Raw genomic sequence first — 112,537 nt, 5'->3', positions numbered from 1 at the left:
GGATACAGCGAGCACCTCTGGCACGTTGGAATGCTCGGTGGTGGTGTAGAAGCGCGCCACCTCGAAGTGGCGCGTTGATTCATAGGACGGCCAGTTGTTCTCCGCGCCGTCGATCACGCCGGACTGGAGCGAGGTGAAGACCTCGCCGAAGGGCAGGGGTGTCGGGTTCGCACCCAGCGCGCGCATCAGGTCGATCCAGAGGTCGGAGGTCTGCACGCGGATCTTCATGCCGCGCAGGTCCGCCGGCGTTCGCACCGGGCGCGTGGTGTAGAGGCTGCGCGCGCCGGCGTCGTACCAGGCCAGGGCGATGATGCCGATCTTCTCCAGGTCCTCGGCAATCGCCGCGCCGGCCGGCCCGTCGATCGCCGCCTGCATATGGGCGACGTTGCGGAACAGGAAGGGCAGCGTCACGACATTGGTGGACGGCGCCAGGTTGTTGAAGGGCGAGAGGTTGAAGTTCGCGAAGTCGATGGTCCCGAGGCGCATCTGCTGGATCGCCTCGTCCTGCTGGCCGAGCTGCGCGGAATGGAAGGTGCGCATGCGGATGCGGTTATTGGTCTGCTCACCCACCATGCGCGTGAAGGCATCCATGCCGATGCCGTTCGGGTAGTCCGCGGCATGGATGTTCCAGCCGCGCCATTCCTGCGCCGCGGCGGGGGCGGCGGTGAGGCCGAAGACGCCGAGCGCGGCAGCCGCGACGGCAGCGAACAAGGCGCGGCGGGGCCGCGTGGTGCTGGGGGTCATGGATGTCTCCTCGAACGGGGGCGGTGGGCCGCCCCTCGGGTGCTTAACTGCAATAGCAGATGGCAGTGTGAAGCGCGTCCTTGCCCGGCGTCAACGGCGACGGTGTTACGGCCGGCGCGGCTTCCGTTCGGGCGCCGGCAGGACGCCGTTGGTCACCAGGGAGCGCAGGATGTGGTGCCGCATGCGTGCTTCGGCCAGCGCCGGGTCGCGCTTCTTCAGCGCGGCGACGATGCCGCGATGTTCGACCAACGCCTTCGGCAGGTCGCGTGGGGTGCTGCCCACCGCCCGATGCCGGCCGAGATTGTCGTAGGCGCGCAGGGAGGCGAGGGAACGAATGAGAAAGAGGTTGCCCGTCGCCCGGTGGATCAGGGCGTGGAATTCCTCATTCGCTTCGTCGATGGTGTCGTGGTCGGCGGCATCGGTGCCGGATTTCATGCGTTTCAGGACGGCGGCGATGGCAGCGAGTGATTCGGCATCCATGCGCTCGGCAGCCAGCGCGCAGGCCACGCCTTCCAACGCGGCGCGGATGCGGCCGAGTTCGCCGAGCTGCGCCGGGCCCATCTCTGCGACCACCGTGCCGCGGCGCGGCAGGGTGACGACCATGCCGTCCTGTTCGAGCCGCCGCAGTGCCTCCCGCACCGGCTGGGCGGAGATGCCGAGTTCGCCCGCGATGCTGCGTTCCGAGATCTTCCGCCCGGCTGGCAGCCTTCCCTGCACGATCGATTCGCGCAGGCGACGATAGGCGCGCTCGCCGAGGGAGAGCGTGTCCTCCTCGGCCAGCGGCGCGAGTCTCCCCGGGGCTGTCCTGCCAGCGGCCATGGACAACTGCCATAGCAGTTGGCAGCCTTGTCGGGAAGCGATTGGAGGAGGAGCCGACGCCATGCCCCGCAAGCGACCCGAGGATCTGCGCAGTCACCGCTGGTTCGGCGTCGAGGATCTGCGCGCCTTCGGCCATCGCAGCCGGATGCTGCAGGCAGGCTTTGCCGAGAGCGATTTCCGCGGCAAGCCGGTGATCGGCATCATCAACACCTGGTCGGAACTCAGCCCCTGCCATTTCCACTTCCGCACGCGGGCGGAGGAAGTGAAGCGCGGCGTCTGGCAGGCCGGCGGCTTCCCGGTCGAACTGCCGGCGCATCCGGTGACAGAGCAGTACCAGAAGCCGACCTCGATGCTGTATCGCAACCTCCTCGCGATGGAGACGGAGGAGCTGGCGCGTAGCCATCCCTGCGATGGGCTGGTGCTGCTGGGCGGCTGCGACAAGACGCCGCCGGGGCTGATGATGGGGGCGATCTCGTCCGGCCTGCCCTCGATCTTCGTGCCGGCGGGGCCGATGCTGCGCGGCAACTGGCGTGGGAAGACGCTCGGTTCGGGATCCGATGTCTGGAAGTATCATGCGGAGCTGCGCGCGGGGAACATCACGCCCGAGCAATGGAAGGACATGGAAGGCGGCATCGCGCGATCCTTCGGCACCTGCATGACGGCGGGCACGGCCGCGACGATGATGCTGGCGGTCGAGGCGCTGGGCTTCACCCTGCCTGGTGCGTCCTCGATCCCCGCCGCCGATTCCGCCCATCCGCGCATGGCGACGGAATCCGGCAAGCGCATCGTCGAGATGGTCTGGGAGGACCTGACGCCCCAGGCCATCATCACCGAGGGCAGCGTGGATAATGCCGTGACCACCACCATGGCTTTCGGGGGGTCCACCAATGCCATCCCGCACCTGATTGCCATGGCGCGGCGCGCGGGGGTGATGCTCGACCTCGAGCGCTTCGACCGGTTGTCTGCGCGCGTGCCGCTTCTCGCCAATCTCCGCCCGAATGCCGGCGAGAAGCTGATGGAGGATTTCTTCTACGCCGGCGGTGCGCGCGCCTTCATGAAGCGCATTGCCGATTATCTGGATCTCTCCGCGAAGACGGTCACCGGCAAGACGGTTGGCGAGAACATCGCGACCGCCGAGGTCTTCGACGAGAGCGTCATCCTGCCGCTCGACAAGCCCTTGCAAGAGGAAGGCGGACTCGCCGTGCTGAAGGGCTCGCTCGCGCCCAACGGGGCGGTGATCAAGACCAGCGCGTCCGAACAGCGTCTGCTGCAGCACACCGGTCCGGCCGTGGTGTTCGAGAACTATGCCGATCTCAAGAAGCGGCTTGACGACCCTGACCTCGACGTGACGGCTGATTCCGTGCTGGTGCTGAAGCAGGCCGGGCCGCAGGGCGGGCCGGGCATGCCCGAATGGGGCATGCTGCCGCTACCGCAGAAACTGCTGAAACAGGGCGTGCGCGATATGGTGCGGATTTCCGATGCGCGCATGTCCGGCACCTCCTATGGCACCTGCGTGCTGCATGTCGCGCCCGAAAGCCATGTCGGCGGGCCGCTCGCCTTCGTGCAGGACGGCGACCTGATTCGGCTGGATGTCGCGAACCGGAAGCTCGACCTGCTGGTGGACGACGCCGAGATGGAACGCCGCCGCGCCGCCTGGACACCGCCGCCGCGGCGGTACGGGCGGGGGTGGACGTCGCTCTATCTCGACAACGTCACTCAGGCGGATGAGGGCTGCGACCTGCGCTTCCTGGAAGGGACGCTGCCGACGCCGGAGCCGGATATCTACTAGCATCTCCGCCTGTCATCGCGGGCGGTTGGAGATCTGGGCGCGGGGCGATCGGGCGTTGTTGGCGATGGACGGCGGCCCCGCCCCTTCCCACACCTCACCCTGCCAATGGCTTTGGAAACCTCGATCCTGTGATTGGCAGGGTGCGTCATGCGGCATGATGCGTGCGCCCTGCGCCCGGACATGGTCCGGTCCACGTATGCGGCGCGCGTTGAACAACGATGCGCAGCTTGCCGGCCCGGCGCCAGGTATCGGTTTCCAAAGGCCTCGTGGCCTTTGGCGGGTGGGGGGAACGGGGGAGGGCAGAGCCCTTCCCCCTTCGCCCGTTTCCGTGCGCGCCTGGCGCCGAACCCCCGCCGCGGCCCTTCCGGCGATCGGTGAGCCGCCTTCGTCCCGTCCTGCGTTCAGTGCCCGCTCGACAGCATTGCGTTGGACTCCTCGAACCGCTTGATCACGTTCGCGGAATCGTAGGGGCGTTCGTCCAGCGTCTCCGGGTCCCATTCGCTGCGATGGGCGGCGAAGAAGTCGCCGCCATAGACGTGCAGGGCGCCGGTCAGGCGGGGGATCGGGTTCGTCACCGAATGGATGATATCCTTGCCCAGCACCGTGCAGTCGCCGGTGCCGATCGCCTTGGCGCCGGCGGCCTCGATGTGGTGGCCATCGCCCTCGGCGATGCGGCGCCAGAAGATGTTGTCCTCGCGCCCGCCGTAGATGCCGATGCAGGCCCACATGCGATGGTCGTGTGGCTGCAAGGTCATATAGGGGCCCCACGCCAGGTTCAGGATGGTCAGGTCCGGCGAGCGGTAGAGTGCCACCAGACCGGCCTTGGTCGGCTCGCCCAGGGCGCGGATGACACTGGCATGGTCGGCAACGGCCCGGGCGACGACCTCGCGCACCGCCTTGTGGCTGCTGTCCTCGGCGATGGCGTCGCGGCAGTCGGTGATGAAACGGTCGAGATCAAACATGGCGGTTCCTCCGGTCCGAGGGGATATTCTGCTCATGCGCAGGCCGTGAGCAAAAGGTTACGCACTGCGTCGCGCCGAAGCACGCCAATTCCTCCTCCGGCCGGCCGGCGCCGCGCCCCCGCTTGCCGCCTGTCCGCCCGGGGACCAAAGATGGCCGCGCATTGCGTGAGGGGGATTGCGCCAGCATGAGGACCATCGTCGAAGCCGCCGCCGCGCTGGCGGCCGGGCACACCAGCGCCGCAGCCCTGACCGAGGCCTCCCTCGCCCGCATCGCCGATCCGGCCGGGGAGGGCGCGCGTGCCTTCACCGCCGTGCATGCCGACAGCGCGCGGGCCTCGGCCGCGGCGATGGATGCGCTGCGCGCGGCGGGCCGGGCGCCTTCCGCCTATGCCGGCATCCCGATCAGCATCAAGGACCTCTATGACGAGGCCGGGGTCACGACCAAGGCGGGTTCGGTGGTGCTGAGGGGGGCGCCGGCGGCCAAGGCGACCGCGCCCACCGTGCAGCGGCTCATCCGCGCGGGCTTCGTCATCCTGGGCCGCACCAACATGACGGAGTTTGCCTTCTCGGGCCTCGGCGTGAACCCGCATTACGGCACGCCGAAAAGCCCGTGGGATCGTGCGACGGGGCGGCTGCCGGGCGGATCCTCGGCCGGGGCGGGTGTCGCGGTGGCGGATGGGATGGGCTTCGCGGGCCTGGGCACCGACACGGGCGGGTCCTGCCGCATCCCGGCCGCGCTGTGCGGCGTGGTGGGATGGAAGCCGACGGCGAAGCGCGTGCCAATCACCGGCATCCTGCCGCTCGCGGCCTCGCTCGATTCCGCAGGGCCGCTGGCGCGCGGCGTCGCGGATTGCGCCATCGTCGACGCCATCATGGCGGGCGAGGAAGACCCCGTCGCGCCGAAGCCGCTGCCGATGAAGGGGCTGCGGCTCGGCCTGCCGCGCGGCACCTTCCTGACCGACAGCATGGACGGCACCGTGGCCGCCGTCTTCGGCCGGACCCTGACGCGACTGTCGGCCGCCGGCGCACAGGTGATCGAATTCGATGTGCCGGAGCTCGAGCAGATCCCCGCCGCCAACGCCACGGGCGGTTTCGCGGCGAGCGAGGCCTGGGCCTGGCACCACCGCCTGGTCGCCGAGGGTGCGGATCGCTACGACCCGCGCATCCTGAAGCGCATCCGCCGCGGCGAGGCGATGTCGGCGGCCGACTACGTGAACCTCGTCGCCGAACGGGCGCGCATCATCGCCGCGGTCGCGCCGCGCACCGCGCCCTTCGACGCGGTGATCTGCCCGACCGTGCCCCTGGTCCCGCCGGCCATTGCCGAAGTGGCGGATGAGGCCGAATACAACCGCATCAACATGCTGCTGCTGCGCAACACCAGCGTGGGGAATTTCCTCGACCGCTGCTCCATCAGCCTGCCCTGTCAGGTGGCGGGCGAGGCGCCGGTGGGACTGATGCTGACGGGGCCGCATATGGGCGATGCGCGGCTGTTCCAGGTCGCGGCGGCGGTCGAGGCGGCGCTCGCCGCGTGACCCCGCGTTTCGGGTCCCTGCGCGACGGCCCATCCCCCGACGCGCAGGGCGCAGAAACCTTCACCGAACTCGCCGCCTCCGGCGCGGCGCGGGTCGAGCGCATCGCGTCACGGTCGGTGCGGGGCGGCGAATGGTACGACCAGCCCTGGCCGGAATTCGTGCTGCTGGTGGCCGGGAGCGCAACGCTCGCCTTCGCCGATGGCACGACCCGCGCCCTGCATCCCGGCGATTGGTGCCTGCTGCCGGCGGGCTGCCGCCATCGTGTCGCGGAAACCGGCGAGCAGGCCCTCTGGCTAGCCGTCCACCTGCCGCCCGGGGCTATTCCCCCGGCAGCTTGATGCCCGTCATCGCCTGCCAGACGCGGATGACGAAGCCGTCATCCTTGCCGCCCTGGCCCATGGCCCGCGCCGCGGTGAACAATTGCTGCGCCTGGGAGGCGAGCGGCACAGGGAAATCCAGCCCCCGCGCCATGTCGGTGACCAGGCCGAGATCCTTCACGAAGATGTCCACCGCGCTGCGCGGGGCGTCGTCGCCGTCCAGCACGCGGGCCATGCGGTTCTCGAACATCCAAGAATTGCCGGCGGCACTCGTCACCACCTCGTAGAGCTGCCGCGGATCGGCGCCGGCGCGGATGCCGAGGGCCATCGCCTCTGCCGCCACGGCGATATGCACGCCGGCCAGGAGCTGGTGCACCACCTTCACCGTCGCCCCGATGCCCGGCTCCTCGCCGAGGTTCCACACCTTGGTCGCGATGGCATCGAGCACCGGCCCCGCCGCGCCGAAGGCGTTCGCCGGGCCGGAGGCCATGACGGTCATCGCCCCCTCCCGCGCCCGCACCGCGCCGCCCGACACCGGCGCGTCCAGATACAGCACCTGCCGTTCCGCCGCCTTCCTGGCCAGCGCCCGCGCCGCGTCCGGCCCCATCGTCGCGGAACTGACGATCACCGCGCCGGGGGCAAGGCGCGGCAGCGCGCCGTCTTCCCCGAACAGCGCGGCCTCGGTCTGCGCGGCGTTGACCACCAGCACGACCAGCGCCTCGGTATCCTGGGGAAGCTCGGAGGCTTTCGCGGCGACCGCGCCGCCCGCGGCGGCGAATTCCGCCCGCGCCGCCTCCCGCATGTCGCAGCCGGTCACTTCATGCCCGGCGCGCAGCAGGCTCAGCGCCGCGCCCATACCCATGCTGCCCAGACCGATGACGCCGACCTTCATGAGCGACTCCCCCGCTTTCCGGCGGGCAGGCTGGCGATGGCGCGGCAGGCGGTCAACGCGTGATCGCAACCACCGCCTGCACGACCGCCGCGACCGCGGCGAGGATCAGCGCCATGCGCGCCAGGCGATGCGGCGGCGGCAGGGGCAATCAGGGCCTCGGTCGCGATCGCCGGCCCTGCCGGGCGATCAGCGACCGCAGCAGGTCCTTGATCGCCGCGACATCCGGGTGGCGGGCGACGACCTCGGCCTCATGCGCCCGGGCGGCGGTGAGCAGGTCATTCAGCATCGCCTCCCCTTTCGGCGCCAGGTGCACCCGCACCAGTCGCCGGTCCCGCGCATCCTGCTGCCGCGTCACCAGCCCGTCGCGCTCCATGCGGTCGAGCACCTTCGTCATGGTTGGCTGCTGCAACAGGCAGGCCTCGGCCAACATGGTCACCGTCTCCGGCCCACCGGACAGCGTGGCAAGGACACGCCAGACCGGGACGGAGACGCCGCGCGCCCGCAGCCGGTCATGAAACTCCGCCGAGATGACATGCGAGGCGCGCGCGAGCAGGGACAGCAGATAATCGTCCACGAAACGAGGCGCGGCGTTTTGTGATTCCATGGCTGGCAATCCGACCGGGAGCGGAAAGATTAGACGCCTTGTACGGTCAGAGTCTTGCGTTCCGTACTATTTTTTCTGCCAGACAGTGAAATTCAACCATGCTGTGCAACATGATATGTCAACGCAACCGTCCGGTGGTGCGACGCTGGTCATAAGCACGCGCATGGATGAGGGCTGCCTCGTGCGCCTCCTCCGGCACGCCGGCGCGGCGCGCTGCCTCCAGCAGGAAGCCCAGGATGTGGTCGGCCTCGGTCCGGCCGCCAGCCTCGATGTCGCGCAGCATCGAGGTGCCGTAGGCGCTCGCCGGATCGGCGAAGAGCGCGCGGTATTCGGCCAGGAAAGCCTCCGTCACCGGAAAGCCATTGGCCGCGGCGATGGCGGCGTTGCGTTCGAGCAGGCGGTGCAGGAAGGGAGTGCCGCCGGCGCGCACGATCTCGCCCACCTGGGCCCGCATCAGCACCGTGCCGATGGCGCTGGTACCGAGATGGACCAGCTTCTCCCACATTCGCGCCATGACGTCCGGGACGGCCCGAGCGGCGACACCCTTGCACGGCGCGAAGGCGGCCTCGATGGCGCGCACGCGGTCCGACAGCCGGCCTTCGCGCTCCCCGAAGGTGATCCAGCGCCAGTCGTTCAACTGCCGCACCAGCCCGTCGGCCGCCAGCGTCGCCTGGATCTTGGCCAAGCCGCCCAGCACGCGATCCGGGCCGAAGGCGTCGACCAGGCGATCGAGATGCGACAGCCCGTTCAGCACCGGAAGGATCGCGGTGCGCCCGTCCACGCCGGGGCGGATGGCGGCGATCGCATCCTCGAGGTCGTAGGCCTTGCAGGATAGCAGCACCACGTCCCAACCGGGCCGAAGCTCATCGGTCGTCAGCGCCGTGACCGGGCCGCGCCAGGCGCCGAAGGGGCTTTCGATCCGCAGCCCGTCCCGGGCGAGGGTGGTCCGACGCGCCGGCCGGACCAGAAAGGTGACCTCGGCCGACGCAGCCTCGACCAGCCGTCCGCCAAAATAGCCGCCCAGGGCGCCTGCCCCGAGCACCAGGATGCGCATGGTCGTTTCCCCCCGACTTCCGTCCGTGAAGCCTAGGCGCGGCGGCGGCGGGGCGCCATCGGGGAGAGCGGGGCCGCGGTGCGGCCAGGAGGGGCCTTGTCCGCGTCCGGGCCTATGTGCCGCCCGACCGGTGAGGTTGGAATCGGAGGGGTCCTGCCCCTCCGAACCTCCCCGCCAAGTGCTTGGAGCACTTGGAACGCAGGACGCTGGTGCCGGGCGGGAAGATCATGTCGTCCCCCTGAAGCGCGTTCCGTGCGCAACCGTGGGTCTTGGTGCCTGTCCTGACAGGGCCGAACGACGTCATCTATTCGGCTTCGATAAGCCCCGTGGCCTTTGGTGGGGTGGTCTGGAGGGGCGAGGCCCCTCCATCTCCAGGGCGCAAGCAGCGGAGTGATCAGGAGAGCCCAGGCCGCACAGCCGCCGGGGCCTGCCTTGTCACAGCGCCCGGTTCGCGCGCGCCAGCACCGCCTCGAACAGCACTTGGCAGCCGGCTTCGGCTTCCTCGGGCTGGATGCTTTCGGCCTCGTTGTGGCTGAGACCATCCTTGCAGGGCGTGAAAATCATCGCCGTCGGCACCGACCGCGCGACATAGACCGCATCGTGGCCCGCGCCGGAGATGATCTCCCGCGCCGAGAAGCCCAACCGCTTCGTCGCCTGGCGCACCAGATCGACGCAGGACGAGTCGAAGGGCTGCGCGGGGATGACGAACAGCTCGGTGAGGTCGAGCGTGCAGCCCGTCGCCGCGACCAGGGCCTTCGCCTGCTCGGGGAAGGTCTTCGCGAGGCCTTGGATCTGCGCGTCGTCCGGGTGGCGGAATTCGACGCTGAAGCGGACCTCGCCGGGGACGACGTTGCGGGATGCGAGCGGTATCTGCAGGAAGCCGACCGTGCCGCGGCCGTCCTCGCCGCGCGCGCGCATCAGCTCGTCGACCAGGGTGATGACCTTCGCGGCGGCGACCAGCGCATCTTTGCGGGCAGAAGGCGGCGTGGTGCCGGCGTGGCTGTCCTGGCCATGGATCACCGCATCGTACCAGACCTGCGCCTGCGCGCCGGTGACGATGCCGATCTGCTTGCCTTCCTTCTCCAGGATCGGGCCCTGCTCGATATGCAGCTCGAAATAGGCATCGGCCGGGAAGGGCCTGGCGGGATGCTCACCCTTGTAGCCGATCTGGTCGAGCGCCTCGCCGACCGTCACGCCGTCCACGTCCTTCAGGGCGTAGGTCTTGTCCTGCGGATAGATGCCGGCCCAGACGCCGGACCCCATCAGGGAGTGGCCGAAGCGGGAGCCTTCCTCATCGGTCCAGTTCACCAGCTCGATCGGCGCCTCGGTGGTGATGGCGAGGTCGTTGAGCGACCGCATCACCTCGAGCCCCGCAATGACGCCGAGCGCGCCGTCGAACTTGCCGCCGGTCGGCTGGCTGTCGAGGTGGCTGCCCATCAGCACCGGCAGGCGATTGGGGTCACGGCCCGCCCGGCGGGCGAACATGTTGCCCATGGCGTCCACGCGCACCGTCAGGCCCAGCGCCTCGCACCAGCCCTTGAAGCGGTCGCGGCCGGCCTTGTCCACATCGGTCAGCGTCAGGCGCTTCACGCCACCCTTCGGGGTTGCGCCAATCTCGGCCATGGTCATCAGGCTGTCCCACAGGCGCTTGCCGTCGATGCGCTGATTGGTGCCGCTCATCCTGCCTTGATCCCCAACGCTGTCCGGCCCGGCCGATACGCCGCGCGCGGCGGCCTGTCCACCACCCCGCGCCGGGCGGCGCGGGGCATGCATCGCGGCGGCGGCGAGTTCAATATCCATTCCTGCCAATTCAATCGACGCCGATCAAAGTCGGAATAGAAATGTGCCGTCTATACTTTTCGAATTGTTCAAGTCACCAGGAGTCGCGGCGACAGTCGATACCCCCTGTCCTGCCCCCTGACAGACCGGGGGTGTTGCATTGCACTGCGGATTGCTGCATGGGAGGTGAGGGTAGCCGATCGGCTGCCTGCGAATTCAACAGTGTACTGACGCTGGAGACCGTCGCGCACCGCCGGGTGCGCATCCCCCGAAATGGCTCGTGCAGCCAGAACCACCAGGAGTGTCCCCCCATGGGGTTCCAATGCCCTGCCTCGCGGCACCAGGCGCAGAAGCGCGCCAACGAGACCAGCTTGGATCGTGAACCGGCCCGCCCGCGTGGCCGTGTCCTCCGCATCGCGGCGAGCGTCGCGGTGATGGGTCTGTCCACCATGACCATCGGCTGCGCCCAGTCGCCCGACGCGGTGACGGCCGATGGCACCACCACCCCGCCGGCCACGGTCGAGCGGCCCGCGGGTCAGGCCCAGACGGGCATGGCATCCTACTACAGCCATCGCTTCAACGGCCGGCGCATGGCGAGCGGCGCCCCCTTCGATCCGGGCTCCGACACCATCGCCCACCGCACCCTGCCCTTCGGCACGCTGGTGCGCGTGACCAACCTGCGCAACGGCCTCACCACGACGGGCACCGTGCAGGATCGCGGCCCCTGGACCCGCGGCCGCATCGCCGACCTCAGCCCGCGCATCGCGCGCCAGATCGACATGATCCGCTCCGGCGTCGCCCAGGTGGAGATCGTGCCGGTCGAGATCGCCGAAGCGCCGGAGTGATCTGCCGGGCGCGGGGTTCACGCCCCGCGCAGCCTGACCTGCTGCGCCAGGTAATCGATGAAGGCCCGGATGCGGCTCGGCAGATGCCCGCCCTGGCCGAGATAGACGGCGTGCACCGCTTCGGTGTCGCCAGGGTTCAGATCTTCCAGCACGCGCACCAGGCGGCCGGCCGCGATGTCGGCGCCCACATGGAACAGCGCGTGCCGTGCCAGACCCACTCCGGCGACGGCCAGTTCGCGTGAGATTTCCCCGTCCCCCGCCTGGATCGTGCCGGTCGCCGGCACGGTGACGATGCCCGCGCCCGCGCGGAAGGGCCATTCCTCGAAGGTCCGCGCGAAGTTGAAGCCGATCAGGTTGTGCGTGGCGAGGTCCGCCACCGTGCGCGGTATCCCGCGGCGCGCCAGGTAGGACGGCGCGGCGACGACGGCCATGCCGCTCTCCCCCAGCTTGCGCGCCATCAGCGCCGACCCGTGCAGCGGTCCGACCCGGATCGCGACATCCGCGCGCTGTTCCATCAGGTCCACCACCTGGTCGGACAGCACGATGTCGAGCGTGACCTCGGGATGCCGCGCCAGGAAGTCGGGCACCAGCGGGAGCAGGTAGATCCGGCCGAAGGGCACGCTGGCATTCACGCGGATGCGCCCGCGTGGCGCCGTGCCGGCGGCCGCCTCGCGCTCGGCCTCCTCGATATCGGCGAGGATGCGCAGGCAGCGTTCATGGAAGGCGTGGCCTTCCGGCGTGAGCTGCAACCCGCGCGTGGACCGGTTCACCAGCCGGGTGCCGAGCCGCGCCTCCAGCCGCGCGATCAGCTTGCTGACCGCCGAAGGCGTCATGCGCAGCGACCGCGCCGCCGCCGAGAACCCCTTCAGCGCCACCACGCGGACGAAGACCTCCATCTCGGCGGAACGATTGGTTTCGGCGCGGGGCATTGTGACTTCATATCACAGGTGATGTGCCAGACGAGCCTCTGGTTCATGCTGCACCCGCGGCCATCTCGCGGCGCAACCATTCTGCTGCTGTCTGGAGGCCCCCGTGCCGATTGCCGTCTATGCCCTCACCGCTGGTGCCTTCGGCATCGGCGTCACCGAATTCGTCATCATGGGCCTGTTGCTGCAGGTCTCGGCGGATCTCGGCGTGTCCATCCCGGCCGCTGGGTTGCTGGTGTCGGGCTATGCGCTCGGCGTCTTCATCGGCGCGCCGGTGCTGACCATCGCCACGCGCAATCTGCCGCGGAAGACCGTGCTGATCGCGCTGATGGTGATCTTCACCCTCGGCAACCTGGCCTGCGCGCTGGCGCCGAACTACGCGGCGCTGATGGCCGCGCGCGTGCTGACCGCGCTCGCCCATGGCACCTTCTTCGGCGTCGGTTCGGTGGTCGCCGCCGGGCTGGTGGCGCCGGAACGCCGCGCCTCGGCCATCGCGCTGATGTTCACGGGCCTGACCGTGGCAACGCTGCTCGGCGTGCCCTTCGGGGCCTGGCTTGGCCTTGAATATGGCTGGCGCGCGACCTTCTGGGCGGTCGCCGGCATCGGCGTCTTCGCCGTGGCCGTACTGGCCCTGCTGGTGCCGCGCGATACCGCCGGGGTGGAACCCGTGCACCTCGCCGAGGAACTCGCCGTGCTGCGCCGACCGCAGGTGCTGCTCGGCCTGTTGATGACGGTGCTCGGCTTTGGCGGCGTCTTCGCGGTGTTCAGCTACATCCAGCCGATCCTCGTCACCATTGCCGGGTTCTCCGAGGAAGCCGTGTCGCCGATCCTGCTCATCTTCGGCGTCGGGCTGATCCTGGGCAACCTGGTCGGCGGACGGCTCGCGGACTGGCGGCTGATGCCGGCCCTATTCGCCACTCTCGCCGCGCTGGTCGTGATCATGCTGCTGGCGACCTTCGCCGTGCATGAGCGCATCGCCGCCATCGCCTGCGTCGGGCTGCTGGGCGCGGCCGCTTTCGCCACCGTGGCGCCGCTGCAGCTCCGCGTGCTGGAAGCGGCCGGCGGGGCCGGGCAGACGCTGGCGTCGAGCCTGAACATCGCGGCGTTCAACCTGGGCAACGCGCTCGGCGCCTGGCTCGGCGGGGTGGTGATCGACCACGGGCCGGGGCTTGGCGCCGTGACCGCCGTCGCGGCGCTGATGCCGGCGGGCGCGATCGCAGTGGCGCTGTGGAGCGTCACGCTGGAACGGCGGGGGGCGGTGGCCGCTCGGGCGTGAGGCGCGCCGGAGGGGGCAAAGCCCCCTCCATGCGCTATCGCCCCGGCATGACGCTTGCGTGCTGCCCCCGGCGATGGACACCATCGCACCCATGGCTGGATCGATCCGCTTCATTCTCAACGGGCAGGCCGTCACGCTGCCCGAAGGGACCTCCCCCACCACGACGCTGCTCGACTGGCTGCGCGGGCCGGGGCGGCTGCCCGGCACGAAGGAAGGCTGCGCCGAGGGCGATTGCGGGGCCTGTACGGTGGTGCTCGAACACGGGCCCACGCGCATGCCGGTCAATGCCTGCCTGATGCTCCTGGGCCAGGCTGCCGGCCAGTCCATCCGCACGGTGGAGGGGCTGCGCGACGCCGCCGGCGAGCCCCACCCGGTGCAGCGCGCCCTGGCCGAACATGACGGCACGCAATGCGGCTTCTGCACGCCGGGGATCGTCATGTCCGCCTGGGCCTGGACGCGGGAGGGCGGCGATCCGCATGAGGCGCTGGCAGGGAATCTCTGCCGCTGCACGGGCTATCGTCCGATCCTCGAGGCCATGGACGAGATGATGGATGACGGCGTGGCCGCGCCGGATTCCCTGCCCACGCCGCGCGAGATCGCGACCGCGTCCCAGCGCTTCTTTCTGCCCCACAGCGTGGCCGAACTGGTGGCACTGCGCGCCGCGCACCCGCAGGCCTGGCTGCTGGCCGGCGGCACCGATCTCGGCCTGCGCGTGTCCGAACACCGCGAGGCGCCCGATGCGGTCATCGGGCTGCTGAACGTCGCGGGGCTGCAGGACCTCGATATCGGGCCGGAGGGCATCACGGCCGGCGCGGCGCTGCCCTACGCACGGCTTCTCGACACCTGCGCGGCGGATGCCGATTTCGCGCCCTTCGCGGCGCTGCTGCGGCGGCTGGGGTCGCGCCAGATCCGCAGCATGGGGACGCTTGGGGGCAATCTCGGCACGGCAAGCCCGATCGGGGATTCCATCCCACCGCTGATCGCGCTGGGGGCGACGGTCACGCTCGCCTCGCCGCGCGGCGAACGCAGCATGCCGGTCGAGGACTTCATCACCGGCTATCGCAGCAGCGCCCTTGCGGCGGACGAGGTCATCATCCGCATCACCATCCCCCGCCCGCCGCCGGGCACGCTGCTACGCTGCGAGAAGCTGTCGAAACGCCACGACCAGGACATCGCGACGGTGGGCCTGTCTGTGCTGCTGAACTTCCGCGATGGCGCCGTCGCCACGGCGCGCATCGCCCATGGCGGCTGCGGGCCGCGCGCGGCGCGGGCAAGCGCAGCCGAGGCGGCGCTGATCGGCGCGCCCTTCGATGCGGCCACTGCCGATCGCGCGGCGATGGCATTGGAGGCGGAGATCGCGCCGCTCTCCGACCTGCGCGGCAGCGCCGAATACCGGCGCATCGCCGCGGGCAATCTGTTGCGGCGCCTGGCCCTGCGCGGTGCGGGCGGCGTGGCGGAAGTCATGGCCGTGCCCACGCCGCACACCACGGGGCTCGTCGCATGAACGCCACGGTCGGCCGTCCCATCGCCCACGATAGCGCCCTGGGCCACGCCACCGGCGCCGCGCGCTTCGCCGACGACCTGCCGGAACCGCCCGGCCTGCTACACGGTGCACTGGTGCTCTCGCCCGTCGCGCATGGGCGGCTGGATGCGCTCGACATCCCCGACCTGCCGGGCGTGGTGCGCGTCATCGCCGCCGCTGACATCATCGGTCCGAACGACATCTCCGGTTCCGGCAAGGCCGGCGAGCCGCTCCTCACCGACGGCGTGCTGCGCCATCACGGGCAACCCATCGCACTGGTGCTCGCCGAGACGCGCGACGCCGCGCTGCGCGCCGCCCAGGCGATCAAGCCGGCCATCACGCCACTGCCGGCGCTGCTCGACCCTGAGGAGGCTCTGGCGCGCGAAGATTATCTGATGCCGCCGCAGATCATCACGCGCGGCGACGTCCCGGAGGCCTTCGCCGCCGCGCCGCGGATCGCGGAAGGGCGCTTCCAGGCGGGCGGGCAGGAACACTTCTACCTCGAATCCCAAATCGCGCTGGCCGTGCCGGGCGAGGATGGCGAGATCGCCGTCACCTCCTCCACCCAGCACCCGACCGAGGTGCAGCACATCGTCGCCCGCATCCTCGGCTGCGACTACAACCGCGTGCCCGTCACCTGCCGGCGCATGGGCGGCGGCTTCGGCGGCAAGGAGAGCAATGCCTCCTGGATCGCGGCCGCTGCCGCGCTCGGCGCGCGCCTGACCGGCCGCCCGGTGAAGCTGCGCCCGCCGCGCAAGGCGGACATGGCCGCGACCGGCAAGCGCCATCCCTTCCTGTTCCGCTGGAAGGCCAGCTTCGACGCGGCGGGGCGCATCCTGGCGCTGGAAGCAACGCTCGCCGCCGATGGCGGGCACAGCCTCGACCTCACGCCCGGCGTGGTGTTCCGCGCCCTGACCCATGCGCTGAACTGCTACGACGTGCCGGCGGTGCGGCTGACCGCGCTCGCGCTGCGCACCAACACCGTCTCCCACACCGCCTTCCGCGGCTTCGGCGGCCCGCAGGGTGTGCTGCTGATGGAGGACGTCATCCGCGGCGTCGCGCGCGCCACCGGCCTGCCGCCCGAGACCGTGCGCGAGCGCAACTTCGCCGGCGGCGGCAACGGCACGCACACACCCTATGGCCAGGCGCTGGAAGGTGACCTGATCCGCCGCGTCTGGGCCGAATGCAGGGACGACGCGCGCTGGGATGACCGCCGTGCCGAGATCGCCGCCTTCAACGCGTCGCACCCTTACCTGCGGCGCGGGCTGGGATCCTTCGTGCTGGCCTTCGGCATCTCCTTCGGCGTCCGCCACCTGAACCAGGCGGGGGCGCTGGTGCATGTCTATGCCGACGGCTCGATCCGCCTGAACCATGGCGGCACCGAGATGGGCCAGGGCCTCAACGTCAAGATCGCCCAGGTGGTGGCCGAGACCTTCGGCGTGCCGCTCGACCGCGTGCGCATCACCGCGACCTCGACCGCTGAGGTACCGAACACATCGCCGACGGCGGCCTCCACTGGCAGCGACCTGAATGGCTGGGCCGCGCATCTTGCCGCCACCACGATCCGCACCCGCATGGCCGAGGTCGCCGCTGCTCTGTGGGATGTCCCCGCCGACGCCGTCTGTTTCGCCGAAGACCGCGCCTTCGTCGACCGACCCGGCGACAACCGCGCCATGGGGTTCGGGGAGCTCGCGCATCGCTGCTGGATCGAGCGCGTCTCGCTCTCCGCCACGGGTTTCTACCGCACGCCCGACATCCATTGGGACCCGGTGGCGATGACGGGCGAGCCCTTCTTTTACTTCTCCTACGGCGCCTCGGTCGCCGAGGTGGTGGTCGACACGCTGACCGGCGAGCATCGCGTGCTGCGCGCCGACCTGGTGCAGGATTGTGGCCGGTCGCTCAACCCCGCCATCGACCGCGGCCAGATCGAGGGCGCCTTCGTGCAGGGCATGGGCTGGCTGACCTGCGAGGAACTGGTCTGGGATGCGGAGGGCCGGCAGCGCACACTCGGCCCGTCCACCTACAAGATCCCGGGATCGCGCGACGTGCCGCCATCCTTCAACGTCCGGCTGCTGTCGGATGCGCCGGCGCGCTCGGACACGATCTTCCGGTCGAAGGCCGTGGGCGAGCCTCCGCTGATGCTGGCGACGGCCGTGTGGAACGCGCTGCGCGACGCGACCGGGGTGGAACGCCTGGATCTGCCGGCGACACCCGATCGCATCCTGCGCGCCTTGCGGGGCTCAAGCAGATCCCAATCAGGTGGAATCACCGGATCGGGTGACGATCTTCGCAGGAACTGAGGGCCGTCGACGGGCGCCGGGGCGACCGGGATCGGCTCCCGCGCGGATTTCGCAAGCCTGGACCCGCGATATCCGCTTCCGGCGACGACCGGCGCTATTCCGCCGCGGCCGACACCGCGCCGGCGGCGAAGCGCGGCGCGACCTCTTCCATGAACAGCCGGATCGACCCCGCTGCCACATCCGCCGGCATCGGGCCGAGGCGGAAGGAGCAGATCACGCCGCCGACGCCGGTCGCCTCGATCTCCGCCATCTTCTCCGCGACCGTCTCCGGCGAGCCGGAGATCAGCGCATGGCCGGGATCGGTGCGCGCCGGCGGCACCTCCTCCTTCTTCATGATGATGCCCTGCTCGGCGTAAATCTTCTCGCGCAGGCGCCGGCGGTGCTCCTGCATCGCCTCGAAGGCCGGGACGCCGATGCGGCGGGCCTCCTCGTCGGTCGGGGCGACCACGACGTTGCGCCACACCCAGGATTCGTCGAGGCAGCGCGCGACATGCGCCGCATCGAAGCCGGCCTGCTCCATGGCGGCCTTGTAGAGCGCCATGCGCTTCGCCGTCGTCTCGTTCGACTGCACGTTCATCAGGAACGGCAGGCCACGCTTCGCAAGGTGCAGCGCGCCCTCCTCGGACGACGCGGCGCGGATCACATAGGGATGCGGCCGGGTGAAGGAGGTCGGGCGGAGCCGCGGCACCTTCAGCGTCCAGTGCTTGCCTTCATGGGTGAAGCCCTCGGGGCTGGTCCAGGCCTTGAGCATGATGCCCTCGGCCTCCTCATACAGCGAGCCGGCCTCCTCCCACGGAATGCCGTAACCCTGGTATTCGTAGACATTGTAGGCGGTGCCGCGGCCGAGCCCGACGATTACCCGCCCTTTGCCGATATTGTCGAGCAGCGCCATCTGCTCGGCGAGCCGCGTCGGATGGTGCAGCGACACCTGCGCCACCGCGAAGCCGACCTTGATCCGCTTCGTCGCGGTCAGCACAGCGGCGGCGAAGGTGACCGGGTCCACATAAGCGCAATTGCCGTCGAAGTGATGCTCGGCCAGCCACAGCACCTCGACGCCGAGCTCGTCGCACAGCTTCGCCTCGGCGATGCAGTCGGCGATCACCTCGGCATCGCGATCGGGGTCGCGGCTCTCGGGAAAGAGGAAGTTGCTGAAGCGCAGCATCCGCGGCCTCTCCGATCTGGGTCACGGAAAGCCTAGCGGAACCGCGCCGCCACGCAACCTTCGCACTTGCACACAGTCCTGGCGCGTTGCAGCATTTCGCCCATCAGGCCGGGAGAGACCGATGGTGACGTCGCGCCGCCTCATGCTCGGTGGAACCCTCGCGCTGCCGGCGCTCGCCGCGCGGGCGCAGGACCGGCCCATCCAGATCCATGTCGGTTTCGCCGCTGGCGGGAATATCGACCTCGCCGCGCGCATGGCGGCACCCTTCCTCGAAAAATATCTCGGCCCGGGCAATCAGATCATCGTCGCGAATAAGCCCGGCGCCGGCGGGATGCTCATGCTGAACGAGGTCGCGGCCGCGGCGCCCGACGGACGGACCGCCGCGCTCGTCTCCTTCCCTGCACTGGTCACCGCGCTCTACGACAACACGCCGCGCTACCGCGTCGACAGCTTCGCCTATGCGGGGCTGCTGACGGACGAGCCCTATACGGTCTTCGTCGGCAACGACACGCCTTACCGGTCCCTGCGCGACCTGGTCGCGGCGGCGAGGGCAGCGCCCGAGACCGTCACCATCGCAGGCGCCGGGGTCGGCGGGGCGCCGCACCTCGCGATGATGGCGATCGAGCGCGCCGCCGGCGTGAAGTTCACCTGGGTGCCGACCCAGGGCGCGGCGCAGGCGATGCAACTCGTCCAGGGCGGGCATGTCGCCGGGTCGATCTCGACCGTCAGCCTGACCGTGCGCGCGCATCAGCAGGGCGCGCTGCGTGTGGTCGCCATCATGGAACGCGAACGCTGGGACAAGGCGCCCGACCTGCCCACAGGTGCGGAGCAGGGCGTCGCCGTCGTGGCCGGTTCGGCGCGCGGCTTCGCCCTGCCGGCCGCAACCCCGCCCGCCATCATCGCGCGCTGGGAGGAGGCGATCGCTCGCACGGCCGCCGACCCGGAATTCCGCGGCATGGCGGAACGCGACTTCGTCATCGTCCGCCACATGGACCGTCCGACCATGACGCGCTTCGTCGGGGATCAGGCGCGCATCTATGGAGAGATCTGGCGGGCCACGCCCTGGCGGCAGTGACATCCCCGGCCCGGCGGGGGCCATTCGGCCGGGCCGGGGCCTGGAACATCTTGCCGGGGCACTGACCGGGAGCGCTCGCCCGTCAACGCCAGAGCCCCTGGGCCGCCTGGCCGAGCGCCGTCCGGTTCATGCCTGTGCCAGTTGCAGCACCAGCCCCGACAGGAACAGCGACAGCGCCAGGTCGAGCCCCACGAAGGCGGCCGCCTGCGCCCCGCTGATCGACAGCGACAGCCGTGTCGCGAACCACTGCATCCAGATGGCGTAGAACAGCCCGACCAGCCCGAGCGTATCCGCCACCATCCCCTGCCATCCCAGGAAGGACGGCAGGGACAGCAGCGTCAGCACCGCGTACTGCACCAGGTTCATCCAGTTCCAGGCGGCGATGAAGCGCGGCCAGAGCTTGCGGCGGCCCATCGCCTCGGCGATCGGCAAGGAGGCCACGGCGAAACCCGCCCAGGAGCAGACATAGGCGAGGAGGTCGCCGATCAGCGCGCGCACCGGATCGACGGCCTCGCCGCCCGGCGTGGAGCCCATCCGCAGCAGCAGAAAGGCCGGCAGGCAGAGGAAGGCCGCGAGGAAGGAGGCCCGCGCATCGTCGAGCGTCGGGCGGAAAGCCTCCACGCCGTCGCGCCGGCCGCGGGCGAGCATCAGCGCGCCGACGATGCCGCGCAGCACCGGCCCGGCCGAAGGGGCGGGGGATCCGCTCAGCCGAACACCTCCTCGAGGATGGCGCGATAGCTGCCGGCGAGGCGGCGCAGCTCCTCGACCGACGCGTTCTCGTTCACCTGATGAAGCGAGGTGCCGACGGCGCCGAATTCAGCGACGGGGCAATAGCGCGCGATGAAGCGCGCATCCGAGGTCCCGCCGCCAGTATCCAGCGCAGGCGCGACGCCCGTGCTGCGTTCGATGGCGCGCGACAGCGCATCGACGAAGGGGCCGGGCCGCGTCAGGAAGCTCTCGCCCGAGCATTCGGCGATCAGCTCGTAGCTGCATCCGGCGGCGCGCAGCGCGGCGTGCAGGCGCTCGGTCAGCGCCGCGCTGGTGTGGTGGTCGTTGAAGCGGATGTTCAGCATCGCCTTCGCCACCGCCGGGATGACGTTGGTCGCGGTGTTGCCGACATCGAAGCCGGTGACCTGCAGCGTGGTGGGCGGGAAGAACTCCGATCCGTTGTCGAGCGGCGCGGCCAGCAGCGGTCCCAGCGCGGCGACCAATCGATGGATCGGGTTGTCCGCCTTGGCGGGATAGGCGCTGTGGCCCTGCTTGCCCGTCACGGTGATGAAGGCATTCAGGCTGCCGCGCCGGCCGATCTTGATGGTGTCGCCGAGCACGGCGCGACTGGTCGGTTCGCCCACCAGCGCCATGTCCGGGATCTGGCCGTTCGCCTCCATCCATTCCAGCACCTTCGCGGTGCCGTCCACCGATCGCGCCTCCTCATCCCCGGTGATGAGCAGCGATATCGACCCCGGATGGTCCGGATGCGCGGCGAGGTAGTCGGCCAGACCGGCGATGAAGGCGGCGATGCCGCCCTTCATGTCGCAGGCGCCGCGGCCGAACAGCGTCCCGTCGCGCACCACGCCGCTGAACGGATCGTCGGTCCAGGCCGCGACGTTGCCCGGCGGCACGACATCGGTGTGGCCCGCGTAGCAGAAATGCGGGCCGGCCGTGCCGCGCCGGGCGAACAGGTTGTCCACCCGGTAGTCATCAGGCCCGAAGACCAGCCGGGTGCAGGCGAAGCCGAGCGGTTCCAGCGCGCGCTGGACCACATCCAGCGCGCCGTCATCGGCCGGCGTGACCGACCGGCAGCGGATCATCGCCTGGGCGAGGGGGGTCGGATCCGCCGCCATCGTCATGTCCTTGCGTCGCCGTGGTGATGCGCGGCCGGAGCCTCAGTCGCGCAGCAACTCGTTGATCGCCGTCTTGGACCGCGTCTGCGCATCGACGCGCTTCACGATGACGGCGCAATAGAGCGAGGGCCCCGGCGAGCCGTCCGGCAGCGGCTTGCCAGGCAGCGAGCCGGGCACCACCACCGAGTAGGACGGTACGCGGCCGATGAAGACCTCGCCCGTCGCGCGGTCGATGATCTTGGTCGAGGCGCCGAGGAAGACGCCCATGGACAGCACCGCGCCCTTCTCGACGATCACGCCCTCGGCGACTTCGGATCGCGCGCCGATGAAGCAATCATCCTCGATCACCACCGGATTGGCCTGCAGCGGTTCCAGCACGCCGCCGATGCCGACGCCGCCCGACAGGTGCACGTTCTTGCCGATCTGCGCGCAGGACCCGACGGTCGCCCAGGTGTCGACCATGGTCCCCTCATCGACATAGGCGCCGAGATTCACGAAGGAGGGCATCAGCACCACATTCTTCGCGATATAGGCCGACCGGCGCACCACGGCGCCCGGCACGGCGCGGAAGCCGGCCTCGCGGAAGCGGTTCTCGCCCCAATCGGCGAACTTCAGCGGCACCTTGTCATAGGCGCCGGCGGCGGTGTCCATCGGCGCGGAATCGACCAGCCGGAAGGACAGCAGCACCGCCTGCTTCAGCCATTGGTTCACGTGCCAGTCGCCCTTGCCGTCCGGCTGGGCCACGCGCTCCCTGCCTGAATCCAGCATCTCCAGCGCGTCCTCGATCGCTGCGCGGTCGGACCCGCCAGTGGCGGGGTTCACGCGCTCGCGGTTCTGCCAGAGCGATTCGATGCGGGCCTTCAGAGCGGTATGGTCCATGGACGTCCTCGGGGCGTTCGGAAATGGGCAAGGGTGCTTGAAGCCCCGGCGGCCCGCTGTCAACGCGGCGCGCGTCCTGCAGCCGTCGCGGCATGGTAACCGGGGATTCATCGCGCATGCGGTTCCATGGGGCCATGACCATGGCGCTGTGCCCCGAGGAACGATCGGCGACCATCCCGCCCGCCGCCGCGGCCACGGCTGCGCTGCACGGCGCCCTGCTGGAATCGCGGCAGCGCTGGCAGGACCTTGCCGGCCTCTCGGCGGATTTCGTCTTCGAGACCGACAGCGCCGGGCGGTTCAGCTTCCTCTGGCCCGATCATGTGCTGGGCCATGTCTCGGCAGGGCTGCTGGGGCGGCGGGCGGCATCGCTGGTGCTCGGTACCGGGCCCGATCCCTTCGACCAGCGCCAGGCGGTGCGCAACCACCGCGTCTGGGTCGCCGGCGCCGGCGGGCAGCCACGCTGTCTGTCGCTCTCCCTGGCGCCGATCGGCGATACGCGCGGCCAGTTCGCCGGGCTGCGCGGCGCCGCGCGCGACGTGACCGAGGAGGAGACGGCCACGACGGTCGCCGCCGCCGGGCTGCGCCGCGCCGCCCTGCTCGATGCGCTGGGCGAGGCCGTCCGCCACGCCGGCACGGCGGCGGAAGCCCTCGTCCATGGGCTGACCGGCCTGCGCGATGCGCTGGGCTGCGCGGGCACCGCCATGATCGTGCCCGGCGCGCATGGCCCGGAGATCATCTCCCCCACCACCATGGTGCCCCCTGGCCTGATCGAGGCCGCCACCGATGCGCTGGACAGCGCGCGGGACTGGGTGGGCCGCCTCGATGGCCGGCTCCCGGCGGCGCTGTTCCACCATCACGGCCGCGCGCCGGCCCTGTCGGCCCTGGCCGCCTGGCGCGCCGCCGGCGCGCGTGACTGGGATGCCGAGGACCTCGCCGTGCTGCGCGCCATGGCAGCCACGCTCGGCGCCGTGCTCGGCTTCCGGCGTCTGCAGGCGGAACTCGAACAGCAGGCGAGCACGGATGGGCTGACCGGCCTCGCCAACCGCCGCGCCTTCCTCGGCAGCCTGGCCGCGGCGATCGGCGGCCGCGCGGGGGATGCCGGCGGCGCGCTGTTCTTCATTGACCTCGACAACCTCAAGCCGATCAACGACCGGCTGGGGCATGAGGCGGGCGACGCCGCCCTGCGCATCACCGCGCGGCTGCTGCGCGACGCCGCGGGCGACACCGGTCTTGCCGCGCGCTTCGGCGGGGACGAGTTCACCCTCTGGCTTCCGGGCGTCACCGAGGCCGAGGCAACCGCCCGGGCGGAGGCCCTGATCGCCGCCGCCGCGGCGCAGCCCTGCGACCACCCCGCGCCGCAGTTCAGCATCGGCCTCGCCTGGCGCGCCCCGGGGGCGGTCGAGGGGGCGGGCCTCCTCGTCGCCCGCGCCGATGCGGCGCTCTATGAGGCCAAGCGCAGCGGGCGCGGGCGTTGGCATCTTGCGGAGCCGGCGGCGTGATGGACGTGAGAGAGATTGCGCGCATCCTGGAAGGCGGCCCGCCCGCCGCGCGCACCGCCCTTGCCGCCAACCCGGAGACCCCGCCCGAGGCGCTGTACTACCTGATGGCCGATCGCGCGCCGGAGATCCGCGCCGCGGTCGCCGGCAATCCCGCCAGCCCGCACCAGACCTTCGGGCCACTGGCGCTGGATGACGACGTCGCCGTGCGCCGCGCGCTGGCGGAACGGCTCGCACAGCTTCTCCCGGGCCTGCCGCCGGCGCAGCAGGATCGCCTCGCGCAGGCGGCCTGGACGGCGCTGGCGCAACTCGCCGCCGATGTCGTCGAGGACATCCGCGCCACCGTCGCCGAGGCCGTGAAGGATCTGCCCGACGCGCCGCGCGCCATGATGCTCGGCCTGGCACGGGATGCGAGCCCGCGCGTGGCCGATCCCGTGCTGCGCCTCTGCCCCCTGCTGACCGAGGAGGATCTGCTCGGCCTGGTTGCCGCGCCGCCGATCGCCGCGACGCTGACCGCCATCGCCCGCCGCCCGGCGATCAGCGAGACGGTCGCCGACGCGCTGGTCGCCTCTGGCGATACCTTCGCGATCACGGCGCTGCTCGGCAACCACACCGCCGCGATCCGGGAAAGCACGCTGGATGCGCTGGTGGTCCAGGCCGCCGAATACGCCGCCTGGCAGGAGCCCCTGGTCCGCCGTCCCGACCTGCCGCCCCGCGCCGCCCTGGCGCTTGCCGACTTCGTCGCCGAGACGCTGTTGGCCCCGCTGGCGCAGCGGAGCGACCTGCCGGCCGAGACCACCGCCCGCATTCGCGCCGCCGTCGCCCAGCGCCTGGCCGGCGCGCCGCGACCGGGCGAGACGGCCGAGGACGCCGCCACCCGCGTGTGCATCCTGATGCAGGCCGGCGCGCTGGATGCGGCGGCTATGCTGCGCGCGTCCGGCGCCGGGGAGCGTCACTTCGTCGCCACCGGCCTCGCGGCCCTGGCCGACGTGCCGCAGAGCGACGTGGACCACGCGGTGGTCACGCGCTGCGCGAAGACGCTCGCCGGGCTGTGTCGCAAGGCGGGGCTCGACGACGCGACGGCCGAGGCGGTGGTCGCGCTACTCGCGCCCGCCCCGCCTGTGGCTGGGGCGGCACCGATGGCGGTGGCCGTGGGGGATGGCGAGCTGCGCTGGCGCATCGACGCCCTGTCGCGCGCGGCGGCGCAGTAGGCAGCACCTTATCCTGCGCTGTGGAACCGAGAGGGGCTTCGCCCCTCTCGGACTCTCCCCACCAAAGGCCACAGGGCCTTTGGAAACCGATACCTGGCGTTGGGCGCCGAGGTCCGAAGGGATGGTGGAGCTGGCGCTCGCATCGCTGCGGCGCACCGTTGTCGATGATCGGGTCATCACCAATGCGAACGCCCTGCAGGGGGAGGCTGGCGGTGCGGCCGCCTGCCAAACCAAAGGCAATGGCGCGAGGACAAAGCCCCGTCGGTATGGACTGGCTGTCCCGCACAGCGCCGAGTGATGGTTTCCAAAGGCCTCTTGGCCTTTGGCGGGGTGAGGTTTGGAGAGGGGCAGAGCCCCTCTCCATCGCTGTCAGCGGCGGTATTCGCGCACAAGAAGGGCGGCGCCCCACCAATTCCCACCGCCGCCGCCGGACCTTACGGCCGGATCAGTGTCCCCGGCCCGGCATCGGTGAACAGCTCCGCCAGGATCGCGTGCGGCACGCGCCCATCCAGGATCACGGCGCCCTTCACCCCGCGTTCGATGGCGTAGATGCAGGTCTCGACCTTCGGGATCATGCCCCCGTTGATCCAGCCGGCGGCTATGCCGGCCTTCACTTCGGCGACCGTCATTTCCGGGATGAGCTTCTTCTCGGTGTCGAGTACGCCCGCGACATCGGTCAGCATCAGCAGCCGTTCGGCGCCTAGCGCGCCGGCGATCGCGCCGGCCGCGGTGTCGGCGTTGATGTTGTAGGTCTGGCCGTCCTCGCCGACGCCGACCGGGGCGACCACCGGCACGATATCCGCGCCGATCATCAGCTTCAGTACACGGGGATCGACGCTCGCCGGCTCACCCACGAAGCCGAGGTCGAGCACCTTCTCGATGTTGCTGTCAGGGTCGCGATAGGTGCGGTTCAGCTTGCGCGCGCGGATCAGCGCGCCGTCCTTGCCGGAGATGCCGACGGCGATGGCGCCAGCGCGGGTGATCGCCTCGGCCACCTGCTTGTTGACCGGGCCGGCGAGGACCATCTCGACCACGTCGAGCATTTCCGCATCCGTCACGCGCAAGCCCTGCACGAAGCTCGACTTCACGTTCAGGCGCTTGAGCATGGCGTTGATCTGCGGCCCGCCGCCATGGACCACGACGGGGTTCACGCCGACCTGCTCCAGCAGCGCGATGTCGCGCCCGAAGCGGAGCGCGGTCTCTTCCTCGCCCATGGCGTGGCCGCCGTACTTCACCACGACGACCGCGTCGTCATAGCGCTTCAGGAAAGGCAGGGCGCCCGCCAGGAGGTGCATGGCATCAGGCGTGTCGGCAGGCTCGGTCATGGGCATTCCTCACCCCGTTCGCAGGGGCCACGGTTTCTGGCGGCGTGGCGCGGGCCGGTCAAGCCGGCGCCGGGAGCGATTCCGCTGGTGCGGGGCGTGGCAAGGCACGTTAACAATTTCACGGAGAACAACTGGGGGTGGTCCTGTGCTGCGACTTTTCGCCTTGGGTCTGGCGGTCGCATTGGCGGCTTGCGGGCAGCGGACGGCGCCTGGCCGCGTTGAAGCCGGGCCGCAATTCTGGCGCCCACCAACCTCCAAGGAGCCGTGGCGTATCGCAGGTTACCTGGATACGCGGCGCGTCCGGTCCGGGCTATTCAGCCGGCCCGAGCATGAAGTTGTCGTGACAGTCAACGATCAGGTCGTCGCGCACGCTGACATGCCGCGCAACGGGCCCGTGGAACTGGCCGGCACGGCGGAGGGCGCGAATGTCGCTGCCCTCTGCACCCCCCAGATGGTCGCCCGCGCCACGCTGCGGGTGACCTGCCTGGTCATGGTGGCGAATGAGCGCGCCGCAACGCTCTCGCTCGTGGCCGGGACGCAGCCGCCGGGCTAGAGCATTTTTCGCTCACGCTGGGTCGGTACGGGCCCGGACCCCCGCCCGGCCACCCGACGACAGTATCCTGGATGGGTGGCCGGCTGGGGGGGGGGCGGGCTGGTGCCGTTCGATCGATAATGCCTCTAGGCCCGTTCGCGGTTGCCTTGACTCACGGCATGTCCCCCGCCCGTCATCGGCGCGAGGTCTTCACCCGATCAGCGTTCCACCTGACCGGGAACTGTTCCGGGCACGCTGTACGGCATCGTGCGGGCCCTGCGGGAATGCCGCTCGCCTCGCCAGGGCCTGAGCTCGGAGACAAGCGTATCACGCAATGTTTGGATGAGAAATTTCATCGATATGGATATTCGGGACATTGAATACAACCATAGGTAGTTCAATAATGAAATTACTCGCCTTGTTTCTGGCGCTGGCGGTGGCGGGGTGTGGGGCGCGCACGGCGCCCGGCCGCATCGGGTCCGGCCCGCAATATTGGCGCCCGGCCGCCGCTGAGGAGCCCTGGCGTATTTCCGGCTACCTCGATACCCGGCGCGAATGGGGTCTGCTCGGCTCCAGCCCCAAGCATGAGATCGTGGTGACGGTGAATGGCCGGGTCGCGATGCAGGCCGAAATGCCGCGCGACGAGGCGATCGAAATCGAGGGCAAGGCGGAAGGACGAAGCGTCTCCGCCCTCTGCACGCCGCACATGGTCTCCCGCGCCACGCTGCAGGTGAACTGCCTGGTCCTGGTGGCGAACGAACGCGCGGCGACCCTCTCCCTGGTCGCCGGCACCAACCGACCCCGGGCGTAAGGACGGCCCGCCTTGCCGGCAGGCGGGCCTGCCCGCATAGTCGGGCCAAGATCAAGAAACGCCTCGCGGCCAACCGGAGACCTGAGGTCACATGGCTCGCGCCACGAACGTCACACTTGCCCGCAGGATCGGGGCCCCATGACCGAGCGCCGGATGCATCTGGTCGCCTTCCTGAAGACCGGCCCCACGGCGAACCACCCGGGGTCCTGGCGCCATCCGGAGGCGCCGCTGCACGACATCTTCACCCCCGAGCGCTACGAGCATATTGCCCGCGTGCTTGAAGACGCGCGCTTCGATGCCTGCTTCTATGCGGACACTTTCGGACTGCCCGACATCCATGGCGGCAATTTCGACGCCTATCTGAGGCTGGGCGGGCAGATCTCCTATCTCGATCCGCTTGTCGTGCTGCCGGTGATGGCGCGGGTGACGAAGCATCTCGGCCTCGGCGCGACGCTGTCCACGACGCTGCTGCACCCGTATTGGATCGCGCGGACGCTGGCTTCGCTAGACCTGCTGACGGGCGGGCGGATGGCGTGGAACATCGTCACCTCCGCCACCAATCTCGAGGCGAAGAACTTCGGCCTCGACGCCATTCCCGGCAAGGCGGAGCGCTACGACCGCGCCGACGAGGTGGTCGAGGCCTGCAACGCGCTCTGGGAATCCTGGGACGACGGCGCCTTTGTGATGGACAAGGAGGAAGGCATCTTCGTCGACCCCTCCAAGGTCCACTACACAAACTACGAAGGGACGTGGGTGAAGACGCGCGGGCCGCTCGCCATGCCGCGGACGCCGCAGGTGCGTCCCGTTTTCCTGCAGGCCGGCGCGTCCGACCGCGGGCGCGAATTCGCCGCGCGCTGGGCCGAGATGGTCTTCTGCACCCCGCACAGCAAGGCCGACACGCTGGCCTTCACCAACGACCTCAAGTCGCGCATGGCCGCCTATGGCCGCCCGCCCGAGGCCTGCAAAGTTCTGCCCAGCTTCATGACCGTGATCGGCGAGACGGAGAGCATCGCCCAGGAGAAATTCGAGTACCTGCAATCCCTGATCGAGCCCGAGGCACAGCGGATGCTGAACTCGGCCCTGATGGGCGTGGACCTTGCGCACATCGGGTCGCATGAGGATTTCAAGGCGGCGCAGGGCAACCAGGGCAGCAAGGGATCGCAGGACCGCGTGCTGCAACTGATGGAGCAGGAGCGCATCGCCTTCACCGATGCGGTGGCGAAGCCGCGTGCCTTGCTGGTCGGAACGCCGACGATGATCGCGGACATGCTGGAGGACTACTTCACCGCCGGCGCCTGCGACGGCTTCATCATCTCACCGACCGTCCACCCCCGCATGTTCGAGGAATTCGGACGGCTGGTCGTGCCCGAGCTGCAGCGGCGCGGATTGTTCCGCAAGGAGTATGCGGGAACGACCCTGCGGGAGAACCTGGCCAACCCATAGGACGAGGGCGGAGGGTGGCGCGCCCTTCTGCGGGCATGACGCCGACAAGGTCGCCTGGCCTGCCGATCGTCGCGCGCCCCCTTGTGGGCGGCGGCTCGACAGGATGCTCCGCGGCCCTTGAGGGCCGCGCCGCCACGGCTGGCGCCGGGGCCCCTCCCACCCGATCAGGGCGCGGGAATGGTGAACGCCGGCACGCCGACCCCCAGCGGCTGTCCCAGCGCCGCCTTCACCTGCACCGCCGCCACCGCATAGCCGTCGCGGACCGGCACCAGGATCGGCGCGCCGCTGCTGCCCGTGGTTCCCGCGCAATTATGGCCCACCAGGATCCCCTGCGCGCCGAAGGTGGCGACCGTGACGACGCGGCAGGCGCGATCCGCCATCAGCACATCCGGCCGGTCATACTGCCAGGCGGCAAGTGTCGCCGGCATGCCAAGCCCCGGGGGCTCGCGCAGCATTGGCAGCACGTGCCCGTTGCCGAGCGATTCCGTCAGCGTCACCAGTGCCCAGTCGGCCCGCCAGGGTTCCTCGCGGGAAGGATTGAAGCCCGTCCCGCTGCGCAGCTGCGCCCCCCGCACGGTACGCCCGCCGACACGCACGCTGACATCGCCGGGCGCGACCAGGCGCGTCGCGTCGCTCGCGATCAGGCAATGCGCTGCCGTCAGCACGAGGCGCGGGGCAATCAGCGCCCCACTGCAGCGGCCTCCTGCGGTGGTCTCGATCAGGGCGATGGCGTCGAAAGGGGCCTCGCGCGGGGAGACCTGGAGGCGCGTATCAACTGGCCCGAGGCCTGGCACCTCCGCCGCACCGGGCAGGGCAAGCGCCAGTGCCGCCGCCAGGCCCGCCAATCCGCGGCGTATCACGAGGTGGGCGCGGGCGGCGGCGGATGGCAGGAGCGCGGCGGGGTCGGGGAGGGCGTGGTCGGTGGCGCCGGCGTCTGCGTCTGCTGCTGCGCCCATGCCGCTGCCTGCGGCAACGTCACGGACAACACGCCGAAGGCGAGGACCAGCGCGGGCAGGGGAAGGGTCCGCATGGCTGGAGGCTAGAGCAGATCGCGCAGCAAAGGGAACCGTTCCCTGCGCCGTCTGGCCGGCGGCGTCGGGCCGCGTCATTCTCCGCTCCGTGATTCGGGCGATTGTCATTCTGCTGCTTCTGCTGGGCGGGCTCGGGGCCGGTGTGGCCTGGCTCGGCCAGCATCCGCCACCGGGATCGGCGCCAGCGCGCATCCAGGGCGCGGCGACGCCGGGCAGCGCGCCGGCATCGGGCACGTCCGCCGCCCTCGGCACGCCCTTTGGCGACGCGGTGTTCCGCTGGCGCTGCACCACCGGGCTGAAGGAGGCGATTGGCGACCGACCCGGCTGGTCCTTCGAGCGTCTGGCAAGTCTGTGCCTTTGCGCGGCCGACCGGCTGAGGGAGGACGGGCCGCGCGACATCATCCTCGGGCCGGGCGATGTGGCGGCCTCGCTGGAGGCCGCCGAGGCGCGGCTGTGCCGCCGACCGTGACGGCCTATCGCGAACGGGCCGGCGGCAGGTTCTCGGACTGCACGCGCGGCGTCGCTGAATTGCCGGGGGCGGGGGTGATGACCTCCCGCGGCGCGGCCGAGCCCTGCGGGGCCACCGCAGTCGGCGCGGCCGGTTCCGCCTGCGACAGGCGCATCAGCGCGGCGCGCAGCGGGTCGCTGCCGGGATTGTGCACCGCCATGTCCACGACGACCTCGCGCGGGCTCGCATCCCGGCCGAAATAGGCACGGTTCCAGCTATCCCGCGGATCGAGGTAGTTGCCGTCGAGTGAGATGCCGGCAAACAGCCCGCGCGCGCGGGCGATGGTCACAATGTCCCCACCGATCGCCGTGGTGGTCGCGCCGGCAATGCCACGGCCCAGCGTCCCGAGCGCCACGCCCGCATCCGCGCCGAACTTGAAGTTGTGGTCCAGGATCGCCTCGAGCGCCTTGTCGTTCATGATCAGCATGACGATCTGCGCGTCCTGCACGCCGGCCTGAAAGCCGATCGACCCGCCGCCCATGGTGTAGAAGGCGGGCGAGGACCAGGATCCGCTGCCGTCCCGCGCGACCAGAACGCAGTCGCCACCCTGGCCGCCGAAGATGAAGCCGGCTCGGAAGACCCGTGGGCAGACCATCGCCGCCCGCGAGCGGCCGAGCATGGACCGCGCATCGGCCGTCATGTCGCCGAGGTCGAAGACTTCCTGCAGGGACAGCGTGGCGCGGTCGACCAGGGATTGCTGCTCGGCCTGGGCGCGGGCGTCATGGGACACCGTGGCGAGGCCGAGGGCGGCGAACGCGAGAAAAGCGAGACGTCGCATGAACTGGGCCCCCCAAGCCATTGATGGGTCTCTGTTCTATCCGGAGCTCTGGAGCAACACAAAGGTTTCGCGATGGCGGAATCGTGATGCGCGCTGCATCCCCGTTCCTGGGTAGGGGGTCGAGAGGGGCTTTGCCCCTCTCGAACTCTCCCCACCAAAGGCCGAAAGGCCTTTGGAAACCTCGACTTGGCGCCGGGCGCCGCGGGCAGGACGAGCGTCGGGATGGGCGCTTGCAGCCATGATGTCGGGTGGGAGCGGCATGCCCCCAACAGCGCGGCGCCAGTGAGGCTTGGCTGGGATCCCGGGTCGACGGCGCCCCGAGGAAGGTACACGGCAACGCCAATAGGCCCCCATCGGCCAACGGGCCTCTGGCGACCATGATTTGGCGCCGCCTTGGATGATCGGGCGCAGCTCAGTGAATGAGGCGATGGGCACGGCACGCGCGCGGCAGGCGCGGGGTGCCTTCCCTGCCCAACACCAGATCGAGGTTTCCAAAGGCCTTTCGGCCTTTGGCGGGGGAGGGCAGAGCCCTTCCCCGTTCCGCCGTCGCCATGCTTCCCGCGCGAGCGGGTTCGGATGCCGCGCTCGTATCCTCCGGCGGCCTGACGTCAGGCCTCCGGTGCTGGTGGCGTCCAGGGTTCTTCGTTCACCGCGGCGACGCGCCAGTCCAGGCCGTGCTTCTCGATCCGCGTCAGCGACAGGTTCTTGATGCTGAAGATCAGCGCCTGGTCCGGCGTCAGTCCCATCGCATGCGCCAGCGCGGCGCGAATGGACCCGCCATGCGCAATGATGACGACGTCCTGGCCTTCCAGCAGCGTCGCCATGCGCTCCAGCACGCCCGCGACTCGCGCCTGGACCTGGCGGAAGGATTCCCCGCCAGGCGGGTGCTCCTCCCCGCCATGGGGCCAGAAGGGATGCGCCGGATGGGTCAGCAGGGCGGGCAGCGCGTCGTGCGGGATGCCCTGCCAGTCGCCGAGATGCTGTTCGGCAAGGTCGGGTTCGGCATCCAGCGCCGCCTCGGGATAGCCGGCGGCGAAGATCGCCGCGGCGGTCGCGCGCGTGCGGGACAGGTTCGTCACGAACCAGCGCGCCGGCTGCGGCAGCCGCTGCGCGAGCCAGCGATACGATGCGGCCTCCTGCCGCAGGGCGAGGTCGCACAGCGCGACATCCATCGAGCCATAGAGCACGGCGCGGGCGGAGGGCTCCACCAGGGCGTGGCGGATCAGGAAGAAGCGTGTCGGGGTCACGCGCTGCCTCTAGCCCAGCGTCGAGAGGCTGGCGAGGGGCCGCGCGCGCTCTATCCTGATCGCATGGACATCACCGTGCACGAACACTGGATTCCGGGCGCCATCGGCGACATCGCCGCGCTGCACGCGCGCCACTACAGCGCGAGCCACGGCTTCGGTGTCTTCTTCGAGGCCAAAGTCGCGCGAGAGCTCGGCGCATTCCTGCTGCGCTTCGATCCCGCGCGCGACATCTTCCGCTGCGCCGCGCGCGATGGGCACGTGCTCGGTTCGCTGGTGCTGGATTGCGGCGAGGAACCGGATTCCGCGCATCTGCGCTGGTTCATCATGGACCCCGCCCTGCGCGGGCAGGGGCTCGGGCGGCGTTGGCTCGCCGAGGCTCTCGCCCGCGCGCGGGTTATCGGCATGACGCGCATCCACCTCTGGACGCTGTCAGGCCTGGACGCGGCAGCGCATCTCTACGCGTCGGCCGGCTTCGCGCTGGAGGAGGAGATCGTCGCCGAGCAATGGGGACGCAGCGTGGTGGAGCGGCGGCTGGTGCTGGATCTCGGTCGGTGAGGTCGCCAGGGAGGGGCAGCGCCCCTCCCCATCCGCCATTGTGGCGGTTGCGGCGCCCGGGGGCGTGCCGGGCGCCTTCAGCTCCGGCGCGATCGCCGCTCCGCTTCCGTCGCCGCCCCGCGCCCGGCATCGAAGCCCAGGAAGCCCATTTCCGGACGCGGTGCCCCGCCATCATTGGCGAACAGCCGGGGCCGCGACTGCGGTGCCGGCCCACGCGGCCCGCCGCGGCCAACCGTCGCGGCGCGGGCTGCCCGCTCCGCCTCGGCCCGGGCGGCCCGGTCACGGGCGGCCCGCTGGGCCGGGCTCAGGGAGGCTTCCGGAGGAGCCGACGGCCCACGAACCGCGCCGCGGGCCGAGAGCAGGAAGAACAGGATCTCGTTGCGCCCCTGATCCACCGCCGCGTCGATCGCCGTCAGGCCAAGCACGTTGCGCTCGTCGAGGCTGGCGCCGCGATTCACCGCGTCGCGCGCCGCTGGCAGGTCGCCGCGGGTGATGGCGTCGAACAGCGCCGCGGTGGGCGACAGGTTCGCATTGGGGTCGCCGGGAATGGGCTCCGGCGCGCGCCGGGCGGCGATGCCGGGCAGGGCCGGCGGCGGGCGCGCTGCGGTGCGGGGCTGATCCGGCGGCGGGCCGGAGAACTGGGCCCGGGCCGGACCGCCCGGCATCAGCGTCAGCGCGAGGGGGGCCACCAGAAGGATGCGTCGCATGGCAGCGGTTTAGAGCAGTTTGGCCATGCCTGTCACGGCGGGCGCAGGGTCAGGCCGCCGCCGGGCGCTCCATGGCCAGGCGCGCTGCCGCACAGGCCGCACGCACGTGCTGCGCCGCGGCCTCGCGCGCCAGGGCCGGGTCGCCCGCCCGCACCGCTTCCAGGATGGTGCGCATCTCCCGCGCGCTCTCGACCGAACGGCCGCCCAATGACATCGACCGCGACCGCAGCAGGCTGATGCGGGCATGCAATCCGCGCAGCACCTCTTCGATCACCCTGTTTCCGCAGGCGGCCAGCAGCCCGTCATAGAAGCGGGTTGTGGTGGAGACGCGCCCCACCGCGTCCTCTGCCGCGACGGCGGCCTCGAAGGCCGTCAGCGCCGCCTCCATTGCTGCGTGTTCCGCCGGGCGGGCCAGCCGAGCCGCGAGGGACGCGGCCTCCCCCTCCAGCAATTCGCGTACAGCATAGATCTGCTCGGCCTCAGCCCAGCCCAGCGCGATCACCGCAGGTCCGCGATTGGGAATTGAGGCGACCAGGCGCTCTCCCTCCAGCCGGCGCAGCGCCTCGCGTACCGAGTTGCGACTGATGCCGAGCGCTCGCGACAACTCGATCTCAACCAACCGCTGCCCTGGGGCGAAATGCCCGGAGAGGATGGCTTCGCGCAGCTTGTCGACCGCCTGGGTCTGAACCGTCACCGGGGCAACCCGCAGATCCATCGTCCCGTCCGCCTTTGCCATCCGCGGCCCATCGGGCTTGGCCAGCGTCTCGTCAAGGCCTGGCGCCGGGATGATTATCCAAATGTCCCACAATCCTACTGGACGGCAACCGGGCGATACAACATGCTGCGGCGGCGAGATGTGAAGGAGAGGGTCTTGGAACTCCGCCGATGGCTCACTGTTGTTGACGAGCGCAGCATCGAGGCCGGCCAGAGCCGTGACGTGCCGCTGCGCAGGGTTGCGGTCATCGCGGTGGTCTCCAATCCCTTTGCCGGACGCTATGTCGAAGATCTCGGCCCCCTCATCGACGGCAGCGTCGCCATTGGCGGGTTTCTGGCCCGCCAAGCGGTCGAGGCGATGGGTGGCCTGCCGGTCGAAAGCTACGGCAAGGCCGGGGTCGTCGGGCTGGGCGGCGAGCAGGAACATGCCAACGCCATGCTCACGACCGCCTTTGCCGAGCCGCTGCGGGTGGCGGTGGGTGGCGCGCTTGCCTGGATCCCTTCCTTCACCAAGCTCGCTGCGCCCGGGGCCAGCATCGACGTTCCCTTGGCGCACAAGGACGCGCTGTACGTGCGTTCTCACTACGACGGGATCAGCGTTACGCTGCCCTCCGACGCGCCGGCCGCGGACGAGGTCGCGCTGATCGTCGCGCTGGCCAATCGTGGCCGGCTGAACGCACGGGTGGGTGGCCTCGCCGCTGACGCGATCGCCGCGCGCGACGGGCTACGCTAGCCCGATGATGGTCGCAGCGCCCGCCGTGATCCCTCAGCCCCTCCTCGACGGCGTCATCGCAGAGGCCTGGGGTCTGATGGCGGAGATCGGGCGCCTCACCGCCGCGGAGCCGGGCATCACCCGCGCCGCCTTTGGCGAGGGCGAGCAAATCGCCGCGGATCTGGTCTGTCGCTTCGCCGCCGGCTTCGGCCTGGCCCCGGAACACGACGCCTTCGGCAACATCACCTTCCTGCTGCCGGGCGCAGACCCGGCGCTGCCGGCCATCACCAGCGGCTCGCATCTCGATTCTGTCCCGAACGGAGGCAATTTCGACGGGCTGGCCGGCACCGCCGCCGCGCTGGCCGTGCTCGCCGCCACGCGCAAGGCCGGCATCATGCCGCCGCGCAGCCTGCGGGCGCTGGCCATGCGGGGGGAGGAAAGCCCGTGGTTCAACATGGCCTATCTCGGCAGCCGCCTGCTGCTGGCCCATGGCGACCGCACCGCCCTCGGTGAGCGCCGCCGCATCGACAGTGGCTTGACGCTGCGGGAGCATGTCGATGCGCTCGGCTTCCCCTTTCGCACCGATGCGACGCCGCTGCTCACGCGGCAGGACACCGCCTGCTTCATCGAACTCCATATCGAGCAAGGCCCGCTGCTCGAGGAAAAGGATCTCGCCCTCGGCGTTGCCTCGGCGATCCGCGGCAATTTCCGCTATCCGCAGGCGCGCTGCGTTGGCGAATACGGCCATGCCTCGACCACCCCACGACATAGCCGCCGCGACGCGGTGATGGCGGTCGCCGAGCTTGCCATTGGCCTCGATGCGCTTTGGGCCGAGCTCGCCGCCGCGGGCGACGACAATTTCGTGGTCACCTTCGGACGCTTCTCGACCGATCCGGCGCAGCACGCGCTGACCAAGGTGCCGGGTGAGGTCAGCTTCAGCCTCAATGTCGGCAGCACCAGCGAGGCCACGCTGCGCCTCGGCGCCGAACGCCTCGACGCGATGATCGCGCGCATCGCCGCGACGCGCGGCGTGCGCTTCGAGATGGGGCCCCGCGTCACCGCCGATCCGGTGGCGCTCGATCCCGGCGTCACAAGCCTGCTGGAACGGCAGATGGAGGCATCGGGCCTGCCGGTGATGCGCCTGCCCACCGCAGGGCACGACGCCGGCATCTTCGCGCTCAGCGGCATCCCCTCGGCGATGCTGCTCACCCGCAACCCCTGCGGCAGCCACAATCCGCGCGAGACGCTGCTGGAAAGCGACTTCGCCATGGGCTGCACCGTGCTCGCCCGCGCCATGCATGTCGCGGCGGCCGGCCCGCCCGACTGACGGCCCCCACGCCTCCAGCACCTGCGACGAATGGGGGGAAGAGGCACTCCCGGGGAGGAACCAGCCAGCCAATCAAGGAGAGCAAGATGATCCTGACGCGTCAGCAGTTCCTCGCCTCGATGATGGGCTTCGGCCTTGCCGGTACCGCGCGTGCCGAGACCTCGCTGTTCACCCGCCCGATCCGTCTGATCATCAGCACCTCGCCCGGTGGCGGGGCGGATGTGACGGCGCGGCTGATCGCGCCGGGCATCTCCGAGCGCCTCGGCCAGAACGTGGTGGTCGAAAGCCGCGCCGGCGGCTCCGGGCTGATCGCCGGCGGCTTCGTCGCGCAGCAGCCGCCCGACGGGCACACCTTCCTGTTCGACATCACCACCTATGCCGTGAACCCGGCCCTCGGCCGCGCGATGCCCTACAAGGTGCTCGAGGACCTGGTACCGGTCACTCAGGTCAGCCGTTCGGGCAATGCGCTGGCGGTCCATCCCTCGGCGCCGGTGAATTCGGTCGCCGACTACGTCGCCTATGTGAAGGCGCGGCCGGGCGAGCTCTCCTATGCCTCCTCGGGCAACGGGTCCGCGCAGCATCTCGGCATGGAGATCTTCATGGCTGCCGCGGGGCTGCAGATGATCCACGTGCCCTATCGCGGCGGCGGGCCGGCCATGGTCGACCTGATGGCGGGCCATGTCTTCAGCAGCTTCGCTTTCATCCCCTCCTCGATGCCGCATATCCGCGAAGGGCGGCTGAAGGCGCTGGCGACCACGGGCAGCACGCGCGCCGCGGCCTTCCCCGACCTGCCGACCCTTGCCGAATCCGGCTATCCGACGGTCGAGAGCTATGACTGGAACGGCATCTTCGCCCCGGCCGGCACGCCGGAGCCGATGATGCGCCAGATGCAGGCCGCGGTCGCCGAGGTGCTGGCCACGGCCGCCATCCGCACGCGCTTCGCCGAGCTCGGCAACGAGCCGGTCGGCAGCACGCCCGCGCAGTTCCGCGACTTCATCCAGCGGGAAATGGCGAAGTACGAGGAGATCATCCGCAAGGTCGGGATCACCGCCACCTGACGCTTCGGGGGAGGCCGCGAGGCGGCCTTGTCCCCGCTGCCCGTCAACCCGCCGCGCGCTGCATGGCGCCGCAGGATCGGGACTTGCCTGGAAGGGCGCCCCCGCCGGGTGCCCATGTCAGTATCCAGGATAAGGGCGGGCGCGCGGTGGGGCAGCGGATTTGGACATGCGCCGGATGGTGCATGTCCAAATGGGCCTTCAATGCCCCTCTCGCCGCCAAGCCATCACTGCCGCCCCCAGCACCAGCGCGAGCGCCAGCCAGGCTGGCAGCAGCGGCAGGGCGCTGATCCCCGTCACGGTATGGTCGCCGTTGCGGCGCAGGCCGATCCACCCCGCCCCGGCCACGTCGCGCCCCGGGGCGACGCGACGCAGATCGGGCACGACCGGTGTCGCGCCGTCGCCGAGGTAGCGGGCCACGCCGCCCGTTCCGGTCAGCAGGGGATGGAGTTTCGCCGGATCGGCCCGCAGATCGGCGACCTCCAGCGGATTGGTGGCGGCCGAGGCCGCGAAGGCCGTCCGTCGCCCATCCGTCGCATTCCACACGCCGGGCTGGGTGGCCGGCATGGTCAGCACGGCGCGACCGCCGCCGGCCGGTTCCGGCGCGGCGCGGGTGACGCGGCCATCGGGCGCGGTGACGGTGATCTCGGGCGGCGGGCCTTCGGTCAGGCTGCGGCGGGTGACGGTCAGGCGGCCATTCTCGATCCGCGCCGTCAGATCCTCCTCCTCGAGCTCCGTCTCGCGCATCAGCCAATGGGCGATGCGGCGCAGCAGTTCCTGCTGCGGGCCGCCGCCGTCATGGCCGCGCGACCACAGCCAGATGTGATCGGACAGCAGCAGGGCGACGCGGCCCTCGCCGACCCGGTCCAGCACCAGCAGCGGCGTCCCGTCCGAGCCTTCCATCACGGTGCTGCCGCTGCGTTGGTCAGCGCGCAGGGACCGGTACCAATGGCCCCAGCTCGCCTCGGCATTGTCGGCATTGGCGCCGGGCAGGTCCTCGGTGACCGGATGGCGGAAGCCCAGCGAGGAAACGCGGGGCCGGAATGCCCCTTCGGCCACGATGTTCTGCCGCCCGGTGGGCCGCGCCGGCAGCACGCCGCCCAGAGGCGTCAGCGCCAATGAGGTCGGCCCGCTGAACTCGGGCCCGGTGGACATCAGCAGCGCCCCGCCGCCGCGGACATAGTCGGCGATGTTGCGCAGATAGGCCGCCGGCAGGATGCCGCGGTTGCTGAATCGGTCGAAGACGATCAGGTCGAATTCCCGCAGCTTCACCTGGAACAGCTCGCGCACCGGGAAGGCGATCAGCGCCAGCTCGTTCAGCGGCGTCAGGTCGTCCTTCTCCGGCGGGCGGAGAATGGTGAAGTGCACCAGATCGACGTTCGGATCGGCCTTGAGCAGCCGACGCCAGGTGCGCTCACCCGGATGGGGTTCGCCGCTGACCAGCAGCACGCGCAGCCGGTCGCGCACGCCGTTGATGGTCACCACCTGGCGGTTGTTCAGCGTCGAGACCTCGCCGGGCCGGGCCGCCGCTTCGATCTCGACCACGGTCGGCCCGCCGCGCTGGATCGGCACGGTGATGCGATGGTCGCGGCCGATGGGCACGGACTCGCTGCGCGGCGTCTCGCCGTCCCGGCGGATGGTCAGCCGAGCCGCGCCGGTCGGGTTCGCCACGCCCAGGTCGTCCACCGCGACGCGGATCTCGACCTCGCGCCCGACGATGCCGAAGCCGGGCGCCTCGATGACGCGCAGCCGGCGGTCGGTCTCCCCGGCCTGGCCGGGCATCAGCGCGTGGAAGGGCGCGTCGATCGGTGAGGTCGCCGGTATGTCGTGCACCTGCCCATCGGTCAGCGCGATCACGCCTGCCAGCCGCGCGCGCGGGATCTCGGCGAGCGCCCGTTCCATGGCGGTGAACAGCCGCGTGCCCTGGTTGCCCTGCTCCGGCACCTCGATGGTGCGCAGTTCGAGGTCGGGCAGATGGCTCGCGCGGGATTCGATCTCCCGCCGCGCCGCCTCGATCTGCGCGGCGCGGGTGCCGATGCGGGCGGAATCGCTCTGGTCCACGACCAGCAGGGCGATGTCGGGGCGGGTCTCGCGCGATTCCTCGACCAGCCGAGGGTTCGCGAGCGCCAGCAGGATCAACGCGAAGGTCACGCCGCGCCAGATGAAACCGCGTGCATTGCGCCAGGCGGCGGGCGCGATGGCCAGGATGGCGATCACCGCGGCGATGCCGATCAGCCAGAGCGGCAGGACAGGGGCGAAGTCGATGCCGGCGATGGTCTGGTTCATGCGGCGAGCCCGCGGCCGCGGCCACTGTCGTTATCGGAGGGGCTCTGCCCCTCCGAACCACCCCGCCAGGGGCTTGGAGCCCCTGGACCGCAACCTTCTGGCGCATGGCACGACAGGCATGCCAAGCCGGCCCAGCGCGCTTCGTGCGCGAAGGCGGGTTTCGGCGCGCTGCGGCCAGCGGCGCCCAGCGCCAGATCAAGGTTTCCAAAGGCCTTTCGGCCTTTGGCGGGGAGGGTCCGGGAGGGGCGGCGCCCCGCCCGGTTCCGCGTCACGCAGGTCAATTCCCCAGCCTTTCCAGGATCGCCGGCACGTGCACCTGGTCGCCTTTGTAGTTCCCGGTCAGCGCGTACATCACGAGGTTTGTCCCGAAGCGATACGCCAGCACGCGTTGCCGTGCCCCGCCGGGGATGGTGGCGTAGGGGTTCTGCCCGCGGGCATCCAGCGCCCAGGCCGCCGCCCAGTCATGCCCGCCGATGACGACCGGGGACACGCTGTCATTGGCGCGGTCCTGGTCGCGTGCCGCCCAGACTTGGCCGCCGGCATAGCGCCCGGGCAGTTCCGGCAGCAGGTAGAAGGCGCGCTTCAGGACATGGTCCTCGGCGACCGGGGCGAGGGGCGGGATGGCGAGATCCCGTGTCACCCGCCGCAGCGCCGCCCGCGCGCCGGGGTTCATCCCGTCGCCGGAGCCCTCGTCCCGCGTGTCGAACAGGATGATCCCGCCATTGCGCATGAAGGTGTTGAGGGCCGAGACCGCCGCCGCATCCGGCTGCGCCGCGTCCGGTAGGACGGGCCAGTAGATCAACGGATAGAAGGACAGGTCGTCGCGCCCTGGCACTACCGCCTGCGGGTCGGCCAGTGCGGCCGCCGTCCGCCGGTTCATGAAGTCCGACAGGCCGACGAGCCCCAGGCGGGAGGTCTCGTCCACCGCCGAATCACCCGTGACGACATAGGCGAGCCGCGTGGCATTCGCCGCGGCTTCCGCATCCTCGGCCCGCGCCGGGGCGCTGGACAACAGTAGTGTCGCGACCGCCGCGGCACGTGCTCCGCGCGACCATTGCCGCCCGATCATCCCGCGCTGCCCGAGCGACACCAGCAGGTCGAGCGCCAGCAGCAGCAGCGCCACCGCCAGCAGCCAGGGTCCGAGATCGCGCTCCGTTGGCACGCCGCCGATGGTCTCGATCCGCGCATTGGTCGGCGCGGCGGCGATCGGGCGCGGCGCCGGCAGATGCGCGGTCAGGTTCAGGGCGCGCCGCCAGGCCGCATCCTCGGCCTGGCCGGGCGAGCCATACCAGCCCGGCGGATGGCGCGGGGAGGCCGCCGTCTCCTCCACCTGGTTGGCCGGGATGGGGGCCGCTGCCGGCGGCGCGGCGCCGAGCCGCCCAAACCCATCGAGGATTTCCAGCGGCGCCAGCGGGGCCTCGCCCTCATTCCCCTGCACGCCGGCGGACAGGGCGACCAGCCGCCGCAGCATGTCCACGAACAGGCCGGACAGCGGGAGGTTCGACCACTCCGCATTGGCGGTGACGTGGAACAGCACGATCCGCCCCTGGCCGCGCGCTTCGGCTGTCACCAGCGGCGTCCCATCCGCGAGCCGCGCCCAGGAGCGCTCGGTCAGCCGCGCCGAGGGTTCCGCCAGCACCTGGCGCTCCACCGTGACCTCGGCCGGCGGCACCAGCCCGGCGAAGGGCGAGCCCTCGGGGAAGGGAGCCAGGGTCTGCGGCCGGTCCCAGGACAGGGCGCCGCCAAGTTGCCGTTCTCCTGCCCGCAGCGCCACCGGCAGCAGCGGGTCGGGCCGCTCGGCCATGCGCGGCCCGGCGAAACGGATCAGCATGCCGCCCTGTTCGACCCAGCGGGTCAGGGCCTCGCGCTCCCGGCCCTCCGGCACCTCGCGATCTGCCAGGATCAGCACGGCGAGCTGGCGCGAGAGCAGTTGCTCCACCGACCCGCGCCGCACCTCGGCATAGGGGCCGAGCGCGCGTTCCAGGTAGAACAGGTCCCCGGTCAGCGGCGCATCGGCCGAAGTATCGGTCGCCCCGGCCAGCCCCACCGGGCGGCGGCGGAAACGCTCATCCAGCAGCACCGTGCCGGCGGCGCCTGCCTCGGGTTCCAGATCCAGGCGCACGACCTGGTTGCGGATTTCGATCGGCAGGTCGAGCGCGGCCTCGGCGCTCCCTGCCCCGGCCGGGATGGTCATGGTGGCCGAGGCGAGGGCACGCCCATCCCCGGTGCGGGCGAGGACGGTCGCCTCGCTCGCGGCTCCGATCGGGGTTTGCAGCACGCGCACCATCAGCCGGTCGGCCTCGGCGCGGGGCGGGGGCAGCACCCGCGCGGGGCGGGCCTCGGCCCGGGCGAGGGTCAGCGGGCCGGCGGCGGACAGCGCCTCGGCCAGCGGGGTGAAGGCATCGCCGGCTGGCGTCTGTTCGACGCCGTCCGCGACATAGAGCGTCGCGAGCGGCCCCGGATTGGTACGGCGGAAGGCGGCGACCGCCGCGAGCGCGGCAGCGCGGTCCACCGGCCAGCCATGCGGGCGCAGGGCCGCCAGCCGCGCTGCGGCCTCCTGCGCCGGCATCAGGGCGGTCACGCTGATCGGATCACCGGTTTCGGGCGGAGCGGTCGGCAGCAGCGCGACGCGCCGGCTTTCTCGCCCAGCGGCTTCCAGCGCCGCCGCGGCGGACGCCACCCGCGCCGGCCAGTCCGGCGCCGCCGCCCAGCCATTGTCGAGCACCACCAGCAGCGGCCCCGATCCGCCGCCCGCGCCCACCGGCTGCCACACCGGTCGCGCCAAGCCGATGATGACGAGTGCCGCCGCGACCATGCGGAGCAGCAGCAGCCACCAGGGCGTACGGTGTGGGGTCTCCTCGGTCGGCGGCAGGTCGCGCAGCAGGCGGATGGCCGGGAAGTCCTGCACCTTGGCCGCCGGCGGGCTGACGCGCAGCAGCCACCACAGGACCGGTAGAGCCGGCAGCGCCAGCAGCAGCCACGGCGCCGCGAAGGCGAGGGGACCGACCTGCCACATCACCCGGGCGCCAGGCGCTGATGCAGCGCGAGTAGCGCCGATTCCGGCGGCTGATCCGTCCGATGCGTCGCGAAGGACCATCCCGACGCCGCCGCCAGCGCCGCCAGCCCCTCGCGGTGCCGGGCGAGCCGGTCCTCATACAGCGCCCGCACACCTTCGACGCGGGGCACCAGGGCTTCCTCGGCGGCACCCAGGCCACGGAAGCGGATGCGGCCGGTGAAGGGCAAGGTTTCTTCGGCAGGATCGAGCACCTGCAGCAGATGGCCCTGCACGGTCGCCGTTGCCAGTTGTGCCACCGCGCGGCGTGTCTCCTCGAGCGGCGCCAGGAAGTCGCCGATCAGCACGGCGCGGGAATGGCGCGGAATCCGGGAGTCCGCTGCCGCCTCCGCCTGGCGCGGCAGGGATTGGGCCAGCACCGACATGGCCCCGCGCCCTGAAAAGGCCCGAGGCAGCCCGAACAGCCGCACCCGCTCCCCGCCGCGGAACAGTAGGGAGGCCAGCGCCAGTAGCAGCAGTTCCGCCCGTGTCCGCTTGGTCGGCAGCATCCGGTCGCTGCGCCAGTCCATCCCTGGCCCGCCCTGGCACCACAGCGCCACGGTCTGCGCCGCTTCCCACTCCGTCTCCCGCACGAAGAGCCGGTCGGACTTGGCCGATTGCCGCCAGTCGACGCGCGACGCCGCATCGCCCGGCAAGTACGGCCGGAATTGCCAGAAGGCATCGCCCTGCCCGGGCCGCCGACGTCCGTGCACACCCTGCATGACGGTCGCCGCCACGCGCTCGGCCTGCACGACGAGCGGCGGGAGCGTGGCGCCGAGGGCCTCGGCCCAGGGGACGGGGACGGTTGTCACTGGTCGTCACCGGGGAGGGTCACGCCTTTCCCCATTCCCATACGCCGAAGATTCCCCCGGTGCCTGCGCGGTCGGACCGAGAGGGGCTTTGCCCCTCTCGGGCTCTCCCCACCAAAGGCCGAAAGGCCTTTGGAAACCTCGACCTGGCACTGTGCGCCATGGCCGGAACAGTGCCGAGGCCCACCATTGCGCTCGAAGCGCGAAGCGCGGGCCTGGCGTGCCTGTCGTGCGATGCGCCAAAAGATTGCGTTCCAAATGCTCCAAGCACTTGACGGGGCGGTTTGGAGGGGCAGAGCCCCTCCAATCGCAACAGCAGGCGCATGTGGGCCACCGGCGGCGATGCTTGCTCCGTGTGTCCTGAGAGAGGCCGGGCCCCTCTCCAATGCCGACCGAACCACCGTCGCAGTCACCCCAGGCTGTCCTTCAGCGCATCGATCACCTCGCTCAGCCGCACGCCGTCCGCGCGGGCGGCGAAGGTCAGGGCCATGCGGTGGCGGAGGACTGGTTCGGCCAGCGCGATCACGTCGTCCACGCTGGGGGCGAGGCGCCCGTCCAGCAGCGCGCGGGCGCGGGTCGCGAGCATCAGCGCCTGGGCCGCGCGTGGTCCCGGCCCCCAGGCCAAGTGCTTGCTGACCGCGTCCAGCGTGCTGGTTTCGGGGCGGGCGCCGCGCACCAGCTTCAGGATGGCGTCGAGCACCTGCTCGCCCACCGGGATGCGGCGGATCAGCGCCTGGGCGGCGATCAGCTCCTGGCCCGTCATGGCCTGCACCGGCTTCGCGTCCTTGGCGCCGGTCGTTGCCAGCAGCATGGCGCGCTCAGCGGCCTCATCGGGGTAGCCGACTTCGATTTCCAGCAGGAAGCGGTCGAGCTGTGCCTCGGGAAGGGGGTAGGTGCCTTCCTGCTCGATAGGATTCTGGGTGGCGAGGACGTGGAAGGGCGCCGGCAGGGCGTGGATCTCGCCGCCGATGGCGACGCGGTGTTCCTGCATTGCCTGGAGCAGCGCCGATTGCGTGCGGGGGGAAGCGCGGTTGATCTCGTCCGCCATCAGCAGCTGGCAGAAGATCGGGCCCCGGATGAAGCGGAAGGCGCGGTGGCCATGGGCGTCCTCCTCCAGCACCTCGGACCCCAGGATGTCGGCGGGCATCAGGTCGGGGGTGAACTGCACGCGCCGCGCATCGAGGCCGAGCACGGTGCCGAGTGTGTCCACCAGCTTGGTCTTGCCGAGTCCCGGCACGCCCACCAGCAGGACGTGCCCGCCGGACAGCAGGGTGATCAACACGCGCTCGATCACCGTCTCCTGCCCGAAGATGACGCGGCCTACCGCTTCCCGCACGCGGGCCAGGCGGGCGCCGAGCGCCTCCACTTCCGCGACCAGAACAGCGGGGTCCTGTGTCGTCTCGGCCACTTCACTCATGCAGGCTGGGCTCCCTATATGACAGAGGCGGAGGCGCGCGGCCGAAGCCACCCCTGATGGAATTAGCTCGCATCGGCCACGCTGAGTGCAAGGGCGACGAAATGCAATGACCGTCCACGGCATGGAAAACATGAGCGGCGCGAGGCCGCCGGGCACTGCCTGCGTGCCCGCTCCCGGAACGGTCCTGGCCCGTGCCAAGACCGAATGCGGCAACTACGCCATCCGCATCGGCCGCGACGGCACCTGGTACTACAGGGGCAGCGCGATCCAGCGGAAGCCGTTGGTCTGCCTGTTCGCCTCGATCCTGAAGCGGGGCGAGGACGGCGCCTATTGGCTGGAGACGCCGGTCGAGCGCGGCCGCATCGAGGTGGAGGACGCCCCCTTCGTCGCGGTCGAGCTGTTCTGGCGCGACTGCGATTGCGGCGGCGGCGCCCCGCGCCAATGCCTGACCTTCCGCACCAATCTCGACGAGATGGTCACGGCCGACCCGGCGCATCCGATCCGCGTGGCGCTGTGCCCGGTGACGCGGGAGCCGCGCCCCTACATCACCGTCCGCCCTGGCCTCGAGGCCCGCATCAGCCGTGCGGTGTTCTACGAACTCGTCGCCCTGGCCCAGGCGGAGGAGGTGGATGGCCGGCAGGTGCTCGGCGTCTGGAGCGAAGGCATCTTCTTTCCGATCGACGATGTGCCCGACCTCGACATGGCAGCCGACTGAATGAGCTCCACGGCGCTGCGCCTGGATCCCGTGGCGCTGCGCGCGCGCCTCGCCGACCCCGATGCCATTCCCCGCGATCGCCCCTCGCCCGAGGACGATCTCGAACGCGCCGCGCGCAGCGGCGGCCGGCTGGTCCCCGCGGCCGTGCTGGTGCCGCTGGTGCTGCGGGACGATCCGACGGTGCTGCTGACGTTGCGCTCGGCGAAGTTGAGTTCCCATGCCGGCCAGGTGTCCTTCCCCGGCGGCCGCACCGAGGCCGGCGAGACGCCGGAACAGACCGCGCTGCGCGAGGCGTCCGAGGAAGTCGGCCTCGATCCCGCCCTGCCCGAGGTGCTGGGCCGGCTGCCACCGCTGCTGACCGGTACGGGATTCGTGGTGACGCCGGTGGTCAGCCTGCTGCGCCCGCCCTTCACGCTGCACAGCGATCCGGCCGAGGTCGAGGAAGCCTTCGAATACCCGCTGTCCTGCCTGCTGGACCCCGCGGCGCCCGAGCGGCGCCAGCAGGAGTTCCGCGGCCGCATGCGCGAATTCTGGGTCTGGCCGCATGAGCGCCACTACATATGGGGGGCCACGGCCTCGATGCTGGTGACGCTATCCTCGGTGCTGCGCGGCAGGGTCTGACCGGCCGTGCGTGTCGCCGTCGCGCGGTGCGTCCCATCCTCGCGTGACGCGGTTGCGCGCCACCTCGCCGCAGCCCAGCTATGGCGGAACAACAGCGGAAGAGGACGCCCCCATGGCCAACAGCCTGGTTGCCGAACGTCGCCTTCTCGGCGATGACCACGCGATCGTCGCGCCCAGCCATTACCCCGCGCTCGGCGCATTGCCGGCCGAGGAGGTGCTCGCCCTGGCGCGGACGCTACGCGAGCAGCGCGACCGCTTGCGCGGCATGGTCCACGCCAATCGCCGCGCCCGCCGCGGCAAGGGCGAGCCGCGCGCCGCAGCCGGCAACGACGCCGCACTGACCCGCCGCAAGCAGGTCTTCGCTGCGGCGCTGAAGCGGGTGAACCATCGGCTGGACATGCTGCATGGCGAGGCCCGCCGCGCCTGGCATGCCGAGGCGCTGCGTGGCGCGCTCGCCCGCAAGCGCGCGGCGGGATCGTCGCATCCGGCCGGGGGCGACACGGCGGATGCGGGCATGCTCGCCAAGCCGTCACGCAAGCGGACGGTGCGGACGGATCCGCGCGAGATCGGGCGCGTGTCGCAATTCGTGAAGAATGCGCAGGCGAAGCGGGACCGGCGATAAGGCTTGCCCAAAGGGCGTGCGGCCCTTTTCGGGGCTGCCGCCGAACGGTTCTTCATCTGGTCTTGAGTGCGTCGGCGCGATATTGCCAAGGACAACCACGTCCAACGGGAGAAACCGAATCCAATGATTGCCCGACGTACCCTTCTTGCCGCTGCCGGCGGCCTCCTCGCCGCGCCCGCGGTCCACGCACAGGGCGACTGGCCGAGCAAGCCTGTCCGCATCATCGTGCCCTGGCCGCCGGGCGGGTCGACAGACGTCCTGGTGCGTTTGTATGCGGAGCTTCTGCAGCCCATCCTCGGCCAGACCTTCGTGGTCGAGAACCGCGCCGGCGCCGGCGGCAACATCGGCATCGACGCCACCGCCAAGGCGACGCCGGACGGCTACACCATGGGCATCGCCTCGGTCGGGCACCTGGCGATCAACCCCTACCTCTATGCCCGCCTGCCCTACGACCCGGCCAAGGACCTGATGCCGGTCGGCGTGGCCTGGGACCTGCCGAACGTCGCGGTCGTCGCCAGCCAGCACAATCCGGCCCAGAACCTCCAGGCCTTCATCGCCTGGGCCAAGGCGAAGAATGGCGGCATCTCCTACGGCTCCCCGGGGGTAGGCACGACGCCGCACCTGTCGGGCGCGCTGTTCTGCGCGCGCACCGGCATTGAGGGGACCCATGTGCCCTTCCGGGGCGCGGCGCAGACCATCCCGGCGATGCTGTCGGGCGACCTCGACTTCGCGCTGGACAACCTCGCCTCCTACGTCCCGGTGATCCAGGAAGGCCGGATGCGGGCCTTCGCGGTGACCTCGGCGGAACGCTGGCCGACCATGCCGGACATCCCGACCATGGCCGAGGCCGGGGTGCCGAATTTCGTCGTCTCCTCCTGGCAGGGCTTCGTCTTCCCGACCGGCACGCCGCGGCCGATCATCGACAAGGTCAGCGGCGCGCTGCGACGTGTTGCCAGCGAGCAGTCAGTGAAGGACCGCTTCCTGCGCGTCGGCGCACAGGCGGTGTGGAGCTCGCCGGACGAGATGGCCGCCCGCGCCGACCGCGAGAAGCCGATGTGGCAGGAAGCAGTGCGGGTGTCCGGCGCGCGGGTGGAATAAGCGCGTCGAGGCCGGCTTCCGGCGAGTTGGAGAGGGGCGCCGCCCCTTCTCCAAGCCTCGTCCCGCCAAGGCGCCGTGCACCTTGGAAGGCCGGCAAGGGGCGCCGGGCGGGGCTGAAGCGCCACGTCCCTGTCATGCGTCCCGTGCGCAGGCAGCGGGCTGGAGCTTCGATGTCATCTGGCGCGGATCCGCCAGGTTCAGCGTTCCGGGGGACTTCCGGCATTTGGCAGGGAGAGGTGTGGCGGTCGGTGAAGCCCTTCGCCATCCATCGCGATGGGTGTGCGATTCTGGCGTTTCGAAGGGGCGGGGCATGCGGTCCGGGAGTCCTCGGCCCTTTCTCCCTCCTGCCCGAGCGGGCATAACGCGCCGCACATGTCCGCCCCCGACCTCACCGCGCCGGGCGCCCGCCGGGCCGCCTGGCTCAATTCGCTCTTCGTGGACCATGCCCTGCTGCGCCTTGGCTGGCGCAACTGGGGCGTGGTGGAGAGCGGGCGGCTGTACCGTTCCAACCACCCGACGCCCTGGCAACTCGAACAGGCGACGCGGCGATATGGCATCCGCACGGTCATCAACCTGCGCGGCCATCGCGAAACCTGCGGGTCGGATGCGCTGGGGCGGGAGGCGGCGGCGGATCTGGGCCTCGAGCACATCGACGCGCCGCTGGAGAGCCGCGGGGCACCGCACAAGGATCGCGTGCTGCGGTTGGCGGGCCTCTATGCGCGCATGCAGGAACCGGCGCTGATCCACTGCAAGTCCGGCGCGGATCGCACTGGGCTCGCGGCGGGGATTTGGCTGTTGGTGCAGGGACATCCCGTCGAGGACGCGCTGCGCCAGCTATCGCTGCGCTATGGTCATGTCGCGGCGGCGCGCACCGGAATCCTCGATGCGTTTTTCCATGCCTATGCCGCCTATCGGAAGGCGCACGGGCCGAAGCCTTTCCTCGACTGGGTTTCCGAAGACTATTCCGAGGATGCGCTTCGCGCCGAGTTCCGCAGCACCCCCTGGGCCGACCGCCTGGTCGACGGGGTGCTCCGGCGCGAATAGCGCCCGGTGCGAGGAGGCTGACCGGCGTCCCTGCGCCATGTGCGCTTCGGCATCTCGCATTGAACGCTGCGCCCGGCACCAGGTATCGGTTTCCAAAGGCCTTTCGGCCTTTGGCGGGGTGAGGTTTGGAGAGGGGCAGAGCGCCTCTCCCTGGCGCCATCCGCCCTATCCGAGCGCCCATGGGCGGGGGTCACGCTCCGCTATCGCAGGAATTCAAGCAGCGCCGCGACCGTATCCTCCGGCCTTTCCTGCTGCACCCAATGCCCCGCCCCCGGCACGAGATGCGTGCCGCGCCAGTCCGCGCAGGCGCTGGTCTCCATGGCGAGCAGCGCGCCTGGCGACTGCTGCACGCCCCAGTCGCGCGTGCCGCCAATGAAGGTCGCGGGCACGGCGATGCGGGCGCCGGCGAAGGCTTCCAGTTCCATGTTCGTGCCGGTGAAGCGCGTGCGGTACCAGTTCAGCCCGCCCTGGAACCCGGTGCGGGCGTATTCCCGCGCGTAGATCGCCATCTCCCCCTCCGTCATCCAGGTGCAGGCAGCGATCTGCGCGTCCGGCGGCATTTCGTGCGCGACGGTCTGCGGCATGGTTTCGGCCAGGTCCATCACGTAGTAGGTCGGCAGCTTCGCCAGTTCCTCCGCCGTCCAGCCCTTCAGCGGGAAGACGTCGTTGCCGGGCCAGTCGCCGGATTTGTGATGGTAGTAGGCGCGGAAGAAGGCGTGCAGCCCCTGTGGCGCGGCGATCAGGTCGCCATTGGCGGGGCGGGTCGCGTAGTACCAGTGGTAGTGCTTGCGCGGCCTCGGCAGGGCGGCGAGGTCGACCGCGATGTCGCGCACCGGTGCGCGCAGCGCAGCGCCGATTGCGGGCGGGCCGGCGAAGGGCGCGCTCATCAGCGCGACGCGGCGGAAGACATCGGGGCGCACCAGCGCGCAATGGGCCGCGACGGGCGATCCGAAATCATGCCCGATCACCGCATGGACCTGCGCGATCCTCAACGTGTCGAGCAGCGCCAACTGGTCGCGAATCAGGTTCAGCAGGGCGAAGGGCCGCAGATCGGCATCATAGGCCGTATCCCAGCCGGTGGTGCGACCATAGCCGCGCTGGTCCGGCGCGATGACGTGGAAGCCCGCCTCGGCCAGAGGCAGCATCACGTGCCGCCAGGAGAAGGCGAGCTCCGGGAACCCGTGCAGCAACAGCAGGGCGGGCCGCCCAGTCTCGCCGGCCTCGAGCACATGCATCGCAAGGCCGTTCACGCCGGGCACGATTCGGGACCGGATGCCCTCGGGCAGCAAGGGCGAATCAAGCGGTTCCATGTACGTTTCCTTCTATCTTGTTCCGCATCCGGCCCGAATTGGGTGTTGCAATCAAGCCTGGGTTTGACGGGATGCACGACCCCGCCGAACCTCGCCACCATGAGGGATGGAATCGCCTGGTCGAACGACCTGCTCACACTCGCGGCGCGCTTCGGCAGCCGCATTGCCGTCACCGATGGTGTGGCGTGCATGGACTTCACGACGCTCGCCGCCCGTGCGCATGCGCTGGCGCATCGGCTGCGTGCGGCGGCTGTCGCCCCCGGTGCGCCGGTCGCGACGCTGGTGCCCAATGGCGTCGAGGCGCCCTGGGTCAGCTATGGCGTGACCATCGCCGGCGCCGCCGAGGTGCCGGTCAACGCGCATTCGACGGATACCGAGATCCACTGGTTCGCGGAACTCACCGGCTTCCGCCGCATCCTGGCCCCCGCGACGCAGCAGGCGCGGCTCGAGGCCCTCGGCTTCGAGGTCTGGCCGATCGAAGCCATCGCGCCCGACCCGAACCCGACCGCGCTGCCGCCGGTGCCTGCGGGGGCCTGGGGCCGGCTGATCTTCACCTCGGGCACCACGGGCAAGCCGAAGGCGATCGTCCATACCCATGGCGGACGCTGGATCGCGCATCTGCTCCAGCGCGCGGTGCTGCCCTTCACGCCCGGTGCGGGCGACCGCGTGCTGCTGATGACGCCCTATGTGCACGGCGCCTCGCTGATCACCGCAGCCTGGCTGGAACAGGGCGCGGAGGTCGTGCTGCAGGACGGCGTGAAGGCCGAGGCCGTGGAGCCGATCCTCGCCGCCGGCCCGTCCGCGGTCTTCGCCCCGCCGACAGTGCTCGCGAAGATCCTGTCGCTGTTTCCCGGGCGGCGCTTCGACGGCGTGCGCTGCATCTTCACCGGCACCTCGACGCTCAGCCGCGCCCTGTGGGAGCGCGCCGCCGAGGCCTTCGGCCCGGTGGTGCGCGTCACCTACGGCATGAGCGAGTGCTTCAACCCCATCACCGTATTGGAAGCGCCCGAGGTCGCGGAGGTGATGACGCAGCCCGACCAGGGCTTCGGCGCCTGCCTGGGCTGGCCCGCACCGGGGGTGGAGATCGCCATCCGCGACGAGGCCGGCGCCGCGACGCCACCAGGCGAGGCCGGCGAGATCTGGCTGCGCGGCCGGCACATGAACAGCGGCACGATCAGCGCGGGCGGCTTCGTGGCTCGCCCGGCCGGCGCCTGGCATCGCACCGGCGATCTCGGCGCGGTGGATGCGCGCGGGCGGTTGCACCTGTCGGGCCGTGCGGCGGATGTCATGAAGTCCGGCGGCTATCGCATCCATCCGGGCGAGATCGAATCGGCCCTCGACGGCGCCGCCGGCGGCCGCGCGGTCTGCGTGGTGGGCCTGCCCTCGGACTATTGGGGCGAGGTGATCGTCGCCGTTGCCGAGAACCCGCCGGCGGATTGGCAGGCGGATGCGCAGGGGCGCATCGCAGCCCTTGCCCGGCCCAAGCATCCGCGCGCCTGGCTGGCGCTCGCCGAACTGCCGCGCAACGCCCAGGGCAAGGTGGTGCGTGCGCGGGTGCGGGAGGCGATCCTCGCGACCCACAGGCTGGAGGACGGCCCGCGCCCGCAGCTTGTGCCGCAGGTCACGCCCTGACGCACGGCCAGGCCGTGGCATGACCCTGCAACGCAATCCTGGCTTGCAGGGCGCCTTCCGGCCCGCGATCATCCGGCGCCTACAATATGGAGGATGGACTATGTTTTCGAGACGGGCGCTGGCCGGCGCGGCCGTGATCCTGGCGTTGGGCGCAGGCGGGCTCGCCGCGCAGAATTACAGCATGCCGCCCTCCTTCGGGACGGCGAATCTGCGCTTCAACTTCGCGCCCGACCCCTTCGTGGTGAACGTCACCGCGGGTGGTACCATCCCCGCCGAGCGCATCGGCGGCGCAGGCTGCGTGGGATCGATCGCCCAGGCGCCGGATGTGCGGCTGAACTACCAGGCGGGCGGTGGGTTGCCGCTCTATATCGGGGCGCGGTCGCGCTACGACGTGACGCTGGTGGTGAACCTGCCGAACGGGCAGTGGGTCTGTAATGACGACTTCCAGGGCACCGATCCCGGCATGGTGTTCCGCCAGCCGATGTCGGGGCAGTACGATATCTGGGTCGGCAGCTACGACCGAGGGCGCGGCATCCCGACGCAGGTGTTCTTCTCGGAAGTTCCGCCGCGCTGAATGGTGCTGGCGGGGTTGGAGAGGGCGCCTCGCTCCTCTTCCTCACCTCGGCGGCAATGCCGCCAGGCTCGGTGAAGGCGGAAAGGCGATCCTGGCTACTGGCCTGCTTCCGTGGCGGAATTGGAAGGGCTTTGCCCCTCCGAACCACCCCAGCAAAGGCCGAAGCGCCTTTGCAAGCCTCCACTTGGCGCCGTGCAACACCCGCAGAATGCTGCCGAAATCCGCTTTTGCGCCCGCAGGGCGCTTCGCGGGGAGAAGCATGGCCCTCCCGCCCAAGCACCAACTGCCTGCGGTCCAGGTGCTCTAAGCACCTGGCGGAGTGGCGTGGAGGGGCAGAGCCCCTCCAATTCCCGCCGCAGCGCCGTCCCGCAGGTCAGCGCGACGGCACGTTGGGCCCGCGATCGGCCGAGGCCTCGCCGAGCGACAGCATCAGCCGGTTCGCCCAATTGAAGAAGGACGCCGCCTGAATGATGTCGCTGATCGCGAGGTCGTCCATCCCCGTCGCGCGCAGCCGCTGCACATGCTCCGGCCCGAAGGTCATCGGGATGGCGGTCAGCGCCACCGCGGCCGCGACGACCGCGTTCCAGCGTTCCCCGAGCTCCGCTCCCACGCCTTCGGCGAGCAGCTTGTCCACGTCGGCCTCGCGCTTCGCATAGGTCGCGGCGAAGCGGGCATGGACCGAGGCGCAGTAGATGCAGCCATTGAAGCGCGACACGGCGGCGGCGGCGAGCTCGCGATCCGCGCGCGGCGCGCCCGCTTCCGGATTGTAGAAGATGTCCTTGTCCGTGCGCGTGCGGTGTTCGAGCGCATCCGGGTCGCGCGCCAGCAGCCGGAAATACTCCGACTTGGCGCGGGCGGCGTCGATCAGCGCCGCAATGTGGTGCGGCGTGAGCTCGGCTTCGGCGAGCGGTTCGAGGAACGGCACCCAGCCGAGCATGGCGCGGGTGAAGACGTTCGGGACGGCCGAGGCCTCGATGGTGTCGGGCATGGCGGGGCTCCTCAGGGCGTCGCGGCCAGCACGCGCAGGCCGGCGATGACGCGGATCTGGAAGGCGAGGAAGGAGACGAGCTGCGACAGCGAGACGATGGCATCCAGCGTCCAGCCGGCGTCCTGCAGCGGCGCGAAGCGTTCGGGGGCGGCGTCGCGCGGGTGGAAGACCAGGTAGTGGGTGTGGGCGAAGGCGGCGAGGAGCTTCGGGCCCAGGGCCTCGGCCACCGCGGGCGACAGGGCGAAGGCCGGGGCGGGCGTGTCCTCGGTGCTCAGAGGCCCAGCGGGGAAACTGCCCTTGGGGCCTTCCGCGGCGGTCTCGGTGATGGCCTTGGCGACGGTCTCGGCGAGCGCGCCGCCATGTTCGAGAAGACCCGTGCGGTAATAGCCGGCGGTCGGCTCGACGCGATGCAGGCCGGCGACATAGGCGGCGACGGCGAAGCGTTCGGCGATGCTGAAATCGCCGGGCTCTGCCGGGGTCAGCAGCACCTCGTAGCTCTTCTGCGCGTGGGTGCGTGCGATCTTGCGTCCGTCGCGCACCGCATCCAGCGGCGAGCCTGGCGTGACGCCGACCAGCGTGTCGATGACGTCCATTGATTCTTGGTTCCTTGTCGTCAGGCGGCGCGTGCCGCGGCGGCCTCTTCGCGCTTCCAGCCGAAGGCAGGGGCGATGCCTTCCGCCACCAGTTCGATCGACCGCAGCACGAAGGGGTGCGGCGGGTCGATCGAATGCACCTGCACCGCGAGCTCCGTCGCACGGTCCATGACGCGGTCGGCTTTCAGCGAAGCGATCACCTCCTCGACCGTGCCAAGATGCACGTCCTGGCGGCGGATGACTTCCTCGGTCGAACGCGGCGCATCCGGCACGCGGCCGAGCGAGACCAGGCGCTTGTGGTAGCGCTGCAGGCCGATCTCGGCGAAGCGCATGGCGTCATCGCGGCGATCGGTGGCGAAGACGGAGCGCGAGGCGAGAATGCGCGGCGCGACACCCTTGGGCAGTGCCTCGAGATAGGCATCGACCATCGGGTCCTGGATGTCGGCGAGCGTCGCGTCGGGCGCTTCCTTCGTGCGCGGCTGGGTGCGCGAGAGCAGCAGGCCCATGCCGAGCTTGCCCGCTGTGCGCGACCCATCGACCGAGAAGGTCGCGTACCACATCCGATCCAGCAGCGCCGGGTGTGAGGGATAGACGTGGTCGCCACCCTTCAGCGCATCGCCGCGCAGCGCGCCGAGCAGCTCGTCGAGCTTTTCGGCGAAGACGGTGCGGCGGTCGGCATCCTTCAGGCCGAAGGCGGCGAAGGCTTCCGGATTGCCCCCCGAGCCGACGCCGAGTTCCAGGCGCCCGTTCGAAATCAGGTCAAGGACGATCGCGTCCTCGGCAACGCGGATCGGCATTTCCATCGGCAGGGTGACGATGCCGGTGGCGAGACGGATGCGCGAGGTCAGCGCCGCGGCCTGGGCCAGCAGCACGAAGGGGGAGGGCAGCCCGCCCTCGAATTCGTGGAAATGGTGTTGCGCCACCCAGGCACTGTCGAAGCCCTGCGCCTCGGCGTGGCGGATCTGGGCGAGGGCGCAGCGGTAGCGTTCCGCCGCACTTCCCTCATCGAGCACTCGGGTGAAGAAGCCGAGCTTCATGGCGCTGCCTTTCCTGCTGCGCCTGCGCTGCCGGGAATGGCCGCGATCAGGTCGCGCGTGTAGTCGTTGGCCGGGTTGTGGAACACCGTCTCGACCGGCCCGGATTCCACCACCTGGCCGGAGCGCATCACGGAGACGGTGTCGGCGATCAGCCGCACCACGGCAAGGTCGTGCGAGACGAAGACATAGGTGAGGCCCAGTTCCCGCTGCAACTCGTCGAGGAGTTCCAGGATACGGGCCTGCACGGTCACGTCCAGCGCCGAGACGGCCTCATCCAGCACCACCACGCGGGGCTTCAGCACCAGGGCGCGGGCGATGGCCACGCGCTGGCGTTGGCCGCCCGACAGGGCGGCGGGCGGGCGGGTGAGCACGGAATCGGGCAGGCCGACGCGTTCGATCATGCCGCGGACGCGGTTCTCGCGTTCGATCCGACTGACGGCGTCGAAGTTCCACAGCGGTTCCTCGACGATCTGGCCGATGGTCTGGCGCGGATCGAGCGAGGCGAAGGGGTTCTGGAAGACGAGCTGCACCTTGCGGCGGAACTGGCGGAGCTGTTCGCCGGAAAGCTGCGCGACATCGGTGCCGCCGACCTCGACCGTGCCGGAGGTGGGTCGCAGGAAGCCGGCGATGCAGCGCGCGGTGGTGGTCTTGCCGGAGCCGGATTCACCAACGAGCGCATGGGTGGTGCCGGCGCGCACCTCGAAATTCACGTCGTCGGCGGCGCGGAAGACGCGGCTGCGTTCTCCGGCCATCGGATAGAGCTGGGTCAGCCCCGCGACCTTCAGCATGGTGCCGGCGGTGGGCGGGGCGATGGGCCGCGCGCGGGGCGTGGCGAGCGATGGCGCATCGGCCAGGAGCTGGCGCGCATACTCGCTCTTCGGCGCGGCGAGCACCTCGCGCACCGGGCCGGCTTCCTGGATGCGGCCCTGCCGCAGCACCACCACCCGGTCGGCGCGGTCGGCCGCGACGCCGAGATCGTGCGTCACCAGCAGCACCGCGGTGCCGTATTCCCGGCGGAGATCGTCGAGCAGGTCCAGCACGCGCCGCTGCACGGTCACGTCGAGTGCCGAGGTGGGTTCGTCGGCGACGATCAGCCCCGGACGCAAGGCAACCGCGATGGCGATCAGCACGCGCTGGCGCATGCCGCCCGAAAGCTGGTGCGGGTACTGCTGCGCGCGCATCTCGGCCGGTTCCAGGCCGACGCGGGTCAGCAGTTCCAGAACGCGGGCACGAATGCGGCCGCGGTTGCGCTCGCCATGGATCTGCAGGATCTCGGCGATCTGCGACCCGATGGTGCGCACCGGGTTCAGCGAGGTGGTGGGGTCCTGCGGGATCAGGCTGATGCGCGCGCCGCGCAGCGCGGCGAGCTTGCGTTCCGGCCAATGCGCGATGTCGGTCCCGTCGAGGCGGATCGACCCGCTCTCGATTGCGCCGTTGGCCGGCAACAGGCCCAGAACCGCCTGCGCCGTGGTGGTCTTGCCAGAGCCGGATTCGCCGACCAGGGCGAGCACCTCGCCGGGCGCGACGGTGAAGGACACGCCCTCCACCACGCGGCGCGACGTGCCGCCGCTGACATAGCGGATGGCGAGGTCTTCCACCGCCAGCAGCGGCGCGCTGGTGTTGGTGGCAGGCGCGGGCGAAAGGCGCGCGGCGAGGTCCATGTTCATGTCCGGCGGGCCCCCAGGCTGCGGCTGATGCGTTCGGCGGAGAGCACCACCAGCACCACGACGACGCCCGGCGCGCAGGTGAGCCACCAGGCGGAGGCGAGGAAGTCGCGCCCCTCCGCGATCAGCAGCCCCCATTCGGGCGTGGGCGGCGGCGCGCCGTAGCCAAGGAAGCCGAGCGTCGCCAGCGCCAGGATCGCCGAACCGAATTGCAGCGCGGCGAGCGCCAGCACCGAAGTCAGCGCGTTCGGCAGCACATGCCGCCACAGCACGGCGAGGAAGCGTCCACCGGACCCGAAGGCGGCTTCGACATATTCGGCGCGGCGCACGCGCAGCACCTCCGTGCGCGACAGCCGCGCGAAATGCGCGACGGAGACGAAGCCGACCGCGATCGCCGCGTTGATCGACCCGAAGCCGAGCAGGATGATCACCGACAGCGACAGCAGCAGCGACGGGATGGCGAGCAGCGTATCCACCAGCCGCATCACCGCCGCATCGACCAGCCCGCCCCGCGCGCCGGCGATCAGCCCAAGCAGCGTGCCGAGCGTCAGCCCCACCGTGACGGCGAGGAACGCGCCGAGCAGCGATTCCCGCGCGCCATAGACGACGCGCGCATACATGTCGCGCCCGAGACCATCGGTGCCGAGCCAATGCTGCGCGCTGGGCTCGGCGAGCTGGCTGCCGGAGATGCCCTGCAACGGGCTCTGCCAGGCGAACAGGCCGGGCGCGATGGCCCAGGCCATGACGAGGGCGACCATGGCCCAGGCGAGCACCAATCCCAAGGGCGGGAGACGCAGCGCGCGAGCGGCGCGCAGGGGGAGGGCGGCACCGCTCATGGGGTGGTCCCTTTGCGACGCGGGAGAGTTGGAGAGGCCTTGCCGGCGAAGGCCGAGAGACCTTCCTGATGACTGACTTGCTGCCGCCGGTGGCAATCGGAGGGGCGGCGGCCCTCTGATACGACGATGGTTCGCATCAGACCGCGCTCACCGCCCGCGACAGTCGCGGGTCCAGCAGGGGCATCACCAGGTCGACCGCCAGGCTGATGGTCACGAAGGCGGTTGCGGACAGCACGACAATCGCCTGCAGCACCGCAACGTCCTGGTTCGCCACCGCCTGTTGCGTCATGCCGCCCAGCCCGCCGAGACCGAACACCGTTTCCGTCACCACCGCGCCGCCCAGCAACTCGCCGAACAGCACGCCGGCCATGGTCAGGGTGGGTGGCATGGCGTTGCGCACCACGTGGCGCCACAACACCCATTGGTGCCGCGCGCCCTTGGCGCGGGCGACGGCGACGAAGGGCTCGCCGAACACCGCGTCGATGTTGCGGATCAGAACCTGGGCGAGGGGTGCGGAGATTGGCACGGCCAGGGTGAAGACGGGCAGGATCAGCTCCTCCCAGGGCTCGGGCGCGATGACCGAGACCAGGCCGAGCTGGAAGGAGAACACCTGGATCAGCATGATGCCGAGCCAGAAGACCGGCACCGCGACGAAGAAGGACGGCATGGACCGCGCCACGGCGCGCACCCAGCCGAAGCCCTCGACCTGGCTGAGCAACGCGAGCAGCACCGCGACCGCGCAGGCCGCAGCCAGCGCCAGCAGGGAGAGCCGCAGCGTCGAGGGGAGGTTCTCGGTCAGCAGTTGCGACACCGGCACGCCGGAGCGGATGGAATAGCCGAAATCCCCGCGCAGAAAATTGCCCAGCGTGTGCAGGTACTGCTCCCAGATCGGCGCATCGGCACCGTAGGCGACGCGCAGTTCGGCGATCTGGTCCGCGGTCAGTCCCATCTCGGAACCGAGGAACTTGATCAGCACGGCATCGCCCGGCAACGCCTGCAACAGCACGAAGGCGACGGTGAAGGCGGCGAGCAGGACCAGCAGCGCCTGGGCGATGCGCTGCGCGAGGTGCCGGGTCATCGCGCGGCGAGCCAGGTGCCGTAGAAGGACGGGCGGCCCACCGCCTCGAAGCCGAAGCCGCGCACGCGCGGGGCGGCGGCGAAGACCTGCGGCTCCTCGAACAGCGGGATGACATAGGCCTTGTCGAGGATGTAGCGCTGCACATCCCCGGTCAGCGACAGGCGCTTCGCGGGATCGGTCTCGGAGGCGATGGCTTCGAGCAGCGCGTTCAGGTCGTCGTCGCGGAAATTCTGCACGCGCTGACTGACGCCGCCCTTCTGCAGCAGCACGTTGCGCGTGGTGGGGTAGTAGTTGGACCGGATCACGTCGGGATCGGCGCGGCCGACCATGGCCGGCGCGACCGGCGTCTTCGCCGGATCGAGGCTGTCCACGGTGCGCGAGCCGAGATCGCCCGCCAGCACGTTCAGCTTCACGCCCACCCGCGCCCATTGCTGGGAGACGAGCTGCAGCGTGTCCTTGTTGCGCGGCTGCGGCGGCGATTCATAGGCGGTGAGCACCAGCTCCTGCCCGTCCTTCGCGCGCACACCGCTCGCGCCCAGGGTCCAGCCGGCCTCATCCAGCAGCCGCGCCGACAGGGCGGGGTCGAAGGCCAGCATACCCGACAGGTTCACATAGCCCTGCGCGGTCGAGGCGATGACCGAGGTCGCCTGTGGGTAGTTCGCCGAGAACAGCGTGCTCACCACCTCCGCCGCATTCGTCGCGTGCAGCAGGGCGCGGCGGACGCGGATGTCGGCGACCAGCGGGTTGTCCGGGCGGAAGGCGATGGAATTGTTCACGCCGCGGGTAGAGGGCGCGAAGATCTGGAAGCCTCGGCTCTTCACGCGCTCCTCGTCATAGGCCTGGATCTGGCGGATCACATGGGCCTGGCCCGCGAGCAGCCCGCCGATGCGCACGCTGTCCTCGCCGGTGACGATGATGCGGATGGAATCCAGCAGGGCGCGGCCCTGATGCGGATGATTCTTCGGGCCCCAGGCATAGTCCGGGCGGGCGTTGAGCACGAGCTCGCGCCCCAGCACCTGCCGCGCCACGGTGAAGGGGCCGGACCCGATGATCTTGGTCGCGTCGCCGAGCTGATCGAAGGGCAGCGCCAGGGTGCGCAGCGAGACCAGCCCGCCGCCGATCACCGAAGTCCCTTGCAGGAAGCCCGGCGAGGGCGCCTTGAACAGGAAGCGGACGGTCAGCGGATCGACCACTTCGCTGCGCTCGTAATTGGTGATGACCTCGGAAACCGGGTGGCGCAGCGTGCGGTCGCCCAGGCCGAAGACATCGTAGTTCTTCGCCACCGCCGCCGCGTCCACTGGCGTGCCATCCGAGAAGGTCACACCCGGGCGGAGCTTGAAGACGTATTCCGTGGCGGTGGCGTTGACTGTCCAGCTCTCGGCGATCCAGGGCTCGATATCGAGCGTCCGGGGGTTCTGGTAGGTCAGCTTGTCGGTAATCTGATTGAGCACGCCGCTGTTCGGATAGAAGCCGCCCGCCGGCGGGTAGAGGTTCGTGTAGGTCTGCTGTTCCAGATAGATCAGCGTGCCGCCGCGCACCGGGGCAGCCTGGGCGGAGGCCTCGCGCGACAGCGCGAGCGCTGGCAGCAGGGCGGGGGCGGCAAGCAGGCTGCGGCGGGTGGTGCTCATGACAGCTCCTCGATCAGCGGGCCAGGAACGCCAGCGAGCGTAGTGGCCGGGATTTGGCGGATTCAACGAAAAGACGATAATTTCCTACAGAATTTGGGCTGCGCAGACGGACTTGCTCCAAAATTTCGTCATCCTGGAAGATCGTCGCCCAAATCGCAGGCAGGCAGAGAAAGCACCCCTCATCGCGGCGCGAGCCAGGCGCCGTAGAAGCTCGGCCGTCCCACCGCCTCGAAATCCATGCCGCGCAGGCGGGGCGACCCGGCGAAGACCTGCGGTTCCTCGAAGAGCGGGATCACATAGGCCTGGTCGATCAGGGTGCGCTGGACCTCCGCCACCAGCGCCAGGCGCTTCGCCTGGTCGGGTTCGGATGCGATGGCGTCGAGCTGCGCATTCAGCGTGGGGTCGCTGAAGCTCTGCACCTTGCGGCTGACGCCGCCGGTCTGGAGCAGCATGTTGCGCGTGGTCGGGTAGTAGTTGCTGCGGATCACATCCGGATCGGCACGGCCGACCATGGCCGGGGCGATCGGCGTCTTCGCGGGATCGAGGCTGTCCACCGCACGTGAGCCGAGATCCCCGGCCAGCACCGACAGCTTCACGCCGAGCCGTCCCCATTGCTGGGCAATGAGCTGCATGGTGTCCCGGCTGCGCGCGTAATTGGGGCTCTCATAGGCGGCAAGGGCGAGTTCCTGCCCCTCCTTCGTGCGGACGCCGTTCGGACCGTGGGTCCAGCCGGCCTCCTCCAGCAGCCGCGCGGCGAGCACCGGGTCGTAAGCCAGCCTGTCGGACAGGTTCACATGGCCCTGCGCCGTCGCGGCGATGACGGAGGTCGCGCGCGGATAGTTCGGCGAGAGCAGCGTCTCCACCACCTCCTGCGCATTGGTCCCGTGCAGCAGGGCACGGCGGACGCGGATATCGGCGACCAGCGGATTGTCGGGGCGGAAGGTGATCGAATTGTTCACCCCGCGCGTCGGCGGCGCGAAGACCTGGAAGCCGCGGCCCTGAATGCGCGCCTCGTCGAAGGCCGGGATCTGCCGCGCGACATGCGCCTGGCCGGACAGCACCGCGCCCACGCGCACGCTGTCCTCCCCATTGACGATCATGCGCACCGTATCGAGCAGCGCGCGGCCCTGATGCGGATGGGTCTTCGGACCCCAGGCATAATCCGGGCGGGCGTTCAGCACGAGCTCGCGCCCCAGCACCTGCCGCGTTACGACGAAGGGCCCCGAGCCGATGATCTTCGTCGCATCGCCCATCTGGTCGAAGGGCAGGGCGAGCGTCGCGGGCGAGACGAGACCCGACCCGATCACCGAGGTCCCCTGCAGAAAGCCCGGCGAGGGCGCCTTGAACAGGAAACGGATCGTCAGCGGGTCGATCACCTCGCTGCGGTCGTAGTTGGTGATGACCTCGGAAACCGAATGGCGCAGCTCGCGATTGCCGCGGCCATAGGTGTCGTAGTTCTTCGCCACGGCCTCGGCGTCGAGCTTTGCACCGTCGGAGAAGGTGACGCCCGGACGCAGCTTGAAGACGTATTCGGTGGCGTCGGCGTTGATCGTCCAGCTTTCGGCGATCCAGGGCTCGATCGCGAGGGTCTGCGGGTTCTGCCAGGTCAGCTTGTCGGTGATCTGGTTCAGCACGCCGCCGGCCGGGTAATGCCCGCCTGCGGGGGGGTAGAGGTTCGAATAGGTCTGCTGCTCCAGGTAGATCAGCGTGCCGCCGCGCACCGGGGCGACCTGGGCCTGGGCGTCGAATGCCAGCGCGGGCAGAAGCGCCGGAGCGGCGATAAGGGAACGGCGGGACAGCGTCATGGAAACTCCCGGGGCAGGCGTGTGAAACCCCAGGCTAGGAATGCGCCGGGTCATCTCGCAACTGCGAAATAACCAATTATCAGTCTAATTCAATAGGTTAGACAAAGTTTGCCTATTTTGCGACCGGTTTGCGATGACTTTGCTCAAACCGCTGCCCAAGCGACAATCCTTCCGCGTGGTATCCCGTGCGGCGGTCAGTCGAAGGGCTCGCTCGACACATCCACCCGCGCTTCCGACTGCCACAGGGAGACGGCGAATCCCGCCACCACCGTACCGTTCCATTCGCTGCGATAGAGCGGGCTGCCGGCATTGGTGGCGCCGGAGAAGTTCTCGACCCGTCCGCCGACGACGACCGAAATGCGCTCGGTGAGCGGCAGGCGGTAGGAGAAGGTCAGCCGCGCCCCGACATAGCCGGGGCTGGAATCGTAGGCTGGTCGCCCTGGCCGCGCGTATTCGGGCGCCACGTCGTAGAAGTAGCTGGTGTAGCGATCCGTCCCGAACAGCACGCCCGCCGCAACGCGCAGTCGCGCATAGCGGGAGAAGAGATGCAGCCGCTCATAGGCGATGTCGGGCGCGAAGGTGAAACCGCGGAAGGAGATGGAGGACCAGTCGGTCGAGAAGACCGCCCGCACCGGCGCATCCACCACCAGCCGCGCCGGCGAGGCTTCATAGTCCCCGCGCCAGAGGATGAATCGGAGATTCGGCCCGATTTCCCCCAGCCAGTCGAGGTCGGGCATGCCCTCGCGCACCGTGATGTCGCTCGACGCGGCATGGAACCCGCCCGAGGCGCTGACCGACAGCTCGACGCCGTCCGACAGGCTGGTGCGCGCGCGCACCCCGCCATCATCGGCGCGGAAGATGTCGCCACGATAGATCAGGTAGGGGACGAGCAGGCCCCGCCACTGGTTCTGGCTGGAGGCCGGATAAGCCGGCACGGACCCGCCGCCGCCGGCAATGCCGACCTCGAAGACGGGCAATTGCTGGGCCTGCGCCGGCAGCGTCGCGGCAGCGCAGAGGAGCAGGGGGGCGAGGCGTCGGATCATGGGCGTTGCGCAAGCAGAAGCACATTCGGCAGCAGCGTGCCAGCCGACGGTGGTGTGATCGACACCGCATATCCCGCCGCGCGCAGCGGCGCGGCCAGATCGTCGAGAGGCCGAGGCGCGATGACTCCGCGCCGGCCGAGATCGGCCCCGACGAGCCGGCGCGCGGTTTCCATCGTGCGGCCGACCGTGCTGCGCCAGCCGCGGTCAGGATCGAAGGCGCGGATCACGACGCGCCGCGCCCCATGCTGCGCGAGGCGGCCGAGCAACGCCTCCTGCCGGCCGGGCGGCATCTGGTAGAGCACGTCGATCAGCAGCACCGTATCGGCCGGCGGCAGCGCGGCCTCCGCGATATCGGCCGTGCGAAAGGATGCGGCCAGATCGCCCGCCGCGTCCTGCCCCGCCGCGATCTTGCGCGCATCGGCATCAAGGCCCGTGACGCTATCCGCCACCCCCGCCAGCAGCACGGCCAGCGCAAGCTGCCCGCGCCCGCATCCGAGATCGAGCACCGCCCCGAGCGGCGGTCCCGCGAGCAGTGTGCCGAGCATCGGATCGGTACGCAGCTTGCTGCGTACGAAACCCTGCGCGAAGCGACCGCGATACCGCGCCGCGACCTGGGTGGGCAGATCAGGCGCGGTGGGGGTCATGCGCGGTGGGAGTTGGAGGGGCTCTGCCCCTCCAAACCACCCCGCCAGGGGCTTGGAGCCCCTGGACCGCTGTCACTTGGCGCTCGGCGCGGCGGGCTTGCTGCCCCCGCCAAGCACGTTTTGTGCGCAAGGGCGGGTCTCGGCGCCATTCTGCCCGTGGCGCACGGTGCCAAGTCGAGGTTTCCAAAGGCCTTTCGGCCTTTGGCGGGGAGGGTCCGGGAGGGGCAGGGCCCCGCCCGGTTCCCCAGCCCAGGACGGTGCGCCGCCCGCGTCACAGGTCCTTCAGTACGGCCCACAGATCGTTCTTCGCCTCGAACCCGATGCCCGGCACATCCGGCATGCGGATGCGCCCGTCGATCACCGGCGTGTCGGTCGCGAAGCCGCCGAAGGGCGCGAAGACCTCCGGGTAGGATTCGTTGCCGCCCAGGCCGAGCCCGACCGCGATGTTCAGCGCGAACTGGTGCCCGCCATGCGGCACGCAGCGGCGCGGCGACCAGCCATGGAGCTGCAGCATTTCCAGCGTGCGGAGGTATTCCACCAGCCCATAGGACAGCGCCGGGTCGAATTGCAGGATGTCGCGATCGGGGCGCAGCCCGCCATGGCGGATCAGGTTGCGCGCATCCTGCATGGAGAACAGGTTCTCGCCGGTCGCCAACGGCGGGGCGTAGTGCTCGGCGAGCGTCGCATGCGTCGCGTAGTCCAGCGGGTCGAGCGGTTCCTCGTACCAACGCAGCTTCAGCGGTTCGAGCGCCGCGGCATAGGCGAGCGCGGCATGCAGCCCGAAGCGGCCGTTCACGTCGACCGCGAGCCGAGGCCCGTCGCCGCCAAGCAGTTTCAGCACCGCCTCGATGCGGGTCATGTCCTCGCGCAGCGCGTCCTTGATGGCGGTACCGGGCGCGCCGCCGATCTTCATCTTCACCGTGGTGTAGCCGAGGCCGAGATAACGCTTCATCTCCTCGACCAGGGCTTCGATGTCCTTGCCGGGGTAGTAGTAGCCGCCGGCGGCGTAGATCCAGGCGCTGTCATCGGCCTCGCCGCCGCGAAAGCGGTCCGCCAGCAGGCGCCATAGCGGCTTGCTCTCCAGCTTCGCCGCGGCATCCCACAAAGCCATGTCGAGCACGCCCACTGCGACCGAGCGTTCGCCATGCCCGCCGGGCTTCTCGTTGCGCATCATGGCGGCCCAGGCGCCGGCGACATTCAGGCTGCCATCGGCGTTGGCGAGCATGCCCTCAGGGCAGGATTCCAGCCTGGGGACGAAGCGTTCGGTGAGCAGCCCGGGCTGCGCATAGCGGCCGTTTGAGTTGAAGCCGTAGCCGGTGGCGCTGCGGCCGGCGCCGTCCTCGATCGTGATGGCGACCACTGAGGCGGTCATCTTGGAGAAGTCGATATAGGCGTTGGCAATGGCGCTGCTGATGGGCACGACGCCCTGGCGGATGGAGGCGATGCGCATGCTGGACGTCCTCAAGCCTGACGCGGCTTCCTAGCCGCGGCCCGGCTTGCGCGCAAACGCGAGGCGGCCTAGCTCGGCGGCATGTGGACACCCCGTCGCATCCTGATCGCTGGCTTGTGTGCCCTTGGCGTCGCCGGGCTGGCCGCCCTTTTCTTCTGGCCGAGCGATGGTCGCGAGGTCGAGCGGCAATTGCAGGATGCCGTCGAGGCGATGCGTCCCTTTCCCCGGCGGATCGACGACGCGACCGAGCTCATGGAAGCCCGGGCCGACGGGCGGCGCATGATCTATGTCTACCGCCTGCTGAGGGAAGTCCCGGTGGAGGTGGATCAGCAGCGCCGGAGCCTCGAGCGCGTGGTCTGCTCGGCGGAGCCGATGCGCAACGCCCTGCGGGAAGGCGTGGTGTTCGTCTATGAATACCGCGCGAAGGACGAGCCGGCGCGGGTGCTGGCACGGATCGAGATCAGCCGCTGCCCGTAGTGCATTTTCCGGTCGAACGGCACCAGCCCGGCCCCCCAACGGCAGTATCCTGGATGGGTGGGCTGGTGCCGATCCAGCGTGTGCGGAAAATGCTCCAAGGCCGCCTGGCCCTTCTCGACAGGCGCCGGGCGGTCGCCGGCTCAAGGCAGCCGCATCAGCCAGCCTACGACCCGCTTCACTGGTGGGGAGAGCAGCTTCGGCGTGAAGAATTCGCCAGCCGCCCGCTTCGCGGCCTCCTGCGCCGTTGGATACGGCATCACCGCCCCGGCCAGGACCGATAGCGGCAGCCGCCGCCCGATCATCAGGGTGAAGATCCCGGCCATCTCGTCGACTCCGGGCCCGACCAGGGAGGCGCCGAGCAGCTTCCCCTTCCGGTCCACCGTCAGCTTCACCAGCCCGCCAGCGCGGCCTTCCGCGACAAGGCGATCATTCTCGTCGAGCGGCCAACGCAGCACGGTCAGGCCGGTGTGGCCGCCGGCGCGCAGATCGGCCTCGGTGGGGCCGATCTGGGCGATGCAGGGGTCGGTGTAAGTCACCCGCGGCAGGGCGTCATAGCTGAGCCGCGCGGGCAGGCGGAACAGCATGGCGCGCGCGATCAGCGCCGCGTGTTGGGAACAGACATGGGTGAAGGCACGCGGCCCGAGGCCTTCGGGATCGGCGATGTCGCCCGCGGCATAGACCCGGCGGTTGGAGACGGAACGCAGGGAACGGTCGGTGATCACGCCGCGCGGGGACGCCTGGACTGCGGCCGCCTCCAGGTCCAGTCCGGCAAGCCGTGGTTGCCGCCCGACGGCCAGCAGCAGATGCGTCCCGGTGAGCCGCGTGCCGTCCTCCAGGATCAGCGCCACGCCGTCCACATCCGGTTCGGTGGCGACGGCGCGGGTGCCCTCGAGCAGCGTCACGCCGTCGGCCGCGAGGGCTTCGCGCACCGGCCGGATGCATTCCGGGTCGTCGCGACCGACGATGGCCGCCGATTCCACCACAGTCACCCGGCTGCCGAGCCGCGCATGGGCCTGCGCCATCTCCAGCCCGATCGGTCCGCCGCCCAGGATCAGCAGATGGCCGGGGCATTCGGGCAGGTCGAACAGCGTCTCATGGGTCAGGAAGGGCACCTCGGACAGGCCGGGCAGGGGCGGGATGACCGGGGACGATCCGGCTGCGACCACGGCACGGCGGAAATGGAATCGCCGGCCGCCGGCCTCGATCACGTCGCGCTCGGCGAAGCGGGCGGAGGCCCGCACCACCATCGCACCCATGCCGCGATAGCGTTCCTCGGAATCGTTCGGCGCGATGGCGGCGATGGCCCCGGCGACATGGGCGCGCACCCCGTCCCAGTCGATCTCCGGCTCCGGGAGGCGGATGCCGAAGCGATGGGCTCGGCGCGCGTCCTCGGCGGCCTTCGCGGCCGCCAGCAGTGCCTTGGAGGGCACGCAGCCGGTGTTGAGGCAGTCGCCCCCCATCCGCCCGCGTTCGAACAGGGCGACCCTGAGGCCGAGTCCCGCCGCGATCGCTGCCACCGAGAGCCCCGCCGCCCCGGCGCCGATCACCGCCACATCGACATCAGGCATCGCGATTCCTTCTCCGCCACCAGGTCCCCAGCAGGGACAACGCTGCCAGGCCCGACAGGGGCAGCAGGATCCCCGGCGTCAGCAGATCCCCCGGACCGGGCCGGCCGCCCGCGGCCAGCACCCCGCCCAGGCCCGCCCCGATACCGGCGAAGACCGCCGTGCCCGGGACGATGCCGATCGCCGTCGCCGCCAGATACGCGCGGAAGGGCATTCCGACCAGCGCCGGGACCAGGTTCAGCAGCCAGAAGGGCACCACCGGGATCAGCCGCAGGGTCAGCAGGTAGAAGAAGCCGTCGCGTTCCAGCCCCGGCCGCAGCCGGTCCACGAAGGCAGCCGCCCGGCCGATGACCAGCGGTGCGAGGGCTGAGCGCGCCGCCAGGAACAGCAGCGCTGCCCCTATGGTGGCTCCGAGCACCGTCAGGGCGGTCCCGACCCAGACGCCGAAGAGCAGGCCGCCCGCCAGGGTCAGCACCACCGCCCCGGGCAGGCTGAGCGTGACCGTCACGACATAGATCGCGACATAGGCGCCGCCGGTCAGCACCGGATGCGCCGCGACCAGCCCCGTCAGCGCTGCCTGTCGTGCCGCCAGCGTATCGAGCGACAGCAGTCCTGCCAGCCCCGACGCCCAGGCCGCCGCGACCAGCGCCGTGATCACACCGATCGGCCAGAGGCGCAGGATCCGCCGTGTCGCTCTTCGTTTCATGAAAGACGCGGCTCCGCGGTTGACGTCCGGCAAGACTGCTCCCTATACCTCCGCCCCTCGCCGGGGCGCCCCTTTTGGGTAGGGGTCCGCCGGTGCGTCCTGTTGGCATCGTTGCCGGCGGGCCGGCATCGAGTTTCAGGAGACTTGTCGTGAAGCGTACCTACCAGCCCTCGAAGCTTGTCCGGAAGCGCCGGCATGGCTTCCGTTCCCGCATGGCGACCGTCGGCGGCCGCAACGTGCTGGCGAACCGTCGCGCCAAGGGCCGCAAGCGCCTTTCGGCCTGACCCTTTCCGCCGCGCGGACCGTCGCATGTCGGGCAGCGCCGACCCGGCCCCGCCCCATGCGGGCGCGCCCGCCGGCCGGCTGAAGAAGCGCCGGGACTTCCTGCGCGCCGCATCGCGCGGCAAGCGTGCCGCTCGGCCCGGCCTGGTGCTCCAGGCCCTGGCGACCGAGCCCGGCACCGTGCGCCTCGGCTTCACCGTGACGAAGAAGGTCGGCAATGCCGTCGTGCGCAACCGCGCCCGGCGCCGGCTGAAGGAAGCCGCGCGGCTGACCCTGCCGGGTCTCGGCCTCGATGGCTGGGACCTCGTGCTCATCGGGCGCGACGCCACGGGCGCGCGCCCCTTCGGGCAGCTCATCGGCGATCTGCGCGGCGCGCTGAAGCAGGCGGGGGTGCTCCCATGACCGCCGCCGCCGTCGCGCTGAAGGGCTGCGTCCACGCCTATCGCTACACGCTGCGCGGCGTCATCGGCAGTCATTGCCGCTTCTATCCCTCCTGCAGCGACTACGCGCTCGAGGCCCTGTCCACCCATGGCGCGGCGCGCGGCACCCTGATGACCGCGAAGCGCATCCTGCGCTGCAACCCCTGGAACCCGGGTGGCTACGACCCGGTCCCGCCGAAAGGCTGAGAATCCTCCCGATGGACCAGAAGCGCCTCTTCGCCGCGATCGCGCTCTCGATCGGCATCCTGCTGATCTTCGACGTGTACAATCGCGCGACCCGTCCGCCGACGCCGACATCGCTGCCATCCACCCCGGCGCAGACGACCACGGCGACGCCCGCGCCTGGCCCTGCCGCAAGCGCGCCCGCAGCCCCGGGTGCGGCGGCCGAGGCCACCACGGCCGCGCCGCGCGCGGCCGCCGCCCGCCTGCCCGTCGAGAACCCCCGCGTCGCTGGCAGCATCAACCTGCGCGGTGCGCGCCTCGATGACCTGGTGCTCACCACCTATCGCGAGACGCTCGCCCCGGATTCACCGCGCGTGCGGCTGTTCGCCCCGCGCACCGATCCCAACCCCTATTTCGCGCAGTGGGGCTGGACGGCGGGCAATGCGAATATCCGGGTTCCGGACAATGAGACGGATTGGACCGCCTCGGCCGACCGCCTCGCGCCCGGCACGCCGGTTACGCTGTCCTGGGACAACGGCCAGGGTCAGGTCTTCGAAATCGTGCTCTCGCTCGACGAACAGTACATGTTCTCGGCCGAGCAGCGCGTGCGGAACACCGGGACCGAGGCCGTCACGGTCCTGCCCTGGGCGCGCATCCGCCGCGAGCACACGCCCCCCACCGCGGGCTTCTACATCCTGCATGAAGGCTTCACCGGCGTCCTCGACGGCCGCCTGCACGAGGTCACCTACAAGAACGCCGAGACCGAGGCACAGCGCCGTTCCGGCATCGCGCTGGAGCAGGACACGACCGGCGGCTGGGCCGGCTTCACGGACAAGTACTGGCTGGCCGCCGTCATGCCGGCCTCGCCGACCGAGACGCTGCGCGCGGCCTACCGCTTCTCCAACGACGGCGGCGGCACCGCCGGCGACCGCTGGCAGGTCGACATGGCCGCGCCGCAGCCCGTCACCGTCGCCCCCGGCGCCACCGCGCAGACGGCGACGCGCGTCTTCGCCGGTGCCAAGGAAGTGCACCTGCTCGATTCTTACATGGAGCGGCTGCACATCGCCGATTTCGACAAGGCGATCGACTTCGGCTGGTTCTACTTCCTAGTGAAGCCGTTCTTCCTGGCGCTCGACTGGATCTTCCGCCTCACCGGCAATTTCGGCGTCGCCATCCTGATCTTCACCGTGCTGATCAAGGCGGCCTTCTTCCCGCTGGCCAACAAGGCCTACCATTCCATGGCGCGGATGAAGGCACTCGCGCCAAAAATGACGGAGATCAAGGAGCGCTACAAGGACGACCCCCAGAAGGCGCAGCAGGAGATGATGGCGCTGTACCGGACCGAGAAGGTGAATCCCGCCTCCGGCTGCCTGCCCATCCTGATCCAGATCCCGGTCTTCTTCGCTCTCTACAAGGCGCTGTTCGTCACCATCGAAATGCGGCACCAGCCCTTCTTCGGCTGGATCCACGACCTGTCCGCGCCGGACCCGACGAACCTGTTCAACCTGTTCGGCCTGCTGCCCTTCGACCCGGCACAGTGGAGCCACTGGCTGCACATGCCGGCCTGGGCGGTGATCATGGGTATCACCATGTTCGTTCAGCAGAAGCTGAACCCGCCGCCGCCCGACCCGATCCAGGCGAAGATCTTCCAGTGGATGCCGATCATCTTCACCTTCATGCTGGCCAGCATGCCGTCGGGACTGATCATCTACTGGGCGTGGAACAACACCCTGTCGGTCGCGCAGCAATACTACATCATGCGGCACGACCGGGCGGCGGCGAAGGCGGCGAAGACTTCGGTCAAGGCCGCGAAGTAAAGGGCAGGGCGGGGGAGGGAACTCCCCCGCACCCCCTCCTTTTTCTGTCTGTCACCAGAGCGCGCCAGCGCCCCGGACGCTGCCCATCCGGCGGAGGACCCCATGACCGGACTCGCCGAGGCTCGGGACGAAGCGGAGCGCGACGCGCTCATCGAAGCGGGGCGCCTGCTGTTCGCCCGGCCCTGCACTTTCTTCTATGCAGCCCAGAAATCCGATCAGCTGCCTGAGCCGGGACTGCCCGAGGTCGCTTTCTGCGGGCGGTCGAATGTCGGCAAGTCCTCGCTGATCAATGCGTTGACAGGGCAGAAGGCGCTGGCACGCGTGTCCCAGACGCCCGGGCGCACGCGGCAGCTCAACTTCTTCAACCTCGCCGACCGGCTGACGCTGGTCGACCTGCCGGGCTACGGCTACGCCAAGGCATCGAAGGACATGCAGCGCGACTGGCAGGGCGTGATGTTCGACTATCTGCGCGGCCGGCCGAACCTGATGCGCGTGATGCTGCTGCTCGATGCCCGTATCGAGACGAAGTCCGCCGACCGCGCCGCGATGGACCTGCTCAACACCGCCGCGGTCGCGTTCCAGATCGTGCTGACCAAGGCCGACGATGTCGGTCCGCAGAAGCTTGCCGCGCGTATCGAGGAAGCCAAGGCCCTCGCGCGCAGCCACACCGCCGCCCACCCGCTGGTGCTGGTGACCAGCAGCGAAACCGGCCTGGGCATCCCGGATGTCCGCGCGGAGATCGCGGCCCTCGCGGTCTAGCAGCGGGGAGCGCAGCATCGCCGCTGACCCGTGGCGTCGGGCGGCGAGCGGGACAGTTCCCCTCGGTGCGAAGATTGGAGAGGGGCGCCGCCCCTCTCCAAGCTTCACCCCGCCAGGCCGCAGTGAGGCCTGGACCGGCCGGCACCTGGCCTCGGGCGCGGTGGGCGGCATTGCCCTCGAGGGCCGCCTCGTGCGCAAGAGTGGGTCTCGGCGGGCATTCCCGCAGTTGTGCCCGGCGCCAGGTTAAGACGTGCAACCGCCCTTCGTCCCCGCGCCAAGACATATGGCCAGGCGCCATGCACCGCGTGTCTTGCGACGCTCGGAACGCAGCGCCGCGTCTAGCGCCAAGTATCGGTTTCCAAAGGCCCTGTGGCCTTTGGTGGGGAGGGGCCGGGGAGGGGCAAAGCCCATCCCCGGTCGACAGTCCCACTCTTCGCGCGCACGGCGCAAAGCCCCTCTCCGGCGCCCCCGCGCTGCCTCCACAGGGCAGCCGCCGCCTAAGCCGCCCGAACCTCGGCGAGGAATCCACTGACCCGCCCGCGCAGCCGCTCCGCCTGCCGCGACAGTTCCGATGAGGCCCCGCGCACCTCCCCCGCGGCCTGCCCGGTGCGTTCGGCCCCATCCTTCACCCCGGCGGCGTTGCGCGAGGCATCCTGAGTCCCGGCGGCGGCCTCGGCGACCGCGCGGCCGATCTCCTGCGTCGCGGCGGCCTGTTCCTCGCTTGCCGCGGCGACCTGGCCGGTATTGGCGTTCAGTTCCTCGATGGTGCGGGCGATGCCGGCGATAGCGTCCACCGTGCGTGTCGTCTCGGTCTGGATCGCGGAGATCTGCTGGCCGATCTCCTCCGTCGCGCGCGCGGTCTGGGCGGCGAGCTGCTTCACCTCGGACGCCACCACGGCGAAGCCCTTGCCGGCCTCGCCGGCGCGCGCCGCCTCGATGGTTGCGTTCAACGCGAGCAGGTTGGTCTGCCCGGCGATGGCGCTGATCAGCCGCACCACGTCGCCGATGCGGTTCGCGGCGTCCGCCAATCCGCGGACGGTTCCGTCGGTCTCGCGCGCCGCATCTGCGGCGCGGCCGGTGATGACGGCGGTGTCGCGCACCTGGCGCGCCACCTCGGCGATGGAGGCTGCCAGTTCCTCGGCCGAGGCGGCGACTGTCTGGATGTTGGTGCTCGCCTGCTCGGTGGCGGCGGCGACGGCGGCGGCCTGGCTGGTGCCGCCATCGGCCGTCTCGGCCATGGATTGCGCCGTGGCGTCGAGCTCAGTCGCGGCGGCGGCGACGGTGCGCAACGCATCGCTCGCCTCGGTGTCGAAATCGGCCACCAGCCGGTCGATGCGCGCCGCGCGCTCGGCGGCCTTCGCTTCCGCCTCGCGCTGGCGGGCGGCCATGGCGTCGGCCTCCCTCAATCCTTCGCGGCAGGTGTCCACGGCGCGCGCGAGGGTGCCGATCTCGTCCTGGTCGGCGGTCTCGGTGAGGGTGAAATCGTAGTCGCGCCCCGCGAGCTGTTCCATGGCCAAGGACAGGTGCGCGACCCGCCTGGCGATGCTGCGGCCGATGGCGAGTGCGATCAGCAGGGCGACGACGATTGCCGCACCCATCACCGCGATGGTGCCCCAGAGCACCCGCTGCGCCATGACGTCGGCGCCGCGCGCCTCAAGTTCGGCCTGCGTCGCATTGAACTGCGACAGCCTTTCGACCGCGGCGAGCAGCGCCTGGTATTCGCCCGCCATGCCGACCAGCACGCGCAGCGCCGCCTCGTTCTCATTGGCGGCAAGCAGGCGCATCGCGTCCTGGTGCCTGGGCATGTAGGCGGCTGCGCGGGTGCGGACGTCCTCCGCCAGGCGGCGTTCCTCGCCGTCGCTGATCAGCTGGGTGTAGGTGTCCCACGCCGCTTGCATCGCGCGATAGAGCGGCTGGAGGCGCGGCATGCGGGAGGCCCGTTCCGCCGGATCGGCGAACAGCTGCAGCGCCGTCTCGGTCTGGCGGATCTGCACCAGCGCGGATGTGTAGGCACCGAGGCTCTGCACCGAGGGCAGCCAGTTCCGTGACAGCGCGTCGTTCGAGCGCCGGAGCTGGGTCTCGGCGAATAGGCTGGTCAGGCCCACGACGCAGAGCAGCAGGATGACAACGCCGAAACCTCCGAAGAGCTTGGCGCGGATCGACAGGCGGGACAGCATGGCTGGGGACCTCGGGCGGATGGGGCCGACAGCGTCACAATGTCGCCGAGAATCCTTACCGGAGCCTGATTCGCGCCACGGTTCGGGCTGATCCGCAGAGGCGGGGCTTCCCCCCCGCTTCCCGCTTCGCCAGGATGCGCGCCCCGCGGGCGACCCCCGCCCAGGAACCATTTGACGGAGGCGCTCTGACCATGGACCGCATCCCTGCCTGCATCCCCCCGGCCCGCCCGGCCGCCACGCCCGACGCCGGGATCGCAGCGTGAGCGAGGCCACGACGACGCCCGCGGCGCCTGCGGTCGCGAAGCCGCCGGCGAAGCGGCGCATCAGCCTCGCCCTGCAGGGCGGTGGCACCCACGGAGCCTTCACCTGGGGCGTGCTCGAACGCCTGCTGGAGGATGACCGGCTGGAGGTCGATGGGCTTTCGGGCACCTCGGCCGGGGCGATCAATGGCGCGATGCTCGTGCAAGGCCTGCTGGAGGGCGGCCCCGAGGCCGCGATCGCGGCGCTCGACCGGTTCTGGCGCGCCATGGCACTGCGGCTGTCGATGTCCCCGGTGCAGGCCACGCCCTTCGAGAAGCTGGTCTGGGGCCATGACCTGACCTGGTCGGTCGCCTATCGCACCTTCGACACGCTGTCCCGCGTGTTGTCGCCCTACCAGCTCAATCCCTTCCCGATCGACTTCAACCCGCTGCGCGATGCGCTGACCGACAGTATCGACTTCGAGCGACTGCGCATGGAGGCGAAGGCGCCTCGGCTATTCGTCTCGGCGACCAGCGTGCGCACCGGCAAGCCGCGCGTCTTCACCCGGCGTGAGATCACGGTCGAGGCGCTGCTCGCCTCCGCTTGCCTGCCGCAGGTCTTCAAGGCGGTGGAGATCGACGGGGAGCCGTACTGGGATGGTGGCTATCTCGGCAATCCGGCTCTGTGGCCGCTCTATGACCAGGGCGGGCCGCCGGACATCATCCTCATCCAGCTCAATCCGCAGGTGCGCGAGGAGCACCCGACCACGGTGTCTGACATCGTAAACCGGCTGAACGAGATCACCTTCAACGGATCCCTGATGGCGGAGATGCGCGCCATCGACTTCGTGCAACGGCTGCTGGATGCCGGGCGGCTGGAACAGCCGCGCTATCGTCGCCTGTTCATCCACCTGATCGAGGATGAGGATCGCCTGCGCGGCTTCAAGCTCAGCACGAAGTTCAATGGCGACTGGGAATTCCTCTGCATGCTGCGTCAATATGGACGCGAGGCGGCCGAGGCGTGGCTCGCCGAGCATTTCGACAAGCTCGGCCGCGAGAGTTCCGTCGATATCCGGACGAGGTTCCTGTGATGGAGTCTGATCGAGGACGGCAGGAGGCAGCAGGCAAGACCCCTGGGACGCAGAGCACCTGGGACGCCGCGCAGTATCTGCGCTTCGAGGATGAGCGCCTGCGGCCGGCCATCGACCTGATCGGCCGGATCATGCATCCGGCGCCTGCGCGGGTGGTCGATCTCGGCTGTGGCGCGGGCAATGCGCTGCCGCTGCTGGCGGCGCGCTTCCCGGCCGCGACCGTCACCGGGGTCGATGGCAGCGCCGCCATGCTCGCCAAGGCCGCGGCGACGGGCTTCGCGACCGAGCAGGCCGACATCGCCGCCTGGTCGCCCGCCGAGAAGGTCGATGTGCTGTTCAGCAACGCCGCGCTGCAATGGCTCGGCGGGCACGACCTGCTGTTCCCGCGCCTGCTGTCGGCGGTCGCGCCGGGCGGCGTGCTCGCCGTGCAGATGCCGTCCATGCATGACCGCCCGCTGCGCGCCGAGCAGGACCGCATCGCCCGCGATGGCCCCTGGGCCGGGACGCTGTCGCGCATCGTCAGCGCGCCGCCCATCCTGGCGCCGGGCGACTACTACGACCTGCTGCGGCCGCACGTCGCGTCGCTCGACCTGTGGGTCACCGAATATGTCCACATGCTGCGCGGCGAGGACCCCGTCGTCCAATGGGCGATGGGCACCAGCCTGAGGCCCTTCCTCGACGTGCTGACGGGCGCGGAGCGCGACGGTTTTCTCGATGCCTATCGCGCGGCGATGCGCGCCGCCTATCCGCCGCGGGCCGATGGCGTGGTGCTGCTGCCCTTCCGGCGGCTCTTCATCCTGGCGCGCTTGCCGTGAGCGCGGCCGCGGAGCTCCGCCGCATGATCGAGGCGGCGCGCCGCGTCGCCATCTTCACCGGTGCCGGAATCAGCACGGAATCAGGCATTCCGGATTTCCGCGGCACCAACGGCGTCTGGACCAAGATGCAGCCCATCCTGTTCCAGGATTTCGTCGCTTCGGCCGAGGCGCGGCGCGAGACCTGGCGGCGCCGCTTCGCCGGCGACGACACGATGCGCGCCGCCCAACCCAATCGCGGCCACCGCGCCGTCGCGCTGCTGGTCCGCCAGGGCAAGACGCAGTCCGTCATCACGCAGAATATCGATGGGCTGCACCAGGCCTCCGGCGTGCCGGAAGCGCAGGTCATCGAACTGCACGGCAATTCGACCTACGCCCATTGCCTCGACTGCGGCACGCGCTACGAGATCGGCGCCCTGCGCGTTGCCTTCGACCGCGAGGGTGAGGTGCCGCCCTGCGCGGCCTGCGGCGGGCTGGTGAAGACCGCGACGATCAGCTTCGGCCAGGCCATGCCCGAGGAGCCAATGCGCCGCGCGCAGGAGGAGACGCTGGCGGCGGATCTCTTCATCGTGCTGGGCTCCTCGCTGGTCGTCTATCCGGCCGCGGGGTTCCCCGAGATCGCCAAGCGGAATGGCGCGCAACTCGTCATCGTGAACATGCAGGAGACGCCGCTCGACGACATCGCCGACCTGGTGATCCATGAGGCGATCGGCGAGGTGATGGGCGGGGCGGTGGGCGTCAACTGAACGACCGGCGCTTCTCGGAGCGTTCGTGTTGCCGCGGCCAACCGCAGGGGCGGCCTTGCGGGTGCGACCCGCGTCCAAGCATCGGGCAGGCCGGCGACGGCCCGCGTGGGGGCGTCGGATCCCCCGCAGCGCACTACCTCCGAAGCCCCTCGAACCGCCTGTTGCGACGGTACCGCGTCGGCGCCGGCATCGGCTCAGTAGGTCGTGACGCCGGTGGCACGGACCACGGGCGCCCATTTCCGTCCCTCGGCCTGTATGAAATCCATGTACTGCTCGCGCGACATGGGTGAGGGCGTCGCCTCAACGCGGGTGAACTGCCGCACGAGAGTCTCGTCGCGCAGGGCTTCGAGGGCCGCAACGTGAAGCGCGTCCTGGATCGGCTGCGGGGTCGCGGCAGGCACGGCGAGACCGTACCAGTTGTCCGATACCACGCTCGGCATGCCGAGTTCCGCGGTGGTGGGGACATCCGGCAGCGCGGCGATGCGGTTGCCGGTCGTGACGGCGGGGGGCCGCAGCGTGCCCGCGGTGATGTGCGGCATCAGAACCGGGACATCCGCCACCACGAAATGGACGCGCCCGCCGAGAAGGTCCGTCACCGCGGGCGCAATGCCGCGATAGGGCACATGGACCACCTGAAGCTTCGCCTCGGCCGCCAGCAGCTCGCAGGCGAGATGGGTGATCGAGCCAACGCCGGAGGAGCCGAATTGCAGCGCGCCTGGCCGTGCCCTGGCGGCTGCGACCAGATCATCGAGCGAATGGAAGTCGCCATCGCCCTTCACGACCAGGACCTCCGGCACCCGCACCACGAGCGTCAGATGCGCGAGATCGTGCATCGCGTCGAAGGGCATGCGCGTCGGCATGGCAGGGATGATCGCGAGGGTGGCCAGGGTGGTGAGAGCCAGGGTGTAGCCGTCGGGGGCTGATTTCGCGACGGCGTCGACCCCCAGCACGCCGCCGGCGCCGGAACGGTTCTCCGCGACAACGGTCTTGCCGAGCCGGGCGCCGAGCGCCTCGGCAAGGACGCGGCCGAAAAGGTCGGCCGGCCCGCCCGCGACGAAGGGAATGACGAGGCGCAATGGCCGATCCGGCTGCCAGGCGAGGGCAGGCCGCGCAAGCGGCAGCGATGACGCGGCCAGCAGGATGTTGCGTCTCAGCATGGTCGATCTCCTCCCCGGGGCGCCGTCGTTGCGGATCCAGTTTGTTCTTGCGCGGGACGATCAGTGCGCGGTGTCCCGCAGGAAGTCCCGCGCCTCCTGCGCCACGATGGCGGCGTGTTCCCAGGTCACGCAGAAGCGCCCGTTCGGCACCACCCGCAGCGTCGCGCCGTGAAGGTGGACCATCATCTCGTCCTGGTACTGCAGGAAGTAGAAATGCTCGCCCATCAGCACCCGCACCGGGCAGCGCAGCCGGCCGAGGCCGGCGGCGAGGTCATAGGCGCGCAGCGCGTCCAGCGCCTGCCAGCGGTCCCGCCCGGCCTCGATCTGGGCCCGGTTGATACGGTCCATCCAGGATTGGGTCGGGTGCATCGGTGAGTGCGCCGGGTCGCGGTCGAGCACGAAATCGATCGTGCGCGTCAGCGGAAAGCCGGACGCATCGGTGGGCCGATGCTCGGCGGTGACATCGCCCTTGGTCTGGTTGAGCGGCACGCCCGGCAGGTAGGGGCAGTTCACCAGCAGGACCCGCGAGACGCGGTCCGGGTGACGACCGGCGAGATCGGTGGCGACCAGCGAGCCGACGGCCTCGCCGATCAGATGCGCGCGGGCGATGCCATGCGCGTCCATCAGCGCGAGGGCGATGTCGGCATAGTCGCCGATGCCGGGCTGTTCGGCGACGTGGTCGGACATGCCGTGGCTTGGATAGTCCATCGCCAGCACATGGAAGCCCGGCGCGAGTTCCTCGATCAGTTCCAGCATCAGGGCGGAGGATTGCTGGTTGATGTGGAACAGCAGAACTGCTTCGCCGCGCCCAGCGCTGCGATAGTGGATGGTGCCGAGCCTCGTCTTCAGCAGGCCGCGCTGGACCTCGGTCACGGCCGGGACGTCCCGGGTCGCCGCAGCCCTGCCGCGCGGCATCGCCGGGGGATGCGTGCGCTACCGTGGATGCCGGCCCGCGAGGATGACAGGCGTCCCCACCCGGTCTGACCGGAGATGCCACACGTCTCGTGACCGCCCGGGTGCCGGATGGAATGCCGATGGACGGCCGCGTGCGCGAGCCGTGTCTTCATGCCGTTTCTCCCGCGCCCAGTGTTCCGTAGCGAGATCGGAATGACAAGGCCGCTTTTGCCCGGTGCTTGTCGGGACTGGGTCGCTGGAGCGGATCCCGATCGGATGGAATCGTCGGGTCGGGCGAAGATGCCCATGAAAACAGAAATCGAGAGGCGTTGCCGTGAGCCACGGCGAACGGAAACGGCCCTAGCCGCGCCCCACCATCCGGCGGAAGCCGAGGAACAGAGCGAGCGCCACGATCAGCAGCCCCGCCGCGAAGATCACCGGAACCGTCGCACCGCCCGACATGTCCGCCAGCCACCCGGCCAGCGGCGGAAACCCCGTGCATCCCGCGTAGAACCACACGAAATACACGCCGAGCCCCTGCGCCCTCCGTTCCGGCGGCACCGCCAGCGCCGGCAGGGCCGAGAACACCGTGATCGGCAGCGCGTAGAGCAGCCCGTGGAGCGCCAGCAGCACCGCCGCCCAGCCCAGCCCCACGACCGGCAGAGCCGCGGCCAGTGCCGCCGAAGCCGGGATGCAGACCAGCACCATCGGCAGCACGATCCCCGGCCGCCTCGCCAGCAGCGCCCCGGCCGGCACGGCCAGTACGTTCACCCAGGACATCAGCGAGGTCGCGAAGCCTGCCTCCGCGACCGACAGGCCGCGCGCGACCAGCAGCGGCGGCGCGAAGGTGACGAGGATCATGTAGGTCCCGTTGATCAGCGCCCAGCAGGCGCCGGCGAGGCACATGAGGCGGATCTCGCGTCCGGTCAGCCGGCCTCCGCCCGAGGGTGGCGGCGCGGCGCCCTGGGCCGGGCGCGATGCGACGGCCAGCGCCAGCCAGGCTAGACTCATCACCACTGCGCCGACCAGGAAGGGCAGCTGCCAGCCGAGGCTCACCGCCAGTCCCGGCAGCACCGCCTGCGCCGCGGCTATGCCGAGCGGCCAGCCGAGCACGTAGATCGCCATGGCGGGGAACAGGTCCGCGCCCTTGAAGCGGTCCTGCATCATCTTGGTCAGCAGCACGATGACCAGGACGGTGCCGGTGCCCATCAGCAGCCGCCCGGCATAGAGCAGCGCCACGCCACCGCTGGCCGCCGTGGTCACCAGGCCGCCGGCGACCAGCAGCGCGCAGCCGCCCAGCACCATCGCCCGATCGTGCAGGCGCGGCCCGGCAAGGCCGATCGGGACGGCGAGGAAGAGGCCGGGCAGCCAGAACAGCCCGACCAGCGTGCCGAACTGCGTCCAGTCCATCCCGAAGGCCGGGACCAGGGCGGGCCCCGCAGCGCCCGGCCCCTGGAAGAGCACACCGAGCGCCGCGCGCAGCAGGAAGACCGCGGCGAGGAAGCCGACCGCGCGCCTCATCGCAGCACCAGCAGCCGGGACGGGGCGCGCAGGCGGACGCGCAGGATGGCGTGCTGCCGGAACCGCCGGGCCAGCATCGCGATGCGGCGCGGATCGCCCAGCATCAACAGGTGCTCCTCGGCCCAGGGCGGCCGCGCGGCGTGGCCAGTGCCTTCGAGGACAGGCATCCGCGCGACACGCCGCAGCCGTGCCAGCGCGCGGTCGTTCCAGCCGCGCGGCATCGCCCGGCTCATCGGATTCCACGCGCCGATGAAGGCGCCCTGACGGACGCGCGCCGCGGCCAACAGCGCATCCACCGGGGCCGAACGCCGCCCGAGCCGCGCCTCCGCCCCTGCCGCCTCATAGACCGAGATGCGCCAGCCGCGCGCCAGGCGCGGTCCGATCGGCAGCGGGTCGGGATGCAGGATGCGGAGATGCGGCAGGCTCACGACAAATGCAGCAGCATGCCCTTCAGATACTGGCTCTCGGGCAGCATCGGATGCAGCGGATGGTCCGGCCCGGCGCCGCCCATGTGCAGGATGCGCGCCTCGCGTCGCGCGCGGTGCACCCCCCAGGCGACGGCATCGGCGAATTCGCCCGGTGCGACGTGGTGGCTGCACGATGCGATGAACAGGAAGCCGTTGCGCTCCACCAGCCCGGCCGCGTTCCGCGCGAGCTTCGCATAGGCGCGCAGCGCCGCCGGCTGGTCCTTGCGCGTCTTGGCGAAGGCGGGCGGGTCGGCGATGACGACGCCGAAGCGCTGGCCGGCGCCGAGCATGCGTTCCAGCGTCTCCATCGCCTCGCCACGCTGGGTGGTGACGCGATCGGCGACGCCGTTCAGCGCGGCGCCCTGCGACGCGGTAGTCAGCGCGTGCTCGCTGCGGTCGAGCAGCGTCACCTGCGTCGCCCCGGCCGCCGCACAGCCGATGCCGAAGCCGCCGGTGTGGCAGAAGGCGTCGAGCACCGTCGCGCCCTTCGCCAGCCGAGCGACCCGTGCGCGATGCTCCCGCTGGTCGAAGAACCACCCCGTCTTCTGCCCGCCGAGAAGATCGACCGGGAAGCGCAGCCCATTCTCCTCCACCTCGGCGCCGGCAGCGTCGCCGGCGAGCAGCCGCGTTTCCTCCGGCAGCCCTTCCAGGCCGCGCACGCCGCTGTCGTTGCGTGCGACGATGCCGCGCGGCGCGACCAAAGCAGTCAGCGCCTCGACGACCAGCGGCGTTGCCACATCCATCCCGGCGGTGTTCGCCTGCACGGCCAGCACGTCGCCATAGCGGTCCACCACCAGGCCCGGCAGGCCATCGGCCTCGGCATGGACCAGGCGGTAATGCGGCGCGTCGAACATCCGGTCACGGATCGACAGCGCCTGGGCGAGCCGCGCGCGGAACCAGCTCGCATCGCAGGGTGCGGCGGGATCGGCGTCGAGCCGCCGCGCCGCGATCAGCGAATGCGGATTGAAGTGCCAGGCACCGTGCTTCACGCCGTCATCGCCTTCCAGCCGCACGATGCTACCCGGCGGCAGCGCCTTGGCGGCGGGCGTCATGGCGATCTCGTTGGAGAAGGCCCAGGGATGGCCGCCCTTCACGCGGCGATCGCGGCCAGGCAGCAGGCGGAGGATGAAACGGTCAGCGGACATGCCGCCGCCTAGTCCTTCCCGCCGGCAGGGGCAAGCCTGCCGGCCTCCTGGACCAGCCGGCGATCGGTCGTGACAACCGCATGCCTGGATGGGCCGTCCCCATGGCGGCGCGGCCGGTCGGGCCGCAACATGCTGGGAATGCCTCGCTTCGCTTCACATTCAGCGGCCGAGAGGCCCCCCGGGGGGGGAGGGCGACAGTGTGGCGCTCCTGTCGGTTCTGCGCGAAGGGCCGTGACGGTCAGTCCCCATTTCTGGCAGCGGCGCCCTGCGCGCTTCCGACGCCGTCCGGGCCGGCAGCTCGGGCGGCCTCTTCGCGCAGCCGCGCAGCGACATCCCTCAGGCTCGCTGCCGAAGGGTCATGCTCGCGCGAGATCAGCGACACCTGGGCGCCCCGCACGACGATGTCCGGCCGCACGATAGCGAGACGCCCGGCCGCCACATCCGCGGCCGCCACCAACAGCGGCGCGACCACCAGGCCATGGCCGGCCAGCGCCGCCTCATAGGTGATGTAGAAATGCCCGAAGGCCTGCCGCGGCAGGCCGAGCTTCGTCACCCCCGCCGCCGCCAGCCACCGGTCCAACTCGCCCAGCCGCGTATTGCTCTCGAGCAGCGGCAGGCCGTCGGGCAGGGCGCCCGGGGCGCATCGGTCGAGCAGATCCGGTGCCGCGAACGCCGCCAGGTTCTCGCGGAACAGGGGTTCCGAGCGGTATCCCGGCGGTAGGAATCCGTCCCGCCGGATGGCGGCATCGTGCGGCAGCACCACCCAGTCCTCGCCGGTATGCGTGGCCTGGATGCGCATCCTCAGCCCGGGCAATGCCTGCTCCAGCCGCGGCAAGAGGGGCATCAGCCAGCGCATGGCCAGGCTGGTCGGCGCGAGCAGCAGCAGTTCCATCGGCGCGCCGGGGACCGCTATTTCCGCGATGCCGATCTGGATGGTCTCCATCCCGGCGGTCACGGCCTGTGCGAGACGCCGGCCGGCCGCCGTCATCGGCGGGTCGCGCGCATCCTCTCCGAAGAGCGGCGTGCCGAGCCACTGCTCCAGCGCGCGGAGCTGCTTGCCGATGGCGCCGAGCGTGACGTTCAGCTCCGCCGCCGCGGCGGCGCGGTTGCCGAGCCGCGCCAGCGCCTCGAAGGCCACGAGCATGCGCAGGGGCGGGAGTCTCTCGCGCGGCCCGCGGACCATCGTGACGCCTTCATGCAGCTACGGTTGCGATCGTGTGACGCTCGGAAATCGGCGCCTCGAAAGGCGGCGGCGAAGTCGCTCACGCCTCCGCAAACCTAGGCCCTATAGCCGGCGCCGAGAAGCGAGAGGTTCCGATGCAAGAGGTCCTGGTCAACGACCGGCGCTACGCGCTGCCCCGGCGTCCGGTGGCGGTGCTGTGCCTGGATGGCTGCGATCCGGACTATTTGGTGGAGGGCCATGCCCGCGGCGAGCTGCCCGCCTTCGCCCGCCTGCGCGACAAGGGCTTCGCCGGTCAGGCGCTCTCGGCCATGCCGAGCTTCACCAACCCGAACAACGTCTCCCTGGTGACGGGCACACTGCCGGCCGCGCACGGCGTCTCCGGCAATTTCTACCTCGACCGCCGCACCGGCGAGACGGTGATGGTGACCGGCGACGAGGAGCTGCGCGCGCCGACCATCCTCGCGGCCATGGCCGGGGCCGGGGTGCCGGTCGCGATGGTCACCGCCAAGGACAAGCTCCGCAAGGCGCTGGCCAAGGGCCTGCCGATCGGCCCCTGCGGCATTGCCCTTTCCGCGCAGAATGCGCGGGACGCCGCGGAGGCGACCCACGGCATCGGCGACGTGGAAGCGAAGGTCGGCCGCCCGCAGCCGGACCAGTATTCCGCGGATCTCTCGCTGTTTGTGCTGGATGCCGGCATCGCGCTGCTGCGCGAGGGGCGGGCACGGCTGCTCTACCTGTCGCTGTCGGACTATGTGCAGCATCGCTGGGCGCCGGACCGGGACGAGGCCCGCGCCTTCATGCGCGCGCTGGACGCGCGCATCGCCGCGCTGCTCGATCTCGGCTGCCTCGTCGCGGCGACGGCCGACCACGGCATGCACGACATGTCGAAACCGGACGGCAGCCCGAACGTGGTCTTCGTGGGCGACATGCTGGACGCGGCCTTCGGCGCCGACGCCACCCGCGTGATCTGCCCGATCACCGACCCCTTCGTGCGCCACCATGGCGCCCTGGGCGGCTTTGTCCGCGTGCACATCCTGCCCGGCGCGAACCGTCCTTCGGTGGCCGCGATCCTGGCTCGGCTGGTCGGCGTCGAAGGCATCGCCCTCGCCCTGTCCGGCGCGGAGGCCTGCGAACGCTTCGGCCTCGCACCCGAGATGGAAGGCGATGTGACGGTCATAGCCGCCCCCGGCGTGGCGCTCGGCGCGCGCGCGGCGGAGCACGACCTGTCGCAGCTCGCCGGCGAGCGGCTGCGCTCGCATGGCGGTACCGCCGAGCAGACGGTGCCCTTCCTGCTCTCCGAACCGCTCTCGCCCGAATGGCTGCGGGCGCACCCGGCACTCCGCAACTTCGACATCTTCGACGCCGCGCTGAACGGGGTGCGATCGTGAGGCGGGCCGTCGTCGTCGTGCTGGACGGGCTCCGGCGCGACCTGCTGGGCCCGGAGACCACGCCGGAGCTGCACGCCTTCGTCGCGGCCGCGACGGGCTTCCCCGCGCATCGCTCGGTCTTCCCCTCCGCGACGCGCGTGGTCTCGGCCAGCTTCGCCACGGGCTGCTTCCCGGCGAAGCACGGGCTGCAGGGCAATGCCGTCGCGTTGATCGAGGATGGCCGCCTGGTCGGCCATGATGTCGGCCGCCCAGACTTCATGGACCATTGGCGCGCCGTTGCCGGCCGCACGCTGCGCATGCCCACCCTCGCGCAGCGCCTGTCCGAGGCGGGGCGGGTGGCGATGGTGTTCAGCAACGTCTCGCCCGGGGCCGCGCGGGCGCATGACCCGGACGGCCATGGTTGGGTCTTCCACCGCGCCTGTTCCTTCGCGCCCGGCCTGCGCCGGCTCGACGGCGCCGAGGCTGTCACCGACATCACCCTCGACACGGATGGCGACACGCGGCTGACCGCCCGCTTTCTGGACCAGGCGCTGGCTGGCGAGGCCGCTCTCGGCGTGCTGTGGCTCGGCGAGCCCGACCACGCGCAGCACGAGCACCCGCTCGGCTCACCCCCGGCGATGGCCGCCGTCCTCGGCGCCGACGCCTGCTTCGGCATGGTCCGCCGTGCCGTCGCGGCCCGCCGCGCCGCGGGCGAGGACATCCTGCTCATCGCCTGCTCCGACCACGGCCACCAGACGGTGAGCGAGGTAGTGGACATCGACGCTGCCCTCATCGGCGCCGGGCTGAAGCGCGATGCGACCGATGACAGCCTGCTCGCCGTGTCCAACGGCACCGCGGCGCTGATCTACCTCGCCGAGGGCCGCGAGGATGCCGGCGCGGTGCTGCGCTTCCTCGCGGCCCAGCCCTGGGCCGGGCGGGTCGTCGCCGGCGCGGACCTCGCCAGCATCGGCCAGGCACCTGTGGGCGGGCTGCTCTGCGCCGTGTCGATGCGGGCGGACAGTGCGCCCAACGCCTACGGCATTCCCGGCCGCGCCGCCGCGGCGAAGCCCGCGCAGGGCAAGCCCGACCGCCTCGGCTGCGGCCAGCATGGCGGGCTCGGCATCCAGGAGCAGATGCCGTTCCTGCTCATCGAGGGCCCGGGCTTCGCGCCGGGTGCCGTCTCCGGTCTTCCGAGCGCGGTCGTCGACCTCGCCCCCACCATCCTCGCCCATCTGGGGCTGGCGGCGGCGGGCTGCGACGGCCGTGCGCTGCACCACCCGTGACACCTGCCAGGAGCCCATGACATGAACCGTCCCCTCTCGCGCCGTGCCACGCTCGGCGGTGCCCTCGGCCTGCCCTTCGGCCTTGCCGCCGCACGCGCCGCGGATGTGCCGCGCAGCGGCGTGCTGAAATACGCCACCCTCGGCCTCGATACCTCCGACCCGCACCGCCACACCGGCGCGATCGGCGTGCAGCAGGCCTATGTCGAGGGGCTGACCAGCATCGCGGCGAATGGCGCGGTGGAACCCTTCCTCGCCGAGGCGATCGACATCTCCGCCGACGGCCGCACCTACACGCTGCGCCTGCGCGAGGGCGTGCGCTTCCACAACGATGACCCGATGACGGCGGCCGATGTGGTCGCCAACCTCGAACGCGTGAAGACGAAGATCCGCGGCGGCTGGCTGACCAGCGCCATGCGCCAGGCCGAGGGCTTCGAGGCGACCGATGCCCGCACCGTGGTGATCCGCCTGCGCGAACCCTATGCGCCGCTGCCCAGCCTGCTGTCCGAGATGTGGATCCTGTCGCCGAAATCGCCGGGCTGGGACGACACCATCACCCTGCCGATCGGCACCGGTCCCTTCACCTTCGGCGAGTGGCAGCCCAAGGTCCGCTTCCGCGCCCCGGCTTTCGCGGGCTACTGGCAGGCCGAGCGCCCCTATCTCGCCGCGGTCGAGTTCGACCTGCGCGACGAGGCCGACCACGCGCTGGCGCTGCGCGCCGGCGACCTGCACGTCGCCTCCGTCACCCGCGACAAGCTGCGCCCGCTGCTGCGCGACCCGTCGCTGAGCGTGCGGCCGATCAAGGACACGACCTGGTACTTCACCTCCTTCAACAACCGCAGCCCGCGCGCACCCTTCGACGACATCCGCGTGCGCCAGGCCATCGCCTACGCCATCGACAAGCGCGCGGTGATGAATTTCGTCGCCGGGCAGGACGCCATCGTCACCAACCAGATGGTCATTCCGGGGCATGTCTATTTCGACCAGGCGACGCATGACGCCGACGCCCATGCCCGCCCGGACCTCGACCGCGCCCGCGCGCTGCTGCGCGAGGCGGGGGTGAACCCGGCCGCGCGCCGGCTCGAGGTCATCTCCTGGCAGAGCGCCTATCCGCAGGTCATCATCCAGATGATCAAGCGCCTTGGCTTCGAGGTGAACCACGTGGCGCTGGACGATGTGGGCGCGCAGCGCCGCCTGGGCCAGTACGACTGGGACCTCGCGCTGTTCGAGAGCGGCCCGCGCGCCGACATCTTCCTGCGCTATGTGCGGTTGATGAGCGACGGGCCGAACCCGGTGCTGTGGGGCGGCATCCAGGATCCCGAGCTCGACGCGCTGATCAACCGCGCCGTCGCCGAGCCCGACGAGGCGCGCCGCAAGGCCGGCTACCTGGCCGCCTTCCGGCGCGTGATGGAGAAGTACTACTTCGTGGTGCTCGGCCACGAGCAGTCGCTGATCGTGAACCGCGCCGAGGTCGAGGGCTGGGAGCCGGGCTTCACCTGGTCCTGCCACTGGGCGAGCGGCGGGCTGGCCGGCACGCGGCTGCGGGCGCGCGCCTGATGGACGGTGCGGCCTCCGCGGCAGCAGCCGGGGCGCCGGTGCCCGCAAAGCCCGTCCGCCGCCGCCTGCCGCCGCGGCTGGCCGCCGCCCTGCTGCTGGTGGGGCTGGCGCTGCTGCCCGGGCTGGTCGGCCTGCTGCCGGGCATGCCGGACCCGATGGAGCAGGATCTGCTCGCGCTCAACATGCCGCCGGATGCCGCGCACCCGCTCGGCACCGACCATCTGGGGCGTGACGTGCTGGCGCGGCTCGCCGCCGGCACCTGGCTGACGTTGCCGACCGGGATCGGCGGTACGCTGCTGGCCGCCGGCCTCGGCGCCGGCATCGGCATGCTGGCGCTGACGCTCGGCGGCGTCGTGGCCGGCGCGGCCTATGCCGCCTTCGATCTGTTGCGCGTGCTGCCCGGCACGTTGCTGGCGCTGCTGACCGCCGTGGTGCTCGGCAACGGCGTCTGGCCGGTCACGCTCGCGCTCGGGCTGGCCTATGCGCCGTTGTTCGCCGAGGTGGTCCGCACCGCCCATGCGCGGGAGATGGCGAGCGACTACGTCGCCGCCGCGCGCGTCTTCGGCCTCGGGCGGCTGGCCGTGCTGTGGCGGCACGTGCTGCCCAACCTGCTCGGCCCGCTGATCACGCTGTCGGCCATCGTGCTGCCGCGCTGCATCGTCACGGAATCGGTGTTGTCCTTCCTCGGCCTCGGCGTCTCGCCGGAACGGCCGAGCTGGGGCCGCATGATCGCCGATGCCAGCGGCTTCGTGGAGGATGCGCCGCATGCGGTGCTGGCGCCGATGCTGGCGCTGTCCGCCCTGACCCTGGGCCTGTCCCTGCTGGGCGAGATGGCGCGCCGCCGCGCCGACCCCCTGCGCCGCGAGGGCCGGCCATGAAGGGCGTCCTCGTGATCGGCGGCGCGCTGTTGCGCGCGGTGGGGCTGGTCGCCGCCATCGCCATCGTCGTCTTCCTGCTGCTGCGCACGGTGCCGGGCGACGTGGTGGACGTGATGGCGGCGCAGGGCGACCTGAACGCCGCCCAGCAGGCCGCGTTGCGCGCCGAGCTCGGCCTGGATGGTGGCCTGCTGCACCAGTTCGGCCATTGGGCCGCCGCGCTGTCCTCGGGCCAGCTCGGGCAGTCGCTGCGCTTCGGCAGGCCGGTGGCGGAGATGGTGGCGACGGCGCTGCCCGTCACGCTCGGCTTCGCGGCCATGGCCTTCGCGCTGGGGCTGGTGCTGGCGATGGCGCTGGCGATCGGGGCGGTGCTGCTGCCGCGCTCGATGCTACCGGGGCTGGTCGAGGCCATCAACCTCTGGTCCATCGCCATGCCCACCTTCGTGGCCGGGATGGGCGCGATCCTGGTCTTCTCGCTCTGGCTCGGCTGGCTGCCGGTGATCGGCAACCTGCCGGTGCCGGTGGTGATCCTCGGGCTCGACATCGCCGGCCAGCTCGCCAAGCCGCTGCTGGAAGAACTGCGCGAGGCGATGGCGGCGCCGCATGTGCGCACCGCTCGCGCCAAGGGGCTGCATCCGGTGCGGATCGCGCTGGCCCATGTGCTGCCGGCGGCGCTGCCGGTGCTGCTCGCGCTGTCCTCCGTCACGCTGGCCGGGCTGATCGGCGGCACCATGACGATGGAGGCGCTGTTCGGCCTGCCGGGCCTCGGCAGCCTGGTGCTGAACGCGGTGCATGGCCGCGACCTGCCGGTGGTGCAGGCGGTGGTGCTGGTGCTGGCGGTGGGCGTGGTGGCGATCAATGCGGGCGCCGACGCGCTGCGGCGCCTAGCGGATCCGAGGCTGACATCATGACCCTGCTGGCCGTCACCGGGCTGACCGTCGCGGCGGGCGAACGCCGCCTGGTCGATGCCGTGAGCTTCGCCATCGCGCCGGGCGAGGTGCTCGGGCTGGTGGGCGAATCCGGCAGCGGCAAGTCGCTGACCGCACTGTCGCTGGCCGGCCTGCTGCCGGAAGGCATCGCGGTGACCGGCGGCCGCGCGGATTTCGCCGGCCAGCGTCTGACCGGGCTGACCGAGCGCGGCTGGCGCGCCCTGCGCGGCCGGCGCATCGCGATGGTCTTCCAGGACCCGATGGCGAGCCTCAACCCCTTCATGACCGCCGGCACCCAGGTGATGGAGGCGCTGCGCCAGCACCATGCCGAACCCAGTGCGGCGCTGCGGGCGCGCTGCGACCGGCTGTTCCGGGAGGTGGGGCTGGATGCCGCGCTGCATCCGGGGCGCCGCCCGCACCAGCTCTCCGGCGGGCAGCAGCAGCGCGTGGTGATCGCGATGGCGCTGGCCGGCGACCCCGAGCTGCTGCTGGCGGACGAGCCCACCACCGCGCTCGATGCCGCCGTGCAGGCGCAGATCCTGGCGCTGCTGCGCCGGCTGGTCGCCGATCGCGGGCTGGCGATGCTGTTCATTTCGCACGACCTCGGCGTCGTGGCCTCGGTGTCGCAGCGGGTCGGGGTGATGCGGCATGGCCGGCTGCTCGAGATCGGGCCGGTCGGCCGGGTGCTGCGGGCGCCGTCCCATCCCTATACGCGGGAGCTGGTGGATGCGCGCTCCCGCCTGGCCGGAGAGGTGCGCGCGGCAGCCTCCGGGGAAGAGGTCGTGCTGCGGGTGGAGGGGCTCGCCGTCGCCTATCCCGGCCAGGGCGCCTTCGCCGCGCCGCGCCGCGTGGTGGAGGGCGTGGACCTGACGCTCGCCCGGGGCGAGGCGTTCTGCCTGCTGGGCGCATCCGGCAGCGGCAAGAGCAGCGTGGCGCGCGCGCTGATGGGGCTGGCGGCGCGGCCGGCCGGGCGGGTCGAGCTGACGGGCCGGGTGCTGCCGCCGGGCCTGGCGGCGCGGCGCGATCCGCTGTCCCGCCGCATCCAGATGGTGTTCCAGAACCCCTATTCCTCGCTGAATCCGCGTCTGACCGTGCTGCAGGCCCTGGCGGAGCCGCTGATGACGGCGGGCGTGCCGCGTGCGGAATGGCGCGCGCGGGCCGGCACCGCGCTGGCGGAGGTGGGGCTGGCCGCCGAGCATCTCGACCGCCACCCGCATGCGCTGTCCGGCGGGCAGCGGCAGCGCGTGGCGATTGCGCGCGCGCTGCTGGCGGACCCTGCCGTACTGGTGTGCGACGAGGTGCTGTCGGCGCTCGATGCCAGCGTGCAGGGGCAGGTGCTGGCGCTGCTGCAACGGCTGCGGCGGGAGCGCCGGCTCGCCGTGCTGTTCATCACCCACGACCTCGGCGTTGCGCGCTATCTCGGCGGCCAGGTCGGCGTGATGGCCGAGGGGCGGATCGTGGAGCGCGGGGACACCGCCGAGGTTCTCGACAATCCGCGCCATGCCATGACGCAGGGTCTGCTGGCGGCGCAGACGCTGCTGCCCGCGGCGTGAACCGCGGGACCGGGTGGCGCACGACGGCCGAGCCTCGCCATCGTGAGGCCGGTATCAGCTCGACCGTGTCAGGGCTGCCCGATCCGCTACGGCGACGCCGTCTTCCAGACGCCGAATGCGCCCCTGCTTCTCGAGCGTGGAGACCACGCGTGAGAATGTCTCCGGCGTCATCCCCAGTCGGGATGCGATCGCTGAACGGGATTCCGGCAGGTTCACCATGCCGGCTCCCACCTCCTCCGAAACCCGGCGCGCGAGGAAGCCGGCGACCCGTTCTTCCGCGCCGCGCAGCTTGAGATCGACGACCTGGCCCACCATCAGGCGCCAGTGCCGTGCGAGCAGCTCATTCGTCGCACGGCTGAGTTCCAGGGACTCCGCGACGCCCTGCCGGAATGCGGATGCGGGGATCAACAGCACGCGGACTTCGGACAGCGCGACGGCGGAAGCGAGGTAGGGCCGCTGCAGCACGACCGCGGGCACGAGCAGGATCTCGCCCGGGCCGAAGAACTCGACCATGGCCTTGTTCGAGGGCGAGACGCTCGCCTGCAGGCCGACGCTGCCTTCCAGGATCATGTGCACGAAGTCGGGTTCGTCGCCCTGTTCGAACAGCACGGCGCCGCGCGGCACGATCTGCGAGATGCTGTGCTCCAGCAGTCGCGCCATGGCTGCGGATCCGGCGGCCTGGAAGAACGGGGACTGCTCGACGAGCGCCGCGGAACGGGATGCCTTCGTCATTATCGTCCTCAGGAAATGGTGATCACGGGTTGGGATCTCTGTGTGCTTGATTTAGATCACCCAATCAGGCGGATTCAATCACTCGCTGCCTTATCCGCGTAAGGAAATTCCCAAAAATTCCTGACGCTGGCCTGATGCGATTGATCTTCGTCAAGCTTCAGGGCCTCCTCCGTATCGCATCACGCTGCCGTCTCGGGAAGAAGACGGAGACGCACATGTCCCAAGCACCGACGACAGCCGACTCAGGGGCGCAATCGCGCGCCCTGTGGCTGTCCACCCTCGCATTCACCGTCTGTTTCGCCGCCTGGACGATCTTTTCGATCCTCGGCGTGCAGATCAAACGCGACCTCGGGCTGACCGAGTTCGAGTTCGGTCTGCTCGTCGGCACGCCGATTCTGACCGGCAGCCTCGTGCGCCTCGTCCTCGGGGTCTGGACGGACCAGTATGGCGGGCGCGTGATGTTCACCCTGGTGATGGTGACCGCGGCAATCGCGACCGCGCTGCTCGCGCTGGCTTATGACTACACGACGTTCCTGCTTGCGGCGCTCGGCATCGGCATCGCCGGCGGCTCCTTCGCCGTCGGCATCGCCTATGTCTCGAAGTGGTATCCAAAGGAGAAGCAGGGCACCGCGCTCGGCATCTTCGGCGCCGGCAATGTCGGCGCGGCGGTGACCAAGTTCCTCGCCCCCATTGTGCTGGTGGCGATGGGCTGGAAGGCGGTCGCGCTGATCTGGGCCGCGGCGCTGCTGGTGATGGCCATGGTGTTCTTCATCTTCACCAGGGACGATCCCGACCTCGCCGCGCGCAAGGCCACCGGCGCCAAGCCGGAATCCTTCGCCGCGATGATGGAGCCGTTGAAGAACGTCCAGGTCTGGCGCTTCAGCCTGTACTACTTCTTCGTCTTCGGCGGCTTCGTCGCACTCGCGCTCTGGCTGCCGCGCTACATCATCGAGGCCTACGGCTTCGACATCAAGACCGCGGGCATGATCGGCGCCGCCTACTCGGTGCCGGCCAGCATCTTCCGCGCCTATGGCGGACTCCTGTCCGACAAGCACGGCGCGCGGCGGGTGATGTACTGGACCTTCGGCGTCTCGGCGATCGTGACCTTCCTGCTCTCCTACCCGCCGACAGACTTCGTGATGCAGGGCATCGGCGGCCCGATCGCCTTCCATGTCGGCGTCGGTGTCGCGCCCTTCATCGTGCTGGTCTTCGTGCTCGGCTTCTTCATGAGCCTGGGCAAGGCGGCGGTCTACAAGCACATCCCGGTCTATTACCCGAACCGTGTGGGTGCGGTGGGTGGCGTCGTCGGGCTGATCGGCGGCCTCGGCGGCTTCATCCTGCCCATGGCCTTCGGCCTGCTGAACGACCTGACCGGCATCCGGCAGTCCTGCTTCATGCTGCTCTTCGTCATCAGCGCGGTGTCGCTGCTGTGGATGCACGCCGCGATCATCCGGATGGAGCGCGAGGCCGCCGGTGCGGCGCTCGAAAGCTTGCCGGCCCTGCCGGAGATGCAACCGATCCATGGCGCGGCCCAGCAAGGCGCGCTGCGCGGCGACGCCATCCAGGACTGGCGCCCGGAAGACCCTGTCTTCTGGGAGGAAAAGGGGCGCGCCATCGCGCGGCGCAACCTGTGGATCTCCATCCCCTGTCTGCTGCTCGCCTTCGCGGTGTGGATGGTCTGGTCGGTGGTGGTGGCCAAGCTGCCGGTCGTCGGGTTCCGCTTCACCACCGACGAGTTGTTCTGGCTCGCCGCGCTGCCCGGCCTGTCGGGTGCGACGCTGCGCATCTTCTATTCCTTCATGCCGCCCATCTTCGGCGGGCGGCTGTGGACCACGCTGTCGACCTGGTCATTGATCCTGCCCGCGCTCGGCATCGGATTCGCGGTGCAGAATCCGAATACCCCCTACTGGGTGTTCCTGATCCTCGCGCTGCTCTGCGGCTTCGGCGGCGGCAACTTCGCCTCCTCCATGGCCAACATCTCCTTCTTCTTCCCCAAGCGGGAGAAGGGGAATGCGCTGGCCCTGAACGCCGGCCTCGGCAACCTGGGCGTCAGCGTGGTGCAGTTCGTGGTGCCGATGGCGATCACCGCCGGCGTCTTCGGCTGGCTCGGCGGGGAACCGCAGGCACTCAGCGCCGGCGGCGCCCTGTGGCTGCAGAATGCCGGCTTCGTCTGGGTGCCCTTCATCGCGGCCGCGGCCTTCGCCGCCTGGTTCAAGATGGACGATCTCGCCGCGATGAAGGCGTCCTTCGCCGACCAGGCGGTGATCTTCCAGCGCAAGCACAACTGGATCATGTGCTTCCTCTATACCGGCACCTTCGGCTCCTTCATCGGCTACTCCGCAGGCTTTCCGCTGCTGGCCCGCACCCAGTTCCCCGAAGTGGATGCGCTGCAATTCGCCTTCCTCGGTCCGCTGGTGGGCGCGCTGTCCCGCTCGCTGACCGGCTGGGTGTCGGACAAGTGGGGTGGCGGGCGCGTGACCGTCTGGGTCTTCGTGCTGATGGCGCTCGGCGTCTATGGCGTCATCCACTTCCTCGGCGCCAAGGGCGAACCCGGCGCGTTCTGGGGCTTCTTCGGCTGCTTCATGCTGCTGTTCTTCGCCAGCGGCGTGGGCAATGCCTCCACCTTCCAGATGATCCCCGCGATCATGAGCAAGGAGATGGGGCGGCTGATGCCCGAGGCCGACGCCACAGCGCGGCGCGCCCAATCCGAGAAGGAGAGTGCGGCCATCATCGGCTTCACCTCCGCCATCGCGGCCTATGGCGCCTTCTTCATTCCCAAGAGCTACGGCAGCGCGATCGCCATGACCGGCAGCCCGCTCGCGGCACTCTGGGCCTTCTTCGTCTTCTACCTGCTGTGCATCGCCGTGACCTGGTTCGTCTACACCCGCCGCGGCGGCCTGCTGCACGACATCGAACGTGGTCGGACCCCCGGCCCCGCCGTGAACGCCTGATCGGCAAGGAACAGCCATCATGAGCCACTTCCTCGACCGTCTGACCTACTTCAGGAAGTACGCCGGCACCTTCTCGAACGGTCATGGCGACGTGACCACCGAGAGCCGCGCCTGGGAGGATGCGTACCGGTCCCGCTGGGCGCACGACAAGATCGTGCGCTCCACACACGGGGCGAACTGCACCGGCTCCTGCTCCTGGAAGATCTACGTCAAGGGCGGGATCGTCACCTGGGAGACGCAGCAGACCGACTACCCGCGCACGCGGCCCGGCCTGCCGAACCATGAGCCGCGCGGCTGTTCGCGCGGGGCGTCCTATTCCTGGTATCTCTACAGCGCGAACCGCATCAAATACCCGATGATGCGCAAGCGCCTGGTAAAGCTGTGGCGTGCGGCGAAGGCCCAGTACGCCGACCCCGTCGCGGCCTGGAAGTCGATCCAGGACGATGCGGAGAAGCGGCGCGAATACCTCTCCGCGCGCGGCCATGGCGGCTTCGTGCGCGTGACTTGGGATGAGGCGGAGGAGCTGATCGCCGCCGCCAATGTGCATACCGTGAAGCAGCACGGGCCGGACCGCGTCATCGGCTTCTCGCCCATTCCGGCGATGTCGATGGTCTCCTACGCGGCGGGCAGCCGCTACCTGTCGCTGATCGGCGGCGTCTGCATGTCCTTCTACGACTGGTATTGCGACCTGCCGCCGTCCTCGCCGCAGACCTGGGGCGAGCAGACCGATGTGCCGGAATCGGCCGACTGGTACAATGCCGGCTTCATCATGATGTGGGGGTCGAATGTGCCGCAGACGCGCACGCCCGACGCCCACTTCATGGCCGAGGCGCGCTATCGCGGCACCAAGGTGGTGACCGTCACGCCCGACTATTCCGAGGCGTCGAAATTCGCCGATTTGTGGCTGCATCCGAAGCAGGGCACCGATGCGGCGCTCGCGTTGGCGATGGGCCATGTGATCCTGAGCGAATGGCACGCGAAGGGACGCGGCGACTACTTCATCGACTATTGCCGCCGCTATTCCGACATGCCGATGCTGGTGATGCTGACCGAGCGCGACGGGCGCCTGGTGCCCGACCGGCAGTTGCGCGCAAGTGATCTGCCGGATGGCGGCGGCGAGGCCAACAACCCCGACTGGAAGACCGTCGCGATCGACGATGCGACCGGCGCGCTCTATGTGCCGACCGGCTCGATAGGCTTCCGCTGGGGTGAGCAGGGCAAGTGGAACCTCGAGGGCCGCGACGCGAAGACCCTCGAGGCCGTGTCGCCGCGGCTGTCGCAGCTTGGTGGCGCCAGCGCGGCGGTGACCTTCCCCTATTTCGGCGATGGCGCGCCGGAGTTCTTCAACCCCACCAGCCTGGGCGACACCGTCACCCACGACGTGCCGGTGCGCGCGGTCACGCTGGCCGATGGGCGCAGCGTGAAGGTCGCGACCGTCTACGACCTCTTCCTCGCCAATTACGGCGTGGTGCGCGACGGGGCGGCGAACTACGACGCGATGGCGCCCTACACCCCCGCCTGGGCCGAGGCTGTCTGCGGCGTGAAGCGCCAGCAGATCATCGCGGTGGCGCGGGAATTCGCCGACAACGCCGAGAAGACCAAGGGAAAGTCCATGGTCATCCTCGGGGCGGCGCTGAACCACTGGTACCACTCGGACATGAACTACCGCGGCATCATCAATCTGCTGGTGATGTGCGGCTGCATTGGCCAGTCGGGCGGCGGCTGGGCGCACTATGTCGGGCAGGAGAAGCTGCGGCCGCAATCCGGCTGGATCCCGGTGGCCTTCGCGACCGATTGGAGCCGACCGCCGCGGCAGCAGAACTCGACATCGTTCTGGTACGCGCACACCGACCAATGGCGGTACGAGACGGTGCAGGTGAAGGACATCCTCTCGCCGACCGCACCGCAGGCGCTGACCGGCCAGATGATCGACTTCAACATCCGCGCCGAGCGCATGGGCTGGCTCCCCTCCGCCCCGCAACTTCAACGCAACCCGCTCGCCATCGCGGCGGAAGCGGAGGCCGCCGGCGTGGCGGTACCGCAATATGTCGCGCAGTCGCTCAAGGCCGGCACGCTGGAGATGTCCTGCGAAGACCCCGACCATCCGAGCAACTGGCCGCGCAACCTGTTCGTCTGGCGGTCGAACCTGCTGGGATCCTCGGGCAAGGGGCATGAGTATTTCCTCAAGCACCTGCTCGGCACGCAGCATGGCGTGCAGGGCAAGGACCTCGGTGAGCAGGGCGCGGCGAAGCCCGAGGAAGCCGCCTGGCATGACGAGGCGCCGAAGGGGAAGCTCGACCTTCTGGTGACGCTCGACTTCCGCATGAGCACCACCTGCATGTACTCCGATATCGTGCTGCCCACGGCCACCTGGTACGAGAAGCACGACCTCAACACCTCGGACATGCATCCCTTCATCCATCCGCTTTCCGCGGCGGTGGATCCGGCCTGGGAGAGCCGCACCGACTGGGCGATCTTTCGCGGCATCGCCAAGCGCTTCTCGGCGCTATGCAACGGACACCTGGGCCGCGAGAAGGACACCGTCCTCACCCCCCTGATGCATGACAGCCCGGCGGAGCTCGGTCAGACGCATCAGGTGCGCGACTGGAAGAAGGGTGAGGTCGAGCCCATCCCCGGCAAGACCATGCCGGCGGTGACCGTGGTGGAGCGCGACTATCCGAACACCCACGCCCGATTCACCGCGCTGGGTCCACTGATGGATAAGCTCGGCAACAACGGCAAGGGCATGGCGTGGAAGACCGACCACGAGGTCGAGTTCCTCCGCCACCTCAACGGCGAGGTCGAGGTCCCGGGCGTCGAGGGCAAGCTCGCGAAGATGGAATCCGACATCGACGCCTGCGAGACGCTGATGCACCTCGCGCCCGAGACCAACGGCCATGTCGCGGTGAAGGCATGGGAGGCGCTGGGCAAGGCCACGGGCCGCGACCATCGCCACCTCGCCCTGCCGAAGGAACACGAGGCGATCCGCTTCCGCGACGTGCAGGCGCAGCCGCGAAAGATCATCTCGTCGCCCATCTGGTCGGGGCTGGAGAGCGAGGAGGTCTGCTACAACGCCGGCTACACCAACGTGCATGAGCTGATCCCCTGGCGGACCCTGTCGGGCCGGCAGCAGCTGTATCAGGACCATCCCTGGATGCTCGCTTTCGGCGAGGCGCTCTGCCTCTACCGCCCGCCGGTGGATCTGCGCACCACGGGGCCGATGCACGGCGTGAAGCCGAACGGCAACAAGGAACTCGCGCTCAACTTCATCACCCCGCACCAGAAATGGGGCATCCACAGCGTCTACACCGACAATCTGCTGATGCTGACGCTCTCGCGCGGCGGGCCGATCGTCTGGCTGTCCGAGACCGACGCGGCGGATGCGGGCATCGAGGACAATGACTGGATCGAGGCCTTCAACACCAACGGCGCGCTCTGCGCCCGTGCGGTCGTCTCCCAGCGCGTGCCGAAGGGAATGATCATGATGTACCACGCGCAGGAGAAGATCGTGAACGTGCCGGGCAGCGAGATCACGCACGCCCGCGGCGGCATCCACAATTCCGTCACGCGCACCACCCTGAAGCCGACGCACATGATCGGCGGCTACGCGCAGCTCGCCTACGGCTTCAACTACTACGGCACGATCGGCACCAACCGCGACGAGTTCGTCCTTGTTCGCAAGATGGCGAATGTCGAGTGGCTGGATGGCCCGCGCGTGACACCCCAGGCAGCAGACCTCAAGGCGGCGGAGTAACGGCCATGAAGATCCGCGCTCAGATCGCGATGGTCCTCAATCTGGACAAGTGCATCGGCTGCCACACCTGCTCCGTCACCTGCAAGCAGGTCTGGACCAGCCGGGAGGGCGTCGAATACGCCTGGTTCAACAATGTCGAGACCAAGCCCGGCATCGGCTATCCCAAGGAGTGGGAGAATCAGGACAAGTGGAAGGGCGGCTGGACGCGCAAGCGCAACGGCAAGATCCAGCCGAAGATCGGCGGCAAGTGGCGGATCCTGGCGAACATCTTCGCCAACCCGAACCTGCCCGAGATCGACGACTACTACGAGCCCTTCACCTTCGACTACACGCACCTGCAGACCGCCCCTGAGTCGGAGGCGGTGCCGGTCGCGCGCCCCGTTTCGCTGATCACCGGCGAGCGGATGGAGATCAAGTGGGGCCCGAACTGGGAGGAGATCCTGGGCACGGAGTTCCGCAAGCGCTCCGTCGACCGCAACTTCGAAGGCATCCAGAAGCAGATCTACGGGCAGTTCGAGAACACCTTCATGTTCTACCTGCCGCGGCTCTGCGAGCACTGCCTCAACCCATCCTGCGTCGCCTCCTGCCCCTCTGGCTCGATCTACAAGCGGGAGGAGGACGGCATCGTTCTGATCGACCAGGAGAAGTGCCGGGGCTGGCGCATGTGCGTCTCCGCCTGCCCCTACAAGAAGATCTACTACAACTGGCAGTCCGGTAAGGCCGAGAAGTGCATCTTCTGCTACCCGCGCATCGAGGCGGGCGAGCCGACCGTGTGCTCCGAGACCTGCGTCGGCCGCATCCGCTATCTCGGCGTGTTGCTCTATGACGCCGACCGCATCGAGGAAGCCGCCAGCGCGGAGAATGAGCAGCAGCTTTATCGCAAGCAACTCGACATCTTCTGCGACCCGCATGATCCGAAGGTGATCGAGCAGGCGCGCCGCGATGGCGTGCCCGAGGCCTGGCTGGAGGCCGCGCGCAACAGTCCGACCTACAAGATGTGCATCGACTGGCAGATCGCTTTCCCGTTGCACCCGGAATACCGCACGCTGCCGATGGTCTGGTACGTGCCGCCGCTCTCCCCCGTGCAGTCCGCGGTGGAATCCGGCCATGTTGGCTGGAAGGATGGGCTGCCGGACATCGCCTCGCTGCGCATTCCGGTGAAGTATCTGGCGAACCTGCTGACGGCGGGGGCGGAGACACCGATCGTGCTCGCCCTCCAGCGCATGATGGCGATGCGCATGCACATGCGCGCACGCACCGTCGAGAACCGCGAGGAACTCGCGATCCTCGACAAGGTCGGTCTCACCAAGGCGCAGGTGGACGACATGTACAACACGCTGGCGATCGCGAATTACGAGGATCGCTACGTCATCCCCACCACCCACCGGGAATACGCCGAGAACGCCTTCGACCTGAAATCCTCCTGCGGCTTCTCCTTCGGCCAGGGCTGCTACGACGGCCGCACGGTGGGCAATCTGTTCAGCGCCTCCGGCCCCTCGGCCGGGCGCATGGCGCCGACCCGCATCCGGGAAGCCGCCGAGGCGCAGAAGGAGAGCCAGTCGTGAACAAGCGCCTTGCCATCCTCTCCACCCTGCTGCGCTACCCGGACGAGGCGCTGCGTGCCGACCTGACGGATGTGATGACGGAGATCGCGATGGCCGGTTTCGCCGATCGCGACCGTCGTGCGCTGGAACGGCTCGTCCGCCGGCTCGGCGCGGGCGATGCGCTCGACCGGCAGGAGGATTTCGTGCGGCTGTTCGACCGGGGCCGCTCGACCAGCCTGCACCTGTTCGAACACGTCCATGGCGACACCCGCAACCGCGGGCCGGCCATGGTGGAACTGGTCGCGATCTACGACGCGAACGGCTTCGCCCTGGCGGGGCAGGAGCTGCCGGACTACCTGCCGCTCGTGCTGGAATTCTGCGCCGTCGCGCCGGCCGAGACGGCGGCGAATCTCCTGTCCCAGGCCGGGCCTTTACTGCAGCAGATCCACGCCAAGCTGGTCGCGCGCGGGCTGCCTGCCTCGCGCGGCTATGCGGCGGTTCTTGCCGCCGTGCTGGCGGAAGCGTCGCTGGCGCCCACCACCCTGCCCACGGAAGCCAACGACCAAGCCGACGAGGACGACCTCGCCGCGATCGACGCCGCTTATGAAGACCAGCCCGTCGTCTTCGGTCCGGAATCCGACCCAGACCAGCAGGGCGCCCGTGCCAAGGTCGCCGCCATGATCCAGCGCCTGCGCTCCGTGCGCCAGGCCGCCGCCAAGCATTGAAGGAGAGCCGCGATGTCCGCCCTCTGGAACGGCTTCACTGACTACCTGCACGCCTTCCTGTTCGGGATCTATCCCTATATCTGCGCCGGCATCTTCTTCGTCGGCAGCCTGATCCGCTTCGACCGCGACCAGTACACCTGGCGCTCGGGCTCCTCGCAGATGCTGCGCAACCGGCAGTTCCGCATCGGCTCGAACCTGTTTCACCTCGGCATTCTGTTCATCTTCTTCGGCCATCTGGTCGGGCTGCTGACCCCGCACGAGGTCTATGAGCACTTCATCACGGCGCGGGAGAAGCAGCTGCTCGCCGTGGTGGCGGGTGGCGTCGCCGGCGCCTTCTGCTTCGTCGGCCTGTCGATGCTGCTGCATCGCCGGTTGTTCGACGAACGCATCCGCCGCACCTCCACCACCATCGACATTGCCATCCTGGCGCTGCTCTGGGTGCAGCTCACCCTCGGCCTGACCACGCTGCCCTTCTCCATCGCCCACAGCGATGGCGGGACGATGCTGAAGCTCTCCTCCTGGGCGCAGCACATCGTCACCTTCCGGGCCGGCGCGGCAGACTATGTGCGCGGCACTGACCTGGTGTTCCAGATGCACATGGTGCTGGGCATGACGCTGTTCCTGCTCACGCCCTTCTCGCGCCTGGTGCACATCTTCTCCGCACCGGTCTGGTACCTGTTCCGCAACTGGCAGATCGTGCGCCGCCGCGGCGGTGCGACTGTCCGGCCCGGCCCCGTGGCCGCGCCGCACGCCGGCCCGGCGGAGTGACGGCCATGGTCGTGCATTTCCATCCACCGCCTGAACGCCCCGCCGCGGCGAAGCGGGAGGGCCCCGACCTTCCCGAACAGGACGTCGTCGTGAACGGGACCGTCATCACGGCACGCGAGATTGCCGCTGAGATGCAGCACCATCCCGCCGACACGGCTGAGGCTGCCTGGAACGCGGCGGCTCAGGCGCTGGTGATCCGGCATCTGCTGGAGACAGCCGCTGCGGCGCGCGGTCTCGACCCGCAGGACGAGGAGTCCCTTGACGCCCTCCTCGCCGCCGAGGTGCCGGTGCCGATGGTGGACGAAGCCGCTTCGCGACGCTGGCATGCCGCGCATCCTGAACGCTTCGGCGTGCCGGATCTGTGGGAGGCGAGCCACATCCTGATCGCGGCCGATCCCGAGGACGCGCCAGCCCGTGAGGTCGCACGCGGCAAGGCGGAGGTCTTGCTCGCCGAGATCGAGATGGACCCAGCACGTCTGCCCGCGCTGGCCCGCCTGCATTCGGATTGCCCGTCGCGCCGGGAGGGCGGCCATCTCGGCCAGGTGGCGCGCGGCAGCACGGTGCCGGAGTTTGAGGCTGCTCTCGCCGCCCTGCGGCCGGGCCAGGTGAGCGGCGAGGTCATCGCCTCGCGCTATGGGCTCCACGTCGTGCAACTCCATGCCCATGCACCGGCGATCGTGCCGGACTTCGACAGCATCGCGGAACGCGTCGCGGCTGATCTGGGCGCGCAGTCCTGGCGCGAAGGGGTGCGGCAGTACATCGCGATCCTTGCCTCCCGCGCGCGGATCGAGGGCTTCGCCTTCGACGGCGCGGCGGCCGGCCCGCTCGTCCAATAGGGCGCGGTCATGGTCGGGGCGGCGATGGAGAGCTTCCGATCCGCGCTGCCGCCGATCCTTGTGCGTTCCTCGCGGCCGATCCCCGGGCGGTGCCCCGGGGATGCGGCGCAGGCGATCCGGAGGAGGGCGCGATGCCCGATGGAATGCGTGCGCGCGACTGCGATGACGATGGTGCCCTGGTGCCCCCGTCCGACGCGCTGCGACGGCTGCATAACATGAACGCCGAGACAGGCAGCGCGTTACATCGTCTGGTCGAAGGCTTCGACCGCTTCCGCCACCAGCATTTCGGCGACGATGCGCATCTCTACGACGCCCTGCTGGAAGGTCAGCGGCCGGAGGTGATGGTCATCGCCTGCTCGGACAGCCGCACCGACCCGGCCATCATCTGCGGGGCGGAGCCCGGTGACCTGTTCGTCGTGCGCAATGTGGCCGCGCTGGTGCCGCAGTATGAATCCGACCACAGGCCGCGAGGCACTTCGGCGGCCATCGAGTTCGGCGTCGTCGCACTCGGCGTGCGGCATGTCATCATCCTAGGCCACAGCTTCTGTGCCGGCGTGCGCTGTCTGCTCGAACATGATCACGGCGCGCAGCGCTTCCAGTTCGTCTCGGATTGGGTCGGCGTCGCGGCCGAGGTGCGCGAGGAGATGGATGGGCTGGTGACAGAGGCCGAACGTCCGGCGATCGCGCGCCGTGCCGAACAGGCCGCCGTACTGGCCAGCCTGCGCCATCTCGCCACCTATCCGTTCGTGGCCGAGCGGGTCGCGGATGGGCGCCTCAGCCTGCATGGCTGGTACTTCCACTTCGGCTGGGGTCTGCTGCAGGCGGCCGCTGGGCCGGGCGGGCCGTTCCGCCAGGTCGACCGCGGGGTACCGCCGCCGCCGGCGATCGGGTGCGCCGCCATGTGACGGATCCCGACGAACGCGCACTGCCGCGCACTGCGATGTCCCGGCGCGGTCTTCCCCGGCCTGCCGCTGCTCGCGAACATGGTGGAAGGCGGCAAGACGCCGATCCTGCCCGCCGCGCGGCTGCAGGAACTCGGCTTCCGCACGGCGGGCGTGCAGGTGGACTGACCGCGCGACATCGCGCAACTGCCGGGCCGGCGCCGGATGGCGCCACGCCATGGGGTCCGAAAGGCTCTGGCTCGGCGTCATGGGCGTCGAAGACGGCGAGGGTGTCGTCGCTCCGCGAGACGATCCCAACCCGTGCATGAGACGGCTACGGCACCGGCCGCGGGGTCTTCTCCGCGATGCGACGCATCTCCTCGAGGCCGTTGGCCGGGTCCACCTGCAACCGCACCGCGCGCATCGCCGCCTCGTCGAGGCCGTGCTCGCCGGTGCGGTGGTTATCAGCCGGGGCAGCCCTTCCAACCCGCCCCGCATCAGGGCGATCGAAGAACAGGCCCTGCTGCTGAACGACGGCTCTTTGGGGCAGGGTCAGACGACGACCCGGTTCCGCCCTTCGTGCTTGGCCTTATAGAGAGCCGAATCGGCCCGCCCGAGCCATTGCGACAGCGTTTCCCTGGCGCCGAGCTGCGCCGCGCCGACCGATATGGTGATGGCGCCGAGCGGCTCCGCGTTCGCCCGCAGGCTGACGCGCCGGGCGGCAAGGGCGGCACGCAACTGCTCGGCCAGCGCGGCGGCGTCCTCCAGCGTCGTGCCCGGCAATTAGTACAGCGAATTCCTCCCCGCCGTAGCGCGCCGCCTGGGCCGGCGGACGGCAGATCTGGACCAGGGTCGCACCGACCAGGCGAATGACGGCGTCGCCGACCGCGTGACCCCAATGGTCGTTCACCCGCTTGAAGTGGTCGATGTCGAGCATCAGCGCCGACAGCGCGGTCCCGGCCGCTGCCGCACGCGCGGCGTGCTCCCGCGCGGACTCGTCGAAGGCGCGGCGGTTCAGCAGGCCGGTCAGCGGGTCGGTCAGCGCCTCCCGATGCGCGGCGGCAAGCTGGCGTTCGAGGTCGCTGATGCGCCGGCCCGAGCTCTGCAATTGCCGGCCGAGGGCCAGGGACTTCATGGACAGGCTGGTGGTGACCTCGACCAGCCGGGCGACCAGCGCGGTCATGGCGGGGCGATCATCGCCCATCTCGCCGGCCGCCTGATGCAGGGTACGGCCGTAGCGGGCGGCATCGTGGCCGGCTTCGAGGATCTGACCCGCCGCCTCATGCAGCGTCGCCCCGGCCTCGCGCATCGCCAGTCGGGCGTTGCCGCCGGCGATGTGCAGGTCGTGCAGTTCGGACATCAGGGCGGGGTCGATCGGCCGGCCTTCGGCCATGGCGGCATCGAGCATCCTGCGCAGCGGCGGATTGGACGCGATGTGGAATTCGTACCAGACCGCGTAGTGGCGCGGCGTTGGCGCGAGCCCATGATGGCGCAGGCTGGCCATGGCCGCCTCGCACACCGCCATCGCTTCCGCCGTCGTGCCCTGTTCCATGGCCCCTCGCTCGCCTGGCGCGGGAGGCTATCGGAAAACTCCTGAGAACTCGTTCACCAGGGGACGGCAGGGGCACGGTCGCGATTGGCCGCGCCCCCGGCGCGATCAGTTGCCCGGGCCGACCAGCGTGACCTCGATGCGGCGGTTCTGGGCGCGGCCCTCCGCGGTGGCGTTGGACGCGACCGGGCTGTCCTCGCCATGCCCTTCGGCCGCGACGATGGTGCGCGGCACGCCGTCGCGGATCAGCACATCCGCCACCGTATCCGCGCGGCGCGAGGAGAGATCGAGGTTCGAGGCGATGCCCATCCGGCGCATCTCGGGCGAGACGGGCACATTGTCGGTGAAGCCGTCCACCACGACGCGTGTCTGGGTCAGGCCGCGCAGGGTCGGCACCATCTTGCGCAGCACCTCGCGCGCCTGCTCGGTGATGGTGTACCCGCCCGAGGGGAAGAGGATGCGGTCGGTCATGGTGACCTTCAGCCGGCCCTCCAGCAGCTGGATGGTCGCCTGGTCGGCGGTGTAGCGGGATTGCAGCTCGCGATAGGCGCGCTGCAGCTCCTCATACTCCTGGCGCGGCACGCAGGCACCGAGCGGAGCAAAGAGGGCAAGCTTGAGGAAGGAACGGCGCATCTCGGGCGTCCTGTCGAAAGGGTGTGCCGGCCTGGCCTTGGGCACTAGGTCCCGACTCCCTTCGGCTGCCGAACGAATCCCCTTACGCCAGGCCGCGTATCCTGTCGCGTCCCGATCCTATCCAATTTTTGTAGAACGCGAGGGTTGAGAGCCGGCGCGGAACACGGAAACGCGCCATATGGCGCATTTCCAAACAGGCTCTCAGGCCTCCCCCACGCAGTCCAGCATCGACGCCGCCAGCGCATCGGCCGGGGACTTGCCGCCCCACAGCACGAACTGGAAGGCGGGGAAGAAGCGCTCGCATTCCGTGATCGCGATGTCGACCATGTCCTCGAGGCTTTCCGCGCTTGCGCCCTGGGCGCCGCGCAGCAGCACGGAATGGCGGAAGACCGGCACGCCATCTTCCATTTCCATGCCGAAATGGCCGATCCACAGCCGGTCATTGGCGAGCGCCAGCAGCTCGTAGAGCTTCTCCCGCCGATCCGCCGGCACCTTCATGTCGAAGGCGCAGGTGAAGGCCATGGCGCTGATCTCATGTGACCAGGAGAAGTGCAGCCCGTAATCGCACCATTTCCCCGGCGCCTCGGCGGCCATCTCCCCGTCCGAACGGCGCTCGAAGGCCCATTCATTGGCGGCGATGATCTGTTCGAGGATGTCCAGCGGGTTGGTGGAACGATCCCGTTCCAACTGGAGAGAGGCGGACATTGCGGCACCTCCTTGCCCGGTGGCACCGCCCGGTGCCCACAAGATGTAGTGGGCGAATCGGGCGGGCGACAACGATTGGCAGACTACGCGGACGCGGAATCGCGCCGCAACCCCTACGGCGGTTGCGAAGGCTTCTTCAGTCCTCGGGTGAGGACTCCAGGCCAGCCTCCAGTTCGGCGAGGCGATGCTCCAGGGCGGCGATGCGCTCTTCCAGCGCCTCGGCCTGCTCGCGGGCGCGGCGGGCCACTTCCATGGCCGCGTCCAGCTCCTCCCGCTTGACCAGGTCCAGCTTGCGGACCATCGCCTCGGCCTGGGATTTCGCCATCTGCTCGGCCTCGCTGCGGATGCCCTGCAGCACCGAGAAGGCGCCCCCGGCCATCCCGGCCAGGTCGTCCATGAATTTTGTACGACCGCTCTCGCCAGTCATCGGAAGCTCTCCTGTCTCGCCCGCTCGCCTTGCCGGGCCGTCCCGGCGGGGCCTATACCGCCCGCGCCCCTGCCTCAAGGGCCGGCTCGGAAGCAGCGGAACATGCATATCGTCACCGGCGGGGCCGGTTTCATCGGCTCCAACCTTGTTGCTGCCCTGTGCGACCGCGGAGAAGAGGTGGTCGTGGTGGACCGGCTGCGCCAGGGCGTGAAGTGGCGGAATCTCGCGAAACACGCCATCGCCGGGATCGTGCCGCCCGAGGAATTGACGGATTTCCTCGCCAAGGCGCCGCCGGTGAAGGCGCTGTTCCACATGGGCGCGATCAGCGCGACCACGGAAACCGACGGCGACCTGGTGGCGCGGACCAACATCGCCCTGCCGCAGATGCTGTGGGACTGGTGCGCCGAAGCGGGCGTGCCCTTCATCTACGCGTCCTCCGCCGCGACCTATGGCGATGGCAGCCTCGGCTTCGATGACGACATGCGCGCCGAGGCGTTGGCGAAGCTGCGGCCGCTCAACCTCTATGGCTGGTCGAAGCTCGCCTTCGACCGGCGCGTCGCGCAGATGCTCGCCCGCGGCCACAAGCGCCCGCCGCACTGGGCCGGCCTGCGCTTCTTCAACGTCTATGGCCCGAACGAGCACCACAAGGGCCGCATGGCCTCCGTCGTGCTGCACAAGTTCAAGCAGATCATGGCGGGCGATCCGGCGACGCTGTTCGCCTCGGACCGCGAGGACATCGCCGATGGCGAGCAGAAGCGCGACTTCGTCCATGTGCGGGACTGCGTCGCCGCGATGCTGTGGCTGCAGCGCAACCCGCAGGCCTCGGGCCTCTACAACATCGGGTCGGGCCAGGCGCGGACCTTCCTCGACCTGACGCGGGCGATCTACGCGGCCCTCGGCCGCAACGCGGATATCCGCTTCATCCCCATGCCCGACGACCTCAAGGGCAAGTACCAATACTTCACCGAGGCGCGGATGGAGCGCCTGCGCGGGGCGGGTTTCACCGAACCGGCCACGACGCTCGAGGATGGCGTGCGCTCCTATGTACGCGACGTGCTCCTGAACGCCGAGGATCCCTACGCCTGATGTTCTTCGCCATCCCCTTTCCCATGATCGACCCGGTCGCCGTCCAGGTCGGTCCGCTGGCCATCCGCTGGTACGCCCTCGCCTACATCGCCGGCATCGTGCTGGGCTGGCGCCTGGCGCGCTGGATGGTGACGCGCACCCCGCCCGTCGCGACCCGCGAGCAGGTGGACGACTACGTCACCTGGGCGACGCTCGGCGTTATCCTGGGCGGGCGGCTCGGCTACGTGCTGTTCTACCGGCCCGGCTACTACATCACCGTCCCCTGGGAGGCCTTCGCCGTCTGGCATGGCGGCATGTCCTTCCATGGCGGCGCGCTGGGCGTGATCATCGCCACCTGGCTGTTCTGCCGGAACCGCGCGCTGGATTGGGTGGCCTTCGCCGACCGCATCGTCTGCGTCGTGCCGATCGGCCTGTTCTTCGGGCGCATCGCCAATTTCATCAATGGCGAGCTGTGGGGCCGCGTTGCCCCGGACGTGCCCTGGGCCATGATCTTCCCGACCGGCGGGCCGGAACCGCGGCACCCGTCGCAGCTCTACCAGGCGGGGCTGGAAGGCGTGGCGCTGTTCGCGATCCTGATGCTGCTGGCGAACAGCGAGGGGCTGCGCGCACGGCGCGGATTCCTCTCCGGGGCGTTTCTGGCGGGCTACGGCGTGGCGCGCATCATCGGCGAGTTCTTCCGCCAGCCGGACGCGCATCTGGGATTCCTCTTCGCCGGGGCGACGATGGGGCAGCTCCTGTCTCTGCCGATGGTGCTGGTGGGCGGGTGGCTGATGGCACAGGCGAAGACGCGGAATGCCTGAGAGCGCGGTTGGGGGGGTGCCTTGCCCCTTCCAAACCTCTCGTCATGTCCGTGGGAAGGCCCGATTTCCGGCCCTTGGCACGGCAGACGCGCCTGTGCCGCACGGCGATGCATGCCGGTCTGCATCAAGCCTCCGGGGGGCGCGGAGAAAGCCGGTGGGGTCGCAATCGGAGGGGCTCTGCCCCTCCGAACCACCCCGCCAGGGGCTTGGAGCCCCTGGACCGCAGGCTATTGGCGCCGGGCACGGCAGGCATTCTGCGGCCGCCCTGCGCGTTTCGTGCGCAAAGGCGGGTTTCGGCGCTGGTCTGCCATGGGCGCCCGGTGCCAAGTATCGGTTTCCAAAGGCCCTGTGGCCTTTGGTGGGGGGAGGTTCGGAGGGGGGCAAAGCCCCTCTCCGTCGCCCGACGAGCGTCGTGGTTCCGGCTGCGCGGCAGACCTCCTCTCGGTCCCGTCTGTCCTGATGGAACGCCTCGACCATTTCATGGCCCGCGCCGTCGCCGCCTACTACGCGGCGCGCGATCCGTTCGGCGCATCCGGCGACTTCACCACCGCCCCCGAGATCTCCCAAGCCTTCGGCGAGTGCCTGGGCCTCTGGGCGGCGGTCACCTGGGACCTGATGGGCCGTCCCGACCCGGTGCTGCTGGTCGAGCTTGGCCCTGGCCGCGGCACGCTGATGGCCGATGCCCTGCGCGCGGTGGCCGAGATGGTCCCGCCTTTCCGCACAGCGCTGCGGGTGCATCTGGTCGAGACCTCCGCGCGGCTGCGGGCCGTGCAGGCGCAGCGTCTGGGCGACGCGGTGACGGGCTGGCACGACGATATCGGGACGCTGCCGCCGGGTCCGGCGATCGTCATCGGCAACGAATTCCTCGATGCCCTGCCCATCCGTCAGTTCGTCCGCCGAGGCGGGGCCTGGCGGGAACGCCTCGTGGAAGCCGGCGCATTCGTCGAGGCCGCGGCGGAAACGGCGCCACCGCTGCCCTCCACCGCGGAGGAGGGCGCGATCCAGGAGGTGAACGAACCTGCCCGCGCGATCGCCGCCGCCCTCGGCGCGCGGGTCGCGGCGCAGGGTGGGGCGGCGCTGTTCCTCGACTATGGGCCGGCGGAACCCGGCTTCGGCGACAGCCTCCAGGCCATGAGCGCCCACGGCCGCGCCGACCCGCTGGGCCCGGCCGGGGAGGCCGACCTGACCGCCCATGTGGATTTCGCAGCGGTCGCTGCGGCGGCCCGCGACGCCGGCGCGGCGGTTCAGGGCCCCCTGCCGCAGGGGGTATTCCTCGCCCGGCTGGGATTGCACTCCCGCGCCGCCATGCTTGCCGCGCGGGGCGGTCCCCGCCATCTGATGGCGGCGCAGCGCCTGACGGCGCCCGAACACATGGGCAGGCTGTTCAAGGCGCTCTGCCTCTGCCATCCCATGCTGCCGATCTTGCCCGGCTTCGAGGAACCCTGATGGCCGTCTTCGTCACTGCCGAGAGCCTCGCCACCCAGCCCGGCCTCGCTCATGGCTTCTTCACCCGGCGCGGGGGTGTTTCCGCCGGGCCCTTCGCCGCGCTGAACTGTTCCGTCAGCAGCAAGGACGACCCCGATTCGGTGCGCGAGAACCGCCGCCGTGCCGCGGATGCGCTCGGCCTGCCGGGCGCGGCGCTGGCGGGGCTGACCCAGGTCCATGGCATCGATGTCGCGGTGCTGGACCAGCCCTGGGCCGAGGGCCATCGCCCGACCGCCGATGCGCTGGTCACGCGGCGGCCCGGGGTGGCGCTCGGTGTCGTCACGGCCGATTGCGCGCCGGTGCTCTTCGCCGATGCCGAGGCGGGCGTGATCGGCGCCGCCCACGCTGGCTGGCGCGGAGCGGTGGCCGGGATGCTGGAAGCGACCATCGACGCCATGATCGCGCTTGGCGCGCGGCGGGACCGCATCACGGCCGCCGTCGGCCCCTGCATCCGCCAGCCGTCCTATGAGGTCGCGGCCGATCTGCGCGACGCCGTGCTGCTGCGTGATGCCGCCGACGCGCGGTTCTTCGCGGAGGGCGCGCGGCCGGAACGCTGGCAGTTCGACCTGGCGGGCTATTGCGCCGCGCGGCTCGCCGCCGCCGGCGCCGCGGCCGAGGTGACGCCGCACGACACCCTCGCGCTCGACACCGACTTCTTCAGCCATCGCCGCCGCACCCTCGCTGGCGGCGGGCCGATCGGGCACCAGCTCTCGGCCATCGCCCTGCGCGGATGAGCGATGCCCTACCTCTACATGTTCGGCCTGATGATCGTGATCACCATGCTCGCCACCTGCGTGGCGATGCTGTAGCCCCACGCCGACCCGCCGGAGTATCGCGGCCCATGACCTCGTCCCTCCGCGCCCTGCGCCGCGCCGTGCTCGCGCTGCTGGTGCTGGCGCTCCCGGCCTGCGGCGACCTGCCGCAGCCCTATCGCGGCCGCCCGGGTGGCCAGGCGGGGCTGCTCGCCGCCCCGCCGGCCTATCGCCTGGCCGTACCGGCCCCTGCCGCCGCGCTGCTGACCAATGCCCAGGCGGAGAGCTTCGCCGAAGCCCTTTCCACCGCGCTGCTGACCGCCGAGGTCCCGGCCTCGGCGACCGATCCGCTGCCGCTTGATTGGCGGCTGACGGTGGAGGCCAGCCTCCAGGGCAATGCCGTGGTGCCGCGCTACGTGCTGTTCGACCCGGATGGGCGGCAGCAGGGGGCGACGCTCGGCACCCGCATTCCGGCACGCGACTGGCAGGATGCCCGGCCCGAGGTGCTCCAGCGCGCGGCGCGGGAGGCCGCGCCCCGCATCGCCGACCTGCTGCTGCGCGCCGAGGCCGCCCGCAAGGGCAACGATCCCGCCGCCCTGACCGAATCCGGCCCGCCGCGCATCTACGTCCCCATGGTCCGCGGCGCCCCCGGCGACGGCAATGAGGCCCTGACGATCCGCATCCGGGAAGCCCTGACCAGCCAGGGCATGATCGTGCAGGACCAGGCCCAGGGCGCCCGTTTCGCCGTGACCGGCCAGGTCGGCGTCTTTGACCAGCCGCAATCCCGCACCCAGCGGGTGGAACTGATGTGGACCGTCTCCCGCCAGGACGGCCACGACCTCGGCCGCGTGCTGCAGCTCAACGAGGTGCCGATGGGCGTGCTCAGCCGCTTCTGGGGCGACGTTGCCTTCGCGGCGGCGAACGAGGCGGCGGGCGGCGTGCGGACGGTGGTGCAGAATGCGGGCGGTTTCCCGCAGCAACCCGCGTCCGGGGCGAACCGGGCCGCAGCACCGCAACAGGGCCAAGGGCTGACCATGCCGCGGGACGGGAACACGCTGCCGCCGCCGCAGATGTCGGAAGCGAACTGAAAGGGCCGCGGAGAGGGGCTTTGCCCCTCTCCACACCTCACCCCACCCCACCAAAGGCCCGAGGCCTTTGGAAACCGATACCGCGTGTCTGGCACACGGCTCAGGCGTCATCTGGCCCGGGGCCGTCACCTTGTGCCGGATGGCCGGAACGGCTCTCTATCCGCGCGGGAAATGGGGCGCCCCATCACGCTTTTCGCCGTAGCACCTTCTCTGCCTCGACCAGCAACAGCAGCGCCGCGCCGGCGCCGACCACCATCGTCATCTCCGGCATGCCCAGCCCCGCGCTGCCGAACAGGCGTTGCAGCGGCGGGAGGTAGGTAAAGGCAAGCTGCGCCGCGGCCGTGACGCCCACACCGATCCAGATCGCCGGCGTGCCGCGGAAGCCTTCGACGGAAAACCCGGTGCTGCGGGATTGCCGCACGGCGAACAGGTAGCCCACCTCCATCGCCACGACGGCGTTGACCACCAGGCTGCGCGCCGCCTCCGCCGGCAGGCCACGCGACCGCGCCCAGGTGTCGAGCGCGAAGACCACCGCCGCCATCGCCACCGAGACGAAGACGACCCGCCACGCCAGCACGGCGGGCAGCAGCGCCGCGCGCGGTGGACGGGGCGGGCGGGCCATGACGTCGCGCTCGGGCGGTTCGAAGGCGAGCGTCAGGCCGAGTGCCACCGCGGTGACCATGTTGACCCACAGGATCTGCACCGGCGTCATCGGCAGGGCGATGCCGAGCAGGATCGCGGCGACGACGACCAGCGCCTCGCCGCCATTGGTCGGCAGGGTCCAGGCGATGACCTTCTGGAGGTTGTCGTGGACGGTGCGGCCTTCTCGGACCGCCGCGGCGATGGAGGCGAAATTGTCGTCGGCGAGGACCATGTCGGCGGCTTCCTTCGCCGCCTCGGT

General features: G+C 70.3%; 101 protein-coding genes and 1 pseudogene (2 of these 102 only partly in view). 52 read left to right on the top strand and 50 right to left on the bottom strand.

The window, feature by feature from the left end; genetic code table 11:
• Both KPL78_RS09790 and KPL78_RS09785 read right to left on the bottom strand, forming a co-directional pair.
• Window positions 1–744: the 5' portion of a TRAP transporter substrate-binding protein gene (locus KPL78_RS09790; RefSeq protein WP_219762759.1), read on the bottom strand. Its footprint begins 258 nt before the window's first position; the window shows 744 of its 1,002 coding nt (coding positions 1–744); the start codon lies at window positions 742–744; the stop codon falls past the left edge of the window.
• 105 nt (window positions 745–849) lie between these two features.
• Complete coding sequence (locus KPL78_RS09785; protein WP_219762758.1) at window positions 850–1,563, bottom strand: GntR family transcriptional regulator; 714 nt, start codon at window positions 1,561–1,563, stop codon at window positions 850–852.
• 61 nt (window positions 1,564–1,624) lie between these two features.
• On the opposite strand from KPL78_RS09785, the gene araD reads away from it, so the two are divergent.
• Entirely contained in the window at window positions 1,625–3,352 is a 1,728-nt protein-coding gene (gene araD, locus KPL78_RS09780) for an L-arabinonate dehydratase (protein WP_219762757.1), read from the top strand.
• 401 nt (window positions 3,353–3,753) lie between these two features.
• Here araD and KPL78_RS09775 read toward each other — a convergent pair whose 3' ends face one another.
• Window positions 3,754–4,314, bottom strand: a complete 561-nt coding sequence (locus KPL78_RS09775; RefSeq protein WP_219762756.1) for a cysteine dioxygenase family protein — start codon at window positions 4,312–4,314, stop codon at window positions 3,754–3,756.
• A gap of 185 nt (window positions 4,315–4,499) precedes the next feature.
• Between KPL78_RS09775 and KPL78_RS09770 the strand changes: the two genes are divergently transcribed.
• Window positions 4,500–5,846, top strand: a complete 1,347-nt coding sequence (locus KPL78_RS09770) for an amidase (protein WP_219762755.1) — start codon at window positions 4,500–4,502, stop codon at window positions 5,844–5,846.
• Window positions 5,843–6,184, top strand: a complete 342-nt coding sequence (locus KPL78_RS09765; protein ID WP_219762754.1) for a cupin domain-containing protein — start codon at window positions 5,843–5,845, stop codon at window positions 6,182–6,184. The genes KPL78_RS09770 and KPL78_RS09765 overlap by 4 nt, the downstream gene beginning before the upstream one ends.
• Here KPL78_RS09765 and ltnD read toward each other — a convergent pair.
• The 4 genes from ltnD to KPL78_RS09745 all read right to left on the bottom strand — a co-directional run bounded on the left by ltnD (window position 6,165) and on the right by KPL78_RS09745 (window position 10,393).
• On the bottom strand, window positions 6,165–7,055 hold the full coding sequence (gene ltnD / locus KPL78_RS09760) for an L-threonate dehydrogenase (protein ID WP_219762753.1): 891 nt from the start codon (window positions 7,053–7,055) through the stop codon (window positions 6,165–6,167). The genes KPL78_RS09765 and ltnD overlap by 20 nt on opposite strands.
• 148 nt (window positions 7,056–7,203) lie before the next feature.
• A complete protein-coding gene (locus KPL78_RS09755; protein ID WP_219762752.1) occupies window positions 7,204–7,659 on the bottom strand; it encodes a MarR family winged helix-turn-helix transcriptional regulator in 456 nt (151 codons plus the stop codon).
• A gap of 118 nt (window positions 7,660–7,777) precedes the next feature.
• Entirely contained in the window at window positions 7,778–8,713 is a 936-nt protein-coding gene (locus KPL78_RS09750; protein ID WP_219762751.1) for a ketopantoate reductase family protein, read from the bottom strand.
• 435 nt (window positions 8,714–9,148) lie between these two features.
• Complete coding sequence (locus KPL78_RS09745) at window positions 9,149–10,393, bottom strand: Zn-dependent hydrolase (RefSeq protein WP_219762750.1); 1,245 nt, start codon at window positions 10,391–10,393, stop codon at window positions 9,149–9,151.
• A 470-nt stretch (window positions 10,394–10,863) separates the two neighbouring features.
• Between KPL78_RS09745 and KPL78_RS09740 the strand changes: the two genes are divergently transcribed.
• The gene (locus KPL78_RS09740) at window positions 10,864–11,337 is read left to right on the top strand and encodes a septal ring lytic transglycosylase RlpA family protein (RefSeq protein ID WP_255568828.1); all 474 of its coding nucleotides are present in this window, start codon (window positions 10,864–10,866) and stop codon (window positions 11,335–11,337) included.
• Between the two features lie 17 nt (window positions 11,338–11,354).
• On the opposite strand, the gene KPL78_RS09735 is transcribed toward KPL78_RS09740, so the two are convergent.
• The gene (locus KPL78_RS09735; RefSeq protein ID WP_219762749.1) at window positions 11,355–12,266 is read right to left on the bottom strand and encodes a LysR family transcriptional regulator; all 912 of its coding nucleotides are present in this window, start codon (window positions 12,264–12,266) and stop codon (window positions 11,355–11,357) included.
• Between the two features lie 103 nt (window positions 12,267–12,369).
• Between KPL78_RS09735 and KPL78_RS09730 the strand changes: the two genes are divergently transcribed.
• The 3 genes from KPL78_RS09730 (at window position 12,370) to xdhB (ending at window position 17,361) form a co-directional block, all read left to right on the top strand.
• Window positions 12,370–13,539, top strand: coding sequence for an MFS transporter (locus tag KPL78_RS09730; protein WP_219762748.1), 1,170 nt, complete (start codon window positions 12,370–12,372; stop codon window positions 13,537–13,539).
• A 91-nt stretch (window positions 13,540–13,630) separates the two neighbouring features.
• Complete coding sequence (locus tag KPL78_RS09725; RefSeq protein ID WP_219762747.1) at window positions 13,631–15,043, top strand: xanthine dehydrogenase small subunit; 1,413 nt, start codon at window positions 13,631–13,633, stop codon at window positions 15,041–15,043.
• Complete coding sequence (xdhB, locus tag KPL78_RS09720) at window positions 15,040–17,361, top strand: xanthine dehydrogenase molybdopterin binding subunit (RefSeq protein ID WP_219762746.1); 2,322 nt, start codon at window positions 15,040–15,042, stop codon at window positions 17,359–17,361. The genes KPL78_RS09725 and xdhB overlap by 4 nt, the downstream gene beginning before the upstream one ends.
• Before the next feature lie 94 nt (window positions 17,362–17,455).
• Here the strand turns inward: xdhB and KPL78_RS09715 are convergent, their stop codons facing one another.
• Window positions 17,456–18,523, bottom strand: a complete 1,068-nt coding sequence (locus KPL78_RS09715) for an LLM class flavin-dependent oxidoreductase (protein ID WP_219762745.1) — start codon at window positions 18,521–18,523, stop codon at window positions 17,456–17,458.
• 121 nt (window positions 18,524–18,644) lie between these two features.
• On the opposite strand from KPL78_RS09715, the gene KPL78_RS09710 reads away from it, so the two are divergent.
• Window positions 18,645–19,598 (top strand): tripartite tricarboxylate transporter substrate binding protein, encoded by a 954-nt coding sequence (locus KPL78_RS09710; RefSeq protein WP_219762744.1) that lies wholly within the window; start codon window positions 18,645–18,647, stop codon window positions 19,596–19,598.
• A 126-nt stretch (window positions 19,599–19,724) separates the two neighbouring features.
• Here KPL78_RS09710 and KPL78_RS09705 read toward each other — a convergent pair whose 3' ends face one another.
• From KPL78_RS09705 to dapD, 3 genes are read right to left on the bottom strand one after another with little or no spacing between them, the layout of a single operon-like run.
• On the bottom strand, window positions 19,725–20,273 hold the full coding sequence (locus KPL78_RS09705; protein ID WP_219762743.1) for a hypothetical protein: 549 nt from the start codon (window positions 20,271–20,273) through the stop codon (window positions 19,725–19,727).
• A 29-nt stretch (window positions 20,274–20,302) separates the two neighbouring features.
• Window positions 20,303–21,448: a succinyl-diaminopimelate desuccinylase gene (gene dapE, locus KPL78_RS09700; RefSeq protein ID WP_219762742.1), complete on the bottom strand. Its 1,146-nt coding sequence runs from the start codon at window positions 21,446–21,448 to the stop codon at window positions 20,303–20,305.
• A gap of 36 nt (window positions 21,449–21,484) precedes the next feature.
• Window positions 21,485–22,321 carry a 2,3,4,5-tetrahydropyridine-2,6-dicarboxylate N-succinyltransferase gene (gene dapD, locus KPL78_RS09695; RefSeq protein ID WP_219762741.1) on the bottom strand — a complete coding sequence of 279 codons (837 nt, stop codon included), beginning with the start codon at window positions 22,319–22,321 and terminating at the stop codon, window positions 21,485–21,487.
• Window positions 22,322–22,437: 116 nt separating this feature from the next.
• On the opposite strand from dapD, the gene KPL78_RS09690 reads away from it, so the two are divergent.
• Window positions 22,438–23,820: a sensor domain-containing diguanylate cyclase gene (locus KPL78_RS09690; RefSeq protein WP_219762740.1), complete on the top strand. Its 1,383-nt coding sequence runs from the start codon at window positions 22,438–22,440 to the stop codon at window positions 23,818–23,820.
• Entirely contained in the window at window positions 23,820–25,028 is a 1,209-nt protein-coding gene (locus KPL78_RS09685) for a DUF2336 domain-containing protein (protein ID WP_255568896.1), read from the top strand. Before KPL78_RS09690 ends, KPL78_RS09685 begins: the two co-directional genes overlap by 1 nt.
• Before the next feature lie 434 nt (window positions 25,029–25,462).
• Here KPL78_RS09685 and argB read toward each other — a convergent pair whose 3' ends face one another.
• On the bottom strand, window positions 25,463–26,353 hold the full coding sequence (gene argB / locus KPL78_RS09680; protein ID WP_219762738.1) for an acetylglutamate kinase: 891 nt from the start codon (window positions 26,351–26,353) through the stop codon (window positions 25,463–25,465).
• Window positions 26,354–26,693: 340 nt separating this feature from the next.
• Here argB and KPL78_RS09675 point away from each other — a divergent pair, with 340 nt between their 5' ends.
• From KPL78_RS09675 to KPL78_RS09665, 3 genes are all read left to right on the top strand, one after another.
• Window positions 26,694–26,906 carry a hypothetical protein gene (locus tag KPL78_RS09675; protein ID WP_219762737.1) on the top strand — a complete coding sequence of 71 codons (213 nt, stop codon included), beginning with the start codon at window positions 26,694–26,696 and terminating at the stop codon, window positions 26,904–26,906.
• Window positions 26,907–27,288: 382 nt separating this feature from the next.
• Entirely contained in the window at window positions 27,289–27,696 is a 408-nt protein-coding gene (locus KPL78_RS09670) for a hypothetical protein (RefSeq protein ID WP_219762736.1), read from the top strand.
• A gap of 138 nt (window positions 27,697–27,834) precedes the next feature.
• A complete protein-coding gene (locus tag KPL78_RS09665) occupies window positions 27,835–29,139 on the top strand; it encodes an LLM class flavin-dependent oxidoreductase (RefSeq protein ID WP_219762735.1) in 1,305 nt (434 codons plus the stop codon).
• A gap of 164 nt (window positions 29,140–29,303) precedes the next feature.
• On the opposite strand, the gene KPL78_RS09660 is transcribed toward KPL78_RS09665, so the two are convergent.
• Entirely contained in the window at window positions 29,304–30,095 is a 792-nt protein-coding gene (locus KPL78_RS09660; protein WP_219762734.1) for a trypsin-like serine peptidase, read from the bottom strand.
• A gap of 163 nt (window positions 30,096–30,258) precedes the next feature.
• On the opposite strand from KPL78_RS09660, the gene KPL78_RS09655 reads away from it, so the two are divergent.
• Window positions 30,259–30,639: a hypothetical protein gene (locus KPL78_RS09655; protein WP_219762733.1), complete on the top strand. Its 381-nt coding sequence runs from the start codon at window positions 30,259–30,261 to the stop codon at window positions 30,637–30,639.
• A 4-nt stretch (window positions 30,640–30,643) separates the two neighbouring features.
• Here the strand turns inward: KPL78_RS09655 and KPL78_RS09650 are convergent, their stop codons facing one another.
• Together KPL78_RS09650 and KPL78_RS09645 are read right to left on the bottom strand one after the other, a co-directional pair.
• Window positions 30,644–31,456, bottom strand: a complete 813-nt coding sequence (locus tag KPL78_RS09650) for a lipid-binding SYLF domain-containing protein (RefSeq protein ID WP_219762732.1) — start codon at window positions 31,454–31,456, stop codon at window positions 30,644–30,646.
• 608 nt (window positions 31,457–32,064) lie between these two features.
• Complete coding sequence (locus KPL78_RS09645) at window positions 32,065–32,703, bottom strand: histidine phosphatase family protein (protein WP_219762731.1); 639 nt, start codon at window positions 32,701–32,703, stop codon at window positions 32,065–32,067.
• Window positions 32,704–32,766: 63 nt separating this feature from the next.
• On the opposite strand from KPL78_RS09645, the gene KPL78_RS09640 reads away from it, so the two are divergent.
• Window positions 32,767–33,258 carry a GNAT family N-acetyltransferase gene (locus KPL78_RS09640; protein ID WP_219762730.1) on the top strand — a complete coding sequence of 164 codons (492 nt, stop codon included), beginning with the start codon at window positions 32,767–32,769 and terminating at the stop codon, window positions 33,256–33,258.
• A gap of 77 nt (window positions 33,259–33,335) precedes the next feature.
• On the opposite strand, the gene KPL78_RS09635 is transcribed toward KPL78_RS09640, so the two are convergent.
• Together KPL78_RS09635 and KPL78_RS09630 are read right to left on the bottom strand one after the other, a co-directional pair.
• Window positions 33,336–33,965 (bottom strand): ankyrin repeat domain-containing protein, encoded by a 630-nt coding sequence (locus KPL78_RS09635; protein WP_219762729.1) that lies wholly within the window; start codon window positions 33,963–33,965, stop codon window positions 33,336–33,338.
• Between the two features lie 49 nt (window positions 33,966–34,014).
• A complete protein-coding gene (locus tag KPL78_RS09630; RefSeq protein ID WP_219762728.1) occupies window positions 34,015–34,680 on the bottom strand; it encodes a GntR family transcriptional regulator in 666 nt (221 codons plus the stop codon).
• A 156-nt stretch (window positions 34,681–34,836) separates the two neighbouring features.
• Between KPL78_RS09630 and KPL78_RS09625 the strand changes: the two genes are divergently transcribed.
• The 3 genes from KPL78_RS09625 (at window position 34,837) to KPL78_RS09615 (ending at window position 37,776) form a co-directional block, all read left to right on the top strand.
• On the top strand, window positions 34,837–35,412 hold the full coding sequence (locus KPL78_RS09625; protein ID WP_255568826.1) for an amino acid synthesis family protein: 576 nt from the start codon (window positions 34,837–34,839) through the stop codon (window positions 35,410–35,412).
• A gap of 25 nt (window positions 35,413–35,437) precedes the next feature.
• Window positions 35,438–36,718, top strand: coding sequence for a hydantoinase/carbamoylase family amidase (locus KPL78_RS09620; protein WP_219762726.1), 1,281 nt, complete (start codon window positions 35,438–35,440; stop codon window positions 36,716–36,718).
• An 86-nt stretch (window positions 36,719–36,804) separates the two neighbouring features.
• Complete coding sequence (locus tag KPL78_RS09615) at window positions 36,805–37,776, top strand: Bug family tripartite tricarboxylate transporter substrate binding protein (RefSeq protein ID WP_219762725.1); 972 nt, start codon at window positions 36,805–36,807, stop codon at window positions 37,774–37,776.
• A gap of 198 nt (window positions 37,777–37,974) precedes the next feature.
• Here KPL78_RS09615 and KPL78_RS09610 read toward each other — a convergent pair whose 3' ends face one another.
• The 4 genes from KPL78_RS09610 to KPL78_RS09595 all read right to left on the bottom strand — a co-directional run bounded on the left by KPL78_RS09610 (window position 37,975) and on the right by KPL78_RS09595 (window position 45,337).
• A complete protein-coding gene (locus tag KPL78_RS09610) occupies window positions 37,975–40,059 on the bottom strand; it encodes a hypothetical protein (RefSeq protein WP_219762724.1) in 2,085 nt (694 codons plus the stop codon).
• Window positions 40,060–40,336: 277 nt separating this feature from the next.
• Window positions 40,337–43,075, bottom strand: coding sequence for a DUF4159 domain-containing protein (locus tag KPL78_RS09605; protein WP_219762723.1), 2,739 nt, complete (start codon window positions 43,073–43,075; stop codon window positions 40,337–40,339).
• Window positions 43,075–43,923 carry a DUF58 domain-containing protein gene (locus KPL78_RS09600; protein ID WP_369412711.1) on the bottom strand — a complete coding sequence of 283 codons (849 nt, stop codon included), beginning with the start codon at window positions 43,921–43,923 and terminating at the stop codon, window positions 43,075–43,077. Before KPL78_RS09600 ends, KPL78_RS09605 begins: the two co-directional genes overlap by 1 nt.
• 406 nt (window positions 43,924–44,329) lie before the next feature.
• Window positions 44,330–45,337, bottom strand: a complete 1,008-nt coding sequence (locus tag KPL78_RS09595) for an AAA family ATPase (RefSeq protein ID WP_219762722.1) — start codon at window positions 45,335–45,337, stop codon at window positions 44,330–44,332.
• Window positions 45,338–45,467: 130 nt separating this feature from the next.
• Between KPL78_RS09595 and KPL78_RS09590 the strand changes: the two genes are divergently transcribed.
• The 5 genes from KPL78_RS09590 (at window position 45,468) to KPL78_RS09570 (ending at window position 49,437) form a co-directional block, all read left to right on the top strand.
• Window positions 45,468–46,052: a DUF1285 domain-containing protein gene (locus KPL78_RS09590; RefSeq protein WP_255568824.1), complete on the top strand. Its 585-nt coding sequence runs from the start codon at window positions 45,468–45,470 to the stop codon at window positions 46,050–46,052.
• Window positions 46,053–46,673: a CoA pyrophosphatase gene (locus tag KPL78_RS09585; protein WP_219762720.1), complete on the top strand. Its 621-nt coding sequence runs from the start codon at window positions 46,053–46,055 to the stop codon at window positions 46,671–46,673.
• A gap of 112 nt (window positions 46,674–46,785) precedes the next feature.
• Window positions 46,786–47,295: a hypothetical protein gene (locus KPL78_RS09580; RefSeq protein WP_219762719.1), complete on the top strand. Its 510-nt coding sequence runs from the start codon at window positions 46,786–46,788 to the stop codon at window positions 47,293–47,295.
• Window positions 47,296–47,418: 123 nt separating this feature from the next.
• On the top strand, window positions 47,419–48,393 hold the full coding sequence (locus tag KPL78_RS09575) for a Bug family tripartite tricarboxylate transporter substrate binding protein (RefSeq protein ID WP_219762718.1): 975 nt from the start codon (window positions 47,419–47,421) through the stop codon (window positions 48,391–48,393).
• A gap of 372 nt (window positions 48,394–48,765) precedes the next feature.
• Window positions 48,766–49,437: a dual specificity protein phosphatase family protein gene (locus tag KPL78_RS09570; protein ID WP_219762717.1), complete on the top strand. Its 672-nt coding sequence runs from the start codon at window positions 48,766–48,768 to the stop codon at window positions 49,435–49,437.
• A 200-nt stretch (window positions 49,438–49,637) separates the two neighbouring features.
• Here the strand turns inward: KPL78_RS09570 and KPL78_RS09565 are convergent, their stop codons facing one another.
• The gene (locus KPL78_RS09565; RefSeq protein WP_219762716.1) at window positions 49,638–50,747 is read right to left on the bottom strand and encodes an alpha/beta hydrolase; all 1,110 of its coding nucleotides are present in this window, start codon (window positions 50,745–50,747) and stop codon (window positions 49,638–49,640) included.
• A 99-nt stretch (window positions 50,748–50,846) separates the two neighbouring features.
• On the opposite strand from KPL78_RS09565, the gene KPL78_RS09560 reads away from it, so the two are divergent.
• Entirely contained in the window at window positions 50,847–52,379 is a 1,533-nt protein-coding gene (locus KPL78_RS09560; RefSeq protein ID WP_219762715.1) for a class I adenylate-forming enzyme family protein, read from the top strand.
• Window positions 52,380–52,479: 100 nt separating this feature from the next.
• Window positions 52,480–52,953, top strand: coding sequence for a peptidase S1 (locus KPL78_RS09555; protein ID WP_219762714.1), 474 nt, complete (start codon window positions 52,480–52,482; stop codon window positions 52,951–52,953).
• Window positions 52,954–53,326: 373 nt separating this feature from the next.
• On the opposite strand, the gene KPL78_RS09550 is transcribed toward KPL78_RS09555, so the two are convergent.
• The 11 genes from KPL78_RS09550 to KPL78_RS09500 form a co-directional block, all read right to left on the bottom strand.
• Complete coding sequence (locus KPL78_RS09550) at window positions 53,327–53,941, bottom strand: alkylhydroperoxidase domain protein (RefSeq protein ID WP_219762713.1); 615 nt, start codon at window positions 53,939–53,941, stop codon at window positions 53,327–53,329.
• Window positions 53,942–53,952: 11 nt separating this feature from the next.
• Window positions 53,953–54,534, bottom strand: a complete 582-nt coding sequence (locus tag KPL78_RS09545) for a CMD domain protein (protein ID WP_219762712.1) — start codon at window positions 54,532–54,534, stop codon at window positions 53,953–53,955.
• A gap of 20 nt (window positions 54,535–54,554) precedes the next feature.
• A complete protein-coding gene (locus KPL78_RS09540) occupies window positions 54,555–55,571 on the bottom strand; it encodes a putative FMN-dependent luciferase-like monooxygenase (RefSeq protein ID WP_219762711.1) in 1,017 nt (338 codons plus the stop codon).
• Entirely contained in the window at window positions 55,568–57,232 is a 1,665-nt protein-coding gene (locus KPL78_RS09535) for a dipeptide ABC transporter ATP-binding protein (RefSeq protein ID WP_219762710.1), read from the bottom strand. The genes KPL78_RS09540 and KPL78_RS09535 overlap by 4 nt, the downstream gene beginning before the upstream one ends.
• Before the next feature lie 2 nt (window positions 57,233–57,234).
• Complete coding sequence (locus KPL78_RS09530) at window positions 57,235–58,071, bottom strand: ABC transporter permease (protein ID WP_219762709.1); 837 nt, start codon at window positions 58,069–58,071, stop codon at window positions 57,235–57,237.
• Between the two features lie 136 nt (window positions 58,072–58,207).
• Window positions 58,208–59,149 carry an ABC transporter permease gene (locus KPL78_RS09525; RefSeq protein ID WP_219762708.1) on the bottom strand — a complete coding sequence of 314 codons (942 nt, stop codon included), beginning with the start codon at window positions 59,147–59,149 and terminating at the stop codon, window positions 58,208–58,210.
• Window positions 59,146–60,777 (bottom strand): TIGR04028 family ABC transporter substrate-binding protein, encoded by a 1,632-nt coding sequence (locus KPL78_RS09520; protein ID WP_219762707.1) that lies wholly within the window; start codon window positions 60,775–60,777, stop codon window positions 59,146–59,148. Before KPL78_RS09520 ends, KPL78_RS09525 begins: the two co-directional genes overlap by 4 nt.
• A gap of 179 nt (window positions 60,778–60,956) precedes the next feature.
• The gene (locus KPL78_RS09515) at window positions 60,957–62,582 is read right to left on the bottom strand and encodes a TIGR04028 family ABC transporter substrate-binding protein (RefSeq protein WP_255568823.1); all 1,626 of its coding nucleotides are present in this window, start codon (window positions 62,580–62,582) and stop codon (window positions 60,957–60,959) included.
• 194 nt (window positions 62,583–62,776) lie between these two features.
• Window positions 62,777–63,625, bottom strand: coding sequence for a MipA/OmpV family protein (locus KPL78_RS09510; RefSeq protein ID WP_219762705.1), 849 nt, complete (start codon window positions 63,623–63,625; stop codon window positions 62,777–62,779).
• Window positions 63,622–64,269 (bottom strand): class I SAM-dependent methyltransferase, encoded by a 648-nt coding sequence (locus KPL78_RS09505; RefSeq protein ID WP_219762704.1) that lies wholly within the window; start codon window positions 64,267–64,269, stop codon window positions 63,622–63,624. Before KPL78_RS09505 ends, KPL78_RS09510 begins: the two co-directional genes overlap by 4 nt.
• 271 nt (window positions 64,270–64,540) lie before the next feature.
• Complete coding sequence (locus KPL78_RS09500) at window positions 64,541–65,719, bottom strand: enolase C-terminal domain-like protein (RefSeq protein ID WP_219762703.1); 1,179 nt, start codon at window positions 65,717–65,719, stop codon at window positions 64,541–64,543.
• Window positions 65,720–65,800: 81 nt separating this feature from the next.
• Between KPL78_RS09500 and KPL78_RS09495 the strand changes: the two genes are divergently transcribed.
• Window positions 65,801–66,196: a hypothetical protein gene (locus KPL78_RS09495; protein WP_219762702.1), complete on the top strand. Its 396-nt coding sequence runs from the start codon at window positions 65,801–65,803 to the stop codon at window positions 66,194–66,196.
• A gap of 140 nt (window positions 66,197–66,336) precedes the next feature.
• Here the strand turns inward: KPL78_RS09495 and KPL78_RS09490 are convergent, their stop codons facing one another.
• Both KPL78_RS09490 and KPL78_RS09485 read right to left on the bottom strand, forming a co-directional pair.
• A complete protein-coding gene (locus KPL78_RS09490; RefSeq protein ID WP_219762701.1) occupies window positions 66,337–67,764 on the bottom strand; it encodes a dihydrolipoyl dehydrogenase family protein in 1,428 nt (475 codons plus the stop codon).
• A complete protein-coding gene (locus tag KPL78_RS09485) occupies window positions 67,757–68,467 on the bottom strand; it encodes a TVP38/TMEM64 family protein (RefSeq protein WP_219762700.1) in 711 nt (236 codons plus the stop codon). Before KPL78_RS09485 ends, KPL78_RS09490 begins: the two co-directional genes overlap by 8 nt.
• Before the next feature lie 149 nt (window positions 68,468–68,616).
• Between KPL78_RS09485 and rpmH the strand changes: the two genes are divergently transcribed.
• From rpmH to yihA, 5 genes are all read left to right on the top strand, one after another.
• A complete protein-coding gene (rpmH, locus tag KPL78_RS09480; RefSeq protein ID WP_219762699.1) occupies window positions 68,617–68,751 on the top strand; it encodes a 50S ribosomal protein L34 in 135 nt (44 codons plus the stop codon).
• Window positions 68,752–68,776: 25 nt separating this feature from the next.
• Complete coding sequence (gene rnpA / locus KPL78_RS09475; protein WP_219762698.1) at window positions 68,777–69,151, top strand: ribonuclease P protein component; 375 nt, start codon at window positions 68,777–68,779, stop codon at window positions 69,149–69,151.
• A complete protein-coding gene (gene yidD, locus KPL78_RS09470; RefSeq protein ID WP_219762697.1) occupies window positions 69,148–69,375 on the top strand; it encodes a membrane protein insertion efficiency factor YidD in 228 nt (75 codons plus the stop codon). Before rnpA ends, yidD begins: the two co-directional genes overlap by 4 nt.
• 11 nt (window positions 69,376–69,386) lie before the next feature.
• Complete coding sequence (yidC, locus tag KPL78_RS09465; protein WP_219762696.1) at window positions 69,387–71,168, top strand: membrane protein insertase YidC; 1,782 nt, start codon at window positions 69,387–69,389, stop codon at window positions 71,166–71,168.
• Window positions 71,169–71,270: 102 nt separating this feature from the next.
• A complete protein-coding gene (gene yihA / locus KPL78_RS09460; RefSeq protein WP_219762695.1) occupies window positions 71,271–71,927 on the top strand; it encodes a ribosome biogenesis GTP-binding protein YihA/YsxC in 657 nt (218 codons plus the stop codon).
• A 497-nt stretch (window positions 71,928–72,424) separates the two neighbouring features.
• Here the strand turns inward: yihA and KPL78_RS09455 are convergent, their stop codons facing one another.
• On the bottom strand, window positions 72,425–74,104 hold the full coding sequence (locus KPL78_RS09455) for a methyl-accepting chemotaxis protein (protein WP_219762694.1): 1,680 nt from the start codon (window positions 74,102–74,104) through the stop codon (window positions 72,425–72,427).
• 259 nt (window positions 74,105–74,363) lie between these two features.
• On the opposite strand from KPL78_RS09455, the gene KPL78_RS09450 reads away from it, so the two are divergent.
• The 3 genes from KPL78_RS09450 to KPL78_RS09440 are packed head-to-tail and all read left to right on the top strand — an operon-like array spanning window position 74,364 to window position 76,992.
• Complete coding sequence (locus tag KPL78_RS09450; protein WP_369412709.1) at window positions 74,364–75,434, top strand: patatin-like phospholipase family protein; 1,071 nt, start codon at window positions 74,364–74,366, stop codon at window positions 75,432–75,434.
• Entirely contained in the window at window positions 75,434–76,249 is an 816-nt protein-coding gene (locus tag KPL78_RS09445; protein ID WP_219762693.1) for a methyltransferase domain-containing protein, read from the top strand. Before KPL78_RS09450 ends, KPL78_RS09445 begins: the two co-directional genes overlap by 1 nt.
• Window positions 76,246–76,992, top strand: a complete 747-nt coding sequence (locus KPL78_RS09440; protein ID WP_219762692.1) for an SIR2 family NAD-dependent protein deacylase — start codon at window positions 76,246–76,248, stop codon at window positions 76,990–76,992. Before KPL78_RS09445 ends, KPL78_RS09440 begins: the two co-directional genes overlap by 4 nt.
• A gap of 194 nt (window positions 76,993–77,186) precedes the next feature.
• Here KPL78_RS09440 and KPL78_RS09435 read toward each other — a convergent pair whose 3' ends face one another.
• The 6 genes from KPL78_RS09435 to KPL78_RS09410 form a co-directional block, all read right to left on the bottom strand.
• Window positions 77,187–78,149 (bottom strand): Bug family tripartite tricarboxylate transporter substrate binding protein, encoded by a 963-nt coding sequence (locus KPL78_RS09435; RefSeq protein ID WP_219762691.1) that lies wholly within the window; start codon window positions 78,147–78,149, stop codon window positions 77,187–77,189.
• 60 nt (window positions 78,150–78,209) lie between these two features.
• The gene (locus tag KPL78_RS09430) at window positions 78,210–79,022 is read right to left on the bottom strand and encodes an alpha/beta fold hydrolase (RefSeq protein WP_219762690.1); all 813 of its coding nucleotides are present in this window, start codon (window positions 79,020–79,022) and stop codon (window positions 78,210–78,212) included.
• Window positions 79,023–79,403: 381 nt separating this feature from the next.
• Window positions 79,404–80,564, bottom strand: a complete 1,161-nt coding sequence (locus tag KPL78_RS09425; protein WP_219762689.1) for an MFS transporter — start codon at window positions 80,562–80,564, stop codon at window positions 79,404–79,406.
• Window positions 80,561–80,992 carry a DUF3293 domain-containing protein gene (locus KPL78_RS09420; protein ID WP_219762688.1) on the bottom strand — a complete coding sequence of 144 codons (432 nt, stop codon included), beginning with the start codon at window positions 80,990–80,992 and terminating at the stop codon, window positions 80,561–80,563. Before KPL78_RS09420 ends, KPL78_RS09425 begins: the two co-directional genes overlap by 4 nt.
• Window positions 80,989–82,176 carry a class I SAM-dependent rRNA methyltransferase gene (locus tag KPL78_RS09415; protein WP_219762687.1) on the bottom strand — a complete coding sequence of 396 codons (1,188 nt, stop codon included), beginning with the start codon at window positions 82,174–82,176 and terminating at the stop codon, window positions 80,989–80,991. The genes KPL78_RS09420 and KPL78_RS09415 overlap by 4 nt, the downstream gene beginning before the upstream one ends.
• A gap of 238 nt (window positions 82,177–82,414) precedes the next feature.
• Window positions 82,415–83,359 (bottom strand): LysR substrate-binding domain-containing protein, encoded by a 945-nt coding sequence (locus KPL78_RS09410; protein WP_219762686.1) that lies wholly within the window; start codon window positions 83,357–83,359, stop codon window positions 82,415–82,417.
• A 134-nt stretch (window positions 83,360–83,493) separates the two neighbouring features.
• Between KPL78_RS09410 and phnA the strand changes: the two genes are divergently transcribed.
• The 6 genes from phnA to KPL78_RS09380 are packed head-to-tail and all read left to right on the top strand — an operon-like array spanning window position 83,494 to window position 90,920.
• On the top strand, window positions 83,494–84,747 hold the full coding sequence (gene phnA / locus KPL78_RS09405; RefSeq protein ID WP_219762685.1) for a phosphonoacetate hydrolase: 1,254 nt from the start codon (window positions 83,494–83,496) through the stop codon (window positions 84,745–84,747).
• Window positions 84,744–86,009 carry an alkaline phosphatase family protein gene (locus KPL78_RS09400; protein ID WP_219762684.1) on the top strand — a complete coding sequence of 422 codons (1,266 nt, stop codon included), beginning with the start codon at window positions 84,744–84,746 and terminating at the stop codon, window positions 86,007–86,009. The genes phnA and KPL78_RS09400 overlap by 4 nt, the downstream gene beginning before the upstream one ends.
• Before the next feature lie 21 nt (window positions 86,010–86,030).
• Complete coding sequence (locus KPL78_RS09395) at window positions 86,031–87,563, top strand: ABC transporter substrate-binding protein (protein WP_219762683.1); 1,533 nt, start codon at window positions 86,031–86,033, stop codon at window positions 87,561–87,563.
• Window positions 87,564–87,601: 38 nt separating this feature from the next.
• Window positions 87,602–88,441: an ABC transporter permease gene (locus KPL78_RS09390; protein WP_219762682.1), complete on the top strand. Its 840-nt coding sequence runs from the start codon at window positions 87,602–87,604 to the stop codon at window positions 88,439–88,441.
• A complete protein-coding gene (locus KPL78_RS09385; protein WP_219762681.1) occupies window positions 88,438–89,349 on the top strand; it encodes an ABC transporter permease in 912 nt (303 codons plus the stop codon). The genes KPL78_RS09390 and KPL78_RS09385 overlap by 4 nt, the downstream gene beginning before the upstream one ends.
• Entirely contained in the window at window positions 89,346–90,920 is a 1,575-nt protein-coding gene (locus KPL78_RS09380) for a dipeptide ABC transporter ATP-binding protein (RefSeq protein WP_219762680.1), read from the top strand. Before KPL78_RS09385 ends, KPL78_RS09380 begins: the two co-directional genes overlap by 4 nt.
• 54 nt (window positions 90,921–90,974) lie before the next feature.
• Here the strand turns inward: KPL78_RS09380 and KPL78_RS09375 are convergent, their stop codons facing one another.
• A complete protein-coding gene (locus tag KPL78_RS09375; RefSeq protein WP_219762679.1) occupies window positions 90,975–91,652 on the bottom strand; it encodes a cyclic nucleotide-binding domain-containing protein in 678 nt (225 codons plus the stop codon).
• Window positions 91,653–91,867: 215 nt separating this feature from the next.
• Between KPL78_RS09375 and KPL78_RS09370 the strand changes: the two genes are divergently transcribed.
• The 7 genes from KPL78_RS09370 (at window position 91,868) to KPL78_RS09340 (ending at window position 103,135) form a co-directional block, all read left to right on the top strand.
• The gene (locus tag KPL78_RS09370; protein ID WP_219762678.1) at window positions 91,868–94,603 is read left to right on the top strand and encodes a nitrate/nitrite transporter; all 2,736 of its coding nucleotides are present in this window, start codon (window positions 91,868–91,870) and stop codon (window positions 94,601–94,603) included.
• A 19-nt stretch (window positions 94,604–94,622) separates the two neighbouring features.
• Window positions 94,623–98,357 carry a nitrate reductase subunit alpha gene (locus KPL78_RS09365; protein ID WP_219762677.1) on the top strand — a complete coding sequence of 1,245 codons (3,735 nt, stop codon included), beginning with the start codon at window positions 94,623–94,625 and terminating at the stop codon, window positions 98,355–98,357.
• Between the two features lie 5 nt (window positions 98,358–98,362).
• Window positions 98,363–99,922, top strand: coding sequence for a nitrate reductase subunit beta (gene narH / locus KPL78_RS09360; protein ID WP_219762676.1), 1,560 nt, complete (start codon window positions 98,363–98,365; stop codon window positions 99,920–99,922).
• Window positions 99,919–100,626, top strand: a complete 708-nt coding sequence (narJ, locus tag KPL78_RS09355) for a nitrate reductase molybdenum cofactor assembly chaperone (protein ID WP_219762675.1) — start codon at window positions 99,919–99,921, stop codon at window positions 100,624–100,626. The genes narH and narJ overlap by 4 nt, the downstream gene beginning before the upstream one ends.
• A 12-nt stretch (window positions 100,627–100,638) precedes the next feature.
• Window positions 100,639–101,394, top strand: a complete 756-nt coding sequence (gene narI, locus KPL78_RS09350; protein WP_219762674.1) for a respiratory nitrate reductase subunit gamma — start codon at window positions 100,639–100,641, stop codon at window positions 101,392–101,394.
• 5 nt (window positions 101,395–101,399) lie between these two features.
• On the top strand, window positions 101,400–102,230 hold the full coding sequence (locus KPL78_RS09345) for a peptidylprolyl isomerase (protein ID WP_219762673.1): 831 nt from the start codon (window positions 101,400–101,402) through the stop codon (window positions 102,228–102,230).
• Between the two features lie 131 nt (window positions 102,231–102,361).
• On the top strand, window positions 102,362–103,135 hold the full coding sequence (locus tag KPL78_RS09340; RefSeq protein WP_219762672.1) for a carbonic anhydrase: 774 nt from the start codon (window positions 102,362–102,364) through the stop codon (window positions 103,133–103,135).
• A 528-nt stretch (window positions 103,136–103,663) separates the two neighbouring features.
• Here KPL78_RS09340 and KPL78_RS30780 read toward each other — a convergent pair.
• The 5 genes and pseudogenes from KPL78_RS30780 to KPL78_RS09320 form a co-directional block, all read right to left on the bottom strand.
• Entirely contained in the window at window positions 103,664–103,849 is a 186-nt protein-coding gene (locus KPL78_RS30780) for a diguanylate cyclase domain-containing protein (protein ID WP_369412708.1), read from the bottom strand.
• Between the two features lie 58 nt (window positions 103,850–103,907).
• Window positions 103,908–104,246, bottom strand: a pseudogene (locus tag KPL78_RS30775) (GGDEF domain-containing protein); the annotation flags it as partial.
• Window positions 104,247–104,768: 522 nt separating this feature from the next.
• Entirely contained in the window at window positions 104,769–105,293 is a 525-nt protein-coding gene (locus KPL78_RS09330) for an OmpA/MotB family protein (RefSeq protein ID WP_219762670.1), read from the bottom strand.
• A gap of 201 nt (window positions 105,294–105,494) precedes the next feature.
• Window positions 105,495–105,998, bottom strand: a complete 504-nt coding sequence (locus tag KPL78_RS09325; RefSeq protein WP_219762669.1) for a type III secretion system chaperone family protein — start codon at window positions 105,996–105,998, stop codon at window positions 105,495–105,497.
• Window positions 105,999–106,134: 136 nt separating this feature from the next.
• The gene (locus KPL78_RS09320) at window positions 106,135–106,425 is read right to left on the bottom strand and encodes an accessory factor UbiK family protein (RefSeq protein ID WP_219762668.1); all 291 of its coding nucleotides are present in this window, start codon (window positions 106,423–106,425) and stop codon (window positions 106,135–106,137) included.
• Between the two features lie 102 nt (window positions 106,426–106,527).
• Here KPL78_RS09320 and rfaD point away from each other — a divergent pair, with 102 nt between their 5' ends.
• The 5 genes from rfaD to KPL78_RS09295 all read left to right on the top strand — a co-directional run bounded on the left by rfaD (window position 106,528) and on the right by KPL78_RS09295 (window position 111,636).
• A complete protein-coding gene (gene rfaD / locus KPL78_RS09315; RefSeq protein ID WP_219762667.1) occupies window positions 106,528–107,511 on the top strand; it encodes an ADP-glyceromanno-heptose 6-epimerase in 984 nt (327 codons plus the stop codon).
• Window positions 107,511–108,311, top strand: coding sequence for a prolipoprotein diacylglyceryl transferase (gene lgt, locus KPL78_RS09310; protein WP_219762666.1), 801 nt, complete (start codon window positions 107,511–107,513; stop codon window positions 108,309–108,311). Before rfaD ends, lgt begins: the two co-directional genes overlap by 1 nt.
• A gap of 459 nt (window positions 108,312–108,770) precedes the next feature.
• A complete protein-coding gene (locus KPL78_RS09305; protein WP_219762665.1) occupies window positions 108,771–109,757 on the top strand; it encodes a class I SAM-dependent methyltransferase in 987 nt (328 codons plus the stop codon).
• Window positions 109,757–110,530, top strand: coding sequence for a peptidoglycan editing factor PgeF (pgeF, locus tag KPL78_RS09300; protein ID WP_219762664.1), 774 nt, complete (start codon window positions 109,757–109,759; stop codon window positions 110,528–110,530). The genes KPL78_RS09305 and pgeF overlap by 1 nt, the downstream gene beginning before the upstream one ends.
• Window positions 110,531–110,637: 107 nt before the next feature.
• Window positions 110,638–111,636, top strand: a complete 999-nt coding sequence (locus KPL78_RS09295) for a hypothetical protein (protein WP_219762663.1) — start codon at window positions 110,638–110,640, stop codon at window positions 111,634–111,636.
• Between the two features lie 184 nt (window positions 111,637–111,820).
• Here the strand turns inward: KPL78_RS09295 and KPL78_RS09290 are convergent, their stop codons facing one another.
• Window positions 111,821–112,537 carry the final stretch of a cation-translocating P-type ATPase gene (locus tag KPL78_RS09290; protein ID WP_219762662.1) on the bottom strand. It continues 1,953 nt past the right edge of the window, so only the last 717 of its 2,670 coding nucleotides appear in the window; the start codon falls outside the window, past its right edge; it ends in the stop codon at window positions 111,821–111,823.

It is taken from the genome of Roseomonas alba (assembly GCF_019430885.1).
Lineage (GTDB): Bacteria > Pseudomonadota > Alphaproteobacteria > Acetobacterales > Acetobacteraceae > Neoroseomonas > Neoroseomonas alba.
Note: the sequence above shows the minus strand (reverse complement) of the source record. Positions and strands in the feature narration are given on the sequence as shown.

What these genes read in the sequence shown, in the direction of transcription:
- KPL78_RS09785 (WP_219762758.1), bottom strand. Translation starts at nt 1,563, where the DNA reads ATGGCCGCTGGCAGGACAGCCCCGGGGAGACTCGCGCCGCTGGCCGAG.
- araD (WP_219762757.1), top strand. Translation starts at nt 1,625, where the DNA reads ATGCCCCGCAAGCGACCCGAGGATCTGCGCAGTCACCGCTGGTTCGGC.
- KPL78_RS09775 (WP_219762756.1), bottom strand. Translation starts at nt 4,314, where the DNA reads ATGTTTGATCTCGACCGTTTCATCACCGACTGCCGCGACGCCATCGCC.
- KPL78_RS09770 (WP_219762755.1), top strand. Translation starts at nt 4,500, where the DNA reads ATGAGGACCATCGTCGAAGCCGCCGCCGCGCTGGCGGCCGGGCACACC.
- ltnD (WP_219762753.1), bottom strand. Translation starts at nt 7,055, where the DNA reads ATGAAGGTCGGCGTCATCGGTCTGGGCAGCATGGGTATGGGCGCGGCG.
- KPL78_RS09755 (WP_219762752.1), bottom strand. Translation starts at nt 7,659, where the DNA reads ATGGAATCACAAAACGCCGCGCCTCGTTTCGTGGACGATTATCTGCTG.
- KPL78_RS09750 (WP_219762751.1), bottom strand. Translation starts at nt 8,713, where the DNA reads ATGCGCATCCTGGTGCTCGGGGCAGGCGCCCTGGGCGGCTATTTTGGC.
- KPL78_RS09745 (WP_219762750.1), bottom strand. Translation starts at nt 10,393, where the DNA reads ATGAGCGGCACCAATCAGCGCATCGACGGCAAGCGCCTGTGGGACAGC.
- KPL78_RS09735 (WP_219762749.1), bottom strand. Translation starts at nt 12,266, where the DNA reads ATGCCCCGCGCCGAAACCAATCGTTCCGCCGAGATGGAGGTCTTCGTC.
- KPL78_RS09725 (WP_219762747.1), top strand. Translation starts at nt 13,631, where the DNA reads ATGGCTGGATCGATCCGCTTCATTCTCAACGGGCAGGCCGTCACGCTG.
- xdhB (WP_219762746.1), top strand. Translation starts at nt 15,040, where the DNA reads ATGAACGCCACGGTCGGCCGTCCCATCGCCCACGATAGCGCCCTGGGC.
- KPL78_RS09715 (WP_219762745.1), bottom strand. Translation starts at nt 18,523, where the DNA reads ATGCTGCGCTTCAGCAACTTCCTCTTTCCCGAGAGCCGCGACCCCGAT.
- KPL78_RS09710 (WP_219762744.1), top strand. Translation starts at nt 18,645, where the DNA reads ATGGTGACGTCGCGCCGCCTCATGCTCGGTGGAACCCTCGCGCTGCCG.
- dapE (WP_219762742.1), bottom strand. Translation starts at nt 21,448, where the DNA reads ATGACGATGGCGGCGGATCCGACCCCCCTCGCCCAGGCGATGATCCGC.
- dapD (WP_219762741.1), bottom strand. Translation starts at nt 22,321, where the DNA reads ATGGACCATACCGCTCTGAAGGCCCGCATCGAATCGCTCTGGCAGAAC.
- KPL78_RS09690 (WP_219762740.1), top strand. Translation starts at nt 22,438, where the DNA reads ATGCGGTTCCATGGGGCCATGACCATGGCGCTGTGCCCCGAGGAACGA.
- KPL78_RS09685 (WP_255568896.1), top strand. Translation starts at nt 23,820, where the DNA reads ATGGACGTGAGAGAGATTGCGCGCATCCTGGAAGGCGGCCCGCCCGCC.
- argB (WP_219762738.1), bottom strand. Translation starts at nt 26,353, where the DNA reads ATGACCGAGCCTGCCGACACGCCTGATGCCATGCACCTCCTGGCGGGC.
- KPL78_RS09670 (WP_219762736.1), top strand. Translation starts at nt 27,289, where the DNA reads ATGAAATTACTCGCCTTGTTTCTGGCGCTGGCGGTGGCGGGGTGTGGG.
- KPL78_RS09665 (WP_219762735.1), top strand. Translation starts at nt 27,835, where the DNA reads ATGACCGAGCGCCGGATGCATCTGGTCGCCTTCCTGAAGACCGGCCCC.
- KPL78_RS09660 (WP_219762734.1), bottom strand. Translation starts at nt 30,095, where the DNA reads ATGGGCGCAGCAGCAGACGCAGACGCCGGCGCCACCGACCACGCCCTC.
- KPL78_RS09650 (WP_219762732.1), bottom strand. Translation starts at nt 31,456, where the DNA reads ATGCGACGTCTCGCTTTTCTCGCGTTCGCCGCCCTCGGCCTCGCCACG.
- KPL78_RS09640 (WP_219762730.1), top strand. Translation starts at nt 32,767, where the DNA reads ATGGACATCACCGTGCACGAACACTGGATTCCGGGCGCCATCGGCGAC.
- KPL78_RS09635 (WP_219762729.1), bottom strand. Translation starts at nt 33,965, where the DNA reads ATGCGACGCATCCTTCTGGTGGCCCCCCTCGCGCTGACGCTGATGCCG.
- KPL78_RS09630 (WP_219762728.1), bottom strand. Translation starts at nt 34,680, where the DNA reads ATGGATCTGCGGGTTGCCCCGGTGACGGTTCAGACCCAGGCGGTCGAC.
- KPL78_RS09615 (WP_219762725.1), top strand. Translation starts at nt 36,805, where the DNA reads ATGATCCTGACGCGTCAGCAGTTCCTCGCCTCGATGATGGGCTTCGGC.
- KPL78_RS09610 (WP_219762724.1), bottom strand. Translation starts at nt 40,059, where the DNA reads ATGAACCAGACCATCGCCGGCATCGACTTCGCCCCTGTCCTGCCGCTC.
- KPL78_RS09605 (WP_219762723.1), bottom strand. Translation starts at nt 43,075, where the DNA reads ATGTGGCAGGTCGGTCCCCTCGCCTTCGCGGCGCCGTGGCTGCTGCTG.
- KPL78_RS09595 (WP_219762722.1), bottom strand. Translation starts at nt 45,337, where the DNA reads ATGAGTGAAGTGGCCGAGACGACACAGGACCCCGCTGTTCTGGTCGCG.
- KPL78_RS09590 (WP_255568824.1), top strand. Translation starts at nt 45,468, where the DNA reads ATGAGCGGCGCGAGGCCGCCGGGCACTGCCTGCGTGCCCGCTCCCGGA.
- KPL78_RS09585 (WP_219762720.1), top strand. Translation starts at nt 46,053, where the DNA reads ATGAGCTCCACGGCGCTGCGCCTGGATCCCGTGGCGCTGCGCGCGCGC.
- KPL78_RS09580 (WP_219762719.1), top strand. Translation starts at nt 46,786, where the DNA reads ATGGCCAACAGCCTGGTTGCCGAACGTCGCCTTCTCGGCGATGACCAC.
- KPL78_RS09575 (WP_219762718.1), top strand. Translation starts at nt 47,419, where the DNA reads ATGATTGCCCGACGTACCCTTCTTGCCGCTGCCGGCGGCCTCCTCGCC.
- KPL78_RS09570 (WP_219762717.1), top strand. Translation starts at nt 48,766, where the DNA reads ATGTCCGCCCCCGACCTCACCGCGCCGGGCGCCCGCCGGGCCGCCTGG.
- KPL78_RS09565 (WP_219762716.1), bottom strand. Translation starts at nt 50,747, where the DNA reads ATGGAACCGCTTGATTCGCCCTTGCTGCCCGAGGGCATCCGGTCCCGA.
- KPL78_RS09560 (WP_219762715.1), top strand. Translation starts at nt 50,847, where the DNA reads ATGAGGGATGGAATCGCCTGGTCGAACGACCTGCTCACACTCGCGGCG.
- KPL78_RS09555 (WP_219762714.1), top strand. Translation starts at nt 52,480, where the DNA reads ATGTTTTCGAGACGGGCGCTGGCCGGCGCGGCCGTGATCCTGGCGTTG.
- KPL78_RS09550 (WP_219762713.1), bottom strand. Translation starts at nt 53,941, where the DNA reads ATGCCCGACACCATCGAGGCCTCGGCCGTCCCGAACGTCTTCACCCGC.
- KPL78_RS09545 (WP_219762712.1), bottom strand. Translation starts at nt 54,534, where the DNA reads ATGGACGTCATCGACACGCTGGTCGGCGTCACGCCAGGCTCGCCGCTG.
- KPL78_RS09540 (WP_219762711.1), bottom strand. Translation starts at nt 55,571, where the DNA reads ATGAAGCTCGGCTTCTTCACCCGAGTGCTCGATGAGGGAAGTGCGGCG.
- KPL78_RS09535 (WP_219762710.1), bottom strand. Translation starts at nt 57,232, where the DNA reads ATGGACCTCGCCGCGCGCCTTTCGCCCGCGCCTGCCACCAACACCAGC.
- KPL78_RS09530 (WP_219762709.1), bottom strand. Translation starts at nt 58,071, where the DNA reads ATGAGCGGTGCCGCCCTCCCCCTGCGCGCCGCTCGCGCGCTGCGTCTC.
- KPL78_RS09525 (WP_219762708.1), bottom strand. Translation starts at nt 59,149, where the DNA reads ATGACCCGGCACCTCGCGCAGCGCATCGCCCAGGCGCTGCTGGTCCTG.
- KPL78_RS09520 (WP_219762707.1), bottom strand. Translation starts at nt 60,777, where the DNA reads ATGAGCACCACCCGCCGCAGCCTGCTTGCCGCCCCCGCCCTGCTGCCA.
- KPL78_RS09515 (WP_255568823.1), bottom strand. Translation starts at nt 62,582, where the DNA reads ATGACGCTGTCCCGCCGTTCCCTTATCGCCGCTCCGGCGCTTCTGCCC.
- KPL78_RS09510 (WP_219762705.1), bottom strand. Translation starts at nt 63,625, where the DNA reads ATGATCCGACGCCTCGCCCCCCTGCTCCTCTGCGCTGCCGCGACGCTG.
- KPL78_RS09505 (WP_219762704.1), bottom strand. Translation starts at nt 64,269, where the DNA reads ATGACCCCCACCGCGCCTGATCTGCCCACCCAGGTCGCGGCGCGGTAT.
- KPL78_RS09500 (WP_219762703.1), bottom strand. Translation starts at nt 65,719, where the DNA reads ATGCGCATCGCCTCCATCCGCCAGGGCGTCGTGCCCATCAGCAGCGCC.
- KPL78_RS09495 (WP_219762702.1), top strand. Translation starts at nt 65,801, where the DNA reads ATGTGGACACCCCGTCGCATCCTGATCGCTGGCTTGTGTGCCCTTGGC.
- KPL78_RS09490 (WP_219762701.1), bottom strand. Translation starts at nt 67,764, where the DNA reads ATGCCTGATGTCGATGTGGCGGTGATCGGCGCCGGGGCGGCGGGGCTC.
- KPL78_RS09485 (WP_219762700.1), bottom strand. Translation starts at nt 68,467, where the DNA reads ATGAAACGAAGAGCGACACGGCGGATCCTGCGCCTCTGGCCGATCGGT.
- rnpA (WP_219762698.1), top strand. Translation starts at nt 68,777, where the DNA reads ATGTCGGGCAGCGCCGACCCGGCCCCGCCCCATGCGGGCGCGCCCGCC.
- yidD (WP_219762697.1), top strand. Translation starts at nt 69,148, where the DNA reads ATGACCGCCGCCGCCGTCGCGCTGAAGGGCTGCGTCCACGCCTATCGC.
- yidC (WP_219762696.1), top strand. Translation starts at nt 69,387, where the DNA reads ATGGACCAGAAGCGCCTCTTCGCCGCGATCGCGCTCTCGATCGGCATC.
- yihA (WP_219762695.1), top strand. Translation starts at nt 71,271, where the DNA reads ATGACCGGACTCGCCGAGGCTCGGGACGAAGCGGAGCGCGACGCGCTC.
- KPL78_RS09455 (WP_219762694.1), bottom strand. Translation starts at nt 74,104, where the DNA reads ATGCTGTCCCGCCTGTCGATCCGCGCCAAGCTCTTCGGAGGTTTCGGC.
- KPL78_RS09445 (WP_219762693.1), top strand. Translation starts at nt 75,434, where the DNA reads ATGGAGTCTGATCGAGGACGGCAGGAGGCAGCAGGCAAGACCCCTGGG.
- KPL78_RS09435 (WP_219762691.1), bottom strand. Translation starts at nt 78,149, where the DNA reads ATGCTGAGACGCAACATCCTGCTGGCCGCGTCATCGCTGCCGCTTGCG.
- KPL78_RS09425 (WP_219762689.1), bottom strand. Translation starts at nt 80,564, where the DNA reads ATGAGGCGCGCGGTCGGCTTCCTCGCCGCGGTCTTCCTGCTGCGCGCG.
- KPL78_RS09415 (WP_219762687.1), bottom strand. Translation starts at nt 82,176, where the DNA reads ATGTCCGCTGACCGTTTCATCCTCCGCCTGCTGCCTGGCCGCGATCGC.
- KPL78_RS09410 (WP_219762686.1), bottom strand. Translation starts at nt 83,359, where the DNA reads ATGGTCCGCGGGCCGCGCGAGAGACTCCCGCCCCTGCGCATGCTCGTG.
- phnA (WP_219762685.1), top strand. Translation starts at nt 83,494, where the DNA reads ATGCAAGAGGTCCTGGTCAACGACCGGCGCTACGCGCTGCCCCGGCGT.
- KPL78_RS09395 (WP_219762683.1), top strand. Translation starts at nt 86,031, where the DNA reads ATGAACCGTCCCCTCTCGCGCCGTGCCACGCTCGGCGGTGCCCTCGGC.
- KPL78_RS09385 (WP_219762681.1), top strand. Translation starts at nt 88,438, where the DNA reads ATGAAGGGCGTCCTCGTGATCGGCGGCGCGCTGTTGCGCGCGGTGGGG.
- KPL78_RS09380 (WP_219762680.1), top strand. Translation starts at nt 89,346, where the DNA reads ATGACCCTGCTGGCCGTCACCGGGCTGACCGTCGCGGCGGGCGAACGC.
- KPL78_RS09375 (WP_219762679.1), bottom strand. Translation starts at nt 91,652, where the DNA reads ATGACGAAGGCATCCCGTTCCGCGGCGCTCGTCGAGCAGTCCCCGTTC.
- KPL78_RS09370 (WP_219762678.1), top strand. Translation starts at nt 91,868, where the DNA reads ATGTCCCAAGCACCGACGACAGCCGACTCAGGGGCGCAATCGCGCGCC.
- KPL78_RS09365 (WP_219762677.1), top strand. Translation starts at nt 94,623, where the DNA reads ATGAGCCACTTCCTCGACCGTCTGACCTACTTCAGGAAGTACGCCGGC.
- narH (WP_219762676.1), top strand. Translation starts at nt 98,363, where the DNA reads ATGAAGATCCGCGCTCAGATCGCGATGGTCCTCAATCTGGACAAGTGC.
- narI (WP_219762674.1), top strand. Translation starts at nt 100,639, where the DNA reads ATGTCCGCCCTCTGGAACGGCTTCACTGACTACCTGCACGCCTTCCTG.
- KPL78_RS09345 (WP_219762673.1), top strand. Translation starts at nt 101,400, where the DNA reads ATGGTCGTGCATTTCCATCCACCGCCTGAACGCCCCGCCGCGGCGAAG.
- KPL78_RS09340 (WP_219762672.1), top strand. Translation starts at nt 102,362, where the DNA reads ATGCCCGATGGAATGCGTGCGCGCGACTGCGATGACGATGGTGCCCTG.
- KPL78_RS09330 (WP_219762670.1), bottom strand. Translation starts at nt 105,293, where the DNA reads ATGCGCCGTTCCTTCCTCAAGCTTGCCCTCTTTGCTCCGCTCGGTGCC.
- KPL78_RS09325 (WP_219762669.1), bottom strand. Translation starts at nt 105,998, where the DNA reads ATGTCCGCCTCTCTCCAGTTGGAACGGGATCGTTCCACCAACCCGCTG.
- KPL78_RS09320 (WP_219762668.1), bottom strand. Translation starts at nt 106,425, where the DNA reads ATGACTGGCGAGAGCGGTCGTACAAAATTCATGGACGACCTGGCCGGG.
- rfaD (WP_219762667.1), top strand. Translation starts at nt 106,528, where the DNA reads ATGCATATCGTCACCGGCGGGGCCGGTTTCATCGGCTCCAACCTTGTT.
- lgt (WP_219762666.1), top strand. Translation starts at nt 107,511, where the DNA reads ATGTTCTTCGCCATCCCCTTTCCCATGATCGACCCGGTCGCCGTCCAG.
- KPL78_RS09305 (WP_219762665.1), top strand. Translation starts at nt 108,771, where the DNA reads ATGGAACGCCTCGACCATTTCATGGCCCGCGCCGTCGCCGCCTACTAC.
- pgeF (WP_219762664.1), top strand. Translation starts at nt 109,757, where the DNA reads ATGGCCGTCTTCGTCACTGCCGAGAGCCTCGCCACCCAGCCCGGCCTC.
- KPL78_RS09295 (WP_219762663.1), top strand. Translation starts at nt 110,638, where the DNA reads ATGACCTCGTCCCTCCGCGCCCTGCGCCGCGCCGTGCTCGCGCTGCTG.